110 protein-coding genes and 2 tRNA genes (1 of these 112 running past the window's edge) are annotated in these 115,343 nt (G+C 44.5%); 86 read left to right on the top strand and 26 right to left on the bottom strand.

Annotation, left to right across the window (positions count from 1 at the left end):
* The 3 genes from Q4549_RS05575 to Q4549_RS05565 form a co-directional block, all read right to left on the bottom strand.
* Positions 1-35 carry the 5' end (the start) of a M14 family metallocarboxypeptidase gene (locus tag Q4549_RS05575; RefSeq protein WP_303549962.1) on the bottom strand. Its footprint begins 778 nt before the window's first position, so the window shows 35 of its 813 coding nt (coding positions 1-35); it begins with the start codon at positions 33-35; the stop codon falls past the left edge of the window.
* A gap of 203 nt (positions 36-238) precedes the next feature.
* Positions 239-931: a hypothetical protein gene (locus tag Q4549_RS05570; RefSeq protein ID WP_303549961.1), complete on the bottom strand. Its 693-nt coding sequence runs from the start codon at positions 929-931 to the stop codon at positions 239-241.
* Positions 932-1,025: 94 nt separating this feature from the next.
* Complete coding sequence (locus Q4549_RS05565) at positions 1,026-1,928, bottom strand: LysR family transcriptional regulator (RefSeq protein ID WP_137671704.1); 903 nt, start codon at positions 1,926-1,928, stop codon at positions 1,026-1,028.
* Positions 1,929-2,161: 233 nt separating this feature from the next.
* Here Q4549_RS05565 and Q4549_RS05560 point away from each other — a divergent pair, with 233 nt between their 5' ends.
* The 4 genes from Q4549_RS05560 to Q4549_RS05545 are packed head-to-tail and all read left to right on the top strand — an operon-like array spanning position 2,162 to position 7,922.
* Complete coding sequence (locus tag Q4549_RS05560) at positions 2,162-2,929, top strand: (Fe-S)-binding protein (protein WP_303549959.1); 768 nt, start codon at positions 2,162-2,164, stop codon at positions 2,927-2,929.
* On the top strand, positions 2,926-4,368 hold the full coding sequence (locus Q4549_RS05555; RefSeq protein WP_303549957.1) for a LutB/LldF family L-lactate oxidation iron-sulfur protein: 1,443 nt from the start codon (positions 2,926-2,928) through the stop codon (positions 4,366-4,368). Before Q4549_RS05560 ends, Q4549_RS05555 begins: the two co-directional genes overlap by 4 nt.
* Positions 4,365-5,033 carry a lactate utilization protein C gene (locus tag Q4549_RS05550; protein ID WP_303549955.1) on the top strand — a complete coding sequence of 223 codons (669 nt, stop codon included), beginning with the start codon at positions 4,365-4,367 and terminating at the stop codon, positions 5,031-5,033. Before Q4549_RS05555 ends, Q4549_RS05550 begins: the two co-directional genes overlap by 4 nt.
* A gap of 57 nt (positions 5,034-5,090) precedes the next feature.
* Positions 5,091-7,922, top strand: a complete 2,832-nt coding sequence (locus Q4549_RS05545; protein ID WP_303549953.1) for an FAD-binding and (Fe-S)-binding domain-containing protein — start codon at positions 5,091-5,093, stop codon at positions 7,920-7,922.
* 49 nt (positions 7,923-7,971) lie between these two features.
* Here the strand turns inward: Q4549_RS05545 and Q4549_RS05540 are convergent, their stop codons facing one another.
* Complete coding sequence (locus Q4549_RS05540; protein ID WP_174235916.1) at positions 7,972-9,423, bottom strand: P-loop NTPase fold protein; 1,452 nt, start codon at positions 9,421-9,423, stop codon at positions 7,972-7,974.
* A gap of 215 nt (positions 9,424-9,638) precedes the next feature.
* Between Q4549_RS05540 and Q4549_RS05535 the strand changes: the two genes are divergently transcribed.
* Positions 9,639-10,412 (top strand): fumarylacetoacetate hydrolase family protein, encoded by a 774-nt coding sequence (locus Q4549_RS05535; protein ID WP_303549951.1) that lies wholly within the window; start codon positions 9,639-9,641, stop codon positions 10,410-10,412.
* Between the two features lie 280 nt (positions 10,413-10,692).
* Here the strand turns inward: Q4549_RS05535 and Q4549_RS05530 are convergent, their stop codons facing one another.
* The 3 genes from Q4549_RS05530 to Q4549_RS05520 all read right to left on the bottom strand — a co-directional run bounded on the left by Q4549_RS05530 (position 10,693) and on the right by Q4549_RS05520 (position 13,755).
* Positions 10,693-11,250, bottom strand: coding sequence for a phaC PHA synthase (locus tag Q4549_RS05530; protein ID WP_137671699.1), 558 nt, complete (start codon positions 11,248-11,250; stop codon positions 10,693-10,695).
* 149 nt (positions 11,251-11,399) lie between these two features.
* Complete coding sequence (locus Q4549_RS05525; protein WP_303549949.1) at positions 11,400-12,644, bottom strand: cytochrome-c peroxidase; 1,245 nt, start codon at positions 12,642-12,644, stop codon at positions 11,400-11,402.
* A gap of 154 nt (positions 12,645-12,798) precedes the next feature.
* Positions 12,799-13,755, bottom strand: coding sequence for an AraC family transcriptional regulator (locus Q4549_RS05520; protein ID WP_303549947.1), 957 nt, complete (start codon positions 13,753-13,755; stop codon positions 12,799-12,801).
* Positions 13,756-13,886: 131 nt separating this feature from the next.
* Here Q4549_RS05520 and Q4549_RS05515 point away from each other — a divergent pair, with 131 nt between their 5' ends.
* The 3 genes from Q4549_RS05515 to Q4549_RS05505 all read left to right on the top strand — a co-directional run bounded on the left by Q4549_RS05515 (position 13,887) and on the right by Q4549_RS05505 (position 16,945).
* A complete protein-coding gene (locus Q4549_RS05515; protein WP_303549945.1) occupies positions 13,887-14,708 on the top strand; it encodes an SDR family oxidoreductase in 822 nt (273 codons plus the stop codon).
* Positions 14,709-14,867: 159 nt separating this feature from the next.
* On the top strand, positions 14,868-15,449 hold the full coding sequence (locus Q4549_RS05510) for a hypothetical protein (RefSeq protein WP_303511035.1): 582 nt from the start codon (positions 14,868-14,870) through the stop codon (positions 15,447-15,449).
* Positions 15,446-16,945 carry a methyl-accepting chemotaxis protein gene (locus Q4549_RS05505; protein ID WP_303549943.1) on the top strand — a complete coding sequence of 500 codons (1,500 nt, stop codon included), beginning with the start codon at positions 15,446-15,448 and terminating at the stop codon, positions 16,943-16,945. The genes Q4549_RS05510 and Q4549_RS05505 overlap by 4 nt, the downstream gene beginning before the upstream one ends.
* 45 nt (positions 16,946-16,990) lie before the next feature.
* Here the strand turns inward: Q4549_RS05505 and Q4549_RS05500 are convergent, their stop codons facing one another.
* A complete protein-coding gene (locus tag Q4549_RS05500; RefSeq protein ID WP_303549941.1) occupies positions 16,991-17,476 on the bottom strand; it encodes a hypothetical protein in 486 nt (161 codons plus the stop codon).
* Between the two features lie 269 nt (positions 17,477-17,745).
* On the opposite strand from Q4549_RS05500, the gene Q4549_RS05495 reads away from it, so the two are divergent.
* Positions 17,746-18,153 carry a GFA family protein gene (locus tag Q4549_RS05495; RefSeq protein WP_303549939.1) on the top strand — a complete coding sequence of 136 codons (408 nt, stop codon included), beginning with the start codon at positions 17,746-17,748 and terminating at the stop codon, positions 18,151-18,153.
* 19 nt (positions 18,154-18,172) lie between these two features.
* On the opposite strand, the gene Q4549_RS05490 is transcribed toward Q4549_RS05495, so the two are convergent.
* On the bottom strand, positions 18,173-19,060 hold the full coding sequence (locus tag Q4549_RS05490; RefSeq protein ID WP_303511045.1) for a LysR family transcriptional regulator: 888 nt from the start codon (positions 19,058-19,060) through the stop codon (positions 18,173-18,175).
* A gap of 101 nt (positions 19,061-19,161) precedes the next feature.
* Here Q4549_RS05490 and Q4549_RS05485 point away from each other — a divergent pair, with 101 nt between their 5' ends.
* The 4 genes from Q4549_RS05485 (at position 19,162) to Q4549_RS05470 (ending at position 21,575) form a co-directional block, all read left to right on the top strand.
* Positions 19,162-20,532, top strand: coding sequence for an MATE family efflux transporter (locus Q4549_RS05485; RefSeq protein WP_303549937.1), 1,371 nt, complete (start codon positions 19,162-19,164; stop codon positions 20,530-20,532).
* A 97-nt stretch (positions 20,533-20,629) separates the two neighbouring features.
* Positions 20,630-20,875, top strand: a complete 246-nt coding sequence (locus Q4549_RS05480; protein ID WP_137671691.1) for a peptidase — start codon at positions 20,630-20,632, stop codon at positions 20,873-20,875.
* A gap of 72 nt (positions 20,876-20,947) precedes the next feature.
* Positions 20,948-21,265 (top strand): hypothetical protein, encoded by a 318-nt coding sequence (locus Q4549_RS05475; RefSeq protein WP_303549935.1) that lies wholly within the window; start codon positions 20,948-20,950, stop codon positions 21,263-21,265.
* A 139-nt stretch (positions 21,266-21,404) separates the two neighbouring features.
* The gene (locus tag Q4549_RS05470; protein WP_303549933.1) at positions 21,405-21,575 is read left to right on the top strand and encodes a hypothetical protein; all 171 of its coding nucleotides are present in this window, start codon (positions 21,405-21,407) and stop codon (positions 21,573-21,575) included.
* Here the strand turns inward: Q4549_RS05470 and Q4549_RS05465 are convergent.
* Positions 21,572-22,453: a LysR family transcriptional regulator gene (locus Q4549_RS05465; RefSeq protein WP_303549932.1), complete on the bottom strand. Its 882-nt coding sequence runs from the start codon at positions 22,451-22,453 to the stop codon at positions 21,572-21,574. The genes Q4549_RS05470 and Q4549_RS05465 overlap by 4 nt on opposite strands.
* Positions 22,454-22,561: 108 nt before the next feature.
* On the opposite strand from Q4549_RS05465, the gene Q4549_RS05460 reads away from it, so the two are divergent.
* The 6 genes from Q4549_RS05460 (at position 22,562) to Q4549_RS05435 (ending at position 28,807) form a co-directional block, all read left to right on the top strand.
* Entirely contained in the window at positions 22,562-22,936 is a 375-nt protein-coding gene (locus tag Q4549_RS05460) for a nuclear transport factor 2 family protein (protein ID WP_303549930.1), read from the top strand.
* A gap of 12 nt (positions 22,937-22,948) precedes the next feature.
* Entirely contained in the window at positions 22,949-23,821 is an 873-nt protein-coding gene (locus tag Q4549_RS05455) for a VOC family protein (protein ID WP_303549929.1), read from the top strand.
* A gap of 83 nt (positions 23,822-23,904) precedes the next feature.
* Complete coding sequence (locus Q4549_RS05450) at positions 23,905-24,408, top strand: TetR/AcrR family transcriptional regulator (protein ID WP_303549927.1); 504 nt, start codon at positions 23,905-23,907, stop codon at positions 24,406-24,408.
* Positions 24,409-24,410: 2 nt separating this feature from the next.
* Positions 24,411-25,454, top strand: coding sequence for an alcohol dehydrogenase family protein (locus Q4549_RS05445; protein WP_303549924.1), 1,044 nt, complete (start codon positions 24,411-24,413; stop codon positions 25,452-25,454).
* Positions 25,455-25,988: 534 nt separating this feature from the next.
* Positions 25,989-27,476 carry an L-fucose/L-arabinose isomerase family protein gene (locus Q4549_RS05440; RefSeq protein ID WP_303549922.1) on the top strand — a complete coding sequence of 496 codons (1,488 nt, stop codon included), beginning with the start codon at positions 25,989-25,991 and terminating at the stop codon, positions 27,474-27,476.
* Between the two features lie 161 nt (positions 27,477-27,637).
* On the top strand, positions 27,638-28,807 hold the full coding sequence (locus Q4549_RS05435) for a PQQ-dependent sugar dehydrogenase (RefSeq protein WP_303549920.1): 1,170 nt from the start codon (positions 27,638-27,640) through the stop codon (positions 28,805-28,807).
* A gap of 9 nt (positions 28,808-28,816) precedes the next feature.
* Here Q4549_RS05435 and Q4549_RS05430 read toward each other — a convergent pair whose 3' ends face one another.
* Positions 28,817-29,770 (bottom strand): hypothetical protein, encoded by a 954-nt coding sequence (locus Q4549_RS05430; protein ID WP_303549918.1) that lies wholly within the window; start codon positions 29,768-29,770, stop codon positions 28,817-28,819.
* Between the two features lie 80 nt (positions 29,771-29,850).
* Positions 29,851-30,435 (bottom strand): TetR/AcrR family transcriptional regulator, encoded by a 585-nt coding sequence (locus Q4549_RS05425; protein ID WP_303549916.1) that lies wholly within the window; start codon positions 30,433-30,435, stop codon positions 29,851-29,853.
* A 284-nt stretch (positions 30,436-30,719) separates the two neighbouring features.
* Between Q4549_RS05425 and Q4549_RS05420 the strand changes: the two genes are divergently transcribed.
* The 11 genes from Q4549_RS05420 (at position 30,720) to Q4549_RS05370 (ending at position 42,280) form a co-directional block, all read left to right on the top strand.
* The gene (locus tag Q4549_RS05420) at positions 30,720-31,331 is read left to right on the top strand and encodes a glutathione S-transferase family protein (protein WP_303549914.1); all 612 of its coding nucleotides are present in this window, start codon (positions 30,720-30,722) and stop codon (positions 31,329-31,331) included.
* 35 nt (positions 31,332-31,366) lie between these two features.
* A complete protein-coding gene (locus Q4549_RS05415; protein ID WP_303550575.1) occupies positions 31,367-31,834 on the top strand; it encodes a nuclear transport factor 2 family protein in 468 nt (155 codons plus the stop codon).
* Between the two features lie 40 nt (positions 31,835-31,874).
* Positions 31,875-32,822 (top strand): pyridoxamine 5'-phosphate oxidase family protein, encoded by a 948-nt coding sequence (locus Q4549_RS05410; RefSeq protein ID WP_303549913.1) that lies wholly within the window; start codon positions 31,875-31,877, stop codon positions 32,820-32,822.
* Between the two features lie 751 nt (positions 32,823-33,573).
* Positions 33,574-34,056, top strand: coding sequence for a hypothetical protein (locus tag Q4549_RS05405; RefSeq protein WP_137671669.1), 483 nt, complete (start codon positions 33,574-33,576; stop codon positions 34,054-34,056).
* A 126-nt stretch (positions 34,057-34,182) separates the two neighbouring features.
* Entirely contained in the window at positions 34,183-34,521 is a 339-nt protein-coding gene (locus tag Q4549_RS05400) for a hypothetical protein (protein WP_303549907.1), read from the top strand.
* A gap of 462 nt (positions 34,522-34,983) precedes the next feature.
* Positions 34,984-35,979, top strand: a complete 996-nt coding sequence (locus Q4549_RS05395; protein WP_303549904.1) for a branched-chain amino acid aminotransferase — start codon at positions 34,984-34,986, stop codon at positions 35,977-35,979.
* A 188-nt stretch (positions 35,980-36,167) separates the two neighbouring features.
* Complete coding sequence (locus Q4549_RS05390; RefSeq protein ID WP_303549901.1) at positions 36,168-37,976, top strand: VWA domain-containing protein; 1,809 nt, start codon at positions 36,168-36,170, stop codon at positions 37,974-37,976.
* A 4-nt stretch (positions 37,977-37,980) separates the two neighbouring features.
* The gene (locus Q4549_RS05385; protein WP_303549899.1) at positions 37,981-38,553 is read left to right on the top strand and encodes a sigma-70 family RNA polymerase sigma factor; all 573 of its coding nucleotides are present in this window, start codon (positions 37,981-37,983) and stop codon (positions 38,551-38,553) included.
* Positions 38,546-39,358, top strand: a complete 813-nt coding sequence (locus tag Q4549_RS05380) for a hypothetical protein (RefSeq protein ID WP_303549896.1) — start codon at positions 38,546-38,548, stop codon at positions 39,356-39,358. The genes Q4549_RS05385 and Q4549_RS05380 overlap by 8 nt, the downstream gene beginning before the upstream one ends.
* Positions 39,359-39,469: 111 nt before the next feature.
* Positions 39,470-39,937, top strand: coding sequence for a DUF302 domain-containing protein (locus Q4549_RS05375; RefSeq protein WP_303549893.1), 468 nt, complete (start codon positions 39,470-39,472; stop codon positions 39,935-39,937).
* Positions 39,938-40,243: 306 nt separating this feature from the next.
* Positions 40,244-42,280 (top strand): methyl-accepting chemotaxis protein, encoded by a 2,037-nt coding sequence (locus Q4549_RS05370; protein ID WP_303549891.1) that lies wholly within the window; start codon positions 40,244-40,246, stop codon positions 42,278-42,280.
* Positions 42,281-42,323: 43 nt separating this feature from the next.
* On the opposite strand, the gene Q4549_RS05365 is transcribed toward Q4549_RS05370, so the two are convergent.
* Complete coding sequence (locus Q4549_RS05365) at positions 42,324-43,265, bottom strand: GlxA family transcriptional regulator (RefSeq protein WP_303549888.1); 942 nt, start codon at positions 43,263-43,265, stop codon at positions 42,324-42,326.
* Positions 43,266-43,374: 109 nt separating this feature from the next.
* Here Q4549_RS05365 and Q4549_RS05360 point away from each other — a divergent pair, with 109 nt between their 5' ends.
* The 4 genes from Q4549_RS05360 to Q4549_RS05345 are packed head-to-tail and all read left to right on the top strand — an operon-like array spanning position 43,375 to position 47,247.
* Positions 43,375-43,830, top strand: coding sequence for a hypothetical protein (locus Q4549_RS05360; RefSeq protein ID WP_303549885.1), 456 nt, complete (start codon positions 43,375-43,377; stop codon positions 43,828-43,830).
* Between the two features lie 49 nt (positions 43,831-43,879).
* On the top strand, positions 43,880-45,949 hold the full coding sequence (locus Q4549_RS05355) for a protein-disulfide reductase DsbD (RefSeq protein WP_303549883.1): 2,070 nt from the start codon (positions 43,880-43,882) through the stop codon (positions 45,947-45,949).
* 4 nt (positions 45,950-45,953) lie between these two features.
* Positions 45,954-46,760, top strand: a complete 807-nt coding sequence (locus tag Q4549_RS05350; protein ID WP_303549880.1) for a DsbA family protein — start codon at positions 45,954-45,956, stop codon at positions 46,758-46,760.
* Positions 46,750-47,247, top strand: coding sequence for a protein disulfide oxidoreductase (locus Q4549_RS05345; RefSeq protein ID WP_303549877.1), 498 nt, complete (start codon positions 46,750-46,752; stop codon positions 47,245-47,247). The genes Q4549_RS05350 and Q4549_RS05345 overlap by 11 nt, the downstream gene beginning before the upstream one ends.
* A 46-nt stretch (positions 47,248-47,293) precedes the next feature.
* Here Q4549_RS05345 and Q4549_RS05340 read toward each other — a convergent pair whose 3' ends face one another.
* Entirely contained in the window at positions 47,294-48,076 is a 783-nt protein-coding gene (locus Q4549_RS05340; RefSeq protein ID WP_303549874.1) for an ABC transporter substrate-binding protein, read from the bottom strand.
* Between the two features lie 137 nt (positions 48,077-48,213).
* Entirely contained in the window at positions 48,214-48,747 is a 534-nt protein-coding gene (locus Q4549_RS05335; RefSeq protein ID WP_303549871.1) for a dihydrofolate reductase family protein, read from the bottom strand.
* Positions 48,748-48,860: 113 nt separating this feature from the next.
* Between Q4549_RS05335 and Q4549_RS05330 the strand changes: the two genes are divergently transcribed.
* Complete coding sequence (locus tag Q4549_RS05330) at positions 48,861-49,457, top strand: TetR/AcrR family transcriptional regulator (protein WP_303549868.1); 597 nt, start codon at positions 48,861-48,863, stop codon at positions 49,455-49,457.
* 21 nt (positions 49,458-49,478) lie between these two features.
* On the opposite strand, the gene Q4549_RS05325 is transcribed toward Q4549_RS05330, so the two are convergent.
* The 5 genes from Q4549_RS05325 to Q4549_RS05305 form a co-directional block, all read right to left on the bottom strand.
* Positions 49,479-50,111, bottom strand: coding sequence for a glutathione S-transferase (locus tag Q4549_RS05325; RefSeq protein ID WP_303549865.1), 633 nt, complete (start codon positions 50,109-50,111; stop codon positions 49,479-49,481).
* Positions 50,112-50,259: 148 nt separating this feature from the next.
* The gene (locus Q4549_RS05320; protein WP_303549862.1) at positions 50,260-53,184 is read right to left on the bottom strand and encodes a glycoside hydrolase family 48 protein; all 2,925 of its coding nucleotides are present in this window, start codon (positions 53,182-53,184) and stop codon (positions 50,260-50,262) included.
* A gap of 485 nt (positions 53,185-53,669) precedes the next feature.
* On the bottom strand, positions 53,670-56,882 hold the full coding sequence (locus Q4549_RS05315; RefSeq protein WP_303549859.1) for a glycoside hydrolase family 48 protein: 3,213 nt from the start codon (positions 56,880-56,882) through the stop codon (positions 53,670-53,672).
* Between the two features lie 870 nt (positions 56,883-57,752).
* The gene (gene yjeH, locus Q4549_RS05310; protein ID WP_303549856.1) at positions 57,753-59,018 is read right to left on the bottom strand and encodes an L-methionine/branched-chain amino acid transporter; all 1,266 of its coding nucleotides are present in this window, start codon (positions 59,016-59,018) and stop codon (positions 57,753-57,755) included.
* 68 nt (positions 59,019-59,086) lie between these two features.
* Positions 59,087-59,962, bottom strand: coding sequence for a LysR family transcriptional regulator (locus Q4549_RS05305; RefSeq protein WP_303549855.1), 876 nt, complete (start codon positions 59,960-59,962; stop codon positions 59,087-59,089).
* A gap of 138 nt (positions 59,963-60,100) precedes the next feature.
* On the opposite strand from Q4549_RS05305, the gene Q4549_RS05300 reads away from it, so the two are divergent.
* From Q4549_RS05300 to Q4549_RS05280, 5 genes are all read left to right on the top strand, one after another.
* The gene (locus Q4549_RS05300; protein WP_303549852.1) at positions 60,101-60,520 is read left to right on the top strand and encodes a DoxX family protein; all 420 of its coding nucleotides are present in this window, start codon (positions 60,101-60,103) and stop codon (positions 60,518-60,520) included.
* 46 nt (positions 60,521-60,566) lie between these two features.
* The gene (locus Q4549_RS05295; protein ID WP_303549849.1) at positions 60,567-61,556 is read left to right on the top strand and encodes a glutathione S-transferase family protein; all 990 of its coding nucleotides are present in this window, start codon (positions 60,567-60,569) and stop codon (positions 61,554-61,556) included.
* Complete coding sequence (locus Q4549_RS05290) at positions 61,553-62,323, top strand: class III extradiol ring-cleavage dioxygenase (RefSeq protein ID WP_303549846.1); 771 nt, start codon at positions 61,553-61,555, stop codon at positions 62,321-62,323. The genes Q4549_RS05295 and Q4549_RS05290 overlap by 4 nt, the downstream gene beginning before the upstream one ends.
* Positions 62,316-62,744 carry a heme-binding protein gene (locus Q4549_RS05285; RefSeq protein ID WP_303549843.1) on the top strand — a complete coding sequence of 143 codons (429 nt, stop codon included), beginning with the start codon at positions 62,316-62,318 and terminating at the stop codon, positions 62,742-62,744. Before Q4549_RS05290 ends, Q4549_RS05285 begins: the two co-directional genes overlap by 8 nt.
* Positions 62,745-62,947: 203 nt before the next feature.
* Positions 62,948-63,343: a DUF3465 domain-containing protein gene (locus tag Q4549_RS05280; RefSeq protein ID WP_303549840.1), complete on the top strand. Its 396-nt coding sequence runs from the start codon at positions 62,948-62,950 to the stop codon at positions 63,341-63,343.
* 232 nt (positions 63,344-63,575) lie between these two features.
* On the opposite strand, the gene Q4549_RS05275 is transcribed toward Q4549_RS05280, so the two are convergent.
* A complete protein-coding gene (locus Q4549_RS05275) occupies positions 63,576-65,564 on the bottom strand; it encodes a methyl-accepting chemotaxis protein (protein WP_303549837.1) in 1,989 nt (662 codons plus the stop codon).
* 544 nt (positions 65,565-66,108) lie between these two features.
* Here Q4549_RS05275 and Q4549_RS05270 point away from each other — a divergent pair.
* The 11 genes from Q4549_RS05270 (at position 66,109) to pstB (ending at position 76,142) form a co-directional block, all read left to right on the top strand.
* Positions 66,109-66,573: a hypothetical protein gene (locus Q4549_RS05270; protein ID WP_303549834.1), complete on the top strand. Its 465-nt coding sequence runs from the start codon at positions 66,109-66,111 to the stop codon at positions 66,571-66,573.
* 237 nt (positions 66,574-66,810) lie between these two features.
* Positions 66,811-68,103 carry an ABC transporter substrate-binding protein gene (locus tag Q4549_RS05265; protein ID WP_303557100.1) on the top strand — a complete coding sequence of 431 codons (1,293 nt, stop codon included), beginning with the start codon at positions 66,811-66,813 and terminating at the stop codon, positions 68,101-68,103.
* Between the two features lie 108 nt (positions 68,104-68,211).
* Positions 68,212-68,835, top strand: a complete 624-nt coding sequence (locus Q4549_RS05260; protein ID WP_303549829.1) for a metalloregulator ArsR/SmtB family transcription factor — start codon at positions 68,212-68,214, stop codon at positions 68,833-68,835.
* On the top strand, positions 68,832-69,272 hold the full coding sequence (locus Q4549_RS05255; RefSeq protein ID WP_303549826.1) for a hypothetical protein: 441 nt from the start codon (positions 68,832-68,834) through the stop codon (positions 69,270-69,272). The genes Q4549_RS05260 and Q4549_RS05255 overlap by 4 nt, the downstream gene beginning before the upstream one ends.
* A gap of 21 nt (positions 69,273-69,293) precedes the next feature.
* Positions 69,294-69,833 (top strand): DUF924 family protein, encoded by a 540-nt coding sequence (locus tag Q4549_RS05250; protein WP_303549823.1) that lies wholly within the window; start codon positions 69,294-69,296, stop codon positions 69,831-69,833.
* 109 nt (positions 69,834-69,942) lie between these two features.
* Positions 69,943-71,688, top strand: coding sequence for a murein L,D-transpeptidase (locus tag Q4549_RS05245; protein ID WP_303549820.1), 1,746 nt, complete (start codon positions 69,943-69,945; stop codon positions 71,686-71,688).
* Between the two features lie 153 nt (positions 71,689-71,841).
* Positions 71,842-72,408, top strand: a complete 567-nt coding sequence (locus Q4549_RS05240; RefSeq protein WP_303511190.1) for a DUF882 domain-containing protein — start codon at positions 71,842-71,844, stop codon at positions 72,406-72,408.
* A gap of 304 nt (positions 72,409-72,712) precedes the next feature.
* Positions 72,713-73,528 (top strand): phosphate ABC transporter substrate-binding protein, encoded by an 816-nt coding sequence (locus Q4549_RS05235; protein WP_137671635.1) that lies wholly within the window; start codon positions 72,713-72,715, stop codon positions 73,526-73,528.
* A gap of 77 nt (positions 73,529-73,605) precedes the next feature.
* A complete protein-coding gene (gene pstC, locus Q4549_RS05230) occupies positions 73,606-74,541 on the top strand; it encodes a phosphate ABC transporter permease subunit PstC (protein WP_303549817.1) in 936 nt (311 codons plus the stop codon).
* Positions 74,541-75,383, top strand: a complete 843-nt coding sequence (pstA, locus tag Q4549_RS05225; RefSeq protein WP_303511201.1) for a phosphate ABC transporter permease PstA — start codon at positions 74,541-74,543, stop codon at positions 75,381-75,383. Before pstC ends, pstA begins: the two co-directional genes overlap by 1 nt.
* Before the next feature lie 9 nt (positions 75,384-75,392).
* Entirely contained in the window at positions 75,393-76,142 is a 750-nt protein-coding gene (gene pstB, locus Q4549_RS05220) for a phosphate ABC transporter ATP-binding protein PstB (RefSeq protein ID WP_137671632.1), read from the top strand.
* A gap of 49 nt (positions 76,143-76,191) precedes the next feature.
* Here pstB and Q4549_RS05215 read toward each other — a convergent pair whose 3' ends face one another.
* Positions 76,192-76,404, bottom strand: a complete 213-nt coding sequence (locus Q4549_RS05215) for a DUF1289 domain-containing protein (protein ID WP_303511204.1) — start codon at positions 76,402-76,404, stop codon at positions 76,192-76,194.
* Positions 76,405-76,433: 29 nt separating this feature from the next.
* Positions 76,434-77,378 carry a tRNA-modifying protein YgfZ gene (gene ygfZ, locus Q4549_RS05210; protein WP_303549814.1) on the bottom strand — a complete coding sequence of 315 codons (945 nt, stop codon included), beginning with the start codon at positions 77,376-77,378 and terminating at the stop codon, positions 76,434-76,436.
* A gap of 154 nt (positions 77,379-77,532) precedes the next feature.
* On the opposite strand from ygfZ, the gene Q4549_RS05205 reads away from it, so the two are divergent.
* Positions 77,533-77,778 carry a succinate dehydrogenase assembly factor 2 gene (locus Q4549_RS05205; protein WP_303549812.1) on the top strand — a complete coding sequence of 82 codons (246 nt, stop codon included), beginning with the start codon at positions 77,533-77,535 and terminating at the stop codon, positions 77,776-77,778.
* Between the two features lie 4 nt (positions 77,779-77,782).
* Positions 77,783-78,151 carry a protein YgfX gene (locus Q4549_RS05200; protein WP_303549809.1) on the top strand — a complete coding sequence of 123 codons (369 nt, stop codon included), beginning with the start codon at positions 77,783-77,785 and terminating at the stop codon, positions 78,149-78,151.
* Positions 78,152-78,222: 71 nt separating this feature from the next.
* Here the strand turns inward: Q4549_RS05200 and nadB are convergent, their stop codons facing one another.
* Complete coding sequence (gene nadB, locus Q4549_RS05195) at positions 78,223-79,836, bottom strand: L-aspartate oxidase (RefSeq protein ID WP_303511213.1); 1,614 nt, start codon at positions 79,834-79,836, stop codon at positions 78,223-78,225.
* 200 nt (positions 79,837-80,036) lie between these two features.
* On the opposite strand from nadB, the gene rpoE reads away from it, so the two are divergent.
* The 12 genes from rpoE to Q4549_RS05135 all read left to right on the top strand — a co-directional run bounded on the left by rpoE (position 80,037) and on the right by Q4549_RS05135 (position 89,359).
* Complete coding sequence (gene rpoE / locus Q4549_RS05190) at positions 80,037-80,615, top strand: RNA polymerase sigma factor RpoE (protein ID WP_137671626.1); 579 nt, start codon at positions 80,037-80,039, stop codon at positions 80,613-80,615.
* A gap of 21 nt (positions 80,616-80,636) precedes the next feature.
* Positions 80,637-81,182, top strand: a complete 546-nt coding sequence (locus tag Q4549_RS05185; protein ID WP_303549806.1) for a sigma-E factor negative regulatory protein — start codon at positions 80,637-80,639, stop codon at positions 81,180-81,182.
* Between the two features lie 32 nt (positions 81,183-81,214).
* Positions 81,215-82,234: a MucB/RseB C-terminal domain-containing protein gene (locus Q4549_RS05180; RefSeq protein ID WP_303549803.1), complete on the top strand. Its 1,020-nt coding sequence runs from the start codon at positions 81,215-81,217 to the stop codon at positions 82,232-82,234.
* Positions 82,218-82,685 carry a SoxR reducing system RseC family protein gene (locus tag Q4549_RS05175; protein ID WP_303549800.1) on the top strand — a complete coding sequence of 156 codons (468 nt, stop codon included), beginning with the start codon at positions 82,218-82,220 and terminating at the stop codon, positions 82,683-82,685. The genes Q4549_RS05180 and Q4549_RS05175 overlap by 17 nt, the downstream gene beginning before the upstream one ends.
* A gap of 196 nt (positions 82,686-82,881) precedes the next feature.
* A complete protein-coding gene (gene lepA, locus Q4549_RS05170; protein ID WP_303549798.1) occupies positions 82,882-84,681 on the top strand; it encodes a translation elongation factor 4 in 1,800 nt (599 codons plus the stop codon).
* 1 nt (position 84,682) lies between these two features.
* Complete coding sequence (gene lepB, locus Q4549_RS05165; RefSeq protein WP_303549795.1) at positions 84,683-85,597, top strand: signal peptidase I; 915 nt, start codon at positions 84,683-84,685, stop codon at positions 85,595-85,597.
* Between the two features lie 10 nt (positions 85,598-85,607).
* Positions 85,608-86,282: a ribonuclease III gene (gene rnc / locus Q4549_RS05160; protein ID WP_303550573.1), complete on the top strand. Its 675-nt coding sequence runs from the start codon at positions 85,608-85,610 to the stop codon at positions 86,280-86,282.
* The gene (gene era, locus Q4549_RS05155) at positions 86,279-87,178 is read left to right on the top strand and encodes a GTPase Era (RefSeq protein ID WP_137671621.1); all 900 of its coding nucleotides are present in this window, start codon (positions 86,279-86,281) and stop codon (positions 87,176-87,178) included. Before rnc ends, era begins: the two co-directional genes overlap by 4 nt.
* A 2-nt stretch (positions 87,179-87,180) precedes the next feature.
* Positions 87,181-87,888, top strand: coding sequence for a DNA repair protein RecO (gene recO / locus Q4549_RS05150; RefSeq protein ID WP_303549792.1), 708 nt, complete (start codon positions 87,181-87,183; stop codon positions 87,886-87,888).
* Positions 87,889-87,913: 25 nt separating this feature from the next.
* Positions 87,914-88,654 (top strand): pyridoxine 5'-phosphate synthase, encoded by a 741-nt coding sequence (gene pdxJ, locus Q4549_RS05145; RefSeq protein ID WP_303549789.1) that lies wholly within the window; start codon positions 87,914-87,916, stop codon positions 88,652-88,654.
* Between the two features lie 3 nt (positions 88,655-88,657).
* A complete protein-coding gene (acpS, locus tag Q4549_RS05140) occupies positions 88,658-89,035 on the top strand; it encodes a holo-ACP synthase (protein ID WP_137671618.1) in 378 nt (125 codons plus the stop codon).
* Positions 89,036-89,047: 12 nt separating this feature from the next.
* Positions 89,048-89,359 (top strand): hypothetical protein, encoded by a 312-nt coding sequence (locus Q4549_RS05135; RefSeq protein WP_303549787.1) that lies wholly within the window; start codon positions 89,048-89,050, stop codon positions 89,357-89,359.
* A 51-nt stretch (positions 89,360-89,410) separates the two neighbouring features.
* Here the strand turns inward: Q4549_RS05135 and barA are convergent, their stop codons facing one another.
* Positions 89,411-92,188 carry a two-component sensor histidine kinase BarA gene (gene barA, locus Q4549_RS05130; protein WP_303511236.1) on the bottom strand — a complete coding sequence of 926 codons (2,778 nt, stop codon included), beginning with the start codon at positions 92,186-92,188 and terminating at the stop codon, positions 89,411-89,413.
* Positions 92,189-92,282: 94 nt separating this feature from the next.
* On the opposite strand from barA, the gene rlmD reads away from it, so the two are divergent.
* From rlmD to rpoS, 14 genes are all read left to right on the top strand, one after another.
* On the top strand, positions 92,283-93,590 hold the full coding sequence (gene rlmD / locus Q4549_RS05125; RefSeq protein WP_303549779.1) for a 23S rRNA (uracil(1939)-C(5))-methyltransferase RlmD: 1,308 nt from the start codon (positions 92,283-92,285) through the stop codon (positions 93,588-93,590).
* A gap of 53 nt (positions 93,591-93,643) precedes the next feature.
* Positions 93,644-95,869 carry a GTP diphosphokinase gene (relA, locus tag Q4549_RS05120; RefSeq protein ID WP_303549776.1) on the top strand — a complete coding sequence of 742 codons (2,226 nt, stop codon included), beginning with the start codon at positions 93,644-93,646 and terminating at the stop codon, positions 95,867-95,869.
* Between the two features lie 21 nt (positions 95,870-95,890).
* A complete protein-coding gene (mazG, locus tag Q4549_RS05115) occupies positions 95,891-96,703 on the top strand; it encodes a nucleoside triphosphate pyrophosphohydrolase (protein WP_303549773.1) in 813 nt (270 codons plus the stop codon).
* A gap of 134 nt (positions 96,704-96,837) precedes the next feature.
* A complete protein-coding gene (locus tag Q4549_RS05110) occupies positions 96,838-98,469 on the top strand; it encodes a CTP synthase (protein ID WP_137671612.1) in 1,632 nt (543 codons plus the stop codon).
* A 63-nt stretch (positions 98,470-98,532) separates the two neighbouring features.
* Positions 98,533-99,831 carry a phosphopyruvate hydratase gene (gene eno, locus Q4549_RS05105; protein WP_303549770.1) on the top strand — a complete coding sequence of 433 codons (1,299 nt, stop codon included), beginning with the start codon at positions 98,533-98,535 and terminating at the stop codon, positions 99,829-99,831.
* 138 nt (positions 99,832-99,969) lie between these two features.
* Positions 99,970-100,254: a cell division protein FtsB gene (gene ftsB, locus Q4549_RS05100; RefSeq protein ID WP_137671610.1), complete on the top strand. Its 285-nt coding sequence runs from the start codon at positions 99,970-99,972 to the stop codon at positions 100,252-100,254.
* A gap of 26 nt (positions 100,255-100,280) precedes the next feature.
* Positions 100,281-100,988: a 2-C-methyl-D-erythritol 4-phosphate cytidylyltransferase gene (ispD, locus tag Q4549_RS05095; RefSeq protein WP_303549767.1), complete on the top strand. Its 708-nt coding sequence runs from the start codon at positions 100,281-100,283 to the stop codon at positions 100,986-100,988.
* A gap of 2 nt (positions 100,989-100,990) precedes the next feature.
* The gene (gene ispF, locus Q4549_RS05090) at positions 100,991-101,464 is read left to right on the top strand and encodes a 2-C-methyl-D-erythritol 2,4-cyclodiphosphate synthase (RefSeq protein WP_303550570.1); all 474 of its coding nucleotides are present in this window, start codon (positions 100,991-100,993) and stop codon (positions 101,462-101,464) included.
* A complete protein-coding gene (truD, locus tag Q4549_RS05085; RefSeq protein ID WP_303549764.1) occupies positions 101,465-102,520 on the top strand; it encodes a tRNA pseudouridine(13) synthase TruD in 1,056 nt (351 codons plus the stop codon).
* Positions 102,501-103,256 carry a 5'/3'-nucleotidase SurE gene (gene surE, locus Q4549_RS05080; RefSeq protein ID WP_303549761.1) on the top strand — a complete coding sequence of 252 codons (756 nt, stop codon included), beginning with the start codon at positions 102,501-102,503 and terminating at the stop codon, positions 103,254-103,256. The genes truD and surE overlap by 20 nt, the downstream gene beginning before the upstream one ends.
* On the top strand, positions 103,256-103,897 hold the full coding sequence (locus Q4549_RS05075; RefSeq protein WP_201798666.1) for a protein-L-isoaspartate(D-aspartate) O-methyltransferase: 642 nt from the start codon (positions 103,256-103,258) through the stop codon (positions 103,895-103,897). The genes surE and Q4549_RS05075 overlap by 1 nt, the downstream gene beginning before the upstream one ends.
* Positions 103,894-104,472: a YqaA family protein gene (locus Q4549_RS05070; protein ID WP_303511260.1), complete on the top strand. Its 579-nt coding sequence runs from the start codon at positions 103,894-103,896 to the stop codon at positions 104,470-104,472. The genes Q4549_RS05075 and Q4549_RS05070 overlap by 4 nt, the downstream gene beginning before the upstream one ends.
* A 4-nt stretch (positions 104,473-104,476) precedes the next feature.
* Positions 104,477-105,280 carry a peptidoglycan DD-metalloendopeptidase family protein gene (locus tag Q4549_RS05065; protein ID WP_303549759.1) on the top strand — a complete coding sequence of 268 codons (804 nt, stop codon included), beginning with the start codon at positions 104,477-104,479 and terminating at the stop codon, positions 105,278-105,280.
* Between the two features lie 55 nt (positions 105,281-105,335).
* Entirely contained in the window at positions 105,336-106,286 is a 951-nt protein-coding gene (gene rpoS, locus Q4549_RS05060) for an RNA polymerase sigma factor RpoS (RefSeq protein ID WP_303511265.1), read from the top strand.
* 60 nt (positions 106,287-106,346) lie between these two features.
* Here rpoS and mutS read toward each other — a convergent pair whose 3' ends face one another.
* Positions 106,347-108,923, bottom strand: coding sequence for a DNA mismatch repair protein MutS (gene mutS / locus Q4549_RS05055; RefSeq protein WP_303549756.1), 2,577 nt, complete (start codon positions 108,921-108,923; stop codon positions 106,347-106,349).
* A gap of 169 nt (positions 108,924-109,092) precedes the next feature.
* Between mutS and recA the strand changes: the two genes are divergently transcribed.
* The 7 genes from recA (at position 109,093) to Q4549_RS05020 (ending at position 115,343) form a co-directional block, all read left to right on the top strand.
* A complete protein-coding gene (gene recA, locus Q4549_RS05050) occupies positions 109,093-110,136 on the top strand; it encodes a recombinase RecA (RefSeq protein WP_303549753.1) in 1,044 nt (347 codons plus the stop codon).
* A 32-nt stretch (positions 110,137-110,168) separates the two neighbouring features.
* Positions 110,169-110,618: a regulatory protein RecX gene (locus tag Q4549_RS05045; protein WP_303549750.1), complete on the top strand. Its 450-nt coding sequence runs from the start codon at positions 110,169-110,171 to the stop codon at positions 110,616-110,618.
* A gap of 142 nt (positions 110,619-110,760) precedes the next feature.
* Positions 110,761-113,385: an alanine--tRNA ligase gene (gene alaS / locus Q4549_RS05040; RefSeq protein ID WP_303549747.1), complete on the top strand. Its 2,625-nt coding sequence runs from the start codon at positions 110,761-110,763 to the stop codon at positions 113,383-113,385.
* 38 nt (positions 113,386-113,423) lie between these two features.
* Positions 113,424-114,638 carry an aspartate kinase gene (locus Q4549_RS05035; RefSeq protein ID WP_137671597.1) on the top strand — a complete coding sequence of 405 codons (1,215 nt, stop codon included), beginning with the start codon at positions 113,424-113,426 and terminating at the stop codon, positions 114,636-114,638.
* A gap of 106 nt (positions 114,639-114,744) precedes the next feature.
* Complete coding sequence (csrA, locus tag Q4549_RS05030) at positions 114,745-114,924, top strand: carbon storage regulator CsrA (RefSeq protein ID WP_137671596.1); 180 nt, start codon at positions 114,745-114,747, stop codon at positions 114,922-114,924.
* A 242-nt stretch (positions 114,925-115,166) separates the two neighbouring features.
* Positions 115,167-115,259, top strand: a tRNA-Ser gene (locus Q4549_RS05025).
* 11 nt (positions 115,260-115,270) lie between these two features.
* Positions 115,271-115,343, top strand: a tRNA-Arg gene (locus tag Q4549_RS05020).

Genomic DNA, 115,343 nt, shown 5'->3' with positions numbered 1-115,343 from the left:
TGCCAATGAAACTGTTGAAATGAAGAACGGCTCACAAGCTAAGCTCCTGCATGTTATGTGATGAATAGGCTAACACTACCAGCACTTTTGCTTGAGCTCTAGTGTCATTCATTAATTTAGCCCCAGTAATGTTATTGGCTGGCTACAAGCTAAAGTGTTTTAGGAACATGGGCTTAAATGTGTTTTATAAAGATGGTTTTAGGTAGCAGGTTTAGCTGAATAATGAGAATGCTAAATATTAATCGTCATCATCATCGGGGTGTGAATTCACCACTTCTAGTAGTTCTTGCTCCAATAGTTCGGCAATGGCTTGGTGTTTTTTATTCAGGTAAAAGTAGCTTTTGATTTCGATAAAGTGTTGGTCAAAACAGGGTTTGATTTGCTGTCTCTCTTGAGCGCTGTAGATAAATTCGACCGAGCGCTTGCTGGCTGCAAAGTAGTCGGCACGACCTCGCCGCAGCATTTCTACCATTAGTTTTGGCGAGGATACTTTCTCAAAGCCCACTTCAGAGAGTTGATAAAAAATGTTGAAGTAGGGGATGCCGCTTAAACCAACCGGCTTAAAGTTACTCAGCTGGTCAGGGTGGGCGACGCAGTTTTGATCGTGAGGCACCCAAATCCACAACTTTGAAGATTCAATGGGCACATCTATTTTCAGCATGTTGTCGGATTTTCTGCTGGGAAAATCGTAAGGAAAAGCTTCACCGTCTAATAGGTTTAACTCTAACAAGCGACTAGCTCGCGCTTCAGGCAGGGGGATTAATTCGAGCTCAATATCAATTTGTCTGGCGGCCTCTACTAAGTAATCTAAACCCGGTTCATCTTCACCTTCATCTAAATCAAAGTCGAGCACAGCTACCTTCATTAGCGCCGCAGCGATAACCGAAGTACTCAGCAGACTTAAACTTAAACAAGCCACAAGGTTTTTCAAGAGATTGCTCTTACCAGTTGAATACCCTCAGTATAGGGGGATTTTTTATCTTAACTAACGAATACTACTCATTTTTAGTAAGTTGTGAAGCGCGCTAAAAATATTCGGCGATGGCTAAATAGCGCTGGCGAATATGCTCAATAAGTAATTTGATTTTTTTCGGTTGTTGGCGAGTGAAAGGATAGACCGCGTAAATACCGAGTACTTTGGCGGCTTGGCCTACCAATATCTCCTGTAAGCGCCCTGCGGCTAAGTCCTCATGTACCAAGCAGCGAGGTACATAAATTACCCCGTGTCCTGCTATTGCTGCGGTTCTTAAGGCTCTGGCATTGTTGGTACTAAAGCCACTGTTTACTCGAACGGCTTGAGTTTGCTGCTTACTGTGAAACATCCACTCCTCAGCGCCACCTTCTTGGTAGCTGTAGCTTAAGCAGCGATGTTTGGTGAGCTCGTCGGGTGTCCACGGAATACCTCGCTTCGCCAAGTAGCGGGGGCTGGCAACCACCACCCAATGTGAGTCAATAATGTGGCGAGCAATCAGCGAGGAATCAGGCAAGCTGCCGGTTCTAATCGCCAAATCAAAACCGCCTTCTAATAAGTCTACAAAGCGGTTATCCATCGACATATCCACGCTAATGTCTGGGTATTGCTCACAAAACGACGCTAAGGCTTCTGCCAGCAGTAATTCGCCTGAAATGGTGGGCACACTGATTTTAATTTTCCCACTCAGGCTTTCTCCGTATTCGCCTACTTCGGCAAAGGCTTCTTGTGCACTTAGCGCAATATCTTTGGCTTGCAGAAATAGCGCTTGGCCTGCTTCGGTGAGCGAGAGTTTACGGGTAGTGCGATATAGCAGTTGTACCGATAACTCTTGCTCTAAACGAGCCACTCGTTTGCTAATCACTGAGTTGGTGAGCTCTCGTTGTTCGGCTACGCGGCTAAAGGATCCTTGCTCAACCACATCGGCGAACAAAATTAAGTCATCTACATTTGGCATATTTTGGAAATAATTAATTTCTTTGTTTCTATATATGGATGAATGTCGAAGCTGTAAAGTAAATGTTAATTAAAAGTGTGTTTTAGCCTCGGCTTTGTGTGAACTCTCACATTTGGCCTTTGGCACTAAGGTCTTATTTTAGCCAGCGGAGCTTCAACTAAAATAAGCCAATAAACACTAAATTAGCATGACTAGTTTGCATGAGGTAGGGAATGGACCAAGCAGGATTAAGGATGTATCCGAGCAAGCCAAACAAAGTGTATTTTTATGCCACTTGTTTGTTAGACGTGCTTGACCCCAATGGCGGATTAGCCGCAATTGAACTGCTGGAACGTGAAGGCATAGAAGTGATTTGGGTGGAAAAACAAAGTTGCTGTGGCCAACCCGCTTACACGTCTGGTTATCAAGACCAAGCCAAAACGGTCGCCTTAAGCCAAATGGCGCTATTCCCCAACAACTACCCGGTAGTGGTAATGTCTGGCTCCTGCGCCGGTATGATGTTTAAACATTATGCTGACTTATTTGCCGCCAGTGAACATGCCGAAAAAGCACAGGCATTTAGCCAAAGAGTGTTTGAATTTAGTGAGTTTTTGGCACGAGTATGCCGAGTAAAACTAACGGATAAGGGCGAAGCCAGCTCAGTGGTATTGCATACATCCTGCAGTGGCCGACGTGAAATGGGCATACATACAAGCTCTGAGGCCTTATTGGCTCAGTTAGATAATGTTGAACTCAAACAAGCCGCTTACGATACCGAATGCTGTGGCTTTGGTGGCAGCTTTGCATTGCGGCATGCCGAGATTAGCCAAGCGATGGTGGAAGACAAAGCCTCTCATTTAAAGCAATCGGGAGCCGACTATTTAGTGAGTGCCGATTGGGGCTGCTTGGCTAACATTAATGGCCACTTAGCCTATCGTGGCGAGGCCAGCATGTTTAAAGGCCAACACTTAGCCAGCTTTTTGTTAAAGCGCACTAAACCCGCTAGTGAGGCTAAAGCATGAGTGTACAACATTACCAAGCAAGCCAATTTAAAGGCCAAGCCAGCGACGCGCTCGCCGACCAACAACTACGCCAGAACTTTCGCGGCGCCATGGATTACTTACAAGAAAAGCGTAAAGACGCCTTTAGTGATGAAGACGAATTAGCGCAATTACGCTTACACGCCGAGAACATTCGCCAACGCTGCTTAAGCAAGCTACCGCAGTTACTAGAGCAGTTAGAACAAAATTGCCAAGCTAACGGTATTCAAGTGCATTGGGCCGAAGATACCAACCAAGCCCAGCAGCTGATTGCTGAATTAATCCAGCAAGCAGGGGGCAAAAAAGTAGTAAAAGGTAAGTCGATGGTGACCGAGGAAATCGAGCTAAATCACCATCTGGAAAGCCTAGGTATAGAGTGCGTAGAAAGTGATATGGGTGAGTATATTGTGCAGTTAGCAGAAGAAACTCCTTCGCACATTATTATGCCTGCTATCCATAAAAATAAGCAGCAAGTGGCGGATTTGTTCTTAGAGCATATCAAGGATTTTAATTATACCTTGTCGGTAGACAAGTTGATCCAAACCGGTCGAGAAGCCTTACGTAACAAGTTTAAGCAAGCCGATGTGGGCATTTCTGGGGTGAACTTTGCGGTTGCCGAAACAGGCACCCTTTGTTTGGTGGAGAATGAAGGCAATGGCCGCATGACTACCACCGTGCCACCCCTGCATATTGCGGTGACCGGTATAGAAAAAGTGGTGGAGCATTTAAGCGATGTGCCGCCACTGTTTAGTATTTTAACTCGCTCGGCGACTGGCCAGCACATTACCACTTATTTCAATATGATTTCGGGGCCGCGCCGTTCGCCAGAGCGCGATGGCCCGCAGCAAGTTCACTTGGTGTTATTAGACAATGGCCGCTCGCAAGCTTATGCCGATGACGCTTTGCGTAAAACCTTGCAGTGTATTCGCTGCGGCGCATGTATGAATCATTGTCCGGTCTATACCCGGGTAGGCGGGCACGCATATGGCACCACCTATCCTGGCCCCATTGGTAAAATTATTTCCCCGCATTTACAAGGTTTAGAGCAAACCAGTGATTTAGTCACCGCCTCTAGTTTATGCGGTGCTTGTGAAGAAGTTTGTCCGGTGAACATTCCTATTCCCAGCTTGCTGCAGCGCTTGCGTCACGATGCAAAAATGCCTGCGGAGAGCGGCACTTCGTCACTAAAAGGCCAAGCCAGTGCTGCCAGTTTTAGCGAACACAATGTTTGGCGTTTTTGGGCGTGGTTAAGCACTAATCCAAAGATTTATCACCTCGCCACTCGCATGGTTTTAACCTTAGCGAGATATATACCTTTGCCTATGGGCGCGTGGACCCGTTGCCGTTCTAAACCAGAATTGGCATCACAGAGTTTTCATCAGCAAATGAAACAACGGGCAAATAAAGGAGCGAGCTTATGAACAGCGCAAGTGCATTGGCAAAAGCCAATATTATGCAGCGTTTAAGTGCGGTATCTGCGCTTAGCCCTAAACCGTCTGCTGGCAGCCATCAAGCGTGGCAAAGCCCTAGCCACGATGTTCGCTTAACACGATTTAAGCAGCAACTAACCAACGCTCATGCTGAAGTGATAAGCATCCCCAATGCTGAACAATTAATTGGAAGCTTGATTGAGTTCGCGGCGTTGCACCAATGGCAAAGCGCCATGTTAGGCACTGGGGGAGATTGGCATCAGCTGTTTACTCAGGCTTTAACATCGCGACTAAAACTCAGTGTTTTTGAGCAAGATTTTGAGCAGCACAAGTCAGATTTATTCAACAATACGTCGGTAAGCTTAACTGGGTGTGACGCAGGAATTGCCGACACGGGAACCTTGGTGCTTAAACCTAGTGCCGAAGAGCCGCGCAGTTTGTCGCTATTAGCGCCGTGTCATGTGGCTGTTATCAAAGCCAGTCAAATCGTAGATAACTTTGCTTTGTTAATGGCTCAGCAGCAATGCCACCAAGGGCTGCCCAGTAATGTGGTGCTTATATCTGGGCCATCTAAAACGGCTGATATTCAGCAAACCTTAGCGTATGGCGCGCACGGCCCCAGCGAATTAATTGTGATAGTGATTGAGGGCGAATAAGCCACCAAAACGTATTTAGTTGCCAATTATTGATAGTAAATGGAACAGGATTACACCATGAATCAAGCCAACAGCCCGGTGTTAGAGGGATCTTACCAACAACTGTTTGACCAGCTTGCCGCAGAGTTGTTACCCGAACAATTGATGACCAGCCACGCACAAACGCTGGCTTACGGCACCGATGCCAGCTTTTACCGTTTGATTCCCAAGTTAGTGGTAAAGGTAAATAATTTAGCGCAGTTGCAGTTGGTCATGGCTAGCTGCGCCCAATTAGCGCTGCCTTATACTTTTCGCGCAGCCGGAACCAGTTTATCGGGGCAAGCCATTTCCGATTCGGTGTTGATATTGTTAAGTGATGACTGGCGCCAGCATCAGATTTTGGAAGGCGGCGATAAAATTAGCTTACAGCCCGGTGTTATTGGCGCAGATGCTAACCGCTACTTAGCGCCTTTTCAGCGAAAAATAGGCCCTGATCCAGCTTCAATTAACGCGTGTAAAATTGGCGGTATAGCGGCCAACAATGCTTCGGGAATGTGCTGCGGCACGGCGCAGAATTCTTATCACACCATGGCGTCTATTACGGTGGTATTTTCCGACGGCACGGTATTAAATACTGGTGATCCGCATAGCGTAGCCGCCTTTAAACGCAGCCATCAAGGTTTGTTAGAAGGGCTGTCAGAACTCGCTCAAAGCACCCAGCAGAACAAAGACTTAGCCGACAAAATTCGCCATAAATATCGGCTGAAAAATACCACCGGTTACAGCCTTAATGCGCTGGTGGATTTTAGTGACCCTTTCGATATTTTACAGCACCTGATGATTGGCTCTGAGGGCACTTTAGCCTTTATTGCCGAGCTGACTTATAACACCGTGGTAGAACATCCACACAAAGCATCAAGCTTGTTGGTATTTGCCGATAGTGACACAGCATGTAAAGCGGTGCAGGTATTAGCCGACCAGCCCGTAGCCGCGGTAGAACTAATGGACGGCCGCGCGCTGGCCTCTGTGGCAGACCAACCGGGCATGCCAGATTTTATTGCCAGCTTAGACATGCAGGCCTGCGCTTTACTAGTGGAAACGCGCAGTAGCCAAGCCGATGAACTGACCACGCTCTGTCAACAAGTGATGGATAGCTTGGTCAGTTTCCCCCGCATCGGTGAGGTTGCGTTTACCACTAAATCGTCAGAAACCGCCGCCCTATGGGCCATTCGTAAAGGCATGTTCCCCGCAGTGGGTGCAGTGCGGGAAACCGGCACAACGGTGATTATTGAAGACGTTGCCTTTCCGGTAGAACGTCTAGCCAATGGCGTACACGAACTACAAGCCTTATTTACCGAGCATGGTTATCACGAAGCGATTATTTTTGGCCATGCCTTAGCGGGCAACCTGCATTTTGTATTCACCCAAGGTTTTGAAGACCCAGCAGAAGTGGCGCGTTATGGCCGCTTTATGGATGCGGTTAGCCAACTTGTAGCGGTTAAATACCAAGGTTCGTTAAAGGCCGAGCACGGTACTGGCCGCAATATGGCGCCGTTTATCGAGCTAGAGTGGGGCAGCGAGGGAGTAGCGCTTATGCAACAAATTAAGCAGCTATTTGACCCTCAAGGTTTGCTTAATCCCGGGGTGATTCTTAACCAAAACAACCAAGCGCATTTAGAAAATTTAAAACCAATGCCAGCCGCCAACGAGCTGGTGGACAAGTGCATTGAGTGTGGTTTTTGCGAACCCGTGTGTCCATCGCGCAGTTTAAGCCTTAGTCCACGGCAGCGCATTGTATTATATCGAGAGCTTAGTGAACTGCGCCGCAGCGGCAGTAATACCCCGCGTTTAACTCAGTTAGAAAAAGACTTCAAATATCAAGGGGTAGATACCTGTGCTGCGGTAGGCTTATGCGCCGACCGTTGCCCCGTGGGGATCAATACCGGAGATCTAGTTCGCCAATTACGCGAGCAACATTACGCCAAGTATAAAAATATCGCGCGTTGGACAGCCGATCATTTCTCAAGTGTGGCTAGCATCACGCGTTTAGGCTTAGGAACCGCTGAGTTAGGCCAAAAAGTGCTTGGTTCCAGCGCGATAAGCTCAATTAGTAAAGGCATTACAAAAGTCTCAGCGGGTAAGGTGCCAACCTGGAACCCCGCTTATCCCACCCGCGCTAAATACCAGCCGCCACAGCCGCGTTTTCACAAAGATAAAGTGGTATACATTCCCTCGTGTGCAGCCCGCACCATGGCGCCACAAGCTGATGCCATAGATCCTCGGCCATTGGTAGAGGTAACTTGTAACGTGCTGGAAAAAGCCGGTTTTGAGGTGATTATTCCCGATAAGGGAGATGATTTGTGCTGTGGCATGCCTTATCACAGCAAAGGCATGTTCGATATTGCTACAGATAAATCCCAACAGCTGGAAGATATTATTTGGCAGCTTAGCGAGCATGGTCGTTGGCCTGTACTCATGGATACCAGCCCCTGTGCTAAACGCAGCCAAGAGCAATTTTCTCAGCCTATCGATATCTACGAACCGATTGGTTTTATTCATCAGCATGCCTTAGATAAACTAAACATCGCTAAGCTAGAGCAACCAATAATGCTGCATTTAACCTGCAGCTCGCGCCGAATGGATATGCACGATCCCTTGCTAGACATCGCCAATCGCTGCGCCGAGCAAGCTATATTGCCAGAGCACATTTATTGCTGCGGCTGGGCGGGCGACAAAGGCTTTACCACTCCAGAGTTAAATCAAGCTGCGCTAGCGCCATTAAAAGCGCAAGTACCAGAAGGCTGTACTCGTGGTTACAGCAATAGCCGAACCTGCGAAATTGGTTTATCACACCACAGCGGCGTTGCGTATCAGTCTATTTTGTATTTGGTAGATGAAGTGAGTTTGTGATAAATGTTTTTAGGTGGCGAATAGTCTCTAGTTGTTCGCCATATGATTACTATTCGATGTTGCCTGCTAATTCGATAAGTGCTTTTAGGTCATCCCAGAGCCAGTACTTGCTCTGGGATGATTTGTTATTATATAACGAGGTATTTTTTGATAATGACATAAGCCAATTGTGTTTTGCTTGATGCTGGCGCGGTGAGTGGTTGAGCCCTAAAACTCCACCATCGGGTAGATATTCATACTCATAAGTTTGCCCGTAACCGCTTTCTTTTGTTTCTTTTGACAATATAACGCAGCTCATCGCTCTTGTTATATACTCCGAGATAGAAAGCTCTGGGACTACATTAAAACTATGATTTTCCGGAACAAATTTGGAATTATAATAATTAGTCCTAGTGCTATATGCATCTATCCCTTTATCCTGTTCAATTAAGCCTATAACTAAGGCTACTATATTAATGTGTTGAGTTTTATTCGACTGTCGTTTTGTCACGTCTACAGTTCTTAAACATGCATCTATTTTATTGATTAGCTGGTCAATATCTCGAATTTGTAAATCATAAGCTCTAGCTAAAACTGTGACAGCATTTTGTGTAGGTGACTCTGGCTGAGAAGAAAAATATGGGAATAAATCTATATTGGGATACTTAAAATCTGTACTACTCAAATAATGTTCTAAATCTGGTTCAGGCAAGCTCGCTTTTCTATCAAAAAAGCGTTTTAAATATTGCTGTGATTCGAATTCATTACCGTAAACGGCCTTGATTGAGTGACACAATTGCTTGGTATCGGTGGCAACCACAAATACAAAATTCTTTGTAGAGAAGAAGTGTTTGATTACTTCTAACATTTCGATCGCATAAGTAGGCCTACAGCGATCTAGCTCATCTACTAACACTACAACAGGAAGAGTGGCAGAGTAGTTTTGCTGAAGAATTTCAGCCAGTTGTCCTAATCCTGTACGAATTTCTTTAATAGCTTCTATTTGCTCAGCATAATCTTTAGTTAGCTGAGATCTGAAATTATCGGAATCGTCTTCAAATAATTGTTTGACGGTTTCCATTCCAATATTTGAATCGTTTAAGAGCTTTGCGCTGGCTATACCGGCAAGCCCTATAAGTGAGCCTTTTAAAGCTTTACTAAGAAATTGTTTTACTTGCTTAGTTTTTTCTTCTGAGCCTATACCGCTATTGAAGCTTTCCAATTGTGTCAGTAACTCGCTGGCAACAACTGTTAAAGGGTCTTTTGAAAAATCACTTTCCCATGCATCTATGTAGATAACGGGATGCTTCCTTTGTAGCAATAACGTGTAAAATCGTTTCAGAAACTCAGTTTTACCGGTCCCCCATGCACCATTTAGATTTAATACAAAACCATGTTTCTCACCAGTGATGTAATTAGCTAAAAACTCCCCATATTCATGTCTTTTCAGTTTGCAATTGCTGAAATTATGAGTGCTTTGCCATTTAGAAAATTTGGCATTTGTTATTGACAGCTCTGACATTTAGGTTGCTCGGTTAAGGAGGCAATATCCTTCGATGCTACAATTCTAAAACTTAAGATAAAAGGTATTAGCTACTTTATTGTCAAATTTATTGATACGAATGGGAGGTTAATCTAAAGAGTGATTTTATTTACTGTCCTGAGACCAATATCCTTTTTATCATACAAATACCCTTGTATCATGTTTTTACTCGTTTCCATCAATAAGATCCTGTAATGAATAAAGACACTAGCCTGCAAGCCGCTAAGGTATTACTTAGCAATCGCAATACCGATCAAAAAGTTGCGCGTTTAGCGCCTGAGCTTCGCCCTCATACCATTGATGACGCACTAGAGATACAAGCGGCAATGGCAGAATTACGCCAAGATAAGATTGGTGGCTGGAAGTGTTTATTACCGCCAGCAGAAGACAAAGTGATTGTGGCGCCTATTTTCACTGCCGATGTGCAAAGCGGCGCTCAGTGTGAGCTAATGGCCGATACTGGCATTGCCAAAATTGAACCAGAAATCGCGTTTGTTCTCGCTAAAGACTTACCGGCTCAAGCAGATGATTACAGCGAAGCGCAGATTAACGACGCGATTGGCGATTGCCACATGGCTTTAGAACTTATTCAGCGCCGCTTTGCCGACAGTGAAGAGGCTGCGTTTTTAGAAGTGCTAGCCGATGGCTTAGTTAACCGAGGTTTGTACTTGGGGCCTAAATTAGATAAAGCCAAAGCGTTTGCCGCCAGCAGCATTCAGTTAAGCCTTAGTCAAAACGACAACAAACAAAGCTTTGAGGGTAAACACCCAAATCAACACCCTGTCAGCCCTATTTACTGGCTAATTAACTTTATGAGCAAGCGAGGTGTAAGTTTTAAGGCAGGAGAAGCGCTTATTACTGGCTCTTACGCTGGCATTGTAGAGTTGGAGTTTGATGTTGATACCTTGATTGAATATCAAGATTTAGGCGCTTATCAAGTTAAGCTGGTAAAAGCCCAAGCTAGCTAGGCTTACCGAATGCTTTGGTAAACAAGCTTTCATCTAGAAAAGAGCCTTAGGGGCTCTTTTTTTATGTTTACTGTTAGCCTTTGGGGTTAATGCAGGCCTTTAAAGTAATGGGTATAGGCTGTTCTTTAATGAGGGCGCTTAAATAAATGGCAGAAGCTTTAGAGGGCTATGATGTGGCGATGAAACCGCAAGTTAGAGGAAGGTGGTAAGGTTATAGGGCAATAAAAAAGGGAAAAACCATGCTTGGCCTTTCCCTTATTAGCGATTAACTCAGTGCTATTTATTTAGCAAAGTTAATAATTGGGAAGCACTTGAAGAAACCATTGTCTGCACAGTTAATTAAACCAATTTGAACGCCGTCAATAGTATTTGTTTTGTTGAATATGCCTAACTGGAAGTTAGATTTTTCAGAAATACTGGCAACACCTATATCTGCTTTGGTGTAGCCTTCAGAGTAGTTAACCGCACTCCAGTTTAAGCCATTCACATCGTTAGTTACGTTTACTGCAGCTAAGTTAACACCGGTAGTTGAGCCTGTGTTCCAGTTAAACAAACCTAAAGAAGCGCCTTTCATTTCTTCGGTCACTTTAGCGCCACCAAAGAATAAACCAAAGTTAACACCAGTGGTGCGTTTGGTTTCAGACATACCTAGTACAGAAAAATCTACACCTTTTACTTCGTCTACCTGGCCGTGAAGAACCGATAAACGTACGCCGCCAACAGCGTCAGCATCAGGTGCATTGTAGCCATTCATTGTTGAGAACATAACAGGTGCGCTAGCCATTGCAGGGGCAGAGACAAAAGCAGCTAAAGCTAAAGCAGGGATGAATTTTTTCAAAGGTAAATCTCCAAAAAACACATCGATATCTTTGCTCTCATATCAATGTGTTAGTCAATTAAATAGGGCGCGAAGTATACATTAGAGATAGGTAATTGAAATACCGCATTGCTTATATCTACTATACGTCCTGTGTAAACTATTTGTTCCTAGTTAAATGGATCGCTGTATTTCTCATCGGCCAGCATATCGTGGTCGCTTAGAGTGTTTAAAAACGCGATCAGTGCTTGTTTTTCATCTTCGCTAAAGTTGAATTTTACCGCTTGGCCATCTGAGCCTAATAATGGCGCTCTTAAATTGGGATGAAGTTGAATACCGCTGCTGTAGTGCTCTATTACTTCATCTAAGTTGGTAAAACGGCCGTCGTGCATATAGGGCGGGCGAATGGCAATGTTACGTAGTGACGGCGCTTTAAACTTGCCGTTATCGTTAGCTGTGCCGGTGGTTTCTGCAATACCTAAATCGTCACTAGACTCTGCATCTAGCCCATTAACGGTTGATGTAGTCGTACCTATTGGGCCATTTGGTATCGGGCCAACAAAGGCTTCGCTTACATGGCATCCGGCGCAGTTGACACTGTCACCATTTTCAAGCTCTCTTGGCAGAAGAAAAAGATCTTTGCCAAGGTTTTCTTGAGCGCTAAAACCTGGGAAATCCAAGCGTGGAGATTGTACTTCGGCTCTGGCGAGATCGTATTTGGCGGTGGTGCTTACCATGCTTCTTATAAACTGCGCCAAGGCTTTTGATATGCGGTCACTTGAAATGCTTTGGTCGCCAAAGGCATCGTTAAATAGCGCAGGGTAATAGGTTTGATTAGCCACTATTTCTTCTAGCTCGGCTAAGATAAGCCCCATTTCTACCGGGTCTTGAAAAGGCATTAAAACTTGCTCTTCTAAGGTGGCAGCGCGTTCGTCCCAAAAGAAGCTGCCGCTAAAGTAAAAGCGCGCATTGACTATGCTCATTGAATGGCGGCGAGTTAGCTCACCGTTAAAGCCTTGGCTGAGCACTTTGGGATCGGAAAAACCGTGCTCGGCTAAGTGGCAAGAAGCGCAGGCCGTAGTGCCATTGGCACTCAGTTTTTTGTCGTAAAACAATACTCGGCCTAGGGTGGCACCGGCATCAGTTATTGGGTTGTCTACTGGCGTGTTGTCGAATTCAATAGCGGCATGTTGAAACTGAGATTGCGCGGGGAAGTTGTTCTCGGTGTAGTGCGTCGGCAAAGCAATATTGGCGTAATTAAAGTGTTCACTGGGTAAGTTGAGTTCAGTTTCTGGTTCGATAACTGGTGGAGTAGTCTCTGAGTCATCGTTGTTGCTGCTGGATTCACTTCCTCCACCGCATGCGCCGAGTAGTAAAACCATGCTTAGTTGTAACGCAATGTGCTTGTTCTTCACTGAAATGTACCTTAAAAATCCTTTTTTTTAACATAACAGTTGCTGTGTAAAGATACGTAAACCAGCGCAAACTCTGTTAATAATGTGACGAGTTTCCGCAAATTAGCGGGCTGTATTCGCCAAGCGTTTTTGGTGAAACCAAAGCCTGCTTACGCTAAACAATTTTGCCGGGGGATATTCCCATCACTCGTTTAAAGGCGCGCGAAAAGGCGGCTTCAGAGTTGTAGCCCAGCTCTTCAGCTAACACCATTAAAGGGATGCGTTGCTGCTTTAAGCGTTGGTGAGCTAAGTTCATTCGCCATTCAGTCAGATAATTTTTAACGCTGTTACCAATAAGCAGGGTAAAGCGAGCAGAAAAACCAGAGCGCGACATGCCACATTCTTGCGCTAATGAATCTACTGTCCAATCTCGTTCTGGCTGGTGGTGAATGGCGCGTAAGGCAATGCCTATGTGTTTGTCGCGTAGCGCGCCCAACCAACCTTCGCTGGCTTGGGGGGATTGCTCAATCCAATGGCGAATGAGCTGAATCACCAGTATGTCGGCCAAGTGAGTAATAATGGTTTCTCCACCTGGCCTTAGCTGCTCAGCTTCAGAGGAAATAAGCGCCAAACTACTACTTAACCAATCTTGATGTCCGAGTTCGGTGTGTTGCAATACCAGCACTGGCGGTAGCTGCTGAATAAGTCGCTGGGCAGCCAGCAAATCAAAGCCCAGTACTCCGCAGGTTACCTCGGTCAATTCGCCCGTTTGGTTAATCTTAAGTACTTCATAACGCTCACTTATCCGTTCCACGCCAGCATCAAACAGCGGCGTGGGAGTAAGTTGTGGGTCGCTACTTAGGCTATGGCCTTTGCCATGGGGCACCAATACTAAAGTCCCTTGCTTAAGTCGCTGAGGTGCTAGGCCCTCTATGCTCAACCAGCATTGGCCTTTAGTTACGATATGAATCATTAATTTACCCGGCAGAATAGGCATGTCGAGTGACCAGTCGCCACGCACCGTTGAGCGGCAATATAGGCTGCCATCTACGCGTAGTTGGTGCAGAGTCTCGCCCAAAGGATCGTTGGCTTGTGGAAATACCGGTGTGTTAACCCTGGTTGCTGCTTGCATAGAGATTATGACTATTTAGGACGAATGGTTAAAAATTGTAGATGTATAAGCATTAAGTATCCAGTTTTAACGCGAGATACTAAGCCCGTGGATGAGCCACTACTTACTTGTTTTTAACTCGGAGCACCCAAATGACTTCACACACAACCTTGATTGTTGGCGTAAACGGTAAAACCGGTCGTCGCGTAAATAGTTTATTAGCAGAGGCAGGGCGCCTTACCCGTGGGGTATCTCGCTCTACGTCTCCCTCTTTTGATTGGTTAAACCCTAGCACTTGGCAAGCCGCTATGCAGGGCTGTGATTCAGCGTATGTATGTTACCAACCCGATTTAGCTGTACCCGCTGCACAAGCGGCGATTGCTGAGTTTATTGAGCATGCAAAACAAGCCGGCATTCAACATATTGTTTTGCTCTCGGGACGCGGGGAAGATGGCGCGGTTGCTGCCGAGCGACAGTTAATTAAAAGCGGCTTAAGCTGGAATGTAGTGCGCGCTAGCTGGTTTTCGCAAAACTTTAGCGAAGGCTTTTTAATTGAGTCGGTAAACAGTGGCCAAGTGGCGCTACCACGCGCAGATGTACTAGAGCCTTTTGTTGATGTAGACGATATTGCTGAAGTGGCGGTAGCGTGTTTAACCCAACCTGCATTACACAATCAACTGTTTGAGGTAACAGGGCCCGAGCTGCTGAGTCTACGAGAATGTGTGGCGATGATCGCTAATGCCAAACAGCGCTCCATTGAGTTTGTTGAACTCAGCGTAGAGCAGTTTGTGGGCGCTTTAAAACAACAGCAATTCCCAGACGATATGTTGTGGTTAATGAATGAGTTATTTAGCGAAGTAATGGATGGCAGAAATAGCCATTTGTGTCACGGTGTCGAGCAAGCGCTTGGGCGACCCGCTAAATCATTCGCAGACTACGTAAACGCAACAGCAGCACAAGATATGTGGTCATAATTAGTGCCAGCCAGTGGGGAGCAATGTGCTGTTTGGTATTGTTCCTCACTGACTTACCTAGGAGATTGTTTGGGCTTAGCGCGAAGAGCAGGCGCAAAAGCTTGGTATTCAAGACGTTGATAACTGGGTTAATAAACATAGGGCAACTATGCTCAATACATGAAAAGCTTTCTCTTTAGATTACGCGCGGGCTTATTGCTTACTTGCCCTATCGCGATTGCCTTCGCATTTCCCTTTGTTATGCCGCTGATTCACTCTAGCGAGTTTTATGGTCATGGCAGTAATGCCGCGGCCTACAATATTCAACTGAACAATGGTGAGGCTTTAAGTGACTATCAAGGGCGCTTCACTTATTTGTTTTTGGGCTTTCAGGGCTGCAGCCAAGCTTGTCCTCGGCAACTTCTCAACTTAGCCGCACTGGCTAACTCAAATCAGCTCAAGCAGGCACAGTTTCTTTACGTAGACCTCGTAGCAGGTTCGGCGTCCAATGTCGTGGCCGAGCATGCTTTAAACAATGTGCTGTTTCGTCAGGTGGCTAATTTTCAGCAGGCCATAGAAGTGTCTCAGCAATTTCCTGGGTATGTTGCAAGCAACTTCGATGCTCAAATTGTCGATCATTCGGCTTATCTGTATTTGCTCGATCCTCGTGGTGAGGTAAGCCTAGTTTATACCCAAGTGAATCTTGAAATAGACAAAGTAATACAGGATTTCAAACAATTACAACAAGGTGAAATACTATGAACGCAAACCCTGCGCAATTAGCAGATAAGCAAGTGCTGTATATTTTATTGGCTCACCTTCCGGTGGTGGGACTATTAGTGCCGATTGGTTTTGCCAGCCATAGTTTTGCCTTAACGATGTCGATGCTGATATCGATTATTGCGTTACTTAATTATGCGTATTTGCGCGGCAGTCGAGTGTCTTCATGCATTAACGCGATGCTGTTAATGGTGTATTCCATGGTGATGATTCAAGCCCAGCTTGGCCGATTGGAGATGCATTTTCATATTTTTGCCGCCCTTGCATTTGTGCTTATTTATAAAGATTGGTTACCGGTAATTGCTGCCGCGGGCATTATTGCCGTGCACCATCTCGTTTTTACTTATATGCAGTTGAGTGGCGTAACAGTGGCAGATGTTCCACTGATGATATATGCCACAGGCTGCTCTTGGGGAACCGCTATTGAGCATGCGGCCTTTGTGGTATTTGAAAGCGGGGTATTGGTATTTTACGCGATTAATATGGCCAAAGATGCCAAGGTGTCCAATTCAATCATTGTGGCGGTAGATAAGCTGGCCGCCAACAAAGATTTAACGGCGACTATCGACAGTAACAAAGAGCACCCCACGGTCATCGCTTTTAATACCTTAATTAGCGAATTCAACGCCTTATTTAGCGACTTAAAACAATCGATTGTGGACATTAATGGTTTGGTGAGTGGGCTAAATCAACAAAGTACTGAGACTAAAAACGTTGTATTACAGCAAATGGAGCAGAGTGATTCGGTTGCCAGTGCATCGGTAGAATTATCTCAAGCTGCACGAAATGTTTCTGATAACGCAGAGCATGCCGCAGGCGCTGCTGAATCGGTAGAGACACAGATTAAGTCTGGTTCGCAGCAAGTGGGCGAGTCGGTGGAGGCCACTCAAACCCTGAATAAACTGCTGAGTGAGTCTGAGGTATATACCAGACAGCTGAACGATAATGTTCAAGGGATTAATGCGGTGATTGAGGTGATTAAAGCCATCTCAGAGCAAACTAACTTATTGGCCTTAAACGCTGCCATTGAAGCCGCTCGAGCCGGAGAATTAGGCAGGGGCTTTGCCGTAGTGGCCGATGAAGTGCGGGCGCTGGCTGCACGCACGCAAAAGTCTACTGGAGAGGTGAATCAAATAATCGACACGCTACAAACGAATGCTTCACAAGTGGTTGATTCAATGCAAAAAGGTTTAGTGTATTCCGACGAATCCAAAGCCAAGATAGAAACAGGTGGCAGTACGTTATCGTTAATTAATCGAAGCGTGAGTGACATGCGCGATGTGAACGCACAAATTGCTAGCAGTACTTCAGAGCAAACTGACGCATGTGATCAAATTGAACGAAGCATTAATGAGATTAGAGATAAGAATGAAACGCTGATGGGGCAAAGCCAGTTGTTAGCCGAAACGGCCAGCACAGTTGCTAATACTCTGGCATCGTTAGAGCAGCGTGTTGCTGTGTATCAAACTCAGCTGTAATTCATGGTAAACGGCAAAGGTATAGGCCTTTGCCGTTTATTATCGCTACTTAGTTAACGGAATTAACTGCGCTTGCTGCTGTTCAGGGATACTGTTTAGCATGGCAATAGTGAGAGATTCTTTGTTTTCTTTTTCGCTTTCGGTTAGCTCGGCAATGGCATTTTCTGGCAACTTGTACATGGCACCTGTTGCTGGATCTACGATTAACATGCCGATTAAGCCGCCAAACAAAATGTTACCAAAATACCAACCGTCTACACTGCTTTTAAGCTCGATAATTTGTTCTTCATAACCTTCTTTATTAAATACTAGTTGGTAGGTTTCGCCTTTAAAAAAACCAGCAGAAGCATTTAAGGTAAGGGTTTTTGGTGTTTGTCCATTCTGAACTGTTACTCCGGCTCTGTTTTTAATAGAGAAGCTGGCTTGGCTGGGAGTAGAATCAATAGCGACTAAATACTTACTGTCACTAACGATACTTGAGCAGCCTGACGCTAATAGAATAGAAAGGGCTATAACACTTTTCTTAAGCATGGATATTTTTCGTCCTTGATGTTTATAGGTAAAACTTAGCAACACTAATCAAGCTAAATAGAGAGCACTTAGCCGCTGCTACGTTTGGGTATATAGTGGTAAATTGGTTTAACGATTTATCTTTCGGTTGGCCAATTTGATGTTAGGGTGAGGATTTTAGTTTTTTTATACTATAAATCTATGTAAGTTTACGCTGTATCGTGTAAATGTGAGCTAAGCCACTGTTAATGTCTGTGACATTAAGTTGATGTAAACAAAAGGGAAAAACTATGTATCAAGGAAGTTGTTTGTGTGGGGCTATTCAAGTTGAAATATCGGGAGGTATCAATTCAATTATTCATTGCCATTGTTCTTTATGTAGGAAAAACAGTGGCACTGCATTTGCTACCAATGGTTTTGTGGCGACCAAAGGATTCAAAGTGTTAAAAGGGGTTGAAGATTTTGGTCACTATCAAACCTCTCCGGGGAAGGTGAGGCATTTTTGCAAAGTATGCGCATCACCTATTTATAGTTCTAACCAAGCGGATCCTAGTCGCTTAAGAATACGCTTAGGCATGCTTGATTCGGCGATAGTTGAGCGACCAATATCACACAACTTTGTTAGCTCTAAAGCTAATTGGGAAGACTTAGATGCAGACCTCATTCGTAACGATGCGTACGAGGACTCGCGCTCTTAAGTAAGATGAGAAGTAGCGACTAATTAGCGCCATCGTCGAGCAGTTTAAGTAATTCGTTCACCAACCAAGTAGTGAGTTTACTGTCTGGGCTATCGCAGCGTTTTACTATGCCAATTTCAAACTTCATATTTGCTAATAATGAATCACAATGCACCACTTGAATGGCATCTTTTATCCAATCATTTTGTGCAATATGCTTGGGTACAAAGGCCCAGCCTTGGTTTTTGGCCACCAACTCACTAATTAAATAGTAGCTGTCGATATACCAATGGCTGGGGCTAATAGGAACAGAACTACCCAGACCAGCACGGTTACACTGCACTAACTGCCGATACTGTTGTAGGTCCTGATAACGCAGTGACTCTAGTTCGACTAAAGGGTGCTGTTTACCCACAATTAGCGCTAATTCAAAATAACCTAACGAGCCAAACATCACGTTGTCTGGCAAGGCTTTTTGACTCAGCATTAAGCCAATATCTAGCTGTCTATTTTCTATCGCCGCCGAGATGTCGTCTTGGGTACCGTTGGTTACCGTTAGCTGTAGGTAAGGAAACTGCTCGCCTAAACGCATAAACATCGAATGAATAGCTTCAATAGGAATCGCTTCATCAATGGCAATTTTTAAGGCGATTGGCTCTTTATTGGCGGCGGTTAAAGCGCGCGACTGTAACCGATGACATTGTTCTAATACCTGTTGAGCCTCAGGCAGCATTTGTTGACCAAGCGCGGTAAGAACCGGCAGCTTGGCGCTGCGATCGTAAAGCTCGAAACCTAAATCGGCTTCTAAATTAGCAATAGCGCTGCTAATTCGTGACTGTGCTTTACCTAGTTTGCGAGCAGCCGCCGAAAATGAACCTAATTGTGCTGCACTTACAAAGGCTTGTAGCTGATCAATGCTCCAATTCATACTAACTCACTTTACTTATCTATCCGATATTCGGATAGAAACTAACTCTTATGTATCTTTAAATCAACTATAATGCTCGGTCTTAACCTTGAGTGAGTGGCATGCAACAGTCTATTTCTATCCCTAACGAGCAATCGGTAAGTGCCAACTTTTGGCGCTTTGCTATTCCGTCTGTAGTGGCGATGTTAGTGAGTGGCTTGTATCAAGTTATCGACGGTATTTTTGTAGGGCATTATGTGGGCGCGCAAGGGCTTGCAGGCATTAATATGTCTATTCCCGTTATGGCGCTAGTTACTGGTGTGGGCCTAATGATTGGCATGGGCGGCGGTAGTATGTTGTCAATGCATCGAGGAGAGAACAACTACCGAGCCTGCCAGAATAGTTTAGCCTCAGCCTTGCTGCTGGTGGTGCTATTGGGGTTGCTGATAAGCATAGTGCTGCAGTTTGGTGACTCTCGCTTAATTGCTCTGCAAGGCGCAGAGGGTGAAGCGCAAAACATGGCGCAGCAATATTTGGGCATTATGTCGGCCGGGGCGTTAGTGTCTATCGCAGCCAGTGCTTTGCCATTGCTGGTTCGAAATGACGACAAACCCAATTTGGCCACCTTGTTTATTGTGCTGGGCGCCTTACTAAACATTGCGTTGGATTACTTGTTTCTCGCGCATTTTTCTATGGGCTTACGCGGCGCAGCTATCGCAACCTTAATCGCCCAGTCGGTCACTAGCTTATGTTGCGTGCATTACTTTTTTTCGGCTCAGGCTAATACGCCATTAAAAGGCAGCCGTTTTGAATGGGCTAGTGCATCACGCATGTTACAGCTGGGGTCTTCTAGCTTAATGATGTTTGTGTATTTTGGTTTTGTGATGGCCTTGCACAATAAATTGTTTATGAGCTATGCCTCGGCTACCCATGTAGCGGCTTTTGCCATAGTGGGTTACCTAGGCAGTGTGTATTACTTCTTTGCCGAAGGCGTCGCCAGTGGTTTGCAGCCGCCAGTAAGTTATTACTTAGGCGCTAAACAAATCAATAAGATTGCTCAAACTGTTACCTTAGCGTTTTCGGTGACTGTGGGCTCTGGTATTGCCATTGTGGTGCTTCTTAATCTCTTTCCTGAATGGTTTATTGCGGTCTTTTCTAGTGGCGATGAAGCCTTAATGCAAGCCAGTAAAGCCGGAGTGCGTTTGCACTTAGCGGGCATATTTTTAGATGGTTTTTTGTTTATCAGCGCTGTTTACTTTATGGCAGTGGGTGAGGCGAAAAAAGCGCTATTTGTATCGGCGGGAAACATGCTAGTACAGCTCCCATTTCTATGGCTATTACCACAATTGATGGGCGTAGCAGGCATTTGGATTTCGGTGCCTTTGTCTAATTTAGTGCTTAGCGCAGTGGTATTGCCGATGTTGTATTTTAATCTCCGCGATCTCCAACAAAGGGCTGAGCCAGCGCCGAATTTGGTCTGTTTAAACTCATAAACCACAAGCGCTTAGGTCAAAGCGCTTGGACAGTAAGCGCTTTAAACACCCAACAAACACAGAATTAACGTTTTAATTTAAAAAGGAACAGCAGTAAATGACAGGGAAAAGTCTTGCCAAATATGAACAAGAATTGAAATGGTTGGCGCTTGCTTTAGGTATTGTAAGTACCGTGGCCGCTGTGCAAGATTGGTATCCACTCACTATTTTTGTCAGTTTACCATTTTGTTTGATTTGGATTTATTGCGCGTGGTTGCATAGTGAACGTCAGCTTAAATACATTAACATCATCTTCTCTATTGTTTATGTCTACGGCATTGTGCGTTATTTTTTAGTGGGCTAACTCGCATCCTGCAGGCTACTGGTGTAGCGTAGGCAAATCTTTTGAATTGTATGCGCTACCCGCTGAGTAAATATGGATATTAAACAGTACATTGATTATTTCGACGACATTTCAGACTTAGCGCGCGAGCAGCAATTTACTTTGCTGGAGCAAGCTGTAGAGAGCATTAACGCTCGCTTTTCGTTTCCGATTTTTATGGTAATTCGCTACTTGGTGCGTATTGGGTTTATCGCCGTATTATGCGGTGGAACATATCTTTTGTTTGGCTATTCAACGTGGTTATTGCTTGTGTCTATTGTTGTAGCCTTGCTAGGTGCTAGGCTGCTTATAACTGAAATTACCGATTCACTTATCGCTAAAGCCCTTAAAAACATAGTCAGCAAGAATTAGTATCTTAATGCTGCTATTCCTTACTTATATCACCGTTACTAGCTAGCACGTATTGTTGATTATTCTGATTTATATCAAATGCTTAATCTGATTGTTCTAGTAGTCTTTTGAGACTTTTGTCACCTCAAGGAATAGAGCAATGAGCAAGTGTGGGCAATGTCGCCAATTTACCCGAACCCCCGACAACCAAAAAGATCTGTGTGGCGCATGGGAACAACCTACCTTAGCCACGCGAACCGCTTGCGATTTCTTTATGCCGAAAAAAACACATCGTCATCCAAGGGCATCTGCGAGTGAAACCAGCACTTAATCTGGGGATGCTTGCGTTGTTTTAGACAGCTGTTGTTCAATACTGTTTAAGCATACTTTTACGCTCAGTGGCAGTTGATTACTGTAGGGGTGTAGGGCATATACAGAGTTACTGTTAAGTTGGTACTCGGGGAATACTTCTACCAACTGCTTGCTTGCCATCGCCTCATGAAAATCGGGCACTAAGCCAATACCTGCACCGTCTTTAATTAGCGATAAGCAGCTATGAAAAGAGTTACTTATGCAGCGCGCTGTTGCTTTGAACTCAAAAGGTTTAGCGTGTTTAGCGCTGAATTGGTGAGAAATATGTTTGCCTTGCCAAGCATTGGCAATATAGCTGGCATTCTGAATGGTTCGCCCATTCATATAGCGGTGATGCGCGCACAGCACATCTCTAAACTGGCCTATGCGCCGTTGTTTTAGGCTACTTTCTTTGGACGGCCCTACTCGAATGGCCAGGTCGATATCTTTAGCAAATAGATCCAAATGCAGATCACTTGCCACTAACTCTGGCTCTAGTAAAGGATGCGCCTTTAATAGCGCTGCAATTGCCGGTGTTACTAAGCTTTCCATGAGTGCATTAGGTGCGGTAATGGTTATTTTTCCGCTAGGTTCTTCAAGGCTTTGCTGGGCATCTAACCAAGCGCTTTCGGCCACGTGATTAAGCTGTTTACAGTTTTGATAAAAAGCTTGGCCAGCTGCGGTTAAAGTTTGGCGGCGAGTTGTGCGTTTTAGCAAGCTAACGCCAAGGTCTAGTTCAAGTGCCTTTAGGTGTTGGCTAATCACCGACTTAGATAAATCTAAGCTCTCTGCAGCAGCGGTAATCGACCCAGCTTCTACAATGTGCGCAAATACCGACATCTGCCGCAAACGGTTCATTTTATTGTTCACTTAAATTAAACAGTGTTTGTGAATATAGCTGTTTTTCTGAGTGAGTTGTAGGGCTAATCTTGTTCGTGTATTTCACATAGAGAGCAAGGAATTATCATGTCAGACAATCACATTCTAAAAGCGTGTCAATTAGGTATTACCGCATGGCAAACTGCATTTAACCAACAAGACGCTGCGGGTTGTGCTGCGCAATACAATGAAAATAGCGTAATGACAGCGCGCCCTTTTGGTGTATTTGAAGGTCGCGAAGCGATTCAAGCCTTTTGGCAAAATCTGATTGAGCAAGGCTTTGCTCAAGTGGAGTATAGCGATGTTAAATGGGAAGCTTACGGTGATAATGGCTACACTTTAAGCTCAAGTTGGACCATGAATAAAGCCTTTGGCGTTGTTCACCGCGAACATTGGGTGGTAGAAGCTGATGGAGTGGCGCGAATGATTAGTGACGAATTTGAAGTACAAGGCGAACGTTAAGCGAGCATAAGAATGTTAATCAGCAATCACCGTTTATTGATTAAAGACCCGCAAGCATCCTTGGATTTTTATCAAAACGTCTTAGGCATGACACTGGTACATCAAACTGAAACTGAGCAGTCTCAGCATTACTTTTTGAGTTTTGCTGAACCACAGCAAGCCAGCCTAGAGCTAGTGAATATGCCTGATGCTGATTTTAGCGTGGCGGCACAACCTAATGCTGAAGAAGGCTATTGGAAGTTTTCGATTGCGGTGCCTTCCTTAGAAGCGACACATGCGGGTTTAGTTAAACGAGGTGTGGCGGCTGGTGATTGCTTTAACATTGCTGGCTTAGCCTACCTTTGTCACTTTAACGATCCCAATGGTTATAGTATTGAACTGGTGCAGCAGCGTTTGTTCGAACATTCGCCGCCATTGTCTGAGGAACTGTTAGCCGCTACAACAATTCAGCCAGTGGCAAAAGGCGCGACATTTAACCTCTCTACCTTGCGAGTAAAAGACGCTAATCACAGCCTCGCTTTTTATCAATCTTTAGGCATGGAGTTAGTGTATCGCTATCGTTCTGATGCGCGAGCAATGACGTTATACTTCTTAGTGTTTAAAGATGACGAGGCTTATCAACAACTCAAGCAGAGTCCCAATATTGCCGAAGCGCTTTGGCAATATCCCGCTACGGTACTGGAGTTACAGCAGTTTGATGGTACCGAGCTTAACTCAAACTTTGCATATCAAGTAGGCCCACAAACAGGCTTTTTAGGCTTAGATATATATCGGGGCTTAAGTCATTCAAGCATAGGGCAACAGCGCTTCCAGCTTGATGCCAAGCAAGTCCCCGTTGAGACCTTAATCGACCCTGACGGATATGTGATTCGCTGCTTTGATTAAACGCTCAACACTTGGCAGTTGACCAAAGTAGAATGTTCATTCTACAATGTGAGTAGAATAAACGCTCTACCTTGATGAATGTGATGATTGAACAACAAATTGCTGCCAATTTAGAAAATGCTTTTAGTGAACTCGGTTTTACCGAGCCTAGCGTGGCTACTTTGCAAAAAGCCTCTGGGGTGAGCTTGCGAACCCTATACCGTTATTTTCCCTCTAAAGAATCGATGGTCATTGCTGCCTTGGAACATCGTCACGAGCGCTATCTTGAGTTGCTAGCGGCCGAGCCCACGAAGCAGGCGGTGTTTGCTGCATTTGAACAGCTAGAGCTTTGGATGGTACACGAAGCACCTACTGGCTGTATGTCGATGAGTGCGCTAGCCGCTTACCCTGAAAATCCCCAAATAAACGCTGCTGTTAAGCAACATAAACAGGCCTTATTGGCCCTCTTTGTGCGCTTCTGCGCTAGTGAACAACTAGGCTTACAGGTGTTTTTGCTGCATGAAGGTGTCAGCTCTGCGTGGCCAACGATTGGCGATGACTGTATTCAATCCGCTCAACTTACTTTGCAATTACTATTAGGCGAATAACCATGACAACGCTCCCTAACACCATGTGTGCGGTGCAAATGACCGGACACGGCGATACCGACAAATTAAGCTACCGTTGCGACGTGGCATTACCGGCAATTGGCCCAAGAGATGTGCTGATTAAAGTCGCTGCAGCCGGAGTAAACAATACCGATATTAATACCCGTATTGGCTGGTACTCTAAAAGTGACAATGCTGAAGATGCCAGTTGGTCTAGCCAAGCCCTGCAATTTCCACGGATCCAAGGTGCTGACGTATGTGGCTACATTGCGGCGGTAGGCGAGCAGGTAGATGCAAGCAGAGTAGGCGAACGGGTGCTAATAGAACCTTGCTTAACCGAAGTAAACGGTACTCACCCAGAGCAAGCCTGGTACTTTGGCTCGGAGTGTGACGGCGGCTTTGCCGAATACACCAAAGTAGCCGCTTGTCATGCCTACAAAATTAACAGCAAATATAGCAATGCCGAACTAGCGTCGTTCCCATGTTCATACTCTACAGCAGAAAACCTGCTTACCCGCGCGAAGGTAAAACAAGGTGACAAAGTGCTGATTACTGGCGCGTCTGGTGGAGTAGGTTCAGCGGCCATTCAGCTGGCTAAAGCGCGTGGTGCTTATGTACTTGCCCTAACGAGCCAAGACAAACAACAGATGATTGAAGAGCTTGGGGTTGACGAAGTGGTGTTACGGAGTGAAAGGCTCAAAGATGTAATGGCCGCGAACAGCGTTGATGTAGTGATTGATTTGGTGGCTGGTGGTTTGTTCCCGCAATTGCTTGATGTATTAAGGCCTAAAGGCCGTTATGCCGTATCTGGCGCTATTGGCGGTGCGATGGTCGAGCTTGATGTGCGTACCTTATACCTTAAAGACTTAAGCTTTTTTGGTTGTACGGTAATTGAACCAGAGGTATTTGCTAATTTGGTGGCGCATATTGAGAACGAAGACATTGCTCCTTTGGTTGCACATACTTACCCCTTGAAAGAAATAGTACAGGCGCAAAGCACTTTCTTAGAGAAGAAATTCCTAGGTAAGATTGTGCTGACGATGTAGTGAGCTAAGGCCTTACACATTTTTGCTCGTCTAGTAAGCGAAGCGCTAAATCTAAAAGCCCCGAAGGATATTTGCTTCGGGGCTTTTTTGTTTTAGAGAGTGCTAATTTGCTTTATAGACTCAGGCGTAAGATGGGAAAAGGCTTACCCATGTCATCAAGTGGGGGACGGGATACAAGCTTAAAACCCATGCTTTGTGCCCTTGCAGAGTTGGCAATAAATAGCATTTCTATTTTTCCATCATGAGCGTCAGTTAATCCAATATTAGTATAGAACTGTCTGAGTGTGGCACTTATCGGGTTTGGGTATGTCAGACCTTTTCAGGTGATTATTTGCTGCAATTGGCGTTAACAAATTTGTTGCGGGTATGTCGTAAACCACTTTTCTTACTAACGCTTTTTAATATGGGTATTTCGTTATTTCACAAGCGAGGCCTTTGTTGATCCGCATCAATTCATTTACTGCTCTGTGCTAACGCACACTAAAGGTATTAAAAAACCAAGGTCAAAAGACCCAAGCACCCGTGGAGCGAGTGATGATAAATATCCCACAAGTAAAATTAGGTATTGTTGCGGTAAGCCGTGACTGTTTCCCTCTTTCATTGTCAGAGCAGCGCCGCAAAGCGGTGGCTGCAGCCTGTATGGAAAAAGACATTGAAGTGGTCGAGTTACAAACCATTATCGAAAATGAAAATGATGTAGTGAAGGCGCTAGCCGAAGCTGAGCAAGCTGGCATTAACTCTTTGGCTATTTACTTAGGTAACTTTGGACCAGAAGGCCCATTAAGCATTATGGCGCAGCGTTTTGCAGGGCCAACGATGTTTGTGGCAGCAGCGGAAGAAGCGACCGCAGGCCTTAAAGATGCGCGTGGCGATGCTTATTGTGGGGTGCTTAACGCCTCTTACAGTGCGGGTTTACGCAACTTAGCTGTGCATATTCCAGAGTACCCAGTAGGCACGCCAACGGAAGTTGCCAGCATGATTGGTGATTTTGTGCCGGTAGCTCGCACCATTCTTGGTTTGCAAGGCTTGAAGATTTTCTCTTTTGGTCCACGCCCACAAGACTTTGTTGCCTGTAACGCACCGATTAAAGCACTGTTTGACCTTGGTGTAGAGATCATGGAAAACAGTGAGCTCGACCTGTTAGATATTTACCAAGCGGCGGAAGACCATGCTGATATTCCAAAGATTGTTGCTGAGATGGAAGCTGAACTGGGTGATAACAACCCATATCCAGATTTATTACCAAAATTGGCACAATATGAAGCAGCTTTATTAGATTTTCACGCGGCTAACATGGGCGCTTCTACCTTTGGTGTATTTGCTAACAAATGCTGGCCATCGTTTGAGAAGTTCTTTGGTTTTGTGCCGTGTTACGTTAATGCGCGTTTAGCCCAGCGCGGGATCCCAGTTGCTTGTGAAGTCGACATCTATGGCGCGCTGTCTGAGTACATGATTACCTGTGCAACCAATCACCCTGCAACCTTGTTAGACATTAACAATACTGTGCCGCAAGACATGGTAGACGCTAACCAACAAGTAATGGCTAACTACACCGCTAAAGATTTATTCATGGGCTTTCATTGTGGCAACACCGCGCCAAGCTGCATGAAGAACTCGCAGCTACGCTTCCAAAAAATTATGCATAGCTTAATGGAGCCGGGTAAAGAACCAGACATTACACGCGGTACCTTAGAAGGGCAGATTAAACCAGGCGAAGTGACCTTGTTCCGTTTGCAATCTACCGCCGATACCAAGCTGCGCGCCTACGTTGCTCAAGGTGATATTCTTGATATCGACCCGCAATCATTTGGTGCTATTGCCGCCTTTGGTATTCCAGAAATGCAGCGCTTTTACCGCCATGTATTAGTAGAGAAACGCTACCCGCACCATGCTGGTATTGCCTTTGGTCACGTGGCTAAAACCCTTTATCAAGTGCTTAACTTGTTGGGCGTAACGGATATTGATTACAACCAGCCAGCCCAAGAGCGCTACCCAAATGAAATACCAAGTGTGTTTTTGTAAACCGATTTAATGATTAGCCTTGTGTATGAAAGCCGACCTAGCGTCGGCCTTTTTATTTATAAATCCTGCAAATATTCACCTTATGAACAATCTTCTGTTTAAAGTGAGCAATCTTGCATATAGTTGTTTTTGTGTGCAGATTAAGCGCCAGGAGACAAACCATGAATAAGCTAATTACTCGTCACCTAAACGGTGTAGTGCTGATATTGTTGGCGCTGGTAAGTGTTTACTCTCATCAAACAAGTGCTGAGCAAACACTACATAGCAGCCAAGATTATAGTTTGCAGGTAGACAAGCTGACTCAGCTTCCCGGCGTGCCTTGGGGCATGGATTGGCTAAACTCGACCACTTTAATTGTTACCCTACGCCGTGGAGAGTTGCTCAGTGTTGATCTAAACAAAGCCAAGCTTGGCCAACAAGCTTGGCAAAATATTGATGGTTTACCGGCTATTTGGGCGCAAGGGCAAGGTGGTTTACTGGATGTGGCAAAAGGCCCAGACGGCTATTTCTATTTTACCTACAGCAAACCGCAAAATGGCAGTGGTGTGACCACCTTAGCTAAAGCAACAATACAACAAGATGATTCAGGGCAAGTTCGCTTAAGCGCTTGGCAAGACCTATTCATTAGTGACTCAGCCAGCTCAACCAATCGCCACTATGGCAGCCGAATCGCCTTTGATACCCAGCAACATGTTTACTTCTCGATTGGTGACCGTGGCGTTAGAGATAACGGTCAAAACACCCTTAATCATGCCGCTACCATTGTTCGGCTTAAGTTAGACGGCAGTATTCCCAGTGATAACCCCTTTGTTGCTAATAGCCAAGTAGACGATGCTATTTACAGCTTTGGCCATCGCAATCCTCAAGGTCTAGCATTTGATCAAATAGGGCAGCGTTTGTGGGCCATAGAGCATGGTCCGCGTGGTGGCGATGAGCTTAATTTGATACAAGCGGGGGCTAATTATGGTTGGCCAATTACCTCCCACGGGAAAGAATATTGGAGCCCGCTTAAAGTGGGGGATGCAGAGGAACAAGAAGGAATAAATTCACCGTTAAAAGTGTATGTTCCCTCTATTGCGCCGGGTTCACTTATTCACTATTCAGGTAATGCTTTTCCTGCTTGGCAGGGTGATTTGTTCAGTGGGGCCTTAAAGCTACAACACCTTAACCGAATTATCATGGACGAAAACGGCATGCCAGCGGGTGAAGAGCGATTGCTTGAGGAACTCAATGAGCGAGTTCGCGCACTGCTTAGCGATAGCCACGGGAATCTCTATTTTAGTGCCGACAGCGGAAATTTGTACAAGGTGAGCCCATTGGCGGTGCCTTAAAACTGCTTTTCAACATAGAGCCCTTGTGTGGTCTAAGCCATAATATCGACAGATATCTTGGCTACTAGCAGAGCCTTGCCATGCAGTGCTAATCAACAGAGCATTGAACGTTAGCCTAGCGGGTTCGACCGAATCTAATAGATCTTCAGTGGCCTGAGTTATCAACGCAAAATTTTGAGGGTTAATCGGCGGAATACGAGAATAGCTAGATTGCTTGTTGTGTGAGTAGTAGTGGCCAAATATACGTAAAAATGAAGAAAGCTGTTGGAATAAGGTGCGTTTTAAGTTTTCTAAACTTGAATCTTGGAAGAACAGTGGAGCGCTAACAATGTGAGAGATTTTGTCTATAAATTCACCGCAAAACTGCTTAGTTATGTGGGCATTTTCGGTAATGAATAAGCTTGCCTGTTCTGTGTGATTTCGGTTACCACTTAAAGCATCAATTAGTTGGCTTATACAACGTTCATCATTTTCCGATAGCTGGGAATGAGCGGTTTGTTCTGAGCCAACAAATGATGGATAAAACTGTTTAAGTAGCTGTTGATTCTGAGTAAGCTTATTTAGAATTTCTTGCCAAAAAACAATGCTAATTTGTAAGGTTGGGCTAGATAGATATTCAATATACTGTTGTATATGCGTGTCTCTATCATTGCTTACCGCAAACACATAATGACGATACTTTTGCTGGTCATCTTCGGGCCAAAAGCAACCTTGCTTAAACTTGCTTAGCTCATTATCTATAACCTGCTTCGTAATTATATTGCTTAGCAATTTGCACTGAATTGCTGTTTTAGTCTCTGTGCAAATAATATCTACACCATCTTGCTTTTGCCCATTACGCCCATAACGTTGAAACTTGGGAATAATTGCCGCTTGTGAATTGTTATAAGCAGCAGTAACTAAGTCTTCAAATTCATCGTCACTTCGAGGAAGGGGGTACTGACCTGATTGTGAAGTTGGCATAACTCACCAAAGTTAATGTTTTTAAAAAGGTAATATAACAATTAGGCGGATATTGATTATTGATCCTGGTAAAGCAAGCACTAAGCTGCTTGGACGTGAGAATCTAACAATACTTCTGCCACTACTTTAGCCTGCTTGGCTGAATCAAAATCGTTAGTGGTGTGAGCGCCTACTATCGCGCCATCTGCCAGTATTGCCAGTTGTTTTGCAGTGGCTAGTCTATCTGCCAAAGCTAATTCAGTCAGCTGTTGTTCAATTAACTTAATCACTAAAACTTTGTGCTCAGTACACGCTAGATGCACAGGATGATCGAAGTCATGATACTCCGCCGAAGCGTTAATAAACATACAGCCAAAAAATGTATCAGAGTTTATCCAATGAGACAGCGCATCGAAAAAAGCCATAATGTTGGCTAACTCTGGCTCACATTGCTGAGTGGGAGCTAAACGTTCAATGTTGTTTTCCAGTAGCGTAAGCAGTTGCTGATCGCGACGGTTCAAGCAAGCCACAATCAATGCTTCTTTAGAGGCGAAGTGGTTATAAAGGGTCTTTTTGGCCACACCCGATTCAGCCAAAATGGTATCAATGCCCGTCGCTTTAAAACCATGCTGGTAAAACAAACTCTGTGCGGTGTCGATCAGTACATCGCGTTTACTGCTAGCCATAATCATTCCTAAACCTTATCGCTTAAGTATACCGCTCTGTCTACCTATTGCGCAAACCTCTGCTTCGCAAAATATTCATATTTTAATTTAACCCATTAAAACATTGGCTTGGCGGCAATTATCTTTTTTCAAATCTGAGTAGATGAAATATTTTTGTTGACATAGACAAGTCTGTCTCCTAACTTGGAAAGCAAGTAGACAGACTTGTATACTTTAGTGGGCAGCCAAGCAAACTGAGTAGACAAGCTGATAACGGACATCAACATACGATTAAGGACACCACCATGTTAAAGCTCTATGATTTTGAACTCTCTGGCCATGCTCACCGTGCGCGTTTAATGCTGGCTTTACTCAAACTGCCCTATGAAAAAGTTACCGTGAATTTGGCGCAGGGCGAGCACAAGCAAGATGATTACCGAGCGATTAATCCTTTTACTCAAGTACCAGTATTAGATGATGATGGCCTAGTGATCCGCGATTCCATTGCCATCATTACTCACTTAGCAAATCGCTATGCCCCAGAGTGGAATCCGCAAACCGTGAACGAACAGGCAGAGATTCAACAGTGGTTAGCCTTGGCGGCTCGTACCTTGGCGGAAGGCCCTGCTCGTGCTCGATTGATTACAGTATTTGGCGCCCAGTTTGACCAAGCCGCAGTAATAGCAGCAAGCCATCAAACATTAGAGATTGTTAATCAGCTACTTAACGGTAAGCAATGGATGGCGGCGAATAAACCTACCATTGCCGATATAGCGTGTTATTCCTACATTGCCCATGCGCCGGAAGGCAAAGTAGCGCTAGATGCCTACCCCAACATCTTGGCTTGGTTAAGTAATGTAGAAGCCTTAGATGGTTTTGAAGGCATGCAAAAAACGCCATTACAGCCTGCTGTTTAAAAGACATTCTCAAACACCTAAGGACTTATATGACTATCGAGCAACGTTTGCCATTACCGCCGTTTAACCCGATTACTGCTGCGCAAAAAGTACGTATGGCCGAAGACGGTTGGAATGGGCGTAACCCAGAGAAAGTGTCGCTGGCTTATACCAAAAACAGCCAATGGCGCAATCGCGACCAGTTTGTAAATGGGCGAGAGCAAATTCAAGCCTTTCTGGCGGCTAAGTGGGAAAGAGAGCATGAGTACCGCTTAATTAAAGAGTTGTGGGCCTACACCGACAATCGCATTGCGGTGCGTTTTGCTTATGAGTGGCGAGATGAAGCAGGGCAGTGGTATCGCGCCTATGGCAACGAGAACTGGCAGTTTGATAAAAATGGCTTAATGGAGTTGCGTTTTGCCAGCATTAACGATTTAGCCATTAACGAAGACGAGCGCTTGTTTCATTGGCCACAAGGGTCGAGACCGAACGACCACCCAAGCTTAAGTGAGCTGGGCTTGTAGGCGTTGGATTAAGTTAATGTGAAACCAAAAGGGCGGCAACATGGGTGTTTTTCATCAAGGCGAATTAGCGGTACAAGCAAGGGTTGGCGTAAAAGAACATATTGGGCCGATTGGCGAGAAGTTTATTCGTGACTTTATGCCCGATCAGCATCGCGAGTTTTTTTCGCAGCAAGCTTTGTTGTATGCAGGTTTACTCGACAACGAGGGACACCCCTGGGCGTCGCCTATATTGGGTGAGCAAGGGTTTATTAGCTCGCCCAATGCCCAAACCTTGTCTATAGAAGCCAGAGCATTAATCGAGTATTCGGGGCTAACAAGCCTGAGTACTGGCGACAGCTTGGCTTTACTGGGTTTAGAACTCAATACCCGCAGGCGTAACCGAGCGAACGGGCTGATTAGCTATGCTAGCGACCAGATGCTGCGTTTTGAAATAGAGCAAAGCTTTGGCAATTGCCCCAAGTATATTCAAAAACGTGAATTACAGCTTGATGCTTTTGCAGGGCAACAAGCGCCCAAAGTCACTGATTTCAAAAAACTAGCATCAAACGACGTAGTATTGAAGCAACATCTAGAGCAGTGCGATACCTTTTTTATCGCCTCGCACGCAGCAACAAAAGGGCAAGCAGAAAGCGGAGGTGTTGATGTATCTCACCGAGGCGGAAAGCCAGGGTTTGTAGCCATGCTCAAGCCAACAAATAGCTCCAAGCAAAGGCTTATCTTTCCAGATTTCTCTGGTAACAACTTCTTCAATACCTTGGGCAATATAGTTGCCGATTCTCGAGTGGGGTTGTATATCCCGGATTTTGAAACTGGCTGTGGATTTTGGATAAAAGGTCATGCGGAAATACTGTGGGGCGAAACAGAGGAGTTTAACTATGCAGGCGCACAGCGTTATGTGCAGGTAAATATAGAGCAATGCTTGCGCTTAGATATTGCCACCTTAGTGCAGAGTTCTGATGTGGAGTATTCTCCCGCGCTAGACTTTTGATGGAACAAAAATAAGCCCTTTTTCAACTCTGTTTGTTTTCACATTTCTTGTCCACAAGGTCTGGCATTCTTTTGTGCTGATGTTTTTGTTATTTTTCGAGCTAGGTGGCTAATGTAGTTTAGGAAAGGTGATAATCTGGGGTTTATCAAATGTATGATAAGAGGGAAATTTCCTTGTTTAAACAAGGCAATTTCCCTCTTAATAAGTTGTTAGGTTTACGAATGTCAGAGTCAGAATCACTATTATCAAAAATTAGGAATTCATGCTTGTGTGAATCTAACTCTGTGATAAAAGAGTTGGATAATGGGGCGGTTATAAGAATTGGAAGTGGCGTAGCCAAAGCTAGAAAAGAACAACTGTATAAAACATACGAAATAAGGCTTAAATTTATAAGTGAGAGGAAGGGCCTACATGCACAGCGGATCAGCAATAGTATTTCTGAGTTTGTGGAAATTTAATACTGGAAGACCCTGAATATCTTCAAACAGCTAGAGTGAAAGTTAATCCATACGGCTCATATTTAGTTTGGTTTATACCAAATACATTTAAAATAATAGGTTGCATGTTTACAATATCGCAGAGCGAAGTCAGTGATGGAAAACTAGAAGATTTATGGGATGGTAAGATAACCTAAAAAAAATATGCACTGGCACAATTAAATATTGGCCCATTTTTTGCTAATGTCAAAGACCGCAAAGCAGTCCAACATTCAATTTTCTGTGATATAGGCGTTGATGCTTAGGTATTCCCAATGAACCGCGAGTTTATAGAAACAAACGTTGTCAATTTAAACTCCGAAATGTTCGAGAGTACATTTCTAAATGATTGGAGTTATATATTAATAGATCCTGATTTCTTCTTTGGTGGTGAGCTTGCTGATATTGGAATAGATATATTACGAGATTTAGAAAATGCTAGCAAAGATAGTCTATTGTTTTTCTATTTGACGATGTTTTCAGATATTGAATATCCACCGCCTAACTGGGAAGAATTCTATACAACTTTTAGTATCAATGAATCAGATAAATCTCAATGGCAAATGGCTTTTTCTGGTATGTATTTTACTTCAAGTTCATTGAAGTGGTGTGGGGTATATGTAGATACTTTGGGACAAGAATGTGTTGTTTTTGGATCTGATAATCAATTCCTCGAACAACTTAAAAATAATATTCCAGTGTCCGCAGTTTTAGACGCTGAATACATTATGGATATTCAGCGACGCAGGGGCATATAACAATTTAACAATAAAATCCTCAAATTAGGGCGTTGCGAAAGCCGAAGTTAACAAGGCTACTGGGCCAGCGTACTTGGGAACTCGCCAAATTCATCCCCTGTCGGGGCATTGCCAAGGTAACAATAAATGATTGAATTATCTGATGAAAACTGGTCTGGGAGTTTACTTTTGGATGCAACATCAAAAGCCCGTGGGCGAATTGATGGGTACTCGTGGTATTTTCAATTAAAAGGTAAATCGCTAGTGGTAGAAATTGCTGATGACCCACAGATTTTACCAAAAGAGTTGCCATTGGTGGGTTTTGGTTGCGGTGGTTGGTTATATGAAAATGAGCAGGTTTCTTCTACCATAAATGAAGAGGCGCTGATCGAGTATATAAATAAGGAATTGTTGCTTGTATTTTCGCTGTTTAAACAAAATAAACTTAACTATATTCCAGCGGTAAGTTGCCCCTGTAGTGAGTGATTAAACCGAAGAAACACCGCCAACACATAAAGTAAGCTTGCTCACATTGTTAGACTTAATGGGTAAAAAACTAAGCGCTTTCATCTATTTTCATTGGCTCAGTTTGTTGGTGTATATAGCCGCGTATAAATACTGAGTACGTCTCTAGCTAAGAAGCTTGAGCTGAAACACAGTAACAGCCACAACGCTGAAAATTGGCCTTTCCGGCTGTGAAAATAGTACTCCCACTGCATTTATTGCAGAATATTTTCAGATTGGACGAGTCTTAAGCTTGATCGCAGTGACATAACACCACATACTCTTTTACCATTCAGCGAACCCAGTTTATGGATAAATTGGCAGTGGTTGTTCTGGTATATCGGTTGTAAATAGTGCGAACTCATTTAATCCCACCAGCTTTCTACTCCATTTCAATAAAAATATAAAAGGGCGTATAAGCCCAAGCATAATTAGGAACAAAACATGGCAGCTTTTGGTACGGTTTTTATGCCACAAATGGCATTGGCAAAATACGAAGATCAGCAATGGGGCGATAGTGAGATTGTCTCGTCTGACAGTATTAGCTTGCACCCTGGCGCACACGTACTTCATTACTCAAGTACTTGTTTTGAAGGGCTTAAAGCCTTTCGTCATGAAGATGGCAGCGTGCATGTTTTTCGTATGGATGCCAACATTAAACGTATGGCGCAATCTGCCGAGTTATTGAGTTTGCCTGCTTTTAAACCTGAGCTTTTAGAGCAAATGGTAAAAGACATTGTGGCTAAATTTGCCAGCGAAGTACCCGCTGCTCCGGGCTCTATGTATATTCGCCCCACCTTTATAGGCACCGAGCCAGCCATTGGTAAAGCGGCGGCTCCGACTAACTCCGCATTGTTATATGTATTGCTTTCTCCTGTGGGCGACTACTTTGCAGTAGGCGCTAAGCCTTTGCGTTTGTTGCTTGAAGAAAACGGTATGCGTTGTGCGCCGCACATGGGCATGGTGAAGTCTGGCGGTAACTACGCCAGCGCGTTAGGGCCAATTAGCCAAGCACGTAACGAAGTAGACGCCGACCAAGTATTGTTCTGCCCTGATGGCGATGTACAAGAAACGGGCGCAGCCAACTTTATTTTAATTGATGGCGATGAACTAATTACTAAAGCGCTAGATAGCAGCTTTTTACATGGCGTAACGCGTAACTCTATTCTTACTCTGGCCCGTGATTTAGGCCTGAAGGTAAGCGAACGCCAACTCACCGTAGATGAGCTGTTAGAGCGCGCAGCCAAGCCTGGTTGTGAAGCCGCTTTATCAGGAACAGCTGCAGTACTTACTCCAGTAGGCACCTTAATTCATAAGGGTAAAGAGCATACTGTGGGCAACGGCGAAGCGGGTGAAACCACCTTAAAACTGCGCCAAGCATTGAATGACATCCAATGGGGTAAAGCCGAAGACCAACATGCTTGGTTAACCACCATTTAGTCGCTTTAGCTAACGTTACTATCAGCCCGCATTATGCGGGCTGTTTTGTTTTACAAAGGCGCTATTTTTGCTGCCTTTAAAATTAAATAAAATTTTTTAAATTAATTTAGCCTCGCTTTTGTTTTAGCTGCGATTACTTCGTTGAGATTGACTTAAACCCTAATTCGTCACAACAAGGTATTCATACAATGCAAAACTTATCTTTCACCTATTCGCCCCTTGCTCGCTCTGTTGCCATTGGCATTGCTCTGGCGGCCTTGGCTGCCTGTGGCCAAACTGGCGATGCAGAACATGCCCGTAATGACCAGCAGCCGCCAGCAACGTCTCCCGCTATTCAAGAGCATCAGGCTCTAGTTAAACCTATGCAGCCGATTGCAAAGCTTGAGCAAAGCCAAAAAAGAATGCGAGTGGCTCAGCAATCACACATGGCCCTTGCCTCGCACTATGCGAACGATGCAGTTTACATGGAAATGCAGAACAGCGAGAACTACCAAAAATTTGATAACTTGGCGGTTATCTCGGTGGCCGAGCAACCGGTATCTACCTTTAGTGCCGATGTAGACAGCGCCAGTTACGCTAACATGCGTCGCTTTATTAATAATGGGCGACTACCGCCAAAAGATGCGGTGCGGGTAGAAGAGCTGATTAATTACTTCTCTTACGATTACTCTCAATCAGCAAATCAGCAGCTTAGTGAAGAGCAACCGATTGCCATTGATACTTTGCTAACCGCTTCGCCATGGAATGAACACAACCATCTGATTCGCATTGGTGTTAGTGCTTACCAGCCCGATACCGACATTCGCCCAGAGGCTAATGTGGTGTTTTTGGTGGACGTATCGGGTTCGATGCAGTCTCAGGAAAAATTGCCACTGCTTAAGCAATCAATGTTACTGATGCTTAATCAACTTAAAGCTCACGACAGCGTGGCCATTGTGACTTATGCCAGTGGCACTGGTGTGGCCTTGCCAGCGACTAAAGTGAGTGACAAAAATGCCATTGAAAACGCCATTAATAGTTTAAGTGCCGGTGGCTCAACCAACGGTTCAGCGGGAATTGAATTAGCCTATAGCCAAGCGCAACAAGGCTTTATTGAAGGTGGAATCAACCATGTGTATTTAATGTCTGACGGTGACTTAAACGTGGGCATTACCGATATCGACGAGCTTAAACATAGGATTAGCCAAAAGCGCAAAGCAGGGGTGCAGTTCTCAACCATTGGTTTTGGCACCGGCAACTACAACGACCATCTTATGGAGCAGTTGGCGGATAACGGTAATGGGGTAGCGGGTTATATTGATACCTTGCACGAAGCGCAAAAACTACTGGTTGATCAGCTAGGGAGTAGTTTGTATACCGTGGCGCACGACGTTAAGTTTCAAGTAGAATTTAATCCAACCATGGTGTCTGAATACCGTTTGTTGGGTTACGAGAACCGCCAGCTAGACCGTGCTGATTTTAATAACGACCAGAAAGATGCCGGAGATATGGGGGCAGGCCACAGCGTAACCGCAATTTACGAAATTACTCCAGTAGGTAAGCCGGGTTTAATTGACCCACTGGTATTTCAGCAACAAAAGCAAAACAAAATGGCGGTAAAACCCAAAAATGAAGCCTTAGCTGAAGTGAGGGTTCGTTACAAGAAAGCCCAGTCTGACGCGTCGGCTAAATACACTCAACGCTTATACAATAAAGAGCTTGTTGAGTTTGATAGCGTGAGTAACGACGACCGCTTTGCTATTGCGGTAGCGGCGTTTGGTCAAAAACTTCGAGCTAGCGAACACCTTGATGATTTGGCTTATCAGGATATTATTGAATGGGCAAACAGCGGCAAAGGCCAAGACGCATTTGGTTATCGCGCAGAGTTTGTTAAGTTAGCAAGGTTAACCAATACCTTAGCTCAGCAGAACAATACTCCTCAGCCTGTGCAGTTGCCAGAGCATGAGTACGCTGTGCAGCCATTACCCGTTACTTTACCGGCAAGGATAAATAACTAACACTATGAGCCCTGTGAGTGATGAACAGTTGATGCTTGATTATGGACAGCGCGGTAACTTAGCCGCGTTTGACCAACTCTATCAACGTTATCGCCAGCCTTTGTTTGCGTTTATTCGGCAAAAAATGCCAGAAGCCGCCTGCAATGAAGTGTTTCAAGAGGTGTGGGAAGCCATTATCACGCAAGCTGAAAGCTACCAACTACCGGTTCAAGACAATGCCTGTGAGGTGCCTACGCGGCACTTTAGGGGCTTTTTATACACCATTGCTCGGCGACGTATTGCTGATTACTGGCGGGCCAAAGATCGCAAAACTGACGATGCTGAGCAAAACTTTGATGAGCTGGCATCTCCTTCTAGCCCTGAAACAGAACACCAACAAGGCGTAGATAAACAGATTATTTTACGCTGTGTTTCGTTGTTACCGCAAAAGCAGCAAGAGGTATTTAGCCTTAAACAATCTGGCTTGGCCTTAGCTGAGATGAGCCAAGTATTAGATGCTTCGTTTGATGCGATAAAAAGCCGACTTCGAGTCGCTTACCAACAACTTCGCGAGTGCTGGGAGAAACATCATGGTTGATAAGCCGACAACAGATTCAACCCCTAGCGACGATGAGATAGATGCCATCTATCAGCAGGCAACAGAGAATATTCAGCCTTCGGAGCTGCTTGATAAACGTATTCAAGCGATGGCAAAAAAACAGGCGGAAACACTAAAGCCAAAGGCTAAGTCTTATTCTTGGGCGAGTGCCCCTTGGTGGGCTAGCGCTGCGTCATTCGCCTGCGTGGGTGTATTAGGCTGGTGGCTGGTTAGTGAAACGAGTGTGCCACCTAGCGAAATACAGTATCAAAGCCATGTGAGTTTGCTACAAGCTCCGCAGCTTGAAGCGCGTAGCGAAAGTGATGAGGCCTTATCCGACAGTAAACGGAAACAACATGAGTTTATGGTGGCCGAAGCGCGTAAACGCGAAGAAAAGGCGCGCCAGCAGCAAGCCAAACCCAGCACCAAAACAGCCAAAAGACAGGCGGCGGAAGTGCCTGAGCAAGTGATGATTATTCGAGAACGCGCTTTATTTGATGCCGCCTCTACCCAAATGCCCGCTAGTGTAGTTACAGCTAAAGCCACTGAGCAACAGCGCTCCTGTATTGAAAACATCTTGCAAGGTGTTGAAGCAGAACAACTCAAACCGCTATTGGCTAGTGACCTGGCAAAACTAACTGATCTTGTTAAGCCGCAAGACTTACAAGAGATAAGGTGGCAAGGGCGCACTTGGCAGATATTCGAATACGATTTGGCTTGGTTAGTGACTCAGCAAAGCCCAGACGGAAATTTCAAAGAAGGCTATCGTATACCGGGTGGTTTAACGAGAGATTGTCAGCCCTAATTTAGCCTTAGCTGGCAAAAGTGAAAACTGAACTAGACTTGGCTAAGTAAGATTAAGGAGCTAAGCAAGCTAAATAGCTGGCTTGTGATGTTGATTATATTTGGAGGTTTCATGAAAGGACTTTTTAAAAGCCTGTTACTGGTGGCTAGTGTTGCAGCGGCGAGTGTGGCAAGCGGTGTTAGCGCAAATAGCGAGGGCGTGATTAATGTTGCAAGCCAGCACACGGTTAGCCAAACCGCTGAACGGATGCTGCAGATACTCGAGAAAAAAGGCATGACGGTGTTTAATCATATTAAACATTCAGACGGGGCAGCCAAGGTAGACATTGAGCTTAGAGATACTGAATTAGTGATTTTTGGTAATCCCAAAGTGGGCTCACCGTTAATGCAATGTCAGCAGTTAATGGCCTTAGATTTACCGCAAAAAGCCTTAGTTTGGCAAGATGAAGCAGGCAAAGTGTGGATCTCTTATAACGATCCTCAATATTTGGCTAAGCGCCACAGCATGCAAGGTTGTGAAGCGGTGTTAAGCAAAGTTAGCGGAGCACTAGCGGGTATTTCTAAAGCCGCCGCTAATTAATTGTTGCTGTAAATCGGCAGCGTAAGCAAAAAGATAGGCTGTGCTTACGCTATTTAAGCCTAAAAATCGCTTTAAAGTTCGAAAGCTCACAAAAAAATCAATGGTTGTTTTGTGAGCTTTACCTCCCAGTTAAATATTGTAATAGACCTTGGTTCATGCCTGCCTTAAGCACTTATTGATGTAAAACAAAGAAGCCTCCCATCACATTCATATGACATTTACATCATCAATTGAATTAAATAAATTAACCCTAGTGATATTTAGTTGACTAAACTGTCAGCTTATAAGCATCAAAGGGAGTTAGATATGATTAATGGGTTCAAGAGCCGTAGCATTTCAATACAACTACAGTTGATTATTGGATTGATTATTCTGCTCGGGCTGAGCGTTATGGCGGCGCTGGTATACAACAAAGCGTCTAAAGCTTTGTTTGAACAGGCAATGGTTGATCATCAATCTAAAGTTAACGCTGTCGCTTCAATGGTCGCTGGGCAATTCGATGGTTACCTTGAGCGGGCTCACGATCTTGAGGCAACATTTCGCAATGGTTACATGAACGGCGTTACCGTTGCCAACCGTGAAGTGAGCTTTGAATCTACTAGCGTTAAAGACATTCACATTCGCGGAGCGTCACTAATAGGCGCAAACGGTTTTGTTGACCGTTTTACGCGAGATACCAATGCGGTAGCCACTCTGTTTAGCGCCTCCGGCAATGATTTTGTGCGAGTGTCTACCTCGTTGAAAGATAGCCAAGGCGAACGAGCTGTTGGGACCAAACTAGGCGTTAACCATCCCGGTTATAAGGTGCTACTCGGCGGCCAACCTTATCATGCCAAAGTGAGTCTATTTGGTAAGGATTACCTCACTTACTACTACCCCATTAAAAACGATCAAGGAAAAGTGGCAGCCCTAAGCTTTATTGGGGTGCCGATTGACCAAGCCACTGAGGAGATTTTTAGTAATCTTTCTAAGATTAAGTGGGGCGATACGGGCTATACCATTGTGGTGGACAACGATGCTAGTCACCTACTGGGTAACTATTTATTGCACCCTTCGATTAAGCCTGGCGAGTCGATTATTGACCGCAGAGATTACGCAGGTAATCAGCCCTTTAAAGCAATTTTTAAAGAACCTTCTGGCAGCGTGTTTTATCCCTATGAGTATCAAGGTGTAGTTGGAGAGAAATACCTAGTATTTGCAGAAGTGGACGGGTGGAATTGGAAGCTACTGGGGGGCACTTTTGTTAGTGAAATTACTAAAGCTAGCAGCGATTTATTATGGTTGATTGTAGCGGTGTCTATTTCGGTCGCGGTGGTGGTGCTTATTGGTTTGGCTATGCTACTGCGAAGCATGACCAGACCCTTAGAGTTATTAAGTGAAAACATGCAGCGAATGGGTAATGGCGAAATTAGTGTGAGCTTTCAAGGCGGCCGAGCAGAATCTAGCAATGAAGTTGAGCAGCTTAGTGCCGGTGCAAAAGAGATGGCCAACAAATTGAATGTGTTGGTGAGCAGTATTCGAGAAACTAGCAGTGATTTGCAGAGTAAATCTAACGGTGTTTATAAAGATGCTGAGCATAGCCTAGGCCAGTTAGACTCTCAGCAAGCACAAGTTGACCAAGTGGCTGCCGCGATTGAAGAAATGTCGTCTTCTGCGGCCTCTGTAGCTCAGCAAGTCGAGGAAATTGCGGTGAGTGTGAGAGAGGCAGATAACAATACTCAGGAGGGCGCACAATTGGTTGAGCGCATGGTGAATGAGATTGATTTGCTCAATCAACAACTGCATTCATCTGCTGAAGCCATTGAGCTAGTGGGACAAGAGAGTAACAATATTCAAGATGTGACTCGAATGATTAACGATATTGCCGACCAAACCAACTTGTTGGCCTTAAACGCCGCTATTGAAGCCGCCCGCGCTGGCGAACAAGGCCGTGGTTTTGCGGTGGTTGCTGATGAGGTGAGAACCTTAGCGCAACGTACTCAGGAGTCGGTGAAAGAAGTCGAAGGCATTATTGGCAAACTACAAAACAGCACCAATAACGCGGTGAAGATGATGAGCGAAAGCCAAAAACGCGGAGAGTTTTTTACCGAACATGCCGCGCAAACTGGCGAAGCGCTTAATGGTATTACTGAGCAAGTGGCGAGTATTGCCAGCCAGTCGGTAACTATTGCCGCGACTACCGAGCAGCAATCGCAAGTATCACAAGAAATCGCCGCTAATGCTTCTCAAATTAGTAACTTAACCAGCGATAGCCGCACCACCGCGGCGCAAACGGCAAATAGCGCGACTCATCTACAAGATCTGTCGCAAGAGTTGCATCAGCAGGTGGCGCAATTTAGTTAACACGGCCAATACTATCGCCAGCGTGGCTGGCGATAGTATGTTGTTATCCGCTAAAGCGGCGACGAAACTCACGTGGGCTTAAGCCGATCACTTTAATAAACACTTTTCGAAACGCACCGGGGTCTTCGTAACCCACCTTTAGCGCAATAGCCTCAAGTTTAAGCTGACTATTTTCAATTAATTCGCAGGCCTTTTGCACTCTTAATTTTTGCAAATATTGGATAGGTTTTAAGCCGGTTGCTTTTACAAAGCGGCGTAACAGGGTGCGTTCAGTAAGAAAGCACTGTTGGCACAGTAGGGCAATGTTGATTGATGTGGGGTAATGGCTCTGCAAAAAATGCTGCACTTTAATGATGTCATTATCGCCATGCTCGAAACGAGGTTTAAAACTTTGATAATAACGCTGCTCGCGCAGCCCGGTATCAATCACCATGTTTTTACCCAGTTGGCGCATTATCCCTGGGTGGGTACATTGCGCAACCAACTCCAAGCCTAAATCTAACCAAGACATCACGCCCCCTGCGGTAATAACATCTCCATCGTTGATGAGTATGGCGTCACTTTGCAGTTTTACATCTGGGTAATGCTTAGAAAATTCATCGGCTAGGCCCCAATGAGTGGTTGCAGTACGTTGATTTAATACACCCGTTTTGGCAAGAATAAATGCGCCAGCACAAGCAGAACTTAACAGCACCCCGTGTTGATGTTGCTTGCTTAGCCAGTTGATAAAGTCTTGGCTTGGCGCTAAGTAATACTGATCTTTCAGGCTCGGCGGCACAACAATAATTTGCTGTGAGTTGTTCGCTTTTTGCGGAACCGTATCTGTACATTGCTCTGGTGTAAGCTGTTGGCAGGTAAAGCGGTGGTTATGCTGCATTGATTCCGTTATATCGTTGGCTAAACCAAGCATTTCTTGAAGGCCAAACACTGCTGATTGCAATGCTCCCGGATAATTAATAACAGTAATAGACGTTGATGTAGTCATGGTAAAAGCTTACTCACATTTAGCATGTTTTGAGGACGAAGGTCTTATAGAACAAACACCTAGCTTCGACCATTGGTAAACTACGAAGTTGCATTTCTCTGGGAATAAAATGCGGGTTTCCCGGTCTTATAGTTTGTTGCTGTATTACTTACGGCTTTACTTGAAAACCAATGTTGGTATAAGTACTCACTTGCTATTACCTTACTTAGTCCAAACTATGTTGTTTAAACAAGAACAGTTTAAAGCCACCGTAAGCCTATTACTGCTCGCAGTAATGCTAAGCGTGTGCGTGGCAAAAAACATCGGGCTTAAGGTAACGTGTCCACAAGCACATGTGGCGAGTGAAGAGCTTGCTGGTGGGCTTATTACTAACGAAGGTTGTCAACTTAGCGAACACGTTTTACAGCAGCAACAACAAAATGTAGAGCAAGTATTTGTAGTGGTGTTGTTTTTGGCCTTTGCAATTTTGGCTGCCCAAAGTGCTGGCTATACACTGCCTTTTGCTAAGCCCACTATTCCTCCTCCGCGACGGTTGTATTGTAACCAGTGTCATTTTCGAGAATAAAACTGAACGCTTTCTCTCGCGTTTACTTTTTTGATTTTTGGAGATGATATTGAACATTTTATTACGACTAATACTGCTGTTTAGCTTGGTGTTTTCTACCACGGTATTTGCTCAAAGTACTGCTTGGCTTAGCTCTCCTCAGCATCCCCCTGCTCAAGTACGGCTTATGCTTACCGGCGAGTTAGACGCCGCAACCCAGCGTTTACCTGCGGTTTTACAAGTTAAGTTGGAAGACGATTGGAAAACCTATTGGCGGTCACCCGGTGAGGGTGGTGTTGCTCCTAGCATTGATTGGCAAGGTTCGAGCAATTTCGAGTCAGCTGAATGGTTGTGGCCAGTTCCACAGCGTTTTTCATTGCTAGGTTTAGAAACCTACGGTTACCAACATAGTGTTGATTTTCCGCTATTACTTACCGTGACTTCCTTAACCCAAGCCACTAAGTTGCAAGGGATTCTTACCTTATCTACGTGCACCAATGTATGTGTGCTTACCGACTATCCCTTCAGCTTAGATTTTATTCCTGAACAGCTACGGGTAGACAGCGAAGCCATGTATTTATACAACAAGGCGAAGGTAGCGGTTCCACAGGTAGTGAGTGGCAATAACAGTAAGTTTATTTGGGATGCAAATCAGCAACGGCTGCAAGTAAATTTGGCCAAAGGCGTAGATTGGCAACAACCTACTGTGCTGGTGGATGGTGACCCTGATACCACCTTTAAGTTGTTGCAGTTAGAACAAAGTGCCAATGGCCTGAGCGCCATATTTAATGGCGAAAACTGGCTCGGTAAGCCAGAGCTATTGGGTAATACGCTCAAGGTCAGTGTATTTGATAAGCAGCACGCTTATGAATATCACGCAACAGTGCAAGCGGGCGTGGTAATCCTTGAATCTGTTTCTTGGTTTAAGTTGTTGGCGTTTGCCTTATTGGGCGGCTTAATCTTGAACATTATGCCCTGTGTATTACCGGTACTTGGCATGAAGCTTAGCTCGGTGATTGCTGCACCTCATCAACAACAGGCACACATTCGCCGTCAATTTGTGGCGTCTGCCGCGGGTATTGTGGCGTCGTTTTGGCTGTTGGCGAGCTTTGTATTGTTACTTAAGTTTAGTGGCCAAGCCGTGGGGTGGGGCGTGCAGTTTCAACAGCCTTGGTTTATTGCTTTCATGGTACTGGTGACAGGCTTGTTTGCTATAAACATGCTCGGTGCTTTTGAAATTAGTTTACCTTCTTCTTGGCAGACTCGCTTAGCCACCAGCGGCGACAACAGCTACTTAGGGCACTTTTTACAAGGCATGTTTGCTACCTTGCTCGCCACGCCATGCAGTGCGCCATTTTTAGGCACTGCGGTAGCTTTTGCATTAGGCGCCGACACCGCGAGTTTATTGGTGATATTTACTGCCTTAGCATTAGGTATGGCCTTGCCTTGGTTATTGGTCGCTGCTTTTCCTCGTTTAGCTCAAGCGCTGCCAAAGCCTGGTAAGTGGATGGGCACGGTGAAGCTAATGTTTGCACTAATGCTGCTGCTCACCTGTTTATGGCTAGTTAGTCTATTGGCAAACTTTGTAGCAACGCCAATATTGCTTGCTGTTGTGACTTTGCTGTTGTTGGTATTTGTATTGATTTTAGCTAAACAGCATGGCGCAAAAGTACTGCTGATTAGTTTAAGTTCAATGGTCTTGTTAGGCGGTGGTGTCGCTTTACTTGGTGCCTTTACCAGTGAGCGGTGGGCTAAAGCCTTGCCTACCGATTTAGTCTGGCAGCCTTTACAGCAAAGCAATATTGCTGAGCAGGTTAAGCAGGGAAACGTTGTGTTTGTAGACGTCACCGCCGACTGGTGCATTACCTGTAAAGCCAATAAAGTAGGAGTGATATTGCAAAACCCTACTTATAGCTTATTAAAGCAGCCTTCGACCCGCTTAGTGAAAGGCGACTGGACCAAGCCTTCTAATCAGGTGAGTGCATTTTTGCAAAGCTATCAGCGCTTTGGCGTGCCATTTAACATCGTTTATGGCCCTGCGGCCCCTCAAGGTATCGCACTTCCCGTTTTATTAAGCCACCAAGCTATAGAGCAAGCGTTCGCTCAAGCTGCTGGCTCAGCTATTCGAATTCAGGAGTAAATCTATGATGACTTCAATCACTATTTCCACCATTAAAGCAGCGATTAATAAGGCGGCTTTTTTGCTCATCAGCCTAGTATTTTTAGCATTCAACAGTGCACAAGCGAATGCTGAAACATCGAGTTTTAGTGATGAACAACGTGCCGAGCTTAAGCTACTTATCCGCGATGCGATGGTAGAGGATCCGGAGATACTGCGTGATGCGATTATCGCCTTTCAGGCATATCAAGAGCAGCAACAGCAATTGGGTGTAAAAGGCGTCATTCAACAACAAGCAGACCATTTGTTTAATAACCCCAATGACCCTTGGATGGGCAGCGATAAGCCGAGAATTACCATTGCCTATTTTACCGATTTTAACTGCCCTTACTGTAAGCTAGTAGAACCTTCGCTGGCCAAATTAGTTGAAGAATATCCGCAACTGCGGGTGGTGATTAAAATGGTACCGGTATTGGGCCCAAGCTCTGAAGAAGCGGCAATGTTTGCTCAAACTCTTTGGTTAGAACAACCGCAACAATTTATGGCTTTACACAACAAGCTAATGGCTAGCCCAAGCCGTTTGACCAGTGAGTCTATCGCCAAAGTCGCTAAGCTAACGAGCAGTGAAAAGCCACTCGAAGCCTCTAAACAAAATGCTCAGGTAAAACAGATTCTCGATGGCAATATTCGATTAATGGAGCAATTAGGCATTGGTGGTACGCCAAGTTTGGTTTTCTCCAACGATGTGATACCCGGTTTGGTGGCTTACGAGCAAATAAAGCAGGCAATTGACGCTGAGTTAAATACTAAGGAGCAAACACATGGTGAATAAGATATGGAGTGCCTTTAAACAACTTATATCGCTACTGTTTTTTGTTACGGTGATAAGTATTGGTGTAGACCTTTGGCGCTCCCAAGATCTGCCAGAAGGTCAGCTGCCTCAGCTTAGTGCTCAAGGTGTTAATGGCGAGTCGATTGATTTACATGCATTAAGCAAAAATGAACCGGTACTGGTATATTTTTGGGGCTCTTGGTGTGGCGTATGCAACTTTGTTAGCCCTGCGGTGAATACCATGGCTAAACATTTTAATGTGGTAACGGTGGCGTTACGCTCTGGTAATCAAAGCAAGGTGCAAGCCTACTTAAACCATCATGACTACCAATTTAACGTAGTTAATGACCCACAAGGGCAGTTGGGATCGCAATGGGGCGTTGGTGTAACACCCACTTTGATGGTGATAAAAGACGGCGAACTGAAACACTACACCGCTGGCTTTACCACGTTGCCAGGAATGTGGTGGCGCATGCTGGTGTCTTAGCGGTATTGAAACGAGATAAAAGCCACAACTAGCGTTGTGGCTTTTCTTATTCTGGTGTGTCTAAAGTCGCGTTATCTATAATTTGCTGATAACGGCCAGAGCTTTTTAACTTAGCGAGGCCACGGTTAAATGCAGCTAATAGCAGTTGGTTTCGCTCACTATTTTTCTTTGAGAAAATCACGTGGGTATAGGTTTGTTGTATCGGCTTAGGATGGTAGGTAAACAGAGCGGCTTGTTCCGCGGTAAAGTGTTGTTGAATGAGTGTTTTCCCCACCATGATGTCGGAAGGAAATAGCTGAACTCTATCAAGCAGCATTTTCTTAAAGTTAAGCAAATCCGAAGAGACATATTCTACGTTGATCTCTTCATTTCTAGCCGCAGAGTCAAAGGCATGACCATATGTATAGAGTTCGGTCGCGCCAATTCTATATCCATGTAAATCGCTTATATTTTGCCATTCAAATGGCTTACTGCTGAGATGAAAAAATACCTTTGTGTGCCAGAATACCGGGTCACTAAACAGTACTTCTAGCTCTTTTTGCTCGGTTTTAGCCCAGGTTAAAGAGCCATCTACCTCTCCTTGCTTCACGTACATATAAGCACGTGCCCATGGTAAAAATTGGTATTCAACTTGGTAACCCTCTAAGGCAAAGGCTTGACGAACTATCTCAGAGTAAAAACCTTGGTGAGGAAGGTGTTTAGAGGTAAAAGGGGGCCACTCACTATTGGTAAGCGTGATCAGTTCTGCACTTTTAAGGGGCGTAGATAACACACTTAGGCCCACACAGCCTGCAAATATTAGTCGGCGAAAGTACTGAGAAATAAGCAAACCCAATCCTTAGTTTAGGGAGACTAGCGAAATCCATTTCATTGTTTATTAAAGCAGCAATTAGCGTTTAGTGATAGTGTGTTTATTATGTGACTTAACAATAGTTATATAAATCTGAACAACGTTGCTTAGCTAAATTACGGCTCTCGAACGTAGTGACTTTGAACTAGTTGGTCTAGCAATACGGTAGTTTTGTGGTGCTTGAAGCGTTTGATATTAGGTAGGTCACCAAACAGAGGAGCGCCTCCACCTAAAAGCATAGGAAAGCGTGTAAGAATAAGTTCGTCGATGAGGTCTTGAACTAAAAACTGCTGAATGGTAAGCCCACCATCAATATACAAGTTATTGAAACCCTGTTGATTAAGCTGATTTACTAGAGATGTTAGCTCACCGTTTATTAACCGCACATCGCCTGTAAACCCTTCTGGTAATTGTTTTAGGCTGTTACTTAATACCATTACTGGTTTGCTGTAAGGCCATTCACAATCAAAGCTGATTACCTTTTCAAAGGTGTTTCTGCCCATCACTAAAGCATCAATACTTTCAATAAATGCGTTGTAACCTAAGTCCAGCCCTTCTGGGTTTGGCACGCTTTCTAACCACTCTAAGCCATCATTTTTATCGGCGATAAAGCCGTCTAGGCTGACTGCGATGTATACGATATTCGACATTTTATTGCTCCCGATAATCAAAGAGATCTTTAAATGGGTACATCTAACGCTTGAAATAGCGTGTATTATTTATATAATTCTACACCGTAGAATTAATGTTAGGTTAACGAATAATGACTAAAGTGGTCAAGCAAAAACTGCGTGGCAGGCCTAAGCGAAATGCCAACTCACTGACAAAGCAGAAGATTTTGTTGCAGGCAACAGCGTTACAGCAAGAGTCTGGAAAAGTGCCTAGCATAAGGCAGCTAGCGGCGGCTTTACAGGTTGACCCAATGGCCATTTATTATTATTTCGAAAATAAAAACGCCTTGTTAGAAGCGTTAACGCTGACCTTGATTGAAGGAATTTATCAGCCGCAAGCCTCTGAGTTAGATCAGCAAAGTAATCACTTCTGGAAGGGGGAGTTAACGCGTTTATGCGAAAGCTATTTACTGCTGTTACAACAAAATGCGGGTTTATTGACTACTTTGCTGTCGATGAAAACACATGGCCCTGCTGAGTTATTTAGCCAGCGTTTTAGTTTGATATTAAGGCCGCTGAACCTTAGCCAAGAACATATAGAGCAAGCATTGCATTTATTGGTGGATTACCTACATGGTTTTGCTTTAGCAGTAAGTTGCAACAAGACCGAAGACCCTCTAGCTATGCGAGTGGACGACAAGGTAATGGCATTTTTTGTTGAGGCGCTAGCAGCTAAATCGACTGGTTAAATTAATTGTTGAATAATCCCCCTAAGGGAAGCTCACTTCTTGTTGGCTGTCTAACCAGGTCGGGTATTTTTGCATGATTGAACGAAACAATGCCGAATCAATGAACTGCTTTAACCAAGCTTGTAGCTGTGGGTAGGGGGCTTGCTCAAACCACTGTAAATCTACCGAGGCAAACTGGCGAATAAAAGGTAATAAGGCCATATCTGCGAGGCTTAATTGCTCGCCCATTAGGTAGCGACTTTGGCTAAGTTGTCGATCTATTTTTAGTAAAAACAGCTCGCCTTGCTGGCGGTAGTCTTCGGGGCTGTGTTCGGGAAAGCGCACCGCGTATTTGTATTTATCGAGTGCAGATTTAAATTGTCCGTCATTCTCTTCTACCCATTGCAGCATTTTGCTGTGATTGGGAGCAAGCCATGCTTGTGGATCGGCTTGTTCAAGCGCCCACAACATAATCTCAACGCTCTCTTCTATCACTTCACCGTTTTCAAGCTTTAATACGGGCACTGTGCCCTTGGGTGAAAGCGCGAGCATTTCCTCCGGCTTGTTTTTCAGGAGTATTTCTCTAAGCAACACAGGTGTTTGGCTTACAGCAATGGCTAGGCGGGCGCGCATTGCATAAGGGCAACGGCGAAAAGAATAGAAAGTGGCAGGCATAAGAGATGTTTAGTTTAGGTTCCGTTGGGCTGACCATACCCAGTTGCTGTTTAGCTGGCAAGTGTTGGTTTATTCTAGGTTCATTGTTAAATGAAGGAAGGAGGCACGGGGCCTCCTTAATTAGTGATGCTTTAAACGAACTAAGTCATTAGTTACAAACTGCGCCAGTTACTGTTGGGATTGGGGCGGGGGCGTTGGCCACGCCTTTATTGCCTTGCAAACCAAAGGTAACAGATTGCCCTGGTTGTATTTGGCCATTCCACGCCAGTGCTACCGCATTGTATGGATTCGCACCGCTGATGGTGGCATTCCACCCGTTGCTCATGGTTGAGCCGTCACTATAGCTCCAGTTTACATCCCATGAGTTAATCACTGAGCTTGTATTGTTAGCAATGGTAACATTGGCAACAAAACCAGTGCCCCACTCGTTGTCGATGGTGTACGTACAGTTAGCTACTACGGGGGCTTCGCTTACGATGATGGTTTTGCTCGTGGTATCTACACCGCCTTTACCATCATCAACACTGAGCATCGCGCTATAGCTACCCACTGCTTGATAGCTGTGGCTTGCACTGACTCCAGTGGCAGAGTTGGTATCACCAAACGCCCAACTGTAGCTAAGGGTATCGCCATCTGCATCGCTTGAGCAGCTAGCATCAAAGGCCACAGGGTCACCAACATACGCTGAGGTTGGTGTTGCGGTAAAACATGCTTCTGGAGGAAGGTTACTATTTGGGTCTTCTACCGTTACCGTCACCGTTGCTGGATCTGAGGTAAGCTGCTCATCATCGGTAACCGTATAGGTAAAGCTATCCACTCCTACATAGCCAGTATTAGGCGTATAAGTTACTTGCGGGCCAGTACCACTTACCACGCCATTGCTGGCTTGGCTATAGCTGTAGCTAACAATGCTACCGTTGCTGTCACTACCTTCTAAGGTAATGCTGGCTGGCGTGTCAATATTCGTGCTGGCACTTATATCTTTGGCCGTTGGTGGGCAGTTCACATCACAGCTTATCGGGAATAAATCCTCAAATAGAGCATTCGCTGTAGCTACGTCAACCTGTGCCCAGTATCGGTGATAGGTGTACGTTGGGTCGCGGTCTTCGCTAATCGCATTTTGTAATTCAACGTAACCTGGATCGGTACTGTTATAGAAAGGACGCATACTGCTAAAGGTAGTGTTTGCGTTTAGGTCTGCGCCTACTGCATTTACGCCGCTCCAGCCTGCAGGGAAGTATACCGGGTCGTTAATTCTGTCTCGGTAATCGCCGCGTGATTCAGGTGCTGATACCCCCTTGTCGGTGCGGTGGTTTGCCCAAAATCTGTCTAAAATATTCTGTGCAGCATCTTTAGCACCTTGGTGAACTTGCCCTTGGTGTTTTTCTTCAGCGGCCGCGTAATACATCAAGGCTTTGGCTAAGCTGTGAGCTACACCTACATCTTGGTTTTGCGACGTCACCGTTACGTGTAAGTTGGTATTGGCTTGCGGGTTTGCTGGGTCCCATTTTTCTGGTAAGCCGCTAAATTCGAGGCCAGCAGCCAACTTAACATCGTTATTGCTAAAGTCGAGTACTGCTAAGCCTGTAGCGGGAGTGCTATCTAGGATCCAGCCAATCCATTTATCCATAATCGCTTTAGCACGGGTTTCGCCAGTAATGTAGTAGTATTCGGCTACGCGCTCAGTGCCCCATGCTTGCCAGCCAAACCAAGTGCCTGAACCGGGATCTTCATACACTGGGTTTTCGTCGTACACCATGCCGTAGAAGGTTGCGTCTTGGCGCTCTACCGGATAAGTAGAGTAAGTGCCGTTCCAACTATTGGTCGCCCCGCCAGAAAATGCACCTTCTGCTGATTGAGTCCATTGGAAAAACTCGAGAGAGCGCTCTAAACCTACCGTCCAATCTTCTACCGAGTTAGGGGCTAGTGGTTTTAGCTCTGGGATTTGAGATAGTGCGTACGCAGCCATAGGGTTTTGGTAGGCGTAGTGAATATGGCTAGAGCCAATGCGCCAGCCCCAGTTCTGGCTCGTATCAATTGGGCCGCCCCAAGAGTAATACCACGACATTAAATAGTGGGCAGAATCATAGCCAGTGCCTGCGCTACCTTGTTCATCTTGTGAGCCAATTTTTTTGAAGTATTTATCAAACATGGCTAAACGCAGGTAGTCGCCCATTTTTGAGGTTTTAGCCATTAAGCCAGGCGCCACCACTTCTGGGTCTACACCTTGGTCTTTCATCCATTGCAGTGCCCAGTACATAACTTGGACCACACGTGCATCGGCATCGGGTGCATTGGTGTAGCGCCACTGCGCAGCAGGTGCTTGCGGCTCCGACACAAACAAATCTAAAAAGCCGTACTGGCCACCCCACTTAAACTCTTCCCAAGACGGGTGGGGGACAGTTTCCCACACCGATTCTTGCTCGCCACGTTGAAAGGTATTGATGTAAGAAGGAGTAGAGACGCCGTCGCCTAAGTTGCCATATTTGTAGGTATTGTCCATATCCAGTAGCCAATGCATACCGTATACGTCCCAGGTTCCGTAGGTGCTTGCTAGCCCAGCACTAATGGGGTCTTCACCTACTGCTGCGCCTGAATCAAGCGCCAGAGGATAACTGGACGGTAATGGTCCCTCTGGCACATAAGTGGCTTTACCTGATGCATAATTTGCTGCCGTTGGCTGCATGGCCGAAGTAGGAATGATTTGGGTTTCAATGATTTCCCAAGCGTCGATTAGTGGTTGCCAATCACCGGTAATTTTACCGTGCACTGCTTCTAACCACAGGATGTATGAGTAGGCTTCTGAGGTTGACTCGTGGCCATGATCTGGCGCTTCAATAATAAAGGTTTCGATAGAATGGTAAGGGCCGCCGTCGGCGCTTAAGTAGCCATTTTCGGGGTTATAGATCTCGTTGCGCATTTCGGTAAATCTATCTTGATATACCCCTGCATTTGCCACGCTACTTAAACCTGCTGTTGCAAGTGCAACGGCAATAGATAGGCGTAAAGAGGGATGTTTAAATTTGCTTTTAGCCAGCTTGGACTGCTTGCTAGATGTTTTAGATAAAAACATGTGAATCTCCGTTTCATGTGAAAATACTCATCGTGTAGATGAGTTGAGTATTATCAATAGCAGGCGAGTCGTGGCTGGGCAGCTCTGTGCTAAAAGCTGTATTCTTCGTTCGCTAGCTATTTACCATTTGCTATGCATGTATGTTTATTCAACTTATTTGTGAGCTCGGCTAGTGTTCGCTCTACGGCGAAGTCTTTGCGGCAAATTGCGCCCTCACGGTATTGACTAATCACATAATTCCCCCATGCGAATAAAGGTATAATTCACCTTTTTTATTTTTATTTTGTATTTACACAATAAAAATTAGAACTGTGAGCAAAGCACAAACTAAAAGAACGGTAAGAAATTTAGCGGGGATATTTCAGGCAAATGCCTCAGAAAATGAGAGCTTGCTTAGGCAGCTAAACGTGATTAGCGGAGATTAAATACAAAAAAGGAGACCGCGAGGCCTCCTTTACTTATGGATTATTAAACGAACGGTGGATCTAGTTACACACTGCACCGGTTACGGTTGCTACAGGAGCAGGACCGTTAAATACCGCTTTATTACCTTGTAGGCCAAAGGTTATCGATTGACCAGGTTGGATTTTTGAATTCCAATTAAGTGAGCTGGCTGAGTATGGGTTGCTACCACTAAAGTTAGCATTCCAACCGTTGCTCATTTCTGAGCCATCAGCGTAGTTCCAGCTTACATCCCAACCATCAATCACTTCGTTGCCGTTGTTGGTAATAGTTACTTTAGCTACAAAACCAGCGTTCCAATGGTTTTGAACTTCGTACTTACAGCTTGCACTTGATACTGGCGCATCAGCAATAGTAATGGTTTTACTCGCGGTATCTACACCACCTTGGCCGTCATCTACGGTTAATACCGCATTATAGCGACCCGCTTGGGTGTAACTATGTTGAGCAGAAGCACCTGTGCCCTTGCTGGTATCACCAAAGGCCCAGCTGTAGCTTAGTGTGTCGTTATCAGCATCGCTTGAACAGCTTGCGTTGAAGCTGATTGCGTCACCAATGTTGGCACTGCTTGGTGTAGCGCTAAAGCAAGCTTCTGGTGGTAAGTTACCAGCAGGCTCTTCAATGGTAATGGTTACGTTGGTGCTATCTACACCACCTTTACCGTCATTTACCGTTAACATCGCATCGTAAGTACCCGCCATTGTATAGCTATGCTTAATTGACGCACCACTGCCGTTGCTGTCGTCGCCAAAGGCCCAGCTGTAAGTTAAGGTATCGTCATTAGCATCACTTGAGCAGTTTGCTTCAAAGTTGATGATATCGCCTACCATTGCGCTGCTTGGAGTAGCAGTAAAACAGGCTTCTGGTGGCACGTTGCTGTTAAGATCTTCCACGCTAATCGTCACCGTAGCTGGTGCAGAGCTAAGTTGCTCATCATCGCTTACGGTATAGGTAAAGCTATCTACCCCTACAAAACCACTTTGTGGCGTGTAAGTGACTTGTTTACCGTTGCCACTTACTGTGCCATTCGCTGGCTGAGTATAGCTGTAAGCTTCAATAGTGCCGTTGCTGTCACTGCCTTCTAAGGTAATGCTAGCAGGCGTACCTACTGAGGTTTTAACCGCTATATCTTTAGCTGTTGGTGCGCAACCATCTGCACAATCAGCCTCAGGGAACAATTCAGAATACAAGGCGTTTGCTGTTGCAACATCTACCTGCGCCCAGTAACGGTGGTAGGTATAAGTTGGATCGCGACCTTCGGCCATGGCGTTTTGTAGCTCTTGATAACCAGGATCCGAACTATCATAGAATGGACGCATGCTTGAGAACGTTGTATCAGCGTTTAAGTCTGCGCCTACTGCATTCTTACCAGTCCAACCCGCAGGGAAGAATACTGGCTCGTTAATACGCTCAGGGTAGTCACCACGAGTTTCAGGTGCCGAAACGCCTTTATCTGTGCGGTGGTTAGCCCAGAAACGGTCCAAGATCATCTGAGCCGCATCTTTAGCACCTTGGTGAACATCACCTTGGTGTTTTTCTTCTGCTGCAGCGTAGTACATCAGAGTTTTAGCCAAGTTGTGGGCTACCCCAACGTCTTGTCCGTGATCAATAACTTCTACATGTAAGTTGTTGTTAGCTTTAGGATTAGCCGGATCCCATTTTTCTGGTATACCAGAGAAGGCCAGCGTAGCGGCAAGTTTTACATCGTTATCACTAAAGTCTAGAACTGGCAGACCTTTTTCTGGTGTAGCGTTTAATACCCAAGCTACCCATTTGTCTAGAATGTCTTTGGCGCGTTTCTCACCTGTAATGAAGTAGTACTCAGCGACTCGCTCAACACCCCATGTTTGCCAGCCAAACCAAGTACCTGAACCTGGATCTTCATATACTGGGTTTTCATCGTATGCCATACCGTAGAAAGTATTGTTAGCGCGATCGGCAGGGTATGTGTCGTACTTGCCATTCCAGCTGTTGGTTGCACCGCCAGAGAATGCACCCTCGGCTGATTGTGTCCACTGGAAGAACTCTAGAGAACGTTCTAAGCCAGTGTCCCAATCTTGCACAGAGTTAGGCGCTTTTGGCTGTAGTTCAGCAATTTGAGATAGCGCATAAGCGGCCATTGGGTTTTGGTAAGCAAAATGAATGTGGCTTGAACCAATTCGCCATGCCCAGTTGGCTGAGGTATCGATAGGGCCGCCCCAAGAGTAGTACCAAGACATCAAGTAGTGAGCAGAGTCATAACCCTGGCCAGCACTGCCTTGTTCGTCTTGAGAACCAATTTTTTTGAAGTACTTATCAAACATGGCTAAGCGCAGGTAATCACCCATTTTAGCTGCTTTGGCCATTAAGCCAGGCGCAACTACTTCAGGATCTTGGCCACGTTCTTTCATCCATTGCAGTGCCCAGTACATTACTTGTACGGCACGAGCATCGGCATCAGGAGCGTTGGTGTAACGCCATTGTTTTGCAGGTGCTTGAGACTCGGCAACAAATAAATCTAAGAAGCCATATTCTCCGCCCCAGCTAAAGTCTTCCCACGATGGGTGAGGAACAGTTTCCCATACAGACTCTTGCTCACCACGTTGGAAGGTATTGATGTATGAAGGTGTTGAGGTTCCGTCGCCTAAATTACCGTATTGATAAACATTATCCATGTCTAACAACCAGTGCATACCATATACATCCCAAGTACCGTAAGTAGAGGCTAAACCAGCACTAATAGGATCTTCACCAACCGCTGCGCCATTAGTAAGTGGTAGCGGATAGCTTGACGGCAATGGCCCTTCTGGAACATAAGTCGCTTTACCGTTGGCATACTTATCTGCAGTAGGTTGCATTTCAGACGTAGGGATAATTTGTTCTTCGATAAGATCCCAAGCTTTAATTAGAGGCTCCCAGTCACCGGTAATTTTACCGTGAACGGCTTCTAACCACAGTATGTAAGAGTAGGCTTCTGATGTTGACTCGTGCCCATGATCTGGTGCTTCAATAATAAACGTTTCAACAGAGTGATAAGGGCCTCCATCAGCACTTAAATAGCCGTTTTCAGGGGCATAAATCTCATCACGAATCTCGGCAAAGCGATCCTCATACACTGAGGCGTTAGCAATACCAGAAAAGCTAACACCAATCAGTGCGCTAAGAATTGCAGTGGTTAGTTTAGAGCGTTGTATAAATCCTGTAGCTTGATTTAAACCATGCTGATGGTTCAAACCCAAACGTTTAGCAAATTGCATTGTAAACTCCATTTTAAAAAAGAAGCCCTTTGCAAGGGCGTCGCTGTCACCTTTAGAACACATTGGTCACTGTTGCTGTGTGGGGCTTTATAGCCGCTTCACTTTGCAACAATTATGTATACAGCTCGGTAAAGCAGAGTTCATCGCCAATCCTTTGGTTAGCTTGGGCGTGTTACTTTTTTCACAGGGGAGTAAACACCTAACCAACTGATTGCACGATAAACCCGCGGCTAAAGGTTTAAATTAAATAACAAAAATATCTATAGTTGATTTTGTTACCAAATCTTTAGGTGTGATCTAAAACAGCGAATGATTAAAAATAGAACGGATTTAGCTTGTGGTTTCATGCGTGGTTGCATAAATATGTGATTTTGATCGGGTTGAGTGTCGGCGAGAATATCAATTATTTAGCAGTTTTATACAATAATTACTGCTGTTATAAATATTAACTTATGACTTAAAAGTAGCTTTTATTAACATTTATTGTAATAAAATTAACCATTTATAATCATTTCGATAGGTGTTTAAGTGTTCCTCTATGTGAACATTTCGCGCTAAAAAAGCGAATAAACCGTTAATGTAAGTGTAGCTATTAAATGATATTTATGCATTTTTGTCAAATAAACTGTCTCCTTATTGAGACAGGCTAAATGTTCGTACCTAGCTAGGAATAGACTGGGCTGTAAACGATTTTGGTGAGTTATCTGTTTTTAAGGCGATAGTGCTGTCTTAAATTGGCGACAATGGTGAGGCTTATTTTGCTTAGGCGGTGGGCCAAATGAACTTGGGTAGATTGAAGTAGATAAAGTAGCGCAGTATTGAATTGGCTTAGTTTAGGGCAGTGTTTACGGCGAAACCAATATATGAAGTTTATTTAGGTAAGGCTCGGTTATTTAACCAGGCTAGCTTTCGCAATTTAAACGCGAAAAATGCCGCTGCGAATACAGCTAAACATAGCAAGCCGCTGCTGCCTATAACCAATAATATAAGGCCACAGAATAGTGCTGAAAAGCCTGCCGCGTAACGCATTGCTCCTTTTAGCAATTTTACACCGGCTAAGGCAGCGGCCAAATAAATCACTACGAATAAGCCATTGGCGTATTCCAACAAATAGGCGAAAGAGAAATCCCAATAATCTCGAGCAATCAACACTAAGGCAATTGACGCAGTTACAATACAAGTAGCGACAATTGGTGAGCCGTTGGCGCTGCATATTCTTAAAGGGTGTTGATTGCCTTTTTCCTCAGCTGTGCTGTAAAGCATATTAGCAAAGCTGATGACATAGAGGTTGACCGCACAAAAGCAGCCGAAAAATCCTACCGCAGCTACTAAACTTGCCGCCCATTTTCCACTAGATAAAGCGGCGATATGGGTAATAGAAAGCAGGTTTTGTTGCTCGCTGCCATAGGCATGCATAACGACTACCGCATAACTAACCAGCACATACACAAATGCAGCACTGCCTACGCCCAGCAATACTGACTTAGCAAAATCACGTTCGGGGTTGTTGAACTGCTTGGCCACATGGCAAATGGCTTCTATGCCAACAAAGCACCAAAACATTAGTGCCATTGACTGGCCTACAGCGTCTAAAGAAAAGTTAGTTTGAGTAAATTGTTGTTGCGGGAAAGGCTGCTTGATCATCACCTTAAAGCAAATAAACAAAATGGTGCCAATTAAGGCAAGGCTTAGCAGAGACTGTACTTTAGCAGAGGTTTCTATACGGGCTAGGTTCATTAAAAAAACTAGTGCTAGCATGGCGAGCTCTAAGTAGATTAAGGGCAGGCTAAGCCCTCCAAACACTTGTCCAAAGTAGCTGGCGCCGGCAATAAATACTACTGGTGGACCAATGGGGGCTATTGATAAATACACCCAGCCAATAGCCTTGGCGGCGTCTTCGCCAAAAGCTTGTTTAACGTAATAGGCGGTGCCGCTTTCATGTGGGTAGCGTTTGCCTAATGCAGCAAAGGTAAATACTACCGGCAACATGGCAATAATCATGATCAACCACGCTAATAAAGAGTACGCTCCCGATTGATCAGCGGCGAGGGCAGGGATAATGAGTACACTAGAGCCAAGCAGTGCCGAGACTAATAAGCTGGCTCCTTGAATTACCGATAAACGCCCTTGAGCCAAGATTAATCCTTAATCACTGTATCTTGCAGAATGCCAATCTAACAAAGTCCTTTGTTAATAACCATGCTTTAGACGTGATGCTGTAAATGGTTAATAAAAGCACTCACTTTTTTGGTGAGGTATTGGCGATGTGGGTAAATAGCATACACACCAATGTCGTTGTTGAGGTAGTCATCAAATAAGCTCACTAAGCTGCCGTTGGCGAGTTGCTGCTGCACGGCAAATGCTGGTGACAGACAGATACCTAAACCTTGCTCGGCAGCCATCGCAGCGGCTAAGGCACTGTTTACATTGAGTTGCTGATTCACTTTTACACTGTGTATTGAACCTTGGCGGGTAAACTGCCATTTATTCCCACCTCGGCGGTTGCTATCTACGATGCAGGCAAGGGTAGATAGCTGCTCGAAGTGAGTTACGTGGTGTTTTGTTACAAATTCAGGGCTGGCGACGAGTACTTGTTTGTAGCTGGCAATCTTTCGCGCAATCAAATTTGAATCGTCTAATTGACCAATACGTATGGCGAGGTCGAAGCCTTCTTCAACAATGTCGACATAGCGGTCATTTAGCACCAACTCTACTTTTAGCTGAGGGTGCTTTTGCATAAAGCTAGGTAGTATTTTCATTAGGTTTAGCTCGCCAAAGGTTTGCGGCGCACTTAAACGTAACCGTCCTGACAACTGCTCATTTTGTTGCTGGCTGTATTGGCTCAAATCGTCCACTTGCTCAAGAATAACTCTAGCCCGTTGATAGATCTCTTTACCCGATTCGGTGATCGACAAAGCTCGAGTGGTTCGGCTAATTAAGCGACTATTGAGCTGCGCTTCTAGCTGGCTAACTTGCCGACTGACTATCGCTTTGGTTTTACCTAAGTGCAGGGCGGCTTGAGTAAAACTGCCATGTTCTACCACCGCAACAAAACTAGAAAATAACGCTAGGTGATTCATTCGTTCGCCTTAATTGTATACAAATAGTAAACAATGTGTCGATTGTAATGGATATTGTTTACAGATTAAAGCGGGACGATACTTCCTTTACGCCAGCCACTGAGCTTGGCCTTAATCAACGTCACTAGGAGAATAACAATGGATAACAGACAAGCCTTATACGCTGGAACTTTATTACGCATCAGTTTAGCGGTGATGTTTCTATCTCACGCATGGTTAAAGATAGCGGTGTTTACTCCTGCGGGCACTGCCCAGTTTTTTAGCTCATTAGGTTTACCGGGTGCGCTTGCTTATTTAACCATTGCTGCTGAGTTGCTGGGCGGCATAGCGCTATTGCTGGGTGTAAAAACTCGTGTGGTTACAGCGGGATTGCTGCCAGTGTTATTAGGTGCTTTGTTTTTTGCTCATGCTGGCAATGGTTGGTCGTTTTCAAACCAAGGCGGTGGCTGGGAGTATCCGCTATTTCTCGTGATGGCTTCATTTGCGCAAATACTGCTAGGCGATGGTGCTTATGCCTTAAAGCCTAAAGCCCTATTTAACAACACCGCGAGTGCTTAGCCCGACTCACCGATTCAATCGTAAAAACCACAACTAAGGAACGAATATGTTAATGAATGGCGAGTGGCAAGCGGCCTGGGATCCTTATCAAAAAACCAGTGAAAACGGCGACTTTATTCGCCAAACATCGAGTTTTAGACATTGGGTTACCAAAGATGGAAGCGCAGGTAGAACCGGGCGGGCAGGCTTTAAAGCTGAGCCGAATCGCTATCACCTTTATGTGGCCTTAATATGCCCGTGGGCCAGCCGAGCCTTAATGGTGAGAAAGCTCAAAAAACTGGAGTCGGTGATAAGTATTAGCATTGTTGACCCGCGCATTACTGAGCAAGGCTGGGGTTTTGCTGGCAAAGGGCTTACGGGGCTAAAGGGCGCGAGTGAAGACCATTTACACCATAAGCAGTTTATTCATCAGCTTTATACGCATGCGGATCCTAAGGTCTCTGGTAGAGCCACTGTGCCAGTGTTGTGGGACAAATTCACCGACACCATTGTAAATAATGAATCGGCAGACATTATCGAAATGCTAAACAGTGCGTTTGACCAATGGGGTGATACCAGTATTAACCTGCGTCCCCTGCATTGGTTGGCAGATATTAATCAACTTAATCCATGGTTATACGAGCATATTAACAATGCAGTATATCAAGCGGGGTTTGCCCAAAGCCAAACCGCTTATAAAGAGGCAGTGAGTAGGTTGTTTGTGGGCTTAGAAACACTAGAACAACGCTTAAGTGATGGCCGCGATTACCTGTTAGGCGATGAGTTGAGTGAAGTTGATGTAAGGCTGTTTGTTACCTTGGTACGTTTTGACGCCGCTTATGTAGGTGCATTTAAATGTAACCTTAAGCAATTGCAGGATTACCCATTATTGAGTGATTACTTGCAGCGTATCTATTTGCTTCAAGGCGTGTCGGAAACGGTAAATATTGAGCACATCAAGCAAGGTTACTATTCAGTTAAAGCTTTAAATCCTAGCGGTATAGTGCCGATAGGGCCGAAGCTAACTTTCTTGCCCGCTAATAAGGTGACTTTATGAACACCTTAGCGCCGGTACTGTTTTTATCTCATGGTTCGCCAATGCGAGTGCTGGAGAGTAGCCCTGCGAATACCTTTTTAAAAAACTTAGCGGGGCGTATAGCTACGCCAAAAGCGATTGTTGTGGTGTCTGCCCACTGGGAAACTACTGGTTTGCGTTTTACTCAGCAAGCGCAGCTAGAAACAATTTACGACTTTTGGGGCTTTCCGAATGCGTTAAACCAAATTAAGTATTTGCCTGACAGCCCTGAATGGTTGCACCAAACACTTAAACGGAGTTTGCCCCACGTTGCGGGAACCAAGCGGGGCTTAGACCATGGCGCGTGGTCACTACTACACTTGATGTACCCCAAGCAAAATGTGCCAGTGGTTGGGCTTAGTTTGCCTCGTGACGCAAGCTTGGCGGAGCTATATGCCCTAGGTGAACAACTGGCTGGTTTACGAGCTCAAGGCATAATGTTGATCACCTCTGGCATGGCTACGCATAACTTGGCAGCGTTGGCTTACCGAGGCGAGCCCAATAGCTGGGCACTGGCGTTTGTAGAGTGGCTTCAGCACGCAGTGGAGCAGTGCAACATTCAAGCCTTGCTTAATTATCGTCAGCTAGCGCCTGGCGCTCAACAATCACATCCGCGAGATGAACATCTAAGGCCGCTGTTTGTTGCTTTAGGCGCAGCAGGAGCACAGCCTGCTAAGTTAATACACGACTCTTGGGAGCTAAAAAACGGCAATAATTCTAGCTGGCTTTGGGGGGAACTTAATGAATAATCGCGGTATTACTTTACGCCAAGCCCGTAGTCTAATCACAGAATCTTTAGCGTTAGCAAGGGGCAAGGGATTACCGCCTTTGTCGATTGTTGTTCTAGATAGTGGCGCACACCTAAAAGCCATGGTTAGTGAAGATGGCGTAGGGACTCAGCGCTATCAAATTGCCTTAGGCAAAGCTCATGCAGCATTAGGCATGGGATTTAATACTCGGCAGTTTTATCAATTGGTTAAATCAGAGGTACTACCAGAAATGTTTGCGGCAACTATTAACGGGGCAACGGGCGGTGAGTTTATTCCTTTGCCAGGCGGCGTGCTTATTGTTGAGCAACAGCAAGTTATGGGGGCAATCGGTATTTCTGGCGCATCGTCTGATCTAGATGAATGGGTCGCGACTAACGCTATTGCAAGGTATACCTCTTAAACCGCTATGTAATGCGAGGGCTATGTTAAGCAAATCGCTGTTAGATGCCGTTTACTCCTAGAGACTTTAATTTGGATTTTAGGTAATCTATTGATGGTTTAAACAATAGATTCTATTAGCAATAGCCTTAACATGCTCGTTCAGTATTGCATTGGCTATTCATAGAAAGTGGCTTATTGCCTATTACAAAAAGGATGTGAAAAATGAAAGGGCTTACTCTGTTTTTATCACTGGCGCTTAGTTTGTGTTCGCCCGCTATTTGGGCCAATGATAGCGCGTTACAACAAGCCTATGATTACCAACAAAGCGATATCCAATTGCAAGGCTCTGGCATTGTTGAACGGATACTTCCCGATGATAATAAAGGCTCGAGGCATCAGAAGTTTATTTTGCGTTTAGCCAGCGGCCAAACCCTACTGGTGGCACACAATATTGATTTAGCGCCACGTATCCCTTATTTAAAAGAGGGTGATACGGTAGCGTTTTATGGTGAATATGAGTGGAATCATCAGGGCGGCGTTATGCATTGGACCCATAAAGACCCAAGAAATAACCATGAGCATGGTTGGTTAAAGCATGGTGGTAAAACTTACCAGTAATTATGAATTTTGTAGTGGTTAAGCAAGTTAGTCGAACGATGAGTTTCTGAAGCTGTGCTTTTATCTCTATTTTACCTTTGAGCGAAAGGAGAGTAGGGAGTTACACTCTTTTAAGTGCACAGCTTTGTATCGCTGGTTGGGTAAGAGCATTGGTTTAAAGGGAAGAAATAAGTGGCCACATTAGTATTGGCCACTTTTTTTGCCAGTGGTTTACTGAGTTAGTGATGTAAAGCTAACTCAATTTAAAATGCGACAGTTCGCTAAGTTGCTGCTGCGATTGCTGTTGTAGTGACTCACTAACTTGCTGGGTTTGATTGGCATCGCGGTTGGCCAATTCACTAAGCTCGACAATTTTTTCCACATTGTTCGCCACTTGTAAGGCCACGGTGTGTTTATCTTGGGCGTTGTTGGCAATTGCCTCACTGCGCTCTTGAACGGTACTTAACAGCTGGGCGACTTGTTCTAGCTGTTGCGAACTTTGCTCGGCCTCTTCAATACAGCTGCCCACCATGGTTTCGCCCTGTACCATCATGTCCATAGCTTGTTGTGCCCGACCTTGTAATTGCTCAATCATACTAAGAATTTCTTGGGTCGCTTCGCGGCTTCGAGTGGCTAAGCCGCGCACTTCATCTGCCACCACGGCAAAGCCTCGGCCTTGCTCTCCAGCCCGAGCAGCTTCAATGGCCGCATTTAAGGCCAGTAAGTTAGTTTGCTCGGCAATGCCTTGGATAACATCTACGATGCGATTAATGTCGTCACTTTGTTGTTTAAGCTCGCTAACTTGCTGGCTGGCTTCCACCACCGTAGTTTGTAATTGGTTAGTGGTGGCTAGGGTCGATTGAGCTGCTTGATGGCTTTGACCGGTGAGTTGATTCACTTGGCCAATATCGTCTCGGCTTTGTTGCGCCTGTTCAGATACTTCATTTACGCCTACTTCCATTTGGCTTACCGCTACGGCCACCAATTGGCTTTGGTCTTGCTGTTCTTGAATCACTTTGTGAGAGTGTTGGCTGGTTGCTAGGCCGCTTTCTGCACTTGCCGCAAGCTGTTTAGCGTTGTTATTCATTTGGCTAACCACTTGATTCATTTGCTCGCTTAAATGAACCAGTTGCGTGGCAATCTGACCAAATTCATCTTTAGACTGTTTCCCTTGGTAAGCGCTAAAGTCACCATCAACCATACGTTTTATTTGGCTAAGGGTGTGGCCTAAAGGAATTCGAATATGGCGGCTTACGCTCCACGCGACTAATACAGTAACTAGCACAGAAAATAGCAATACTGCTAACGTTTGAATTAGCGCCGAGCTAGCACTTTGCTGAGCCGTTTGGTGAGCGGAGGTAATAATCTCACTGAGTTGGTTTGATAGATCATCTAGCTGCAGCAATACCGTGTCGGTTTGTTGATTGAGCTGAACCAAGTGTTGATTTTGACGGGTAAGAATGAGTTGTTGGTTCTTTAAATGATCAAATAAACCATTACTAGCAAATGCTTGAGTAAGCAGTTCAAAGTAGCTACTTAATTCTTCTGCGCTGCTAGGGTCGAGCTTGATGAGTTGTTGCTGCTTTTCTTGCAGTGACGAGTTGTAGCTCTTTATTACGCTGAATAATGAATTAAACTGAGCTTCGTTTTGAGCGTAAAACAGTTTTTCTAATGAAGCAGAGAACGCGCCTATATCTGCTTGCATACCGGTCACTACCCACTCGGCATTTTCTTCCACCATTTCAATCATAAACTCCATATCGCCTGGAAAGTTCTTCCATTTGTTGGTGAAGTTTTGACGTTGGTTGGTTAGCGTTTGTTGGGCTTGGAGTGCTTCATTACCTAAGGTTAACTGAGCTAGGCTGGTGGTTTTAATGTCGCTCACATCTTGGTCTAGTGAACGTAAACCATCAAGAATTGCTGGGTAAGGTTTAGCCAACTGAGACAGGGAACTCATTCGCTGACTGTAACTACTAAACAAGCTTGATACTTCTTGTTCTAGCTGCTGTGACTGTTCGGCATGTTGACTGCTACTGTGCAAGCCGACTTTACGTGCAGAGTTAAGTAATAGCCCAGAGAGCTGATTAACTTGTTCAGCCATTGGTGCTAATCGACTGACGGTGTTATCCAACTGGGTTTCCAGTTGTCGCATGTTTAGTTGGCCAATTAAGGCTACCACTAGTAGTAATGCTAACAGCACGCCAAAACCGAGCAGCGTTCTGGTTACAACTTGTAGTTTCATTCTGGGCTTCCCTGTTTATTGCTATCCTACAATCACATCATTAACCATAGTAAGCATTTAGTGTTTGGCTACTTGCTTTCTAATTGATTGATTTTATGGATAAACCTAACGATTCATTCGTTGGTTAATATAAATACCATAAGCTGATATTGGTTGACCAGATAAAAAATTGTAAATTAAGTGAAATCTAGTCGATAAGATTTAACACCAGCGGTGAGTTGAGTGAATCACCCTGTAATTAAGCTTTAGCGTGGTTTTTGTTTGGCGTAGATAATTGCTCGTATATAAGAATAAAATGGCGCTATTTTTAGACGATTTATTTGTTATGGCGATGTTAGTTATTCGGTAGTGCTAAAACCACAAAAAACTAAGTTGATTTATGTGTTAGTGCTCCATTAACGCTTAACTACTGTAGATTTCTTCATAGATCTCATTCGCTTATTCAACTTACTAAGTTGTTTAGCTTTTATTAAAGGGCTTAGTTATGATGTGCTGTATAGATAAGAAAGCTGTCATTAATACCCTTTCAGCTTTAAGGATGAAGATGAAAAAAATACTCACTGCTCTAATTGTTTCAAGCCTATCTGGCATGGCTTTGGCTAATTCCTGTGATAGCACTGGTTTTGACAGTGCCTCTCGCGGAAACGAGCGCTTACGGGGTGATATTAAAGCCTTGAGTGAGCAATATGTTGAAGCGTGTTCTTGGGATTACGACATGCCGCGTGAAAAAGTATGCAGCCTGTTTACCGGTAAGCTTAAGCAGTTGAACACGATTAATGACGCGCCGCTAGCAAGGGTATTAAGTCAGGCTGAAATGGCAACCGATGCATGGTATGCCGTGCATGAAAATTGTGCTGATAAGGGCCTTAAAGGTAATGCCGACAGCGCCTTCGAGGCTTATGAAGAAAGCTTTGATGCCTACAATAACCTGATTAAAGAAATCGATACTCGCTATAACCAAAGTTGTCGTCAGCAGATAGAAGAAAACATCAGTAAATACTGCAAATGATTGACTGATGAGATAGTCACTCTTCTTTTATACTCCCACTTTGCTAACAGCACAGTATTTAGGAAGAGGCTAGCATGCTTATTTAAGTCTGAAGTCAGCATGCCTTAGATTAATTGTTTAACAAGGTAATAAGGACGATTACTGAAATTGCCTATAAACTCAATTATCTGAGTATGATTCATTTTATTCGCACACTTAAGCGCCAAGCAGGCCTTCGCACTGGAGACTACCTACCTTATGTTTAACATGGTTAAATCTTTTTGTTTGGTAGCAAGCGTAATTGGCGGGCTGTTCATATCAACAACGATTGATGCTGCTGAAGAGCTGGGGGTGGAAACACTCGCTTTATCTCAACCGCAATCGCTTACTTTGGTTTTAATGCCTAGCAGTGGTAAACAGCGTGAAGCCTATAAACGCTTGATTGAGCAATTTAGTGAGAACTACCCAGATGTGGCAGTGGGAACCCTTGTTTACGAAAGCGAATACTACAAAAAAAACATTGAAAGCATTTTGCAAAGTAACGACGGCGAAGGTGACCTGTTCTTTTGGTTTGGAGGGGAGCGCTTACGTAAACTCGCCGAAGAAGACTATCTGCTTGATATTAGCTCTTGGTGGCAAAAAGGAGAGTGGAGTGAAAAGTTTAGTGCATCTTCAGAGCAAGCATCTCAGCTTAATCAAGCCCACTTTGCCTTGCCAATTAATTATTATCAGTGGGGATTTTATTATCGCCATTCGATGATTCGCCATTATCCAGATACCTTTACCTCATGGCCGCAACTGCTAAATACTTGCCAGCAGTTAGCCAAACAAGGTAAGCACTTGGTGAGCATTGGAACTAAAGATGCGTGGCCGGTAGCGGGGTGGTTTGATTATATTAATTTACGCTTAAATGGCTTAGTTTTTCATCAGCAATTGTTAGCCGGGAAAATCTCATTTACCGATCCTCGTGTTGAACAGGTTTTTAGCTTTTGGCAGCAAGCCATCTCCGCTCAATGCTTCATTCCTAGTAGCGATCAGTTGCGTTGGAAACAAGCGCTTCCGGCGATGTATCGGGGTAAAGCCGCGTCAGTACTAATGGGTAATTTCTTTGTGGCTGCGGTGCCAGAACGGGTAACAAATGATTTAGCGTTTGCGGCGTTTCCGCCACTCAAAGCGGGACAAGAGTATTATGAAGAAGCCCCAATTGATGTGATTGTGGCTCATAAGCAAGCTGAAAGAAATGTAGCGGCTTATCAATTTTTAGATTTTTTAGTCTCAAGCCAAGCCTTAGTTGCCCTTAACCAAGACCTAGGCAAAATTAATCCATTGCTCAACGCGCCAGCCAGCAGCGACAGGTTTATAAAAGACGGCGAGCAGTTGCTGCGCAATGCCAAAGGTGTGTCGCAGTTTTTTGATCGTGATAGCCGAAGAGAATTTGCCAGCCCAGCTATGGCGGTGATGGTTGATTTTTTAGAGCAGCGAATTGATGCTAAACAAGCAATGCAACAAATAGAAGCTATTCGCAGTAAAGTGTTTGATTCAGCCGATTAAGTTTTATCTTTTAGTTTGGGGTTCTGCCTAAGGACTTAATATAGTTCTAACTTTACAAAGATGTTGGCAATGACAATAATGTGATTATTCAAGCCTTAGGAATTCCCAATGAAAACCACAGATAACATCTTATACCGTATTAAAAGCCAAGGTGGCCAAACGGTAAAGATGTTGGCCGAGCAACTGGCTATAACCAGTATGGGAGTAAGGCAGCACTTACAAAGTCTTGAAAAAGAGGGCTTGATTGAGCACTTTGATCAAAAAGTGAAAGTAGGCCGGCCCACTCGGTTCTGGCAACTTACCGATAAAGGCCATGGCCGTTTCCCCGATTGCCATAGTGATTTAAGTGTTCAGTTGTTGGGCGCGGTACAACAAGTGTTTGGTGATGCAGGCATGGAACAGCTTATTAGTCATCGCGAGCAACAAAGCTTTAGTGCATACCAACAAGCGCTAGCAGGGCACACGGACATAGCCGATAAACTTGAGCGACTCAGTGCTAAACGAAGCCAAGAAGGTTACATGGCTAGCTGGCAAAAAGACCAGCAAGATTACTATTTTATTGAGGACCATTGCCCAATATGTGTAGCCGCTACCGAGTGCCAAGGTTTGTGTCGCTCAGAGTTAGAAATGCTGCAAAAGCTGTTTGCAGAGTGCCAAGTGGAGCGCACTGAGCATATTGTTGCCGGTTCGCGCCGCTGCGCTTATAAACTCAGCCTGTTGGATAAAGCATGATAAAAGTTCAGATTTGCTTGTTGTTATTGAGCTCTTTGTTTAGTTCGTTTATAGCGGCCTGTGAGTTGGCGGCTATTCCTTTTAGTGAGCAGCGTATGGGTTGTGGTTGTAGTTACTACTTCCCCGCTAAACCGCCGATTAGACCAAGCATTGTGTTGCAAACTGACCTTGATGGCACCAATCCAATTATGATGCGCAATGGAAAATTGGTGAGCCTTTGGGGGGCGCGCCCTAGCGCCTTGTTAATTGAGCCTGGTTATCGTTCGCTGCAAGGTTTTCGCTATCACGCGACTTCAATACAGCTTGAGAATATGATTAGACCAGGTTGTACTTGGGGTGAACCAGGCTGTGAAGTAGTCGGGTATCTAAGTCAAATTGCTACGGCAGAAAACTATCAGCAATGCCAATGGGCCTTACAAGGTGATTGTGGTTGTTAACTTGGACAAAAAGGCATCAAGATGAAGTATGAGGAAGTACTAGAGTTTTGGTTTGAGCAATTAAGTCCCCAACAATGGTTTAGTGTTGATGAAGGCTTAGACAAGCTTATTTCTCAGCGTTTTAGCGCCTTGCTGGAACAAGCGACACAATGTGAATTGTTTAGCTGGCGTGAGAGTGCAGAAGGCAGTTTAGCTGAGGTGATTGTACTTGATCAGTTTTCTAGAAACGTTTATCGCGGCTCATCTAAAGCATTTGCCAGTGATTCCTTAGCGCTCGCCTTAGCACAACATGCGGTGAGTAATGGCCAAGATCAGCAGCTAGCAAGTTCACAACGAAGCTTTTTATATATGCCTTACATGCACAGCGAATCTTTGTTGGTTCATCAACAAGCTCAATGTCTGTTTAATCAAACAGGTTTAGAGCAAAGCTATCAATTTGAACTGAAACATAAAGTGATTATTGAGCAGTTTGGTCGTTACCCTCATCGCAATAAAATACTAGGTAGGGAGTCTAGCCAAGCCGAGTTAGATTTTTTAGCCGGGCCAAATTCTTCTTTCTAAACGATCTCATAGACTTAAAGCGCTGACATAAAAATGTCATGTTTTTTTGTGCTGCCAAACTCACTTAGACACTAAGCTTTAAAGGTATTAGTTGGTGTTGGAGTAGTGGGTGAGAAGGTTGCTGTTTAGCCTATTGGTGAGTTTATTTTCCGTTAATGTATGCGCTAGCGTAAGTTTGCTGGGGCCGAGTGACGAGCCTCAAAACGTATTTAAACAAGCCAATCAGCAGCCGAGCAACAGCACAGCAATGCCAAGTCATTCTATTGTTGTTAAAGGTGCGCAAACCAATGAAGTGGGCCTTGGAGAACGTTTACTCAGTCGGCTTAATTGGCCTCCTTATGATCCGCAATCAAACTTGCTCGTTACCGATATTAGCGCTTACCAATTGCGCTACCCACAGCTTCAGCAGTCAATTCAGTACTTTCATCCGGAGCCTCTATGGTATGGCTACCCTCAGGCAAGAAATGCACGTGACCAATTACAATGGTTACTGCTGGAGCTAAGTCTAGCGGGTGGGCCTAAGCAGCTTAGTGATTGGTTAAGGCAAATTAATTATGTAGATAACGACAGCCCACAATGGGAAGCGTTGTATACCGATGCTTATCTTGGCGTGATGGCCTTTAGTCAGCAGTTGATGCGTCTAGATTACGCCCAAAGCATGGCATTAAATGACATCGCGACGACGCCATTACACATTTTAATTGATGAGCCGTGGTTAGCACGATTAAGCCGTAGCAATCTTTACCAGCAGCTAACCGGCTTAAGAGGTGAACTTGATATAGAGCGTTTGCGCTATCGTCAACAGATTTTATATTGGGTCAATGCTCAGCAGCAGCGTCAGTCTGCAGATAACATTAAGCGCGGCCAGCTGATTCATGCTGGAGGCAGCGACTCTCGGGTTCCGTTAGTACGCCAACGTTTAGCTGAGTTTGATATTGCTAATCAGTTTAGTGATGATGTGGAACAAGCAGAGCTAATGGACCAAGCTACAGTGAACGCCTTACAACGGTTTCAGGCGCAGCATGGGCTAAAAGCAGATGGTATTGTGGGCAACGATACTTTGTATTGGCTTAACTTTAAGCCGATTCATCGCTCTAAAATGTTGGCTAGAAACTTACTCAGAAAACAACTGTTACAACGCTTTATGCTAGTGTCTGACCAGCAGCGAATAATGGTAAATGTACCTGCTTATCAAATGACATATATGAACCAAGGTGCAGAGGTGTTTCAATCTAAAGTGGTGGTTGGTCGGGCTTCACGTGCCACACCGCTATTAGTGAGTGAAATTAGCAGTGTGGTAATTAATCCCTACTGGAACGTACCTAGAACCATTGTGCGTAGAGACATTATTCCTAAGCTTCGCCGTGACCCTAGTTATGTAGAGCAACAACGTTTTGAGTTGTTTGATTATCACGGTGCCGCAGTACAAAGTGAGCAGATTGATTGGACTCTGGTAAAAGATACTGGTGCTTTCCCTTATCGTATGCGTCAGCGTCCAGGGCCCGGTAATGCCTTAGGTGCTTACAAGTTCCACTTTGATAACCAATTTGCGGTATACCTGCATGATACCTCTTCACCTGAATTATTTTCGGAGCAGCAACGAGCGTTTAGTTCAGGATGTGTTCGAGTGGAAGCAGCTGAAATACTAGCGGCTACCTTGTTAAAACAAGCCGGTTATAGTGATCAGTATAAACAGCACTTGATTGCTAAAGGAGAGCCCAAATGGGTGCCTTTAAGGCAAAAGGTCCCTGTTTATCTCGTTTATTTTACTTCGTGGTTTGATGGCTCTGGCGGTTTGCATTATCGAAAAGATATTTATAACTTTGAAGCTAGCGAAAGCGCTCTGGCAAGCTAAAAAAGCTCAATTTAACAGAAGCTTAATCCAACTGTGTAAACATTGTTTGCTTGCATAAGGCAAATGTTTCTCAGTGCTTTGTTTGATTTTTAGGTCTCTTATCGGTATTTTGCTCCAAATTGGTGGTTTTTTGATCTATTGGGGTGAGTGTAAATGTTAGACCGAAAGATAAAACGGCGGTCGTTGTTGTTGGGTTTGAGCGCTGGGTTAATCGGTCTTGGAATACCAAAAAGCTTCGCAAGTTCAAGTATTGCTCGAGAGTTACCTGGCGAGCGCTTCCTAAGTATGACTAGCTTACATACCAATGAAAGTTGTGAGGTATGTTTTTGGAAAGATGGTCAGTTTCAAGAGAAAGAAGTAAAGCAGTTAGATAGCTTGTTGCGAGATTTTAGGCGCAATGAAGCCACCGATATGGATAAGGCGCTATATATGCAAATGGCACTGCTTCAAGAACGTCTTGGTGGCAATGTTAAGTTTGACATTATTTCTGGATATCGTTCGCCAGCAACTAACGAAATGCTACGCAGTAAAAGTGGCGGTGTGGCGAAGAAGAGTTTTCATATGACCGGGCAAGCCATCGACTTAAGGGTGCAGGGGCATGACTTAGCTAAGGTTCATCGCGCGGCACTAGAGTTGAAATTAGGTGGAGTGGGGTATTACCCACGCAGTGGTTTTATCCACCTTGATACCGCAAGAGTACGCAACTGGCGTGGCTCTTAAGTTAAAAACACCGTCACATGTTAGAAGGCGTAAGTAATTATTACTTACGCCTTTTTTATTACCTGATGTACCAGCTTAATAATCTTAATCGTATGCCTTTTTGTTTAATCACAAGCTTCTTATTGTTTAGCGATTCTTGGTTAATATCATGTGAATTAGGTATATGAATAGATAAAAAATCTATAAATAACCTGAAACATTTCCCAAAAGTTCTTTTTGTAATGTTTTTGTCATATTGGATTGTTTCAATGCATCCCGACTTAGACAAACTGATTGTTAATTTTTAATTGCGAAGAGAAATCTTATGAAAACCAAGTTAATCACGGCATTAAGTGCTGCTTCTATGTTGTTTGCTGCAAGTTCATTTGCTAGTAACACTGTTACGGTCTCAGGTTCTACTTCAGTATCTGGCATCATGGAAGTACTTGCTGAGAGATATCAGGCTACTCAGCACGATGTGGTTGAAGTACAAAGTACTGGTTCGTCTGCCGGTATTCGCGCTGCTAAAGAAGGTACCAGCATGATTGGTATGTCTTCTCGTGATGTTAAAGATTCAGAGAAAAACCAAAGCACTCAAGAAGTGATTATGGCGATGGACGGTATCGCAGTAGCGGTTAACAATGCTAACTCAGTAAAAGATTTAAGTATTGAGCAAGTTAAAAAAATCTACATGGGTGAGATTAAAAACTGGAAAGAAGTAGGTGGCGCTGACCAACCTATTGTGGCAGTAACGCGTGAAGTAGGTTCTGGTACTCGTGGTGCATTTGAAGACATCATGGGTCTAACCCGCAAAATTAACGATATTACTGTTACAGCCATCTCTCCACGTGCCCAAGTTGCTAGTGGCAATGGTGCTATCAAAACCTTAGTGGCTAATAACCCATACGCTATTGGCTTTATCTCTCTAGGTTCAGTTGACGGCTCATTAGCTGCTGTATCTATTGAAGGTGCCGCTGCTACTAAAGACAACATCAAGTCAGGTGCTTACGGTATTGCCCGCCCATTCGTATTGTTGGTAAACAACCAGCCAGCCGCTGAAGCACAACAGTTCCTTGATTACATCATGGGTACTGCTGGCCAAGCCATTGTAGCTGAAGAAGGCTACATCGAAGTTAACTAAGTTTCCTATTCGAAACGAAGAAAAGAGGCATAGCAATATGCCTCTTTGTTGTACGTTGATTTTGGAATGAAAATAAAATGAATCAAACGATTGCTGCTCCAACTCAAGAATTTGAGTTTAAAAATCCGGCGCTGATAGATGCGCTTAACCAGTCTGCTCAAAAAGTCGATTGGGTTGGTCGTATTTTTAACTTACTATTTTTGGTGAGTGCATTAATTGGCGTGATATCAGTGGCCACTATTGGCTACTTTTTGGTGCTTGAAGGTTTACCAGCGATTCAGTTCGCTGGCTTAACCAACTTCTTATTAGGTGTAGATTGGTATCCGCCTGCGCTATACGGTATTGGAGCAATGATTGTTGCTTCGGTGGTATCGGCTTTAGGTGCGGTAGTCATTGGTGTTCCGGTTGCCTTGTTAACTGCGATATTTTTAGCAGAAGTTGCGCCTAAATGGTTAGCTAACATGATTCGACCAGCGGTTGAGTTGTTAGCGGGTATCCCTTCTGTTGTCTACGGCTTCTTTGGTTTAGTGATTATCGTACCGGCCATCGAATCAACCTTTAATGTGCCAGCCGGTAGTACGTTGCTAGCAGGTATAGTTGTGCTGGCGGTGATGATTTTACCCACCGTTATTACTATTGCTGAAACCTCGATTCGCGCCATCCCTAAAACCTATAAAGAAGGCTCTTATGCCTTAGGTGCGTCGCCAATGTTCACTATTTTTAAAGTGATGTTGCCGGCTGCGCGCTCGGGTATTTTAGCGGGTGTTGTGTTGGGGGTAGCACGTGCAGTAGGCGAAACCATGGCCATTATTATGGTCATGGGTAACTCAACAGCTATGCCAGGTTCGTTGTTGGATTCAGCGCGCTCATTAACGGCGAATATTGCCTTGGAAATGTCTTATGCAACAGGCATTCATGCCAGTTCGTTGTACTCAACCGGTATTGTGTTATTGGTGTTTGTGATGCTGCTAAATACTAGTTTGCTTGTATTAAACCGTAAGAAGGTGAAGTAATGCGCCGTCGTATTGAAGATAATGTTGCGCTAAGCCTTATTTGGGGCGGAGCCGGTATGACCATTTTATTTTTAGCCTGGATGCTTTGGCATATTCTTAGCAACGGCTTAAGCCATGTTAGCTGGGAATTTGTAAGCTCTGCGTACACTACTATTGGTGAAACTTCGGGGATTTTCTCGATGATTGTTTCTACCGTTTATATGGTGGTGTTATCCATTTCTATTGCTGCGCCCATTGGCATTATGACCGCGCTGTACTTAACCGAGTACGCCAAGCCAGGCAGTCAATTAGTTAAAATTATTCGTTTTTGTACTGAGTCACTGGCAGGTATTCCGTCAATTATTTACGGGCTATTTGGTATGACCTTTTTTGTGGTGACCTTAGGTTTAGGCTTTTCAATTTTATCTGGCGCGTTAACGCTGGCGATATTGATTTTGCCAGTGATTATTCGTACCACAGAAGAAGCGCTAATTGCCGTTCCACAATCTTACCGTGAGGCGTCTTACGGTTTAGGTAGCTCGCGCATCTACACCATTTGGCGAGTGATTTTGCCATCTGCGATGCCGGGTATTGTGACAGCAGTTATTTTAAGTACCGGTCGAATTATTGGTGAATCTGCCCCAGTGTTTTTAACCGCAGGTATGGTAACCAGAATCCCTGAATCAGTGCTGGATTCTGGCCGTACCTTAACGGTTCATTTATACAAATTAACCCAAGAATTGTTCACTGTTAATGAATGGAATCAAGCCTACGCAACTGCCACCGTACTTATCATTTTGGTGCTTGCTATTAACCTACTGACTAAATTGATCGCGAGTCGATTCAACAAAGCTGCTTACTAAGAGATTGATATGAATAAGTTTGACGTTAAAGAACTTGATTTACATTACGGCGACACTCACGCATTAAAAGGCATTAACTTACCGATCCCTGAGAAGAAGGTTACAGCGTTAATTGGCCCTTCAGGTTGTGGAAAATCTACCTTATTACGTACCTTAAATCGTATGAACGATTTAATTGAGAACGTCACCATTAAGGGGGATGTAAAACTAGAAGGTAAAGACATTTACCAAGATCGCAATGTAGCAGCACTGCGCATGAAAGTAGGTATGGTTTTTCAAAAAGCTAACCCGTTTCCAATGAGCATATACGAGAACGTAGCTTATGGTTTAAAAGCACAAGGGATCCGCAATAAAAAGGTCTTGGATGAAACCGTAGAAACGGCACTTCGTAGCGCGGCATTGTGGGATGAAGTGAGTGATCGCTTAAACAGCCCTGCATTTGGTTTATCTGGTGGTCAGCAGCAGCGTTTGTGTATTGCTCGTACTATTGCTATTCAACCTGATGTGATTTTGATGGATGAGCCAACCAGCGCGCTAGATCCTATCGCGACTCATAAAATTGAAGAGTTAATGGATGAACTGCGTAAAAAGTTCACCATTGTGATTGTTACGCACTCTATGGCGCAGGCTAAACGCATTTCAGATAAAACTGCATTTTTCTGGATGGGTGAATTAGTTGAGCATGGCGACACCGAGCAAGTATTTACAGCACCAGTAGACGAGCGAACCCGTGGTTATGTAAACGGCGACTTTGGTTAAGTTTATAGCTGAATAAAAAGCCGCTGGTTACGCAGCGGCTTTTTTGTATTTAGCGATTAATAGGCAAAGACTCTATATGCCATTTAGGGGCATCTTTTCGGCGTTGCTCACAACGCTTCAAAATGGCTTTTTTTGCTTCGTTATTTACCCCTGTCCACGCACAAATTTCATCTAGACGACGAAAGCAACCGACACAGACATCATCACCATCGAGGGTACACTGGCGAATACAGGGTGATTCAATTTGCTCTTGTAAGTCCATTTTCTTGTACCTCGACAGTTACAATCTGCTTACTCTACCAAGCTATAAGGAAGTTGGGCGATGGTATACAGGCTTTGCTCATCACCTGCTAAGCGAAACTTAGCTTCTGCATCGGTATCATTATTAAGTACCGCTAATAACTCTATATAGCCAGGCTCAAGTTGCACCGCTTGTAACACAGTACCTTTACCGCGCCAATTGTCGCCCATTTGCTGCTCTAAGCGATCACCGGCTTTGGGTAATGTAATGCCATGACCAGCAAGGCGTAACGAAGCGCGTTTATTGGCTCCACGATATTTAGCGCGGGCAATGGTTTCTTGGCCCGTGTAGCAGCCTTTAGAAAAGCTTAGTGCATCGAGGTGCTGCAAATTAAGCGCTTGAGGAATGAATTGCTGCTGAGTTTGCTGCTCAATGGTAGGCAAGCCTGACACTATTTGCAGTGCTCGCCACAACTCGTTAGCGTCTAGATCACTGCTAGGTGCATCTTGCCCCCAGTCAGCGGCTTCGGTGATCACCAAATAACGGCGCTTAGGGCCGTCGATATGCACGCAAATACCTTGTTCGATTAACCCGCCATGGCTAGCAGTTTCTTCACCAAACTTCTCGGCAATGTAATGAGGCGCTTCGCTGCCCATTACTGCCGTGGTATGTAAGGTGGTTTCGGTTTCGATATTTACTTTTGAGAATACCGCATACTTTTTCAATTCTTTTAACTGAGATTCAGCCAAGGATTGAGGTTGCAGATAAAGGTAGTCTTGCTCTAGGCGCAGTAAACGCAGTACCGACCACATTTTACCCGTTGGATCGCAGTGAGCAGCTAGGCTTTGTTGACCTGGAGATAAGCTATTTACGTCACAGCTCAATTGGCCTTGTAGGTAGCTATTAGCATCTTCGCCGCTCACTCTAACCAAGTGCCACTGGTCTAATGGTTGAACTAATAATGGAGGCAAAGTACATAAAGTTTGTTGAGACATAGTCGACTTCCGTTGAGAGCTAGGTCAAGCTTATTAAGGTGTAATTTGGTGGCTGAAATGGTATCTTCGTTAATACTTTTACAGCGCCGCTAATAAGCCTTTTAATGGGCTTCAGTATTGCTGACCAGTGTAACTCATGTCTACAAGGAACAACATGCAGGAAAATAAGTCACGTTTAAAATGGGCCTGTCGTAGGGGAATGTTAGAGCTTGATGTGTTGTTTATGCCTTTTGTTGATGAGGCTTATGACGAATTAAGCGATGAGAAAAAACAAACCTTTGAACGTTTATTGGCTTGTGACGACCCTGATTTGTTCGCTTGGTTTATGGGCCACAAAGAATGTGAAGACCAACAACTCGCAGATATGGTTGATGTTATTCTCAAGCGCGTCAAAGTGTGAGTTTTTGGCAGCGCGCTCGCGCTGCTATTTTTATTTAGTCTCCGCTAATGGCTTGCTGCAAGTTACTTTGCTGCTAGTTTTTCCTGAGTTGCTGCCACTCTTTGTTTTGTGCCTTTTGGCGACAAGCTGCTTTTTTTACCATTGGTGGCATTACCAACCTCGTGGGTACTTTAGTGCTGAGCAGATTGTGTATCAGCAAGGTGAACATCAAGTTAAGCACTTATGGTTGGCCAATTCTCGGGTAGCTTTTGGAGCGTGTTTGGTGGTTTCTAGTACTCAAGATAAGCCTGCTATCAAAGTGATTTTTGCCGACAGCTTACCCAATGATGTTTACCGCCAGCTGTGCTTTGTTATCAACTTCCCGCAAGCTTAGTAACTATCTCCAGCTTTAGAGAGCGACAGAGACAAAAAAGGCTTACCGTAGTAAGCCTTTTTAAAGCGCGCTTAAGCGTCGTTATCATCTTCTTGGTAGAAGGTTTCTGGGTCTAAAATAGTGGGTTTAATTTTGTCTAGCTTATCTGGATAATCTAGATTGTAATGCAAGCCGCGACTTTCATGGCGGCGCATGGCACAACCCACAATTAACTCTGCAACTTGCAACAAATTACGTAGTTCTAGCAAATTATTACCCACTTTAAAGTTTGAGTAGTACTCAAAAATTTCTTGCTGCAGCAAGTGAATTCTTCGCATTGCTCGCTGTAAGCGTTTATTGGTACGAACGATGCCTACGTAGTCCCACATAAACAAGCGCAGTTCGTGCCAGTTGTGGTTAATAATAACTTCTTCATCTGAATCACTCACTTGGCTGTCGTCCCAAGGTTGTATTTGATGGCAAAGCTCTACATCATTTAAGTGTTGCTTAATGTGCTGGCTGGCGGCATGAGCAAACACAACACACTCCAACAAAGAGTTACTGGCCATGCGGTTAGCGCCATGTAAACCGGTATAAGCCACTTCGCCAATCGCGTATAAGTTGGCTAAATCGGTTTCGCCTTGCAGGTTGGTGACCACACCACCACATGTATAGTGGGCTGCGGGCACTACCGGGATTGATTGTTTGCGAATATCAATGCCTAGCTCTAAGCAGCGCTTGAGAATAGTAGGGAAGTGAAGCTCAATAAATTCATCGTCACGATGGCTAATATCAAGGTATACACAATCGGCACCTAGGCGCTTCATTTCATAATCGATAGCGCGAGCAACAACATCACGTGGGGCGAGTTCTTCGCGTGAATCAAAGTCTGGCATAAAACGGCTGCCGTCAGGACGTTTTAATAACGCCCCTTCACCGCGAAGGGCTTCGGTAAGTAAAAAATTACGTGCTTCAGGATGGAATAAACAGGTTGGGTGGAACTGATTAAATTCCATGTTACCTACACGGCAACCAGCACGCCAGGCCATAGCGATGCCATCGCCACTACTCACATCTGGGTTACTGGTGTACTGATAAACTTTGCTGGCACCGCCAGTCGCCATTGCCACAAATTTGGCTTTAACTACTTCTACGCGTTCTTTATTACGGTTCCAAACGTACGCGCCAACAACCCGTTTTTCTTTACTGGTGGTTTCGGTGATTAAGTCCACGGCATTAAAACGTTCTAGCAAAGTAATGTTAGGGTGACTAAGCACAGCTCTAACCAAGGTTTTTTGAACGGCCTTACCGGTGGCGTCAGCAGCGTGCAGAATACGGCGGCGGCTATGCCCGCCTTCACGCGTAAGGTGGTACTTGGATTCGCCGTTAGTGGCGGTTTCTTGGTCGAAGGGCACACCAAGGTTAATCAGCCAATCAATACACTGCTTGCTATTTTCTGCGGTAAATTTAACCGCTTCTTCATCACATAAGCCGTCTCCGGCTATCAAGGTATCATTGACATGTTCTTCTACGCTGTCATTCTTATCAAACACTGCGGCGATACCGCCCTGAGCATAATAAGTGGAACCTTCTTTAAGTGGCCCTTTGCTCAGCACGTGGACTTTGGCATAATCAGCCAAGTTTAAGGCCATAGTTAAGCCTGCAGCGCCACTGCCTATTATTAGAACATCGCTAGTGTATTCCATAGATGCGCTCTTATACGTAGTTAAAAGAAAAATTGGAGTATAAGCTAGTTTAACTGAAACTTACTCAAGTTTGCAGTGTCTCACAGAGGCGCAAAATTTTATTTGGTTGGAAGAGAACTTTTTTGAAAACAAGCAGTCTGAAGAGATGTGCCGCCAAAAAAGCTACCGAAACTCAAGCATTAGGGAGACGGTAGTTACAGATGTCAGAACAGTGGACAGATCAAACGTTGGTCGAACGGACACAGCGTGGCGATAAAGCGGCATTTAATTTGTTGGTACAAAAATACCAACATAAGGTAACAAACCTTATATCACGTTATATCGTGAATCATGGTGATGTAGCCGATGTAACGCAAGATGCGTTTATCAAAGCTTACCGTGCTTTACCTAACTTTCGAGGCGAAAGTGCGTTTTATACTTGGTTGTACCGAATTGCGGTTAATACTGCGAAAAACCATATTGTGGCTCAAGGGCGTAGACCCCCAGCAAATGATGTGGATGCGGAGGAAGCAGAGTTTTACGATGGCGCTGAAGCTTTAAAAGAAGCTGACACTCCAGAAACTTTGTTGTTATCCGAAGAAATAAAAGAGGTAGTTTTTGCTACAATGGAAGGACTACCTGATGATTTGCGCACAGCAATTACTCTTCGAGAGATAGATGGCTTAAGCTACGAAGAGATTGCAAATGTAATGGATTGTCCTGTCGGAACCGTGAGATCACGGATATTTCGAGCAAGGGATGCAATTGAAAAGCGAATACAACCGCTTTTAAGTAGGTAACTTTGGGGATTAATGACCAATATGGCAAATAAAGAACAGTTATCCGCACTGGTTGATAACGAATTAACCGACGCAACACTGTTAGATCTGTTAGCCAATGAGCCAGAGCATACAGAGCATACAGAGCAGTGGAGTAATTACCATTTGATTGGTGATGTACTTCGAGGCGACGCGCCAAAGCAAATCGATATAGATATTGCGAGTAAAGTTGCTTCAGCCCTAGAGCAAGAGCCTGCTATTGTAGCGCCTAAACCTCAGGTTACAGAGACTAAAGAATCTTCTGTTAAGGTGGTTCGTTTCTTTAAATACGCTGGCCAATATGCAATTGCTGCCTCGGTAGCTGTAGCGGCGATTATCGGTGTTCAACAATATTCTTTCCAAGCGGGCGATGCCGAACAGCCTCTTCCGGTTTTTAATACCGTGCCAGTGGGCGGTGCAGTAGCGCCAGTTAGCTTGCAGTCTAACCCACAGCCTCGTGAATTAAGCGAAGCTGAAATTATCGAACAACGTAAACGTATCAGTGCCTATTTACAGGACCACCGTTTTCAGCAACGTATCGTAGAGTAAAAATATAGCCTATGCGCTTTAAGACTATCGGGATGTCAGTAATGTTGTTGCTGGCATCCTTTTCTGTTTCAGCAGAAACTATCAACACCTCATCCACCGCTGATGCTAGTTCTAGCATTGTTACTCAAACTAGCCCCGCTATTAGCTTGCTTCAAGATTATCAACATGCTTTTCGACAGCGACAATATGAAATTTCATACATTGTCGTACGCCAAGGCCACATAGAACCTGTGCGGCTGATTCATGGTGTAGTGAATGACGTTGAAGTAGCTCATCGAGTCTACCTCAATGGCCCCGCTAATGAAGCAGTGTATCGAGATGGAACCGTGGCATTTTTTGAACCTGGGCAAACTCCTTACAGCCTTTCAACTACTCGCTTGCCGGGAATGTTTGGTAATTTGGCTGCAGTGGACTTAGCGCATTTACAAGCCAATTATGATCTTGTTATTGCAGGTAAGAGCCGTGTGGCAGGGCGTCCTGCTCAAGTGATGCGTATTGTGCCTAAATCTTCAGACTTATACGGCTTATATTTTTGGATAGATTATGGTTCGCAGCTACCCTTGCGTTTAGATATAGTTGACCAAAATGGTGAGCTAGTAGAGCAGCAAATGGCTGTAACCTTATCTGAGTTTGAACAACCAAGTGAATGGATGATAGAGCTCTCGAACTTAGATTTACCTAGTACGGTTGTTGGTAAAGAAGCGGTTAACAACGAAAAACATAAGATTAATTGGCGTTTAGGTTGGCAGCCCAAAGGGATGAATATTGCACAAAAAGAGCAACATTCTTTGGCTGTGTTGTCTGAATCTGTTGACTACATCAAACTCAGCGACGGCTTATTTGATATCTCGGTTTACGCCAACGCAATTGGCCAAACGAATCCTTTACGTGAGCAACTGGTTCGTCAAGGTGCGACAAGTTTGCACACTGTAGTGAGAAAAGGCATTGAAATTACGGTTGTGGGCGAAATTCCGCCAGAAACCGCGTCAAAAATTGCTGACTCCGTAGTTATCGGCCCATATTTAGAGAAAGCTAATGAGCCAGCTCAATAACGGCTCACTGATCATTGAAACCGCTAAAGTCGTGGAGCTCGATGACGGCTATGCAACCGTAGAGTGTGTCAGTAAAAGTGCCTGTGGTAGTTGTGGAAGTGCTGAGCATTGCGGGAATAGCGCTATCGCTAAAGCTTTTCCAACTCGAACTCACCAACTTAAAGTAAAACTCACTGATTCAGTAGAATTAGGTGACCAGATTGAATTGGGTTTGGTGGCAAAAAATATGCTGCAAAGTGCTTTGCTCGTGTATTTACTGCCCTTGATTATGCTTATCGCAGGTGCGGGTATCGGAAAATGGTTAAGCCAACAGATTATGGCGGGTGATTGGCTTATCGCTTTAAGCGCGTTTAGCGGTTTGTTACTTGGCTTTTTATCGGTACGTTTGTTGGCTAGGTATTTTATTCATCATTCGCGTTATCGGCCACGAATGCTGAGTCGGCAAAGTTAAGTTTTTTAAAGCGTCCAAAATTGGGCGCTTTTTTAGTTTTATTACTGGTAAAACATTTACTGAAATAAGTACGCATTTTTTTTGGATTTTGATGGATTGTGGTAGTATCCGCGTCAACGATACAATGCGCGATTGCTGCATTTTAAAGAAAGTTGAGCTTTGGTTTGCTCATTGATGATTTTACAAAGGTAATATCTTGATAAATAAGAATATTCGTAACTTTTCGATTATCGCTCATATCGACCATGGTAAATCGACCCTATCCGACCGCTTAATCCAACACTGTGGTGGCTTGAGTAATCGTGAGATGGAAGCGCAAGTTTTAGACTCTATGGATTTAGAGCGTGAACGCGGAATTACCATTAAAGCACAAAGTGTCACCTTGGATTACACCGCCAAAAACGGTGAAACTTACCAACTTAACTTTATTGATACCCCAGGGCATGTTGACTTCACCTATGAAGTATCACGTTCTTTGGCGGCTTGTGAAGGTGCTTTACTGGTAGTTGACGCAGCGCAAGGCGTAGAAGCGCAGACCTTAGCCAACTGTTATACGGCGATGGAAATGGAATTAGAAGTCATTCCTGTGCTTAACAAAATTGACTTGCCACAGGCTGATCCCGATCGCGTAGCTGAAGAAATTGAAGACATTGTGGGGATTGACGCCACCGACGCTACAGTTTGTTCGGCTAAAACGGGTTTAGGTATCGAAGACGTATTAGAAACCATTGTACGTGACGTACCGCCACCAGTAGGTGACGATGAAGCGCCGCTACAAGCACTAATTATTGACTCATGGTTTGATAACTACCAAGGCGTAGTGTCGTTAGTTCGTGTCACTAATGGCGAGCTAAAAGCCGGTGAACGAATGGTCGTGATGTCTACCGGACAAGCTCACGTAGTGAATGAAGTTGGTATTTTTACGCCTAAGCAAACCAATACTGGAGTGTTGAAAACGGGCGAAGTGGGCTACATTGTGGCAGGCATTAAAGACATTCTTGGCGCACCTGTGGGCGATACGCTTACCACGCTTAAGAATGGTTCAGAGCAAGCTTTACCGGGCTTTAAAAAAGTTAAACCTCAGGTATATGCAGGTTTGTTCCCAACCAGTTCAGATGATTACGAAAACTTTCGTGATGCCTTAGGCAAACTAAGCCTGAATGATGCTTCTTTATTTTATGAGCCAGAAAACTCTACCGCTTTAGGTTTTGGTTTCCGTTGTGGTTTCTTAGGCATGTTGCACATGGAGATTATTCAAGAGCGCTTAGAACGCGAATACGATCTTGATTTAATTACCACTGCACCTACTGTGGTTTACCAGGTTGAAATGAACAGTGGCGAAGAGCTGTTTGTTGATAGCCCAGCTAAATTGCCGCCAACCAATAATATTGCTGAAATTCGTGAACCCATCGCTGAAGTAAACATTTTGGTGCCACAAGAGTACTTGGGCAATGTGATTACCTTATGTGTTGAAAAACGCGGCATGCAAATCAACATGGCTTATCACGGTAAGCAAGTTGCGCTAACCTACGAAATTCCAATGGCTGAAGTGGTATTAGACTTTTTCGATAAGCTGAAATCGACTAGCCGTGGCTATGCCTCGCTGGATTACAATTTTAAACATTTCCAAGCGGCGAATATGGTGCGAGTAGACATCATGATCAATGGTGACAGAGTGGATGCCCTAGCATTAATTACTCACAAAGATCACTCTGAGTCTCGCGGTCGCCAGGTCGTAGATAAGATGAAAGAATTGATTCCGCGTCAGATGTTCGATATTGCTATTCAAGCCTCAATTGGCATGCATATTATTGCACGCTCTACTGTTAAGCAGTTGCGTAAGAACGTTATCGCCAAATGTTATGGCGGCGACGTTAGCCGTAAGAAGAAACTATTAGCGAAACAAAAAGCGGGTAAGAAACGAATGAAGCAAGTAGGTAACGTGGAAGTACCTCAAGAAGCATTCTTAGCCGTACTACATATTGGAAAGGACTAACATGGCCACTATACTTCCGTTAATTCTGGTATTAGCTACATTTGTTACCGGAATTATCTGGGCTTTAGATAAGTTTCATTGGGAAAAGCAACGTGCCGCTAAGTTGCTAGATGCTCGAACTGCCGCTGGCGGTGAGTTGCCTAGTGATGCAGAAGAGAAGATCACAGCGCCTCCAGGATGGATCGAAAACGGGCGTTCAGTATTCCCGGTTATTGCCATTGTGATGGTGTTGCGCTCGTTTATTTACGAGCCTTTTCAAATTCCATCTGGCTCGATGATGCCGACTTTATTAGTGGGTGATTTCATTTTGGTAGAGAAGTTTGCTTACGGGTTGAAAGATCCGGTAACTCGTTCAACCTTATTGGAAACCGGTAGCCCAGAGCGTGGCGATGTAGCGGTATTTAAGTATCCTCAAGATACTCGTATTGATTACATCAAACGCATTGTAGGTTTACCCGGCGATCGCGTGATTTATCGAGGCAAACAGCTATTCATTCAGCCAAAGTGTGAATCTACACCTTGCCCTGAGTTGAAACCTGTTCCACTAGACTTTGAAGTGTCTGGTCGCTTTAAGCAAGGCCCTATGTCACTAGAGAATTATCATGAGCAACTGGGCGAAGTGAGTCATGAAATATTGATTAATCCAGCAGCTCCAGATCGCGTGCAATACTTTTATCAGCAGCCTGGTACGGCTAAAGATGAGTGGATTGTTCCAGAAGGTCATTACTTGGCCTTTGGTGATAACCGCGATAACAGTACAGACAGCCGTTACTGGGGATTTGTTTCTGATGAGAACCTAGTAGGTAAAGCCGTAGCTATATGGATTAGCTTTGAATTTGAGCGCGCCGAAGATTCAATATTACCAGGATGGATACCCACCGGTGTTCGATTTAATCGCATTGGTGCGATCAAGTAAAAGGTAGATGATGATTAGCTCAAACCCAGAACGCTTGCAGCGTGCGATAGGGTACAAATTTAAAGATGACAGCCTACTTAACTTAGCATTAACGCATCGCAGTGCCGGAGGCGTACACAATGAACGCCTTGAGTTTTTAGGCGATGCGGTATTGAGTTGGGTGATTGCTGACGAGCTTTACCACCGTTTTCCCAATGTATCTGAAGGCGACTTAAGCCCTATGCGTTCTACCTTAGTAAAGGGTAAAACCTTAGCTGAGCTAGCCCGTAATTTTGAGTTGGGTGAGTACATTAAATTGGGGCCCGGTGAATTGAAAAGCGGCGGCTTTCGTCGTGAATCTATTTTAGCCGATGCGGTTGAAGCAATTATTGGTGCAGTATACTTAGATAGTGGTACTGATAGCGCCAAAACGATGCTACTGAATTGGTACCAAGATCGCTTAAACACTATTGAACCAGGTTTAAGTCAAAAAGATCCTAAAACCCGTTTACAAGAGATTTTGCAATCACGTAAACAAGCTTTACCTGACTACCAAGTAGTAGACATAAAAGGTGAGGCACATAATCAACAGTTCACCGTAAGTTGTGCTGTAGAAGGCTTAGATGAACCTGTTGTTGGCACTAGCACTAGTCGCCGTAAAGCTGAACAAGTTGCCGCTGAGTTGGTATTGGAGCGTTTAGTATGAATTATGATACTCGTTGTGGCTTTGTAGCCATTGTTGGTCGCCCAAATGTAGGTAAATCCACTTTACTTAACTCTATTCTCGGCCAAAAGGTAAGCATCACTTCTAAGAAGCCACAAACCACTCGTCACCGTATTCTTGGTATTGATACCGATGATATCTACCAAACTATTTTTGTAGATACTCCCGGTTTACATATTGAAGAGCAGCGTGCCATTAACCGCTTAATGAACCGCGCTGCGACCAGCTCTTTGGGCGATGTCTCAATGGTGGTGTTTGTGGTTGAAGGCACCAAGTGGACAGCCGATGATGAATTGGTACTGGGCAAATTACGCCATTTAAAAGTGCCAGTAGTATTGGCAATTAACAAGGTGGATAACGTACAAGATAAAGAAGAGTTATTCCCGCATATGAAGTTGATGCAGGAAAAATTTGATTTCTCACATATTCTGCCTATATCAGCCAAGCAGGGGAAAAACATTGAGCAAATTCGAGAATGGGCGCAACAAACCCTGCCTGAGAATGTGCATTTTTTCCCTGAAGATTATATAACCGACCGTTCTTCGCGCTTTATGGCTGCAGAGATTGTACGTGAAAAACTAATGCGTTTTACCGGTCAAGAATTACCGTATTCAACCACCGTGGAAATTGAACAGTTTAAGATGCAAGAGAATGGCGTGTATCAAATCAATGCCCTGATTCTTGTTGAACGCCCTAGCCAAAAACGCATGATTATTGGCAGCAAAGGCGACAAACTGAAAACCATTGGTAAAGAAGCCCGCTTAGATATGGAGCGTTTGTTTGATAACAAAGTGTTCCTAGAAATGTGGGTGAAGGTTAAATCTGGTTGGGCTGACGATGAGCGCGCTTTGCGTAGCTTAGGTTACGGAGACGAATAAGCTTGCCTGAACAGGCACTTACCCCCGCGTTTGTTATTCATACGCGGCCTTATCGTGAAACGAGTTTGTTGGTTCAGCTATTCACGTTAGAATTTGGCAAAGTAAGTGCTGTAGCAAGAGGCGCGCGGGCTAAACGGTCTAAATCGCGCGGCATTTTGCAGCCTGGTGTTCCTTTGCTGGTTGAACTTGCTGGCAAAGGTAGCTTACTCAATTTTAAACAAGTAGAGGCCAGTAATTTAGCTTTGCCTTTGTTTGGCAACTACTTATACAGCGCCCTCTACCTGAATGAACTATTGTACTATTTGCTCGACGAAAACACCGCTTATCCCGGCTTGTATCAGCTTTACCAAGATAGTTTAATGGCATTGGCGAAGCAGCAACCTTTGGAAGCCTGTTTACGTGAATTTGAATTGAACTTGATAGCTGATTTAGGTTTTGCCTTAACTGAGCCAGAACAGCTTGCCGATGGTGTTAACTATCAGTATCGTTTAGACCAAGGATTTGTTGTAACGTCTCTTCGCTTAAGTAATGTTGTTTTTAGTTACCAAGAAGTGCTGATGTTGCTCAGTTTTGATCCGCTACAAGCGTCACACCTTGCTTGTGCCAAACGTTTTTGTCGGATCGCGATTGCGCAGTTACTCGGTGGAAGAGAACTAACCAGTCGTAAGTTATTTACCCCAATTAAAACTACCAATAAAGTTGTTCGATAACAGCATTGTTGAAGAAGGAAAGTACGTGAGTGACATTTTATTAGGCGTTAACGTCGACCATATCGCCACTTTACGCCAAGCGCGTGGCACCACTTATCCAGATCCTGTTTTGGCTGCTGGCATTGCTGAAATGGCCGGTGCCGATGGCATTACCATTCACTTGAGAGAAGACCGTCGCCATATAGTGGATCGTGATGTAGCGGTAATGAGCCAAACAGTGCAGACCCGCCTAAACCTTGAGATGGCTGTTACTGATGAAATGGTAGAGATTGCTTGTCAGCATAAACCTCATTTTGTATGCCTAGTGCCGGAAAAGCGTGAAGAGCTAACTACAGAAGGTGGCTTGGATGTTGTTGGGAATCTTGAGAAGATTACCGCCGCGGTGAGCAAGTTATCTGAAGCGGGTATATTAGTGTCGCTGTTTATCGATGCAGATGATGAGCAAATTGATGCATCGTTAGCCTCTGGCGCCCCGTTTATTGAGCTGCATACCGGCCATTATGCCGATGCAAAAGATGAAGCTGCCCAGCAATCAGAATTAAAGAAAATTGCAGCAGCAGCTAGCTATGCCGCTGATAAAGGCCTGAAAGTGAATGCTGGCCACGGTTTGCACTATCACAACGTATTGCCTATTGCGGCATTACCAGAAATTATTGAGTTGAATATTGGCCATGCCATTATTGCTCGCGCGGTAATGGTTGGCATGACTGAGGCCGTAAGCGAAATGAAAGCCTTAATGGTACAAGCGCGCAAGAGCGAGCAATAAGTCGTGGCTGTGGTAGGTTTGGGCACCGATATTGTACAGGTAGCGCGCATAGCTAATAGTAAGCAAATGCAAGCCCTCGCAAAGCGTGTTTTAACCGAAAGCGAACAGCTACGATTTGCTGAACATTCTTCAGCGGCTCGTTTTCTTGCTAAACGCTTTGCAGCTAAAGAGGCTGCTGCTAAAGCTCTGGGAACTGGCATTGCCAAAGGCGTTGGTTTTCAGCAAATTGAAATTAGTAACAACCAATTGGGTAAACCTGAGTTGCATTTTAGCGGAGCCGCTTTAGCGTTAGCAGAGCAGCTAGGGGTAACCAGTCAGTTTATTAGTATTAGTGATGAGCGCGATTACGCGGTGGCTACCGTAGTACTAGAGCGCGAATAAAGGAGAAGTATCTTGGTTGAACGATATCGCGTTCAGTTAGACTTGTTTGGTCTAATGAAGCTGTTGGCTTTAGTGGGGTTTGGTGTAGGTGTAATAGCTGGCTTGGCTTTGTTAATTTATACCATTATGAATGGTGGGAACATTATTCAGGCGATATTGCCGATGATTATTTCGCCGTTCAGTAATGCTTTAGTGACGGCTTTATTTGGCCTAGTAAGTTATCCCTTCTACAACTGGTATTGTAATCGCAATAGAGGGCAAGTGCTCACCGGGCGCTTCTTAAAAGAACAACAAGACCAAGCTAAAGTAGAAGAAGAACAATAACAAAAGCCGCTGCAAAGCGGCTTTTTTCTTGGAGTGAATTCCATTAAGCAGTTAGCTGAGTTGTTGATTGATTTGCTTAGCAGCGAGTTTCACTTTTTCAATCTCATCACTTAGCTCAAGCAGTTCAGGCTCAACCCGAGCCACCTCTCCATGCTGACGTAAGCTATCTTCAATAGTGCCAGCTAAAGACTCTAGACGTTTACAGCCGCTGTAAGCACAGCCGCCTCTAAAGCGATGGATCAACAATACAAATTCATCGGCGTTTAGCTGCTGAGCCAGAACTTGCTCAATACCACTTTCTATTTCAGCAAAGCTTTCTTGAAGCATCACAAACATATCTAGCGCAAGAGTCTGATTATTGTTGGCACGTTGCATGGCCAATTGCCAAGACAAGCTGGCGTTTTCAAACTCCAATATCTGCGGTTGCTCTAAGGTTGATACCAAGTTTTCACGACTAAGCAATTTGGCGTTGGGTTGCCAGCGATGAATAAGCTTCTCTAAAGAGGACTCGTCGATAGGTTTGGCAAGGTAATCGTCTACACCTTGGCCGAGCAGCTGTTCCTTTTCACCGGCTAAGGCATGCGCCGTTACCGCAATAATTGGTGTTTGCTGGTTTTTACTATTTTCACGGATTTTTTGTGTGGCGCTAATACCGTCTAAAATCGGCATTTGAATATCCATCAAAATCAGGTTGTAAGAGTTTTCTTCGGCTTTAGTTATTGCCTCTAAGCCATTCGTACAGGTATCCACTTCGGTCACCAACTCTTCCAACATGGCTGAAATTAGCTTGAGGTTGGCGGCGTTGTCATCAACTGCGAGTACTCGCAGGACCAGTTTTGAGCGCGATACTTTGGCGATTGGCGTAACAACAGGAGAGTCGTCGATGCGGTCATCTACCAAGGCGTGTGCGAATTTACGATGATTAATGGGCTTGCTAATGCAGTGTTTCGCACCTGCTTGCAAAATCATTTGGTGAATATCGGGATCGCTTGAGTTAATCAGCGCAATCACTTCGTAAGACACTTTAAGTGCTTGGGTTATTTTTTGTTGAAGAGGCGCTAAATCTTTCCAATCGCTATGGCCGATGACCAAGGTGCCCTGAAAATCGACAAGGGCATTGCGCCACTGTTGCTCTGTGTTAACGGTTTGCAGTGGTAGCTGCCACTGCTCTGCCAAGCCAGACACTACCGCTTGGCTAATCTCGTGTGGTTCAAACAATAACACCGAGGTCTTACTTAAGGCGGTAAGTGGAAGCGGTGCACCCAATACCATTTCGGCAAGCTCCATATGGAGCTCAAAACCAAAAATAGCGCCATGTTCAGGCTCAGAGCTTAGTTTTATGTCGCCACCCATTTGTTGCACTAGCTTCTGGGTAATCACTAACCCTAATCCAGTACCGCCATATTCGCGGTTTATGCTGGTGTCTGCTTGTTTGAAAGCTTGGAACAGCTGAGACTGCTGCTCTTTAGAAATACCAATACCAGTATCTTGTACCGAGGCACCAAGTATTACTTGCTGACCTTGCTGTTTAACTAAGCCAACGTTTACAGTTATTTGTCCTTGGTGAGTAAACTTAATGGCATTGCCCAACAGGTTGGTAAAGACTTGTTGCAGGCGCAAAGGATCGCCTCGCAAGCCTTCGGGAACATTCGGTTCAATCAGAAGGTTTAATTCTAGATTTTTATCTTGAGCGCTAGGAGCGAGTAGGGTGACTACATCGTTTACGGTATCGCGAAAGTTAAAGTCGATACGTTCTAGCTTTAGTTTACCGGCTTCTAATTTCGAGAAATCTAGAATGTCATTAATGATAGCTAATAGGTTATTAGCCGACTTTTCAATAGTGAGCAGGTAATCTGCTTGGTTATTACTCAGTTGCGTTTTTAGTAGTTGGCGAGCAAAACCAATGACGCCATTTAATGGCGTTCTAAGCTCATGGCTCATATTGGCTAAGAATTCAGACTTAGCTTTTGCCCCTTGTTGGGCTTCTTTTTTGGCAATATCCAACTCAATGTTTTGAATTTCAATCTGCTCTAAGGTTTCTCGCAGATCACTGGTGGCTTGGTCAATGCTCTGATGCATTTCTTCGTGGTACTCGGCCAAGGATTTCGCCATGGAATTAATACCATGTTTCAGTAAACCCAACTCACCTGTGTAACTGCCATCTACCCGCGCATCTAAGCGTCCTTGGCGAATTCTATCTACAATACTTACCATATTGGTGATGGGCTGAGTGACTTGTTTACTTAATTGGAAAGCAAACAACACACTAATTAGTACACCAAATAAAACAATAAATAGGGCAACGGTGGTATCTCTAAACTGCAGTAACAACGCCCTGTCTTTGTTGTACTGCATTGAGATATAGCCCAATAATTCGGGCTTACCATTGCTAAATGCTGCGAAGCTACCCTCGGCTTCAGCCCAAATGGGGGCGCGTAAAATAATGCGATTGGGGTAAATTTCTACTTGAGTCGATTGCGGGAGTGGTAATTCTGGATCGCTTTGCAACAAACGAATATTGCGGTGGTAGTTACTGGTGACAAATAGCTGATTGTGTTTATCGTAAACCGCAATGCTCTTGATAAGCGGAGACATTTTACGGTGAGTTACACTGATCAGTGATTTAACTTTTTCTCGGTTGTAACGGCTTAAACCTACTTCACTGGCAATAGCCAGCGGTTCAATAACGTTAACCCCTTGCTCAATCACAAAGTTGTCAAGTTGCTGATTACGGTTAAAAGTAAAGTAACTCGCTAACAAGATCCCCACGAACAGAGTGGGTATAATGGTGAGAATATATACGCGGGCACGTAAGCCATACTTGGTCATAAACGTTTCTTATGGGAAAATGACATGGTTCCAATCGCTTATGATGACATAAGCCCACCCCTTTTTGTATTCACAGGTTTAATAAGTCTCTTCTATGGCGCAATTTTTTAAAGCTAAACCCAAATCGAACAATGTTAAAGCTCTTAGAGGTGTAGAGGTTTTGCAGCTCGATCACCACTTAAAGGGCGTAGTTAAAGCCAATGGCCAAACATTTTTTGTCGACGATGTGCTGCCAGGGGAGCGCATAGATATTTTGCCGGCGAGTAAGTCTGGTCCTGCTAAGTTGTTAAAACGCTTGAGTTCTTCACCTCAGCGTATAGAACCTAAATGCGAGTTTTATCAACGTTGCGGCGGCTGTAGTGCACAACATTTAGGCGCAGCCGAGCAGCGTGAATACAAACAGCACGCGGTGGCTGCATTGATTTCACGTTTATCCGGTTTTACCGATTTACCGAAGATTGAAATGATTTATGGTGATGAATGGCAATATCGCCGGGTTGCTCGAATAAGCTCTTGGTTTGACAAAAGCAAGGGTTGGCAATTGGGTTTTAGGCAAAAAGCCAGCAAGCAATTGGTGGCTATTTCAGCATGTAAGGTGCTTAAGCCACAACTTTCGGAACTAATTCCTGCTTTACAGCTCTTAGTTAAGGCTTGGCCTAAAACGGTTGGCTTGGGGCATATTGAGTTAATAGATTGCCAACCTCAAACCGTTTGCAAAATTCGCTTAACCAAAGTGCCTAGTGAAAAATTAGAGCTGCAATTAAAGCAGTTTGCCGAGCAATATAATATTGGCTTGCAGCTGCACACTGAGGAACAGCGATGGCTAGTAGGCTCTGATGCCTATTACACGTTAAACGAGCAACAGCTAAACTTGGCGTTTACGCCCGGTGACTTTATTCAAGTGAATGAAGCAATGAATCAACAGATTGTGTCTACTGCTATAGATTGGTTGCAGCTTAACAAAAGCGATGTGGTATTGGATTTGTATTCTGGTATTGGCAACTTTAGTTTGGCGATTGCCCAGCAAGCTCAGCAAGTGATTGCGGTAGAGGGCGTAGCGGCCATGAGCGAACGTGTGATGTTTAATGCAACACGCAATGATATTAGTAATGTTCAAGCCTTTAGTGGTGATTTAGAACAGGCTGAAACCGCAACAGTATGGGAAAATTCAGCAGTCACTAAAGTCTTATTAGATCCTGCTCGTGCAGGAGCAAAACTTGCTATTACTCAGGTTGCCAAGCTTAGCCCAAGCACCGTAGTATATGTGTCCTGTAACCCTGCAACACTAGCTAGAGACGCAGCAGTGCTTAAACAGGCTGGGTATCGGTTAGTTAAATTAGCGCTGGTAGACATGTTCGCCCACACTGAACACGTTGAAACAATGGCCTTGTTCGAACGCTAGGTATTGGCTAGTTTGTTAATAGAGAATAAATAAAACAAAGGAAACGTAGCTGTATGGTCTCGGTTCGAGAAACACACCTTAATCAAGAGCTCTTGTTTGATGAAAATCAATGGGTTGAAAGCTTAGATATAGCGGTTGAAGACCAACAGCGCTTATTTGTTGCCTGTAATTATTTTCGCGCCTTAGATGCAGATAAACAGCAAATCCACAGTTGTTTGAGTAAAGGTAAAGAGATGGTGGAGATCCTTGTTACTTTGAACATGGATCTGCCAACCTTAAAAGCGGCGTTGCTGTTTCCTTTTGTGGATGCAGGCTTGCTTTCTAAAGATAAACTAAGCCCACAGTTTCCCGATGAGGTGATAAAGCTTCAATACGACGCGGCGCAAATGGATGCGATGAAAGTACTGCGCACCGGGCAAAACAAGAGTTTATCTTCAATCCAAATTGATAATGTTCGTCGCATGTTATTAGCGATGGTCGGTGATGTACGTGCCATTGTAATTAAGTTGGCCGAACGTATCTGTTTTTTACGTGAAGTGAAAAACGAAGAAGAAGATGTGCGAGTACTGGCAGCTAAAGAGAGCCAAGACATTTATGCGCCATTGGCTAACCGTTTAGGTATTGGTCAGCTTAAGTGGGAATTAGAAGATTTCACTTTTCGCTATTTGCACCCTATTACCTATAAACAAATTGCCAAACAGCTCGATGAAAAACGTTTAGACAGAACCCATTACATCGATGATTTTGTTTCCAAGCTACAACAAGAAATTGAAGGCGCAAATATTGATGCCCAGGTTTATGGGCGACCAAAACACATTTACAGCATTTGGCGGAAGATGCAGAAGAAGGATCTATCCTTCGATAAGCTGTTTGATGTTCGCGCAATTCGAATCGTCGCTGAAAAGCTGCAAGATTGTTATGCCATTTTAGGTATTGTACATACCTCATGGCACCATATTCCAAGCGAATTTGACGACTATGTTGCTAATCCTAAGCCTAACGGTTATCAGTCGATCCATACTGTAGTGATTGGCCCTGAAGGCAAGTCTATTGAAGTGCAAATTCGTACTAAGCAAATGCACGAGGATTCCGAGCTGGGCGTGGCCGCCCACTGGAAATATAAAGAGGGTGGTGCTGGCTCTGCTGGGCGTGGTGATTTTGAAGATAAAATCGCCTGGCTACGTAAGTTGTTGGCTTGGCAAGACGATATTGCTGAAAATGGTTCAATGTTAGAAGAGCTTCGCTCTCAAGTATTTGATGACCGCGTGTATGTATTTACACCTAGTGGTGAGGTGATTGACTTACCATCGGGCTCTACGCCATTAGATTTCGCTTATTACGTGCATAGCCAAGTGGGTCACCGATGTATTGGCGCTAAAATAGGTGGGCGCATTGTGCCGTTTACCTACCAGTTACGCACTGGCGAGCAAGTTGAAATTATCACTCAAAAAGAATCTAGCCCAAGCCGTGATTGGCTAAACCCTAATCTAGGGTATGTGAAGTCGTCGCGGGCTCGAAATAAAATTGCCACTTGGTTTAAGAAACAAGATAAAGATAAAAACCAAGTTGTTGGTAAAGAGTTATTAGAAGCTGAACTTAACAAGCATGGCTTTAAGATGAGTGACGTAGAAAGCTGTGTTGAGCGCTTTAATGTTAAAACCTTAGATGACCTGCTGGCGGCTATTGGCGCAGGCGACGTGCGTTTAAACCAACTAATTCATCATCTGCAGGCGACTCTTCATAAACCAACAGCAGAAGAACTTGACCGCCAAGCGCTTGAGACTATTACCAAGAAAGCCGAACATCACGGGCAAAAAAAGAAACGTGCTAAAGATGCCATTGTTGTTGACGGTGTCGGGAACCTAATGACCCATATCGCGCGCTGTTGTCAGCCCATCCCTGGCGATCTCATTAAAGGGTTTATCACTCAAGGTCGTGGTATCTCAATTCACGGGGCCGATTGTGAGCAATTAGCTGAACTGGTTAGTCGCACTCCGGAGCGGGTAATTGACGCGGTATGGGGTGGAAAAGATTCGGGTGGATATAATCTCACCATTCGTATTGTTGCTAATGATAGAGGGGGGTTATTACGAGATATCACCACGGTGTTAGCTAATGACAAGGTGAACGTAATGGGCATGCAAAGTCATTCCGACGTGAAAAGCCAAACTGCCACTATTGATATGGAAGTAGAGATTTATAATCTCGAATCTCTGTCTCGAGTGCTATCTAAGATAAACCAGCTTAACCATATTATTGAAGCTCGTCGTTTACGTTAAGCCTGTTGGAAGCAATAACAAATGAATCAGCGCCCTTACACTATGGATACGCTGCTTGGCATTATGGCTAAGTTGCGAGATCCCGAAGTTGGTTGCCCATGGGACCAACAACAGCATTGGCAAAGCATCGTGCCGCACACAGTAGAAGAAACCTATGAGCTAGTTGATGCGATTAATCAGGCGATAGAAAGCAAAGATTTTTCAGACGTTAAATTGGAACTGGGTGATGTGCTTTTTCAAGTGGTTTTTTATGCCCAGTTTGGCCAAGAGCAAGGAGACTTTAACTTTGCTGACGTGGTTGATGGTATATGTGAGAAGCTGATCCGCCGCCACCCCCATGTGTTTACTGAGCAAGACTTTGCCGATGAAGCAGCCATAAAAGCCAATTGGGAAGCTGAAAAAGCCAAAGAGCGTGCGGGTAAATCGGCTAGCAAGACGAGTGTGCTAGACGATGTGCCAATGGCATTACCTGCATTAAGCCGTGCGCAAAAGCTACAAAAGCGTTGTGCTAATGTAGGATTTGATTGGCCAAGCGTTGAGCCAGTCATTGATAAAGTGAAAGAAGAACTTGAAGAAGTTCAAGAGGCTATCGCCTCTAAACAATCCCAAGATGTAGCCGAGGAAATCGGTGATTTGTTGTTTTCTTGCGTAAATTTAGCTCGCGCCTGTGATTTTGATGCGGAAGACTTATTGCGCCAAGCCAACCAGAAATTTTCTAATCGATTCAGAGGAGTAGAGGCTCTAGCTGCTGAAAGTGGCAAAAATATTAAGCAGATGAGCCTTGAAGATATGGATGCGCTTTGGGATAAAGTGAAAGAAAATTACAAAAATTGATTTACAACAAAACCACTAAATCTTAGTCTTGATACAGTGACATTGATTGTGGTGTTAAAGAGGCTTTGCTATACTATGCCCCCGTCCAAGTATCGCAGATACGCCCTTAACACATCCAACTTCTCAGGTTAGACATGACAACAAAGTACATTTTCGTCACTGGAGGCGTAGTATCCTCCTTGGGTAAAGGTATTGCCGCTGCATCATTGGCTGCTATCCTCGAAGCTCGTGGTCTTAAAGTGACCATTATGAAGCTTGACCCGTACATCAACGTTGACCCCGGCACGATGAGTCCGATCCAACACGGCGAAGTATTTGTGACCGAAGACGGCGCTGAAACTGACCTAGATTTAGGTCACTACGAGCGTTTCATTCGTAACAAAATGACTAAGCGTAACAACTTCACAACGGGTCGGGTTTATGAAGATGTACTACGTAAAGAGCGTCGTGGCGATTACTTAGGCGCGACTATTCAGGTTATTCCTCACATCACCAATGCCATTAAAGAGCGCATTGTAGCGGGTGGCGAAGGCGTAGATGTTGCCATTGTAGAAATTGGTGGCACGGTGGGTGACATTGAGTCACAACCTTTCCTAGAAGCAATTCGTCAGTTAGGTACTGAAATTGGCCGCGAGCGCGCCATGTACATGCACCTAACTTTAGTGCCGTATCTTGGTGCTGCAGGCGAAGTGAAAACTAAACCAACTCAGCACTCAGTGAAAGAGTTGCGTTCTATTGGTATTCAGCCAGACATTCTTATTTGTCGTAGCGACCGCGCTATTCCGGCTAATGAACGCGCTAAAATTGCGTTATTTACTAACGTGCCAGACCGCGCCGTTATCTCACTGAAAGACGTAGACAGTATTTACAAAATTCCTGCGTTACTTAAATCACAAGGCCTAGACGCCTTAGTAATTGAACGTTTTGGCGTTGAATGCCCAGAAGCTGATCTAAGCGAATGGGAACAAGTGATTTATGAAGAAGCCAATCCAACCAATGAAGTTGTAATTGGTATGGTGGGTAAATATGTTGAGCTTCCTGACGCTTATAAGTCAGTTAATGAAGCACTTAAACATGCCGGCCTTAAAAATCGCTTAAGCATTAAAATTCAATACGTAGACTCTCAAGATCTCGAAGTAAAAGGCACCGATGTTCTGCAACATCTTGATGCTATTTTGGTTCCAGGTGGTTTTGGCGAGCGTGGCGTTGAAGGTAAAATTTTGGCTGCCCAATATGCCCGTGAAAACAAAGTGCCTTATTTAGGTATTTGTTTAGGCATGCAAGTGGCGTTGATTGAATACGCCCGTAACGTAGCTGGCTTGAAAGGCGCACACTCTAGTGAGTTTGACGCTAAGTCTAAATATCCGGTAGTAGGTTTAATCACCGAATGGATTGATGAAGACGGAAAAGTAGAAACACGTGATGTAGATTCAGACTTAGGCGGGACTATGCGTCTTGGTTCACAGCTATGTCACCTAACTAAAGGCTCTAAAGTAGCTGACTTGTACGGTAGTGTAGAGATTTACGAACGCCACCGTCACCGCTACGAAGTGAACAACACGATATTGCCTAAGATTACTGCTAAGGGCTTGCAAGTAACGGGTCTTTCGTCAGATAAAAAGTTGGTAGAAATAATAGAAAACCCAGCTCACCCTTGGTTTGTTGCCGCTCAGTTCCACCCTGAGTTCACCTCAACCCCTCGTGATGGACACCCATTGTTTGAAGGGTTTGTGAAGGCTGCTGGTGAATTTAATAAAGCTCGCTAGAATCAATTAGCGGGTAACGTTTTTTAGAAAGTTAGAAGTTCATTTATATAGAGGAAATTAGTAATGTCTAATATCGTAAAAGTACTTGGTCGCGAAATCATGGATTCACGCGGTAACCCAACTGTAGAAGCTGAAGTTCATCTTGCTGATGGTTCTATCGGTATGGCTGCTGCTCCTTCAGGTGCATCAACGGGTTCTCGTGAAGCCCTAGAATTACGTGACGGCGATAAAGCTCGTTACTTAGGTAAAGGCGTATTAAAAGCAGTTGAAGCTGTAAACGGCCCAATCGCTGAAGCGCTAGCCGGTAAAGATGCGTTGGCTCAAGCTGCTCTTGACCAAATCATGATCGACCTAGATGGCACAGAAAACAAAGCTAAGTTTGGCGCAAACGCTATTCTAGCTGTATCTCTAGCTGCTGCTAAAGCTGCTGCTATTTCTAAGAAAGTACCACTATACGCTCACATTGCTGACCTAAACGGTACTTCTGGTGTTTACTCAATGCCTCTTCCAATGATGAACATCATCAACGGTGGTGAGCACGCAGATAACTCTGTAGACATCCAAGAATTTATGATTCAACCTGTTGGCGCTGCTAACTTCCGTGAAGGCCTACGTATGGGCGCTGAAGTTTTCCATAGCCTAGCTAAAGTTCTTAAAGCTGGTGGTCACTCAACTGCTGTTGGTGATGAAGGTGGTTTCGCTCCAAACCTAGAGTCTAACGAAGCGGCTCTTGCTGCAATTAAAGTTGCTGTTGCAAACGCTGGCTATGAGCTAGGTAAAGACATCACTTTAGCGATGGATTGTGCTGCATCTGAGTTTTACGACAAAGAAGCAAATATCTACGACCTTAAAGGCGAAGGTAAAAAATTCACTTCAGAAGAGTTCAACGTATTCCTACAAGAACTTACTGAACAGTACCCAATCGTTTCTATCGAAGACGGTCTTGATGAGTCTGACTGGGATGGTTTCGCACACCAAACCAAACTAATGGGTGATAAAATCCAATTAGTTGGTGACGATTTGTTCGTAACTAACACTAAGATCCTTAAGCGCGGTATCGACAACGGCATTGCTAACTCTATCCTAATTAAATTCAACCAAATCGGTTCTTTAACTGAAACTTTGGCTGCAATTAAAATGGCGAAAGACGCTGGCTTCACTGTTGTTATCTCTCACCGTTCAGGCGAGACTGAAGACGCAACTATCGCTGACCTAGCTGTTGGTACTGCTGCTGGCCAAATCAAAACAGGTTCATTGAGCCGTTCTGATCGTGTTGCTAAGTACAACCAATTGCTACGTATCGAAGAAGCTTTAGGTTCAAAAGCACCTTACAACGGTCTTAAAGAAGTTAAAGGTCAGTAATTCTTTTTGAGTTAAGCCTATAGCTTTATAAAATCCTCGCTTTGGCGGGGATTTTTTTTGCCTTGGATTTAGATAAATCATACAACGCTTATGGAGTAACAATCGGCTTTATGGGATTATCTCTGTCAGGGAGGAACCATGCGTTCGTTTAAAATTTTACTGATACTGATTGTTTTGCTTTTACAGTACCAATTATGGTTTGGCAAAAACTCATTAAATGACTATTTTGCTTTGCGTGATGAAGTGGCAAAACATGCAGTTGCTAACCAAGACCTTGGTCAACGCAATGCAGTGTTGGTTGCAGAAATCGCCGATTTGCGTAGCGGCTTAGATGCCGTGGAAGAGCAGGCGCGTAACGAACTAGGAATGATTAAAGAGGGTGAAACCTTTTACCGAATTATTCCTTCCTCAGAACTTGAATAATGGTTGACTCCGAGTATCACTAATAAATGATTTCTTCTATTAAGCAATATACTGCATTGCTACCAGCGGCAGGTATTGGTAGTCGCATGCAAGCAAGTATCCCAAAACAGTATTTGTCTTTGGGTGAGAAAACAATTCTTGAAACAACCGCTGCTGCTTTTCTCAGTCACCCTGCTATCGCGAAGGTGATTGTAGTTCTCCATCCAAATGATCGTTGGTTTAAAGACCTATCAATTGCCTGTTCTCCAAGCATTCAAACAGTTGAAGGTGGTGATGAACGAGCAGACTCTGTACTTGCAGGTCTACAAACCATTAATGATGATGAGTGGGTATTGGTACATGATGCAGCACGGCCTTGTATTACTCATCAAGACATTAGTTTACTTATCGCAAGTTGCGAGCAACATCAGCATGGCGGCATATTAGCCAGCCCAGTGCGCGATACCATGAAGCGAAGCGCTGATGGTAAAGTTGAACACACTGTGTCAAGAGAGCAACTTTGGCACGCTTTAACGCCACAAATGTTTTTGGTTCAATCGCTAAAACAAAACATCAGCAATGCTATGGCTGCTGGTGAAAAAATCACTGATGAAGCGTCTGCTATGGAATGGGCGGAACAGCCTGTGAGTATTATTGAAGGTCGTAGTGACAACATTAAAGTGACTTGCCCTGAAGATTTGGCCTTAGCCAAGTGGTATTTAAGTCAGCAACAACAAAAAGAGGTAGTAGGGTGAGTATTCGCATTGGGCACGGTTTTGATGTACATAAATTTGGTGGTCAAGGGCCTCTGGTAGTTGCTGGCGTGGCAATTCCTTATGAGCAAGGTTTTATTGCTCACTCTGATGGCGATGTTGCCTTACATGCTTTGTGTGATGCTTTGTTAGGAGCGCTAGCGTTAGGTGATATAGGACATCATTTTCCTGATAATGACCAAGCGTATGCGGGGATAGATTCCCGCATTTTGTTACGCCGAGTTGTCGAACAAATTACTCAGCGAGGTTATAAGTTAGCCAACCTCGATTTAACTATTGTTGCCCAAGCCCCAAAAATGGCACCGCACATTGAAGCAATGCGCCTCAATATTGCCGAAGATTTACATGCCAGCATTAACCAAGTGAACGTGAAAGCCACTACCACTGAAAAACTTGGTTTTGAAGGGCGTAAAGAAGGGATATCGAGTCATGCGGTTGTATTATTGGAGAGTATTTAAATGGGTGATTATTTAACGCTTATTTCGCAGCTTAACTACCTGCACGGTAAACCGAGCTGTAGTGGTTTGCTCAAGCAACACGCCATAGATTTTAAAGTTGATGAAGTGCTGCCGTTCGAGTTCAGTGGTGACGGCGAGCATATGTTGGTGAAGATTGAAAAAACTGGCGAAAACACCTCTTGGGTAGCAAAAATGCTAGCAGAAGCCTGCCAGGTAAACCCCAACGTTATTAGCTATGCAGGCCTAAAAGATCGCCATGCGGTCACCACCCAATGGTTTAGTATTCAAATACCGGGCAAGGACAATGTTGCGTTACCTGAAGAGTTAGGCGAAGGGGTTAGAGTGCTTGCAACTGCAAGGCACAACCGCAAACTTAAGCGTGGTTCTTTGTCGGGTAACAATTTTGTGATTCGCCTACGAGACGTATCGGATATTGAGCAAGCTTTAGAGCGAGCAAGCAAAGTTGCCGAATCTGGTGTACCTAACTATTTTGGGTCTCAACGATTTGGCCGTGGTGCCAGCAATATTGATAATGCTTTAAGCATGTTTGCTGGCAAACGAATTCGTAGCCGAGAAAAACGCAGCATGTATTTATCTGCCGCGCGCAGTTTGGTTTTCAATCATGCTATTAGCCAACGCATTGAGCAGCATTTGTTCACTCAGGTATTAAACGGCGATGTGATGAAATTTGCTACGAGCAATGCACACTTTGTCGCCGAACAAGCAGACCAAGACATTGTAGAACGTTATCAGCAAGGTGAAATAGAGTTGTCTGCCCCCATGGTTGGAAAGGGTAATTTAGCCAGCCAAGACAAAGCCTTAGAGTTCGAGAACTCCGTGTTAGCGACCTATCCGGAAATAGTCTCAGGTCTCGCAGAAGCTGGCTTAAAAATGGAGCGTCGCGCATTAGCTCTTCGTCCAAAAGACTTTTCATTTAAAGCTGAGGGTAATGATTTAGTGCTGAGCTTCTTTTTAAGCGCCGGCAATTACGCCACAAGTATTTTGCGTGAAATTGTTAATTGTGAAGGCGAAGGCAATGACCATATTAGTGAGTAACGATGACGGCGTATACGCGCCGGGTATTGTATGTTTGGCTCAAGCGTTAAAGCAGATTTCACCAGTATTAACTGTTGCACCCGATAGAAACTGCAGCGGCGCGAGTAACTCTTTAACTCTTGAAGATCCGCTGCGGATTGTTTATCTCGATGAACATACCATCTCAGTAAAAGGCACGCCAACCGATTGTGTTCACTTAGCGATTAATGAGTTAGTCGATGAGTTACCAGAAATAGTTGTTGCAGGGATCAACGCAGGTGCTAATTTAGGTGATGATGTACTCTATTCGGGAACCGTCGCTGCGGCCATGGAAGGGCGTAATTTAGGGCTTCCTGCTATTGCAGTGTCTTTGGTGGGGCGAGAGGGAAAACACTATGACAGCGCCACTAGCGTAACCTTAAAGTTGTTAGCGCAATTGCGCGAGCATGCGCTTCCAAGCAACCAAATTCTTAATGTGAACGTTCCTGATTTACCTTTGACAGAAATCAAAGGCTTTAAGGTAACGCGATTAGGCAGTCGTCATCGCGCGGAGGTCATGGTGAAACAACAAGATCCTAGAGGCCACGATATTTATTGGCTGGGTCCTCCGGGTGAAATGCAAGATGCCGGCGAAGGAACCGACTTTGCGGCAGTCGCCGAAGGCTACGTTTCTATCACACCATTAACGATAGATATGACAGCACACAGCTTTATTGGCAAACTAGATACTTGGATCAAGGATTGGGAGGCAAGGTAATGCAATTTGGCGAAAGCCCGAATAGTTTGAAATTGGTTAATCAACTGCGTCAACACGGAATTCAACATACCGCTGTGTTAAACGCCATCGCTAAATTGCCACGACAATATTTCATTGATGAAGCCTTAGCTCATCAAGCCTGGGATAACACAGCTCTGCCAATAGGTCAGGGGCAAACGCTATCTCAGCCTTACATTGTGGCAAAAATGACCGAAATACTGTTGCAAACTAACCCTAAGAAAGTACTAGAAATTGGTACCGGTTCAGGTTACCAAACAGCGGTATTAGCATCGCTGGTTGACCAAGTCTATTCAGTTGAACGTATTAAAACCCTGCAGTTTCAAGCTAAAAGACGCTTAAAATTGTTGGATTTACATAATGTTGCAACAAAACATGGCGATGGTTGGAAAGGCTGGTCAAGCAAAGGTCCGTTTGATGCGATCATCGTTACTGCTGCAGCTGCTGCTATACCAGAGGCGCTTGTTGCGCAGTTAAGTGTTGGCGGCCGAATGATTATTCCGGTGGGTGAGCAACAGCAACAACAAACACTTGTCCAAATCGAAAAACAAGCACAAGGTTTTACTCAACACAATTTAGAGCCTGTGCGTTTTGTTCCTTTAATTAATGGTGAATTAGCGTGAAAATTTTTAGTGCCTTATACGACAAAGTGATGACTTGGTCTGAGCATCGCCATGCCGTTCGATATTTGTCGGGCATGAGTTTTATCGAATCTATTTTTTGGCCGATCCCTGTTGACGTAATGTTAGCGCCCATGGCTTTATCACGTCCAAACAGAGCCTGGCGTTTTGCTATGCTGGCCACTATTTTCTCGGTACTCGGTGCTGCCTTAGGTTATGCGCTCGGCCAGTTTTTTTATGAGCCAGTGGTAGAGCCACTGATTCAGTCGGTAGGTTATCAACACAAAATGGATGTTGCATTTGAATGGTTTGAAAAGTGGGGCGTATTGGTTATTTTTGTCGCCAGCTTTACGCCAGTGCCTTATAAAGTGTTTACCTTGACTGCAGGCATTCTAAACATGGCATTTATTCCTTTCATTCTGATTTCTTTGGTCGGTAGAGGATTACGCTTTTACTTGGTTGCTGGTTTAATGAAGTGGGGCGGCGCCAAAATGGAAGCTCAATTACGTAAGTATGTTGAAATTCTTGGTTGGGCAGTTGTTGTGTTAGCAGTAGTGGCTTATTTGCTACTGCGTTAACTGAATGGTTTATCTGCGTTATGTTTGCCTCATATTAGCCATTAGCTTACTGCAGGGATGTAGTCGAGAAGGTGGTCCTGCGCCAGTAACCGATGCTGGTGTGTATAACGCAGATACACGCGGCGTGTTAAACAGCTCGCAGTATAAAGTTAAAAAAGGCGAGACTTTATACTCTATTGCATGGCGAGCTGGGCTGGACCCCAAACAATTAGCAAAAAGAAATAATATTCCAGCTCCTTACACAATTTATGTCGGTCAAACTATTAATTTGAAAGCTAGCAGTGTTAAAACCAGCAAAGCTAAAACGAATAAGCATAAAACTGTGAAGCCGCAAGTTAAAGATGTTAAGAAATCGTCAAAAAAACTTGAATCAACGTCAACAAAGGCATACGCTAAAAACTCGCCTAAGGTTGTAGTAAGCAGCCAAACAGGGCCAGTTAAAGGCTGGGTTTGGCCAACAAAAGGCAGAATTATCAAAGGTTTCTCTAATAAAGAGAATGGCAATAAAGGCCTTGATATTCGCGGCAGCCAAGGGCAGAAAATTGTAGCTTCAGCACCGGGTCGAGTGGTGTACGCGGGCAGCGCGTTAAGAGGTTACGGAAAACTTATAATAATAAAGCATAATGACGATTACTTAAGTGCTTATGCACATAACAGTCGTTTACGTGTAAAAGAAAAACAGCAAGTAGTAGTAGGGCAACATATCGCCGATATGGGCGATACAGGAACAACCGATACGCGATTACATTTTGAAATCCGTTTCAAAGGAAAGTCAGTAGATCCAAAGAAATATCTACCGGCACTCTAGCCTAGATTGCACATAATAATAACAGCAATCAGGTCTTGTTCAGGGAGGTTATGCTATGACCCAAGTAAAAACTGCTGTAAAACTAAAAAGTGTTTCAACTGGCGATGCTAAAAGCGCAAAGGTTGACAAAAAAGCTAACAAAGACGACATCATGCAAGCCGATGTTTCCAAGAGTTTAGATGCTACTCAGCTCTATCTTGGCGAAATTGGTTTCTCACCTTTACTTACCGCAGAAGAAGAAGTTCTGTACGCCCGACGTGCCCTTAGAGGTGACGAAGCCGCGCGTAAAAGAATGATTGAAAGTAATCTGCGCTTAGTAGTTAAAATAGCACGACGATATAACAACCGCGGCTTGGCTCTGCTGGATTTAATCGAGGAAGGGAACCTTGGTCTGATTCGCGCAGTAGAAAAGTTCGATCCAGAACGTGGTTTCCGCTTTTCAACTTATGCTACTTGGTGGATCCGCCAAACTATCGAACGAGCGATTATGAATCAGACTCGTACAATTCGTTTGCCTATTCATGTGGTTAAAGAGTTGAATGTGTATCTTCGTACTGCACGGGAACTGGCTCATCGACTAGACCACGAACCTACTGCAGAAGAAATTGCAGAAACACTGGACCGTCCAGTAGAAGATGTGACTAAAATGCTTCGTTTAAACGAGCGCATTAGCTCAGTTGATACCCCGATTGGTGGTGATAACGATAAAGCATTATTAGACATTATCTCTGATGAAAACGATCACGGCCCAGAACACAAAACCCAAGATGATGATATGAAAAATAGCATTGTCGGTTGGTTAGGCGAGCTTAATAGCAAACAGCGCGAAGTATTAGCACGCCGCTTTGGGTTGTTAGGTTACGAAGCCTCTACCTTGGAAGATGTGGGCAGAGAAATTGGTTTAACTCGCGAGCGAGTAAGGCAAATTCAAGTGGAAGCATTACGCCGCTTACGTGACATACTGTCGCTGCAAAATCTATCTATAGACTCACTATTTAAAGTCTAGTGATGTCATCAAATAAAAAAGGAAGCTTAGGCTTCCTTTTTTATTTTTCGTTTGGTGCTGTTAACTATTTGCTTGCTGCTTTAAATTAAACAATAAATCTAATGCCGCTCGTGGCGACAATTCATTTGGGTCCAAATTACGCAGTTGATCTAGTATCGGGTGTTCTTCAACACTGCCTAAGTCCATGCTTAATTGAGCTGCTAAGTCACTTTCTGGAATGCTTGGGGTATCTACCGGTGCAGGGTTAGCCGCTTCTAACTGTTTTAACTTACGTTTAGCTTGTGAAATTACAGCCTTAGGAATTCCAGCTAATGCAGCAACTTGTAAGCCGTAACTTTTACTGGCAGCCCCTTCCTGAACCTGGTGCATAAAGGCGATTGTATCTTGATGCTCCACGGCATCTAAATGCACATTAGCCACACCGTCTAGGATTTCTGGCAATTGGGTTAACTCAAAATAGTGAGTAGCAAATAGTGTTTGCGACTCTATTTTACTTAGGGCTTGTGCTACCGCCCAAGCCAAAGACATACCATCATAGGTACTGGTTCCACGGCCAATTTCGTCCATCAATACCAAACTGTTGGTTGTGGCATTATGCAAAATATTGGCGGTTTCAGTCATTTCCACCATGAAGGTAGAGCGGCCACTGGCTAAATCATCTGACGCGCCAATACGAGTGAAAATCTTATCGATGGGGCCTAGCGTTGCGCTTTCTGCTGGCACAAAACTTCCCATGTAAGCCATCAAACATATCAGTGCGGTTTGGCGCATATAGGTAGATTTACCGCCCATATTTGGACCTGTTACAATCAGCAGTCTGCGCTTTTCTGCAAGCGTTACAGGGTTCGCAATAAACGGAGTATCGTTTACGTGTTCAACCACTGGGTGTCGGCCACCCTCAATACTAATTCCTGATTGTTCACTAAAGTGAGGGCGTACACAGTTTAGGCTTTCCGCTCGCTCGGCTAAACAACACAGTACATCAAGCTGAGCAATTGCTTGAGCGCTACGCTGCATATTGCTCAAACTTGGCATGAGCAAATCTAACAGTTCCTCATATAGCCGCTTTTCTAATGCCAAAGCTTTACCTTGGCTAGAGAGCACTTTTTCCTCGTGTTCTTTAAGTTCCGCGATAATGTAGCGTTCCATATTCTTTAGCGTCTGCCTGCGAATATAGTGCTCAGGTACTTGTTCGGAATAAAGGCGGCTTACCTCAATGTAAAAACCGTGTACTTTGTTATACCCAATCTTTAGGTTGGCGATCCCAGTTTGTTCGCGTTCCCGTTGTTCTATGTCTTTTAAGAACTGAGTAGCTCCCTCGCTTAGGTCTCGCCACTCGTCCAACTCTTGATGGTAAGCTGGTGCAATCACTCCGCCATCCCTAATGAGCACAGGAGGGTTATCAATTATTGCCCGCTCTAATAAGGCTAAGGTATCGGGAAACTCACCAATATTTTTAGCTATTGGCGCTAGCGCTTGTGTAGAACTTAAATAAGATTGCAGTTCTGGTAGTAAACTAAAGGCGTTACGCAACCTCGCTAAATCACGCGGTCGGGCAGAGCGAAGGGCTAAGCGGGCCAATATTCGCTCTATATCGCCAATCGACTTAAGCACAGTTTGCACTAGAGGATAAAGGTCGGTTTCTAGTATTTCAGCAATGCAATCTTGGCGCGCACTCACTTGTTGCTGGTTGCTTAAAGGCTGGTGTAACCAGCGATTTAGCAAGCGGCTTCCCATGGCAGTGGAGCTGCGGTCTAATATTGAACTTAGGGTGTTTTCGTAGCCGCCAGCAAGGTTACGGGTTAACTCGAGGTTTTTACGGCTTGTGGCATCAAGTTGAATAAACTGATTTTGGCTCTCAACGATAATTGCATTGATATGCGGTAGGGCAGTGCGTTGGGTATCTTGAACATACTGCATTAAACAACCCGCTGCTGAAAGGGCTAGCGGGTATTCACTTACCCCAAAACCATCTAAGTGCCGAGTACCGAACTGCTGATTTAACACTTTTTGTGCGGTAGCTAAATCGTATTCCCATTCTCCACGGCGGCGTAAACCTTTGTATGCTTGCAGCTCCGAGTAAAACTCGAAGTCATCAGGGTAGAGCAGTTCTGCAGGGTTTAAGCGTTGTAATTCGGCTTGTAGCTGTTGTTCACCGGTAAATTGATTAATTACGAATCGGCCACTGGCAATATCTAAATAAGCAAGACCAATTTGTTGTTGCTGGTTTATCACGCTGACTAACAAGTTATCTTGCTTCTCTTCCAGTAAGGCTTCGTCGCTCACCGTGCCTGGTGTGATAATTCTAACAACTTTTCTTTCCACCGGCCCTTTACTAGTAGCCGGGTCGCCAATCTGTTCGCAAATAGCGACTGATTCACCTAATTGAACCAAGCGCGATAAATAGTTTTCTGCAGCGTGGTAGGGAATGCCTGCCATTGGGATAGGTGTGCCAGCAGACTGGCCACGTTTTGTTAAGGAAATATCCATTAACTCAGATGCGCGTTTGGCATCGTCGTAAAACAATTCGTAAAAATCGCCCATTCTATAGAACAATAAAATCTCGGGATGTTGAGCCTTTAACGTTAAGTATTGGCGCATCATAGGAGTGTGTTTTTCTAGATTTGTCTCAGTCATGGGGCTTATCGAACTACTCGGTTAATGGCTAAACGAAGCAGCAAGGATAAAAGCTGTCAGCCGAATAGGCAAAACTCTTTTATGAATTTTCTGGAATAAACTTGATACTGTATGAATACCCAGTATACTACTGGTCATTAAGATAGTTAAAAGCACCTACGAGGGCGATATGGATCAGAACAAACAAAAGGCATTAGCTGCGGCCCTAGGCCAAATTGAAAAACAATTTGGTAAAGGCTCAATCATGAAGCTTGGTGACAACCGTACCATGGATATCGAAACCATTTCTACAGGTTCTTTATCCGTTGATATTGCCTTAGGCGCTGGCGGTTTGCCAATGGGTCGTGTGATAGAAATCTATGGTCCTGAAAGTTCTGGTAAAACTACTCTTACCTTAGAAGCCATTGCTCAAGCTCAAAAAGTAGGCAAGGTATGTGCGTTTGTTGATGCTGAACATGCCCTAGACCCTATTTATGCCAAAAAGCTTGGTGTAGATGTAGACAACTTATTAGTATCTCAACCTGATACTGGTGAGCAAGCCCTAGAGATTACCGATATGCTAGCGCGCTCTGGTGCCGTTGACATGATTGTAATTGACTCGGTAGCAGCTTTAACCCCTAAAGCTGAAATTGAAGGTGACATGGGTGATAGCCACGTTGGCCTGCAGGCACGTTTAATGTCGCAAGCATTACGTAAGTTAACTGGTACGCTTAAGCAAACCAACTGTATGTGTATTTTCATTAACCAAATCCGTATGAAAATTGGTGTAATGTTTGGTAATCCAGAAACTACATCTGGCGGTAATGCACTGAAGTTTTACGCATCTGTACGTTTGGATATTCGTCGCATCGGCGCTGTGAAAAGTGGCGATGAGATCGTTGGTAACGAAACTCGCGTTAAAGTGGTTAAAAATAAAATCGCTGCACCATTTAAACAAGCCGAGTTCCAAATCATGTACGGTGAAGGTTTTAACCGTTACGGCGAGTTAGTTGATTTGGGCGTAAAAGAAAAATTGGTCGATAAAGCTGGTGCTTGGTTCTCTTACAAAGGGAACAAAATCGGTCAAGGTAAGGCGAATGCTTCAAATTACTTGAAGGAGCACCCAGAAGTTGCTCAAGAGATTGAAATGACGATTCGTAACAACCTGCTTAACAACACCGAAGTTGTTGAAGAAGATACAGCCGCTGAAACTCCGGCTGATCAAGAAGCATAAATTGATTAGGAGCCGAAAGGCTCCTTTTTATTATGACCAATCGTAGCGCACTTCACACCACCATCGATCTGCTCTCAAGGCGTTCATATAGTCAGCAGCAATTGTCGCAGAAATTGCGACAAAAGGACTACCAAGAAGCTGAAATTGCAGATGCGATTAACTATGCCATTGAAAATGCTTGGCTTAACGATCGTAACTACGCTAGTTCTTTAACTCGCGCTAGATTAGCTCGAGGTTACGGGCGTAATTACATAAAACAATACCTGCAAAGCAAAGGCATCAATAGCGACTTAGCTAATCAGGTCCTGGCTGATCCTGAATGGGATTGGTATCAAAGCTTAACCTTATGTTTTGAGCGAAAGTTTAAACAAGGTCTCCCTTCTGACCGCATACTTAAGCAAAAATGTACTGCATATTTATACCGCCGCGGTTTTGACTTTGAGTTAATCAATACGCTATTTAGCGAACTACAACAGCAATAAGCCCTCAACACTTTGCCTGCATGGGTCTGCGTGATATATTGTCGCGATTAATTACGGTTTCACCTATTTTAGCGCTTATCGACGAGTAACCCCGAGTTTTACCACGATGTCGAGTTGCTACAAACCCCCAGGAAATAGATTCATGAAGATGACTTCAGCTGAAGTAAGAAATGCATTTTTAAGCTTCTTTAACAGCAAAAATCACCAAATAGTTGCCAGTAGTTCGTTAGTTCCTCACGACGATCCCACCTTACTGTTTACCAATGCGGGTATGAATCAATTTAAAGATGTATTTCTAGGCATTGATAAGCGTAACTATTCACGAGCTACGACCTCTCAACGTTGTGTACGTGCCGGTGGTAAACATAACGATTTAGAAAATGTTGGCTATACCGCACGTCACCATACATTCTTTGAAATGCTAGGTAACTTTAGCTTTGGGGATTACTTCAAAGAAGAAGCTATTGGCTACGCTTGGGAATTCTTAACTGATGTGGTCAAGTTACCTAAAGAAAAGTTGTTGGTTACGGTTTACCAAACCGATGACGAAGCGTTTGATTTATGGGCCAACAAAATCGGTGTGCCTAAAGACCGTATTATTCGTATCGGTGATAAATCTCCAGAGAAGAAGTTTGAGTCAGATAACTTTTGGCAAATGGGTGACACTGGACCGTGCGGTCCATGTACCGAGATATTCTACGACCACGGCGAACACATTTGGGGCGGACCTCCAGGAACGCCTGAAGAAGATGGCGATCGTTTCATCGAAATCTGGAACGTTGTATTCATGCAATTCAATCGTCAAGCAGACGGTAGCATGGAGCCACTGCCTAACCCGTCAGTAGATACTGGTATGGGTCTAGAGCGTATTGCTGCCATTTTGCAGGGCGTGCACTCAAACTACGAAATCGATATTTTTCAGAATCTAATTGCTGCCGCGGCCAACATTATTGGTACCAGCGATTTGGAAAACAAATCACTGCGAGTAATCGCAGACCATATTCGCTCTTGTGGCTTCCTCATTGCTGATGGTGTTATGCCCGCCAACGAAGGTCGTGGTTACGTACTACGCCGGATCATCCGTCGCGCTGTTCGCCATGGCAATAAATTAGGTGCAACAGAAGGTTTCTTCTACAAACTATTACCAGCCCTAATCGCTGAAATGGGCGAGGCTTATCCTGAGCTTAGTACTCAACAACCAGTTATTGAGCGCGTTCTTAAGCTTGAAGAAGAGCAATTTGCAAAAACATTAGACCGCGGTTTAATGATTCTTGACGAAGCCTTAAATGAGCTCGAAGGTTCGGTAATTCCTGGCGACTTGGTATTTAAGCTTTATGATACTTACGGCTTTCCTGCTGACTTAACAGCAGATATCGCGCGCGAGCGTGAACTGAGTGTTGATGAAGCTGAGTTTGAAGCTGCAATGCGCGCACAGCGAGAACGTGCCAAGCAGGCTAGCAATTTTGGCACTGACTACAACGATAACTTAATTATTGATAGCGAAACTGAGTTTTTGGGTTACCAACACTTAGAGGCTGAAGTTAAAATCGTTGAGATGTTTAAAGACGGTGAAGCTGAATCAACCGTTAGCAGTGGAGAGCAAGCGATTATTGTTCTCGATAAAACGCCTTTTTATGCAGAATCGGGTGGCCAAGCTGGTGACGCTGGCGAACTGATGTATGAAGGCGGCAGCTTTGTGGTGCAAGATACCATTAAAGTAGGCAAAGCTTTTGTGCATAAAGGTTATGTACAAGGCGGTGACTTATGTTTACAAAAAGTCGTTAAGGCTAAAGTAGATTCTCGCCGACGTTGGAACACGGCGTTAAACCACTCGGTCACGCACATATTACATGCTGCTTTACGCCAAACCTTAGGCGAACATGTTACTCAGAAAGGTTCTCTGGTAGAGGCCCAGCGCTTACGCTTTGACTTCTCTCATTTCGAAGCTGTTTCGATGAAATCAATCCGCCAAATTGAGCATTTAGTTAACCAGCAAATTCGCCGTAATTTACCGGTAATAACTAAAGTTATGAACCTTGACCAGGCTAAAGACGCTGGGGCTATGGCTTTGTTTGGCGAGAAGTACGATGACGATGTTCGTGTTGTTAGCATGGGCGATTTCTCTACAGAGCTTTGTGGCGGAACCCACGTTAACCATACCGGTGACATAGGCTTCTTCAAAATTACCAGCGAAGCTGGTATTGCAGCGGGCGTTCGCCGTATTGAAGCGGTAACGGGACAGTTCGCAATAGACCTAATACACCGTATTGCTGAAGAAATGGAAAAAGCAGCCAACTTAGTGAAAGGCGACCAGTTCAGCATTGGCGAAAAAGTGATGCAGTTAGTTGACCGCAATAAGATGCTTGAAAAAGACGTTGCTCAACTAAAAGCTAAACTAGCAAGCGCCGCCAGTAATGATGCCGCAGATCAAATACAAACTATTAACGGTGTGAAAGTATTAATTGCCTTCTTAGATGGCGTTGAAGGTAAAGCCTTACGCAGTAGCGTAGATGAGCTAAAAGTGAAACTTGAGAGTGGCGTGATTTTATTAGCCACAGTAAACGATGGAAAAGTAAGCCTAGTTGCAGGTGTGACTAAAGATTTAACCTCTCGTGTTAAAGCTGGTGAAATGGTGAACATTGCAGCCCAATGTGTTGGGGGTAAAGGTGGTGGTCGCCCAGATATGGCGCAAGCAGGCGGCTCTAATCCAGATGGATTACAAACTGCACTTGAGAAAGTGAAAGAGTGGTTAAACGAGCAGCTGTAATCAACTAGGCATTAAGTGTTAAAGAAAAAGGAAAGCAAGTGGCACTAATTGTTCAAAAATATGGTGGTACCTCGGTAGGCACGCTTGAGCGTATTCAAGCGGTTGCTGACCGAGTTATTCGCAGTAAAGCAGCCGGCGATGATGTGGTTGTGGTTCTTTCAGCAATGTCTGGTGAAACCAACCGTTTATTGGGTCTTGCCAATGAAATAGACGAAAATGCCGCCGAACGCGAAAAAGATGTACTGGTATCGACGGGAGAGCAGGTCACTATTGCTTTACTTAGTATTGCCTTGCAGAAGAAAGGTTGCGATGCAGTATCGATGACAGGCGATCAAATTCGCATGCATACAGACAACGCCCACGGTAAAGCGCGTATCACTAGTATTGACGATCACAACATTCAAGCACATTTGCAGCAGAATAAAGTGGTGGTTATTGCAGGCTTTCAAGGGCGCAGTCCAGAGAACCACATAACAACGCTTGGTCGAGGTGGTTCCGATACCACCGCAGTAGCGATTGCTGCGGCCTTAAAAGCCGATGAGTGCCAAATCTATACAGATGTAGATGGCGTTTATACCACTGACCCACGGGTTGAGCCTAAAGCGCGCCGCCTTGAAAGCATTACTTTTGAAGAAATGCTCGAAATGGCGAGCCTTGGCGCTAAGGTTTTGCAAATCCGCGCAGTTGAGTTTGCTGGCAAGTACAATGTGCCGCTACGTGTTTTATCTAGTTTCACTGAAGGTAACGGTACCTTAATCAGTTATGAGGGAAATAAAATGGAGTCACCCGTAATTTCAGGCATTGCGTTTAACCGCGATGAAGCAAGCTTAACAATTTTGGGTGTGCCAGATAAACCTTCTGTAGCAGCGTCTATTTTAGCCCCAATTGGTGATGCTAATATCGACGTGGATATGATCATCCAAAACTCTATGGGCGACAATACTGCCGACTTTACCTTTACTGTTCACCGTAACGATTACAAGCGAGCTAAAGAGCTGCTAGAGGACACCTCTAACAAGTTGGGCGCGCGTGAAGTTCAAGGTAAAGATTCACTGGCGAAAATTTCTATCGTTGGGGTAGGGATGATGAATCACCCTGGCGTAGCGAAAACAATGTTCGAAACTTTGGGTGATGAGGGGATAAATATGCAACTAATCTCGACTTCTGAAATCAAAGTATCGGTGGTAGTGGACGAAAAGTATTTAGAGTTGGCTGTGCGTGCATTGCATAGTGCATACAACCTAGAGCAATAATGATGACTCTTTGGCTTAAACAAGCTAGTCTATACGCTAATAGCAGAAAAATAATAGCTTTGATAAGTCGCTAAAGAACAAGAAAACGAATTTAAGGAGATAATGAATGCTAATTTTGACTCGCCGTGTAGGCGAAACGTTGATGATTGGGGATGAAGTAACAGTTACTGTATTGGGCGTGAAAGGAAACCAAGTACGTATCGGTGTGAACGCTCCTAAAGAAGTATCTGTGCACCGTGAAGAGATTTACATGCGCATTCAAGCCGAGAAAAACGCCAGCGCCTAAGCGCACGTTTTATCGCCATGATTTGACTATAGGAAGCCTCTGGCTTCCTTTTATTTTTTAGGGCTTTGCTCAAGCTATTTTGATGTTGGGTAATCTATAGTGTTTGCAGTCTCCGCTTAGCTTTTAAGCTGTTAGCTAACAAAAAGGCAGCGAACTGTTCGAAAGCTGAACGAACAAGAGAAAAGTGGTAAAAAAGGTTTGACTATATTTTTGGAAGCAGTAATATCTGCATCCGAAATCGCGGTGAGGTGGCCGAGTGGCCGAAGGCGCTCCCCTGCTAAGGGAGTATAGGGTTTGTAGCCCTATCGAGGGTTCGAATCCCTCCCTCACCGCCATCGATTTCAACGCGCGTGTAGCTCAGCTGGATAGAGTACCTGGCTACGAACCAGGCGGTCGGAGGTTCGAATCCTTCCACGCGC

The organism is Agarivorans sp. 2_MG-2023, from assembly GCF_030548085.1.
GTDB lineage: Bacteria > Pseudomonadota > Gammaproteobacteria > Enterobacterales > Celerinatantimonadaceae > Agarivorans.
Note: the sequence above shows the minus strand (reverse complement) of the source record. Positions and strands in the feature narration are given on the sequence as shown.

Excerpts from the sequence above, each read along its gene's own strand:
- Q4549_RS05550 (WP_303549955.1), top strand. The coding sequence starts at position 4,365 with ATGAACAGCGCAAGTGCATTGGCAAAAGCCAATATTATGCAGCGTTTA.
- Q4549_RS05500 (WP_303549941.1), bottom strand. The coding sequence starts at position 17,476 with ATGCTTAAGAAAAGTGTTATAGCCCTTTCTATTCTATTAGCGTCAGGC.
- Q4549_RS05275 (WP_303549837.1), bottom strand. The coding sequence starts at position 65,564 with ATGAAACTACAAGTTGTAACCAGAACGCTGCTCGGTTTTGGCGTGCTG.
- Q4549_RS05455 (WP_303549929.1), top strand. The coding sequence starts at position 22,949 with ATGTTAATCAGCAATCACCGTTTATTGATTAAAGACCCGCAAGCATCC.
- Q4549_RS05315 (WP_303549859.1), bottom strand. The coding sequence starts at position 56,882 with ATGCAATTTGCTAAACGTTTGGGTTTGAACCATCAGCATGGTTTAAAT.
- Q4549_RS05110 (WP_137671612.1), top strand. The coding sequence starts at position 96,838 with ATGACAACAAAGTACATTTTCGTCACTGGAGGCGTAGTATCCTCCTTG.
- pstC (WP_303549817.1), top strand. The coding sequence starts at position 73,606 with ATGAATCAAACGATTGCTGCTCCAACTCAAGAATTTGAGTTTAAAAAT.
- Q4549_RS05180 (WP_303549803.1), top strand. The coding sequence starts at position 81,215 with ATGTCAGTAATGTTGTTGCTGGCATCCTTTTCTGTTTCAGCAGAAACT.
- Q4549_RS05515 (WP_303549945.1), top strand. The coding sequence starts at position 13,887 with ATGACTTCACACACAACCTTGATTGTTGGCGTAAACGGTAAAACCGGT.
- nadB (WP_303511213.1), bottom strand. The coding sequence starts at position 79,836 with ATGGAATACACTAGCGATGTTCTAATAATAGGCAGTGGCGCTGCAGGC.
- Q4549_RS05375 (WP_303549893.1), top strand. The coding sequence starts at position 39,470 with ATGAAAGGACTTTTTAAAAGCCTGTTACTGGTGGCTAGTGTTGCAGCG.
- rpoE (WP_137671626.1), top strand. The coding sequence starts at position 80,037 with ATGTCAGAACAGTGGACAGATCAAACGTTGGTCGAACGGACACAGCGT.
- Q4549_RS05425 (WP_303549916.1), bottom strand. The coding sequence starts at position 30,435 with ATGGCTAGCAGTAAACGCGATGTACTGATCGACACCGCACAGAGTTTG.
- mazG (WP_303549773.1), top strand. The coding sequence starts at position 95,891 with ATGAATCAGCGCCCTTACACTATGGATACGCTGCTTGGCATTATGGCT.
- Q4549_RS05255 (WP_303549826.1), top strand. The coding sequence starts at position 68,832 with ATGATAAAAGTTCAGATTTGCTTGTTGTTATTGAGCTCTTTGTTTAGT.
- surE (WP_303549761.1), top strand. The coding sequence starts at position 102,501 with ATGACCATATTAGTGAGTAACGATGACGGCGTATACGCGCCGGGTATT.
- Q4549_RS05480 (WP_137671691.1), top strand. The coding sequence starts at position 20,630 with ATGACAGGGAAAAGTCTTGCCAAATATGAACAAGAATTGAAATGGTTG.
- Q4549_RS05565 (WP_137671704.1), bottom strand. The coding sequence starts at position 1,928 with ATGCCAAATGTAGATGACTTAATTTTGTTCGCCGATGTGGTTGAGCAA.
- Q4549_RS05345 (WP_303549877.1), top strand. The coding sequence starts at position 46,750 with ATGGTGAATAAGATATGGAGTGCCTTTAAACAACTTATATCGCTACTG.
- csrA (WP_137671596.1), top strand. The coding sequence starts at position 114,745 with ATGCTAATTTTGACTCGCCGTGTAGGCGAAACGTTGATGATTGGGGAT.
- Q4549_RS05215 (WP_303511204.1), bottom strand. The coding sequence starts at position 76,404 with ATGGACTTACAAGAGCAAATTGAATCACCCTGTATTCGCCAGTGTACC.
- Q4549_RS05300 (WP_303549852.1), top strand. The coding sequence starts at position 60,101 with ATGGATAACAGACAAGCCTTATACGCTGGAACTTTATTACGCATCAGT.
- Q4549_RS05430 (WP_303549918.1), bottom strand. The coding sequence starts at position 29,770 with ATGCCAACTTCACAATCAGGTCAGTACCCCCTTCCTCGAAGTGACGAT.
- Q4549_RS05365 (WP_303549888.1), bottom strand. The coding sequence starts at position 43,265 with ATGACTACATCAACGTCTATTACTGTTATTAATTATCCGGGAGCATTG.
- Q4549_RS05405 (WP_137671669.1), top strand. The coding sequence starts at position 33,574 with ATGAACCGCGAGTTTATAGAAACAAACGTTGTCAATTTAAACTCCGAA.
- eno (WP_303549770.1), top strand. The coding sequence starts at position 98,533 with ATGTCTAATATCGTAAAAGTACTTGGTCGCGAAATCATGGATTCACGC.
- Q4549_RS05285 (WP_303549843.1), top strand. The coding sequence starts at position 62,316 with ATGAATAATCGCGGTATTACTTTACGCCAAGCCCGTAGTCTAATCACA.
- Q4549_RS05360 (WP_303549885.1), top strand. The coding sequence starts at position 43,375 with ATGCGGGTTTCCCGGTCTTATAGTTTGTTGCTGTATTACTTACGGCTT.
- Q4549_RS05470 (WP_303549933.1), top strand. The coding sequence starts at position 21,405 with ATGAGCAAGTGTGGGCAATGTCGCCAATTTACCCGAACCCCCGACAAC.
- Q4549_RS05560 (WP_303549959.1), top strand. The coding sequence starts at position 2,162 with ATGTATCCGAGCAAGCCAAACAAAGTGTATTTTTATGCCACTTGTTTG.
- pstB (WP_137671632.1), top strand. The coding sequence starts at position 75,393 with ATGAATAAGTTTGACGTTAAAGAACTTGATTTACATTACGGCGACACT.
- rpoS (WP_303511265.1), top strand. The coding sequence starts at position 105,336 with ATGACCCAAGTAAAAACTGCTGTAAAACTAAAAAGTGTTTCAACTGGC.
- Q4549_RS05495 (WP_303549939.1), top strand. The coding sequence starts at position 17,746 with ATGTATCAAGGAAGTTGTTTGTGTGGGGCTATTCAAGTTGAAATATCG.
- Q4549_RS05380 (WP_303549896.1), top strand. The coding sequence starts at position 38,546 with ATGGTTGATAAGCCGACAACAGATTCAACCCCTAGCGACGATGAGATA.
- Q4549_RS05320 (WP_303549862.1), bottom strand. The coding sequence starts at position 53,184 with ATGTTTTTATCTAAAACATCTAGCAAGCAGTCCAAGCTGGCTAAAAGC.
- Q4549_RS05540 (WP_174235916.1), bottom strand. The coding sequence starts at position 9,423 with ATGTCAGAGCTGTCAATAACAAATGCCAAATTTTCTAAATGGCAAAGC.
- Q4549_RS05535 (WP_303549951.1), top strand. The coding sequence starts at position 9,639 with ATGAATAAAGACACTAGCCTGCAAGCCGCTAAGGTATTACTTAGCAAT.
- Q4549_RS05450 (WP_303549927.1), top strand. The coding sequence starts at position 23,905 with ATGATTGAACAACAAATTGCTGCCAATTTAGAAAATGCTTTTAGTGAA.
- Q4549_RS05250 (WP_303549823.1), top strand. The coding sequence starts at position 69,294 with ATGAAGTATGAGGAAGTACTAGAGTTTTGGTTTGAGCAATTAAGTCCC.
- Q4549_RS05290 (WP_303549846.1), top strand. The coding sequence starts at position 61,553 with ATGAACACCTTAGCGCCGGTACTGTTTTTATCTCATGGTTCGCCAATG.
- Q4549_RS05175 (WP_303549800.1), top strand. The coding sequence starts at position 82,218 with ATGAGCCAGCTCAATAACGGCTCACTGATCATTGAAACCGCTAAAGTC.
- barA (WP_303511236.1), bottom strand. The coding sequence starts at position 92,188 with ATGACCAAGTATGGCTTACGTGCCCGCGTATATATTCTCACCATTATA.
- Q4549_RS05445 (WP_303549924.1), top strand. The coding sequence starts at position 24,411 with ATGACAACGCTCCCTAACACCATGTGTGCGGTGCAAATGACCGGACAC.
- Q4549_RS05265 (WP_303557100.1), top strand. The coding sequence starts at position 66,811 with ATGTTTAACATGGTTAAATCTTTTTGTTTGGTAGCAAGCGTAATTGGC.
- Q4549_RS05520 (WP_303549947.1), bottom strand. The coding sequence starts at position 13,755 with ATGCAAGCAGCAACCAGGGTTAACACACCGGTATTTCCACAAGCCAAC.
- Q4549_RS05045 (WP_303549750.1), top strand. The coding sequence starts at position 110,169 with ATGACCAATCGTAGCGCACTTCACACCACCATCGATCTGCTCTCAAGG.
- Q4549_RS05385 (WP_303549899.1), top strand. The coding sequence starts at position 37,981 with ATGAGCCCTGTGAGTGATGAACAGTTGATGCTTGATTATGGACAGCGC.
- truD (WP_303549764.1), top strand. The coding sequence starts at position 101,465 with ATGGGTGATTATTTAACGCTTATTTCGCAGCTTAACTACCTGCACGGT.
- Q4549_RS05235 (WP_137671635.1), top strand. The coding sequence starts at position 72,713 with ATGAAAACCAAGTTAATCACGGCATTAAGTGCTGCTTCTATGTTGTTT.
- alaS (WP_303549747.1), top strand. The coding sequence starts at position 110,761 with ATGAAGATGACTTCAGCTGAAGTAAGAAATGCATTTTTAAGCTTCTTT.
- Q4549_RS05510 (WP_303511035.1), top strand. The coding sequence starts at position 14,868 with ATGAAAAGCTTTCTCTTTAGATTACGCGCGGGCTTATTGCTTACTTGC.
- Q4549_RS05295 (WP_303549849.1), top strand. The coding sequence starts at position 60,567 with ATGTTAATGAATGGCGAGTGGCAAGCGGCCTGGGATCCTTATCAAAAA.
- Q4549_RS05435 (WP_303549920.1), top strand. The coding sequence starts at position 27,638 with ATGAATAAGCTAATTACTCGTCACCTAAACGGTGTAGTGCTGATATTG.
- Q4549_RS05260 (WP_303549829.1), top strand. The coding sequence starts at position 68,212 with ATGAAAACCACAGATAACATCTTATACCGTATTAAAAGCCAAGGTGGC.
- lepB (WP_303549795.1), top strand. The coding sequence starts at position 84,683 with ATGGCCACTATACTTCCGTTAATTCTGGTATTAGCTACATTTGTTACC.
- ygfZ (WP_303549814.1), bottom strand. The coding sequence starts at position 77,378 with ATGTCTCAACAAACTTTATGTACTTTGCCTCCATTATTAGTTCAACCA.
- Q4549_RS05335 (WP_303549871.1), bottom strand. The coding sequence starts at position 48,747 with ATGTCGAATATCGTATACATCGCAGTCAGCCTAGACGGCTTTATCGCC.
- Q4549_RS05485 (WP_303549937.1), top strand. The coding sequence starts at position 19,162 with ATGCAACAGTCTATTTCTATCCCTAACGAGCAATCGGTAAGTGCCAAC.
- Q4549_RS05240 (WP_303511190.1), top strand. The coding sequence starts at position 71,842 with ATGTTAGACCGAAAGATAAAACGGCGGTCGTTGTTGTTGGGTTTGAGC.
- rnc (WP_303550573.1), top strand. The coding sequence starts at position 85,608 with ATGATTAGCTCAAACCCAGAACGCTTGCAGCGTGCGATAGGGTACAAA.
- Q4549_RS05075 (WP_201798666.1), top strand. The coding sequence starts at position 103,256 with ATGCAATTTGGCGAAAGCCCGAATAGTTTGAAATTGGTTAATCAACTG.
- Q4549_RS05325 (WP_303549865.1), bottom strand. The coding sequence starts at position 50,111 with ATGCCTGCCACTTTCTATTCTTTTCGCCGTTGCCCTTATGCAATGCGC.
- Q4549_RS05490 (WP_303511045.1), bottom strand. The coding sequence starts at position 19,060 with ATGAATTGGAGCATTGATCAGCTACAAGCCTTTGTAAGTGCAGCACAA.
- Q4549_RS05400 (WP_303549907.1), top strand. The coding sequence starts at position 34,183 with ATGATTGAATTATCTGATGAAAACTGGTCTGGGAGTTTACTTTTGGAT.
- Q4549_RS05280 (WP_303549840.1), top strand. The coding sequence starts at position 62,948 with ATGAAAGGGCTTACTCTGTTTTTATCACTGGCGCTTAGTTTGTGTTCG.
- relA (WP_303549776.1), top strand. The coding sequence starts at position 93,644 with ATGGTCTCGGTTCGAGAAACACACCTTAATCAAGAGCTCTTGTTTGAT.
- rlmD (WP_303549779.1), top strand. The coding sequence starts at position 92,283 with ATGGCGCAATTTTTTAAAGCTAAACCCAAATCGAACAATGTTAAAGCT.
- pstA (WP_303511201.1), top strand. The coding sequence starts at position 74,541 with ATGCGCCGTCGTATTGAAGATAATGTTGCGCTAAGCCTTATTTGGGGC.
- Q4549_RS05205 (WP_303549812.1), top strand. The coding sequence starts at position 77,533 with ATGCAGGAAAATAAGTCACGTTTAAAATGGGCCTGTCGTAGGGGAATG.
- Q4549_RS05475 (WP_303549935.1), top strand. The coding sequence starts at position 20,948 with ATGGATATTAAACAGTACATTGATTATTTCGACGACATTTCAGACTTA.
- Q4549_RS05065 (WP_303549759.1), top strand. The coding sequence starts at position 104,477 with ATGGTTTATCTGCGTTATGTTTGCCTCATATTAGCCATTAGCTTACTG.
- Q4549_RS05505 (WP_303549943.1), top strand. The coding sequence starts at position 15,446 with ATGAACGCAAACCCTGCGCAATTAGCAGATAAGCAAGTGCTGTATATT.
- ftsB (WP_137671610.1), top strand. The coding sequence starts at position 99,970 with ATGCGTTCGTTTAAAATTTTACTGATACTGATTGTTTTGCTTTTACAG.
- Q4549_RS05305 (WP_303549855.1), bottom strand. The coding sequence starts at position 59,962 with ATGAATCACCTAGCGTTATTTTCTAGTTTTGTTGCGGTGGTAGAACAT.
- Q4549_RS05330 (WP_303549868.1), top strand. The coding sequence starts at position 48,861 with ATGACTAAAGTGGTCAAGCAAAAACTGCGTGGCAGGCCTAAGCGAAAT.
- Q4549_RS05390 (WP_303549901.1), top strand. The coding sequence starts at position 36,168 with ATGCAAAACTTATCTTTCACCTATTCGCCCCTTGCTCGCTCTGTTGCC.
- Q4549_RS05350 (WP_303549880.1), top strand. The coding sequence starts at position 45,954 with ATGATGACTTCAATCACTATTTCCACCATTAAAGCAGCGATTAATAAG.
- Q4549_RS05420 (WP_303549914.1), top strand. The coding sequence starts at position 30,720 with ATGTTAAAGCTCTATGATTTTGAACTCTCTGGCCATGCTCACCGTGCG.
- ispD (WP_303549767.1), top strand. The coding sequence starts at position 100,281 with ATGATTTCTTCTATTAAGCAATATACTGCATTGCTACCAGCGGCAGGT.
- Q4549_RS05465 (WP_303549932.1), bottom strand. The coding sequence starts at position 22,453 with ATGAACCGTTTGCGGCAGATGTCGGTATTTGCGCACATTGTAGAAGCT.
- Q4549_RS05270 (WP_303549834.1), top strand. The coding sequence starts at position 66,109 with ATGAAAAAAATACTCACTGCTCTAATTGTTTCAAGCCTATCTGGCATG.
- Q4549_RS05410 (WP_303549913.1), top strand. The coding sequence starts at position 31,875 with ATGGGTGTTTTTCATCAAGGCGAATTAGCGGTACAAGCAAGGGTTGGC.
- Q4549_RS05555 (WP_303549957.1), top strand. The coding sequence starts at position 2,926 with ATGAGTGTACAACATTACCAAGCAAGCCAATTTAAAGGCCAAGCCAGC.
- Q4549_RS05370 (WP_303549891.1), top strand. The coding sequence starts at position 40,244 with ATGATTAATGGGTTCAAGAGCCGTAGCATTTCAATACAACTACAGTTG.
- mutS (WP_303549756.1), bottom strand. The coding sequence starts at position 108,923 with ATGACTGAGACAAATCTAGAAAAACACACTCCTATGATGCGCCAATAC.
- recA (WP_303549753.1), top strand. The coding sequence starts at position 109,093 with ATGGATCAGAACAAACAAAAGGCATTAGCTGCGGCCCTAGGCCAAATT.
- Q4549_RS05395 (WP_303549904.1), top strand. The coding sequence starts at position 34,984 with ATGGCAGCTTTTGGTACGGTTTTTATGCCACAAATGGCATTGGCAAAA.
- Q4549_RS05545 (WP_303549953.1), top strand. The coding sequence starts at position 5,091 with ATGAATCAAGCCAACAGCCCGGTGTTAGAGGGATCTTACCAACAACTG.
- Q4549_RS05440 (WP_303549922.1), top strand. The coding sequence starts at position 25,989 with ATGATAAATATCCCACAAGTAAAATTAGGTATTGTTGCGGTAAGCCGT.
- Q4549_RS05185 (WP_303549806.1), top strand. The coding sequence starts at position 80,637 with ATGGCAAATAAAGAACAGTTATCCGCACTGGTTGATAACGAATTAACC.
- era (WP_137671621.1), top strand. The coding sequence starts at position 86,279 with ATGAATTATGATACTCGTTGTGGCTTTGTAGCCATTGTTGGTCGCCCA.
- Q4549_RS05460 (WP_303549930.1), top strand. The coding sequence starts at position 22,562 with ATGTCAGACAATCACATTCTAAAAGCGTGTCAATTAGGTATTACCGCA.